Genomic DNA, 115343 nt, shown 5'->3' with positions numbered 1-115343 from the left:
GAAAGTAAAACATTCGCACCTTCCTCTCTACTCTTTTATGTTGGCTTTAATCAAAAATTAAAGAATGTAGAACATCACAATTTATTTTTTGATACGGATTTTGAGAATCACGCAGAAGAAATTTACGATAATCCGAAGTGGCCTAAAAATCCATTATTTTATGTTAACTTTCCTTCTGTAACTGACACTAGTATGGCACCTGATGATTGTGAAACTGGATTTTTCTTAATTCCAATCGCTCCAGGGCTTGAAGACACACCAGAATTACGACGATATTATTTTGACCTTATAATAAATCGCTTTGAACTCAGAACAGGACAAAATGTGAAAGCACAAATACTTTTTAAAGAATCGTATTGTGTTAATGATTTTATTGAAGATTACAACTCTTATAAAGGCAATGCATACGGTATGGCAAATACTTTAATGCAAACCGCTTTTTTAAGACCAAAATTAAAAAGCAAAAAAGTAAATGGACTCTATTTCACAGGACAACTGACTGTTCCTGGACCCGGAGTTCCACCTGCTTTGATTTCAGGAAAGCTCGTTGCAGAACTGATTCAAAAAAATGAAGTTTAACAACTAAGAACATTACACCTATGAAATCAATTTTTGACAACGTTTCTCATACCTGTAGTAAAGCTGTAACAAACGCTTATAGTACATCATTCTCAATGGCAACTAAAATGCTTTCTCTCAACATAAGACAAGACATATATAATATTTATGGTTTTGTAAGATTTGCTGATGAAATAGTAGATTCATTTCATGACTATGATAAAGAAAAACTCTTTAACTTGTTTGAAAGCGATCTCGAAGCGGCTTTAGAAAACAAAATTAGCCTTAATCCTATATTAAATGCTTTTCAAGAGACTTACCACAATTATGGTATTGAAAAACACATGGTAAATTCTTTTATGGATAGTATGCGTTTAGACCTTCACAAAAAGGACTATTTAACTGATGAAGAATACAAAACTTATATTTATGGTTCTGCTGATGTCGTAGGCTTAATGTGCCTTAAAGTTTTTGTAAAGGGTGATAATACAAAATATTACGAATTAAAAGACTCAGCAATGAGTTTAGGCTCGGCATTTCAGAAAGTGAATTTTTTACGCGATTTAAAAGAAGATTTTGAAGATTTAAGTCGAACTTATTTTCCAAACACTGATTTAAATCAGCTTGATGAAGCTTCTAAGAAAGCTATAATTAGTGAAATTGAAGATGATTTTGCTAAAGGATTAGAAGGCATTAAACATTTACCGTTAGAAGCACGTTTTGGAGTGTTTATGGCTTACAGATATTATAGTAAATTATTAGAAAAACTCAAAAAAACACCCGCATTGCAGATTAAATCTACTCGAATTAGAGTTCCTAATTATAGAAAAATAGAGCTGCTAACACGTAGTTATGTAAAATATCAATTAAATTTACTTTAAAATAACATCGCCATGCAAATCGCTTTTTGGATTTTAATATTTTTAGGTACATTCTTCATAATGGAATTTAATGCGTGGTTTACACACAAATATATTATGCATGGTTTTCTGTGGAATTTACATAGAGACCATCACCATAAAGATCACGATAGCTGGTTTGAACGTAATGATGCCTTTTTTATATTCTATGCCATAGTGAGCATGACTTGCTTTTACCTGTGGAGTTACGAATCTATCTGGTATACACTTCCTATTGGATTAGGTATTTTAGTGTACGGAGCTGCATATTTTATTGTTCATGACATCTTTATTCATCAACGTTTTAAATGGTTAAGAAATATTGACAATAAATACGCACGAGGATTAAGGCGTGCTCATAAAATTCACCATAAGCATTTAGGAAAGCATAAAGGTGAAAACTTCGGAATGCTAATAGTGCCTTTTAAATACTTTAAGTAGATTATTCGGATAATAGCGCGTCAAGTTGTTTTCTTACTTTAGTACTATTCCAATTTAGAGCACCAGACTCGTCAATAACAATTTCGCTAGCCTTGTTTAATATAAAGGTCCTTGGTATTGAATGTGCTCTCAATTCCTCTGGAGCTTCACTTAATGGAGTGAATACATCGAAAGAAAAACCCTTGTTTAATTTAAACTTCTCTACAGTCTCAAAATCATCGTTTGTAACAAATAAAAATACAACTTCGTCACCATAATCATCATATAATTCTTGAAGACTCGGCATTTCAGCAATACATGGTGGGCACCAAGTAGCCCAAAAGTTTATCAACACAACTTTACCTTTTGTAGCGTTAAAATCTAACCGTTTACCATCGGCAGATGCTAAGTCCCAATTTAAATTACTAATTGTTTTTCGTTCTACTTTATCTATAACGGTCGATGTATTAATATAGCTAAACCCTTTATGAAATAAAACTTGAATAGGTTCCCTCGTTTGAGGAATAAAAATCAATAGAAGGATGATAATAAAAATAATATTTGAAATTCTACCTTTTTTCGACTTAGTCATAATACATATTTAACAGAAAAAATGAAGCACATTACTCTTTTATGATAATGTGCTTCAAATTTAACAACAAAACTCTAGAAAACTTTAAGCTTTTTTAGCTAATATTAATCAGTAGTAATAGTAACTTTAATCACTGAATTTACAGAAGGATAAGTAAATCCGTCAGTAACATCTGCTGTAATTGGATCTCCATTATCGTCATATAAAGCTATACCTTAATTACCTGGACCGAAAAAAGCATCATTTGTAGCTGTTAACATGGTTGCAAAAGATAATCTTTGGTATCTAACACAAATGAAAAAAAATAAAATTTTACACCGATTTATTTAAAATTCGAATTTCTTTACGATAAAAATCTAGGTAATTTTCATCTTTTAGTTCGTTTAAAAGAATATTTAAAGTTGGTCTAGATGTGCCAATTAAAGAGGCTATATCACTCTGAGTATAGTGATGACAAATTACCTTATCTCCTGTATCTAGATAGTCGTACCCTAAATCTTGACAAAGTTCTTTAATAAACTCTATAAGTCTTGTTTTAGAATCTTTAAATAATAAAAGCTGTAGACGTCTTTCAAGTTTTTTAATTTAAAGCCAATAAACTTGTATACTTTAAAACTGAAAGACTGATTATCTCTCATTAAGTTATACATCGTTTCTACGCCTATGGGACAAATTGAGGTTGAATTATCTATGGATTGTGCAAACTCATCTCGCTTTGCTTCCCCTAAAATTGCCTTTTCACCAAAAAGCTCTCCTTTTGAAAGGATTGCTTTTACAATTTCTTCCCCCTCTTCATTATAGTAACCTATTTTGACTTTCCTCTTTCAATTAAAAATATTTTATTAGAAGAGTCATCTTCAAAATAGATGTAATCTTTCTTTTTATATCTGGAGAATAGATGCTCTTCCTTGTAAGATTTAAATTTATGTAGACACAACGTGTTAAATAAGTTTACATCTTCAAAACCAAAGTTCATTCATAAATAATTTGGGAATAATTTATATACTTTAATAAGTTGATCGCTTGAAGGTTTACTTACGTTAGGAGCGAAAAAAGCTCCTGATTAACAGAAGCTTTTTCTTACATATGTAAAGCCGCTATTCTTTGATTATCTTTTTTAAAATGCTATGCCCATTATTATCTTTTACATTCACAAAATAAACACCATCTTCCAAGGACGATATATTTAATGCTAATGTTGAGACATGTTGCTCCTTTTTAGTTAATACCGATTTCCCTAAAATATCCAAAACAGTAACTTCAATGCTGGATTGTTCTGAACTAAAACTTAAATTCACCACATCTTTTGAGGGATTTGGATATAACAAATACTGAGAGTTAAGATTATTTTCTGCTAAATTTAAAGCTGCTACAAATTCTGTATTAAACGTATTAGTAATTACAGGCGCATTAAAATCGAAGACAACACCTGCTGTATTGGGTACAATATCACCTATTTCATATCCTGCTAATGGCTTTATTTTATAATACACAAAACCATGACTATTAGGTTCGTCAGTAGTTTCATCGGCTAGATTTATATTATAGAAATTCCATGTTAAATTATCAAAATCACGCTCAATGCCATAAGAATGACTCGCTCTTAACATTTGAAATGTTGTTTTATCTAACTTAAGATCTAAAGTATTTTCTATGGTTACGTTTATTGCACTAGCAGTACCTACATTTTGAAATCTAATAGTATAATACAAATAATCATCTTCCGTGAAACTAACGTGTTCAATTTCTGGTCCATGAGACTCATTAATATCATTAGGATCATAAGAACCAATAATAATCTCTGATAGACTAGAGGTATTATTTTCAACGACCACATCACTTGTTGCTGTTGTATATTCTGCAACATTAGTGATCAAATCTCCTAAATTCGCAGAAGTAGAGACCAGTAAGTCAATGTAAATTGATTCACTTTCTCCTGGCCCTAAATCGACAAAATCTAAAGTAAATCCAGTTGCTGTTGGTGTAATGGTATTGCTAGCACTTAATCCTGTAGATCCAGAATATTCAACAATAGCATCTTTAGTAAATGTTACACTACCAGAACTTACCGTTGACTCGCCATTATTCTTTACAATTAGCATATTTCTATATGTAAATCCAGGTCTAGGAGCTGACCAATATGATAGTAAATTCACTGAAATATCATCACAAATATCTTGTACTATTAAATTCATCTGTGAAATTTGAACACATTCTGAGTTTATACTACTCTCAACTCTAACGTAGATTACCTCATTACTCCCTATATAATTATTGGGAGATGAAATGGGATTGGTATTAGTATCTGCATCAACTAAAGTATTATAATAACTTATATTATACTGATATGTACTTAAGCCAGACAATACTAAAGTATTTTTACTTGTTAAATCAAACGCACCAATACCATCAGTATCAGAACCACTTGTAGTATCACAAACGATATAATCTAATTCCGTATTCGGTGTCGGTTCAGAAATTGATAATAATTGAAATTGGATAATACTTTGAGATGGATCGCAATTAAAATTAGTGTTATTTAGATCATAGATTCTGGCATAAATAGTTTGATTAGGCGACAATGCCGTATAAGTAGAAGCATTCGCTATTTGGTTACTTAAATTACTAGCATCATTATAGCTTTCAAAATAACCTACTGTTGCTAGTTGACCTCCTAAAATTTGATTATCATTACTTGTTAAATCAAATACATTATTTGCGGAATCAGTAGAGCAATCACCCATATTAGGAACCCAGTTAGCAAATAAATTCGAAAATTCATTAATAACCTCTAAAGGAATAATATCTACACATGAACCATTATTTTCTTCAATACGTAGATATAATATAGGTAAGTAGTCATATAAATTATAATAAATAATATTGAGATCATTACCTAGAATAGCATTACCCTCATTACTATAATATTTAGTTGTTATATTAGAAGCGTTATATAAATAGTTATAGCTCTGCAATTGATCAATAAAAAAATCATTACACTGAAGAAATTCATAGTTGTTATTGTATAGAAAGTCACTCTTTAAGATTTCAACCCAAGCAACATGATTACTGTCATCAGATAATGTTGCTATTATTTTATACAGGCCAGCTTCATTAATAGCTCCATTTAAAATAAGTGTAGAATCAATTGCCCCTTCAATTTCTGTCGTTGAACCAAGAGATAATCCATAATACCACTGATACGTAATATTTGTGTCTGTTGTATTTATTACAGTTCCATCAAGCTCAAGAGAACCCACTTCACATAAATATAAACTAGGTGGTAAATCGATGGTTTGAGCAAAAATTGCATTGGTTTGCAATAACAAGATGAAACTTAAAAAGAGTAATGTTTTTTTCATAAGATTGAATTGTAAAAACGAATATACTCTTTTTATTTTAGTACTATCTTCCTAATTTATAGGTACAAAAAAATCCGTTAGAAACTCTAACGGATTTTTATTAATTATAACTTAACAACTAAGCATTGTTTTCTTTTTTAATTAAATTTAAAGCAGAACCTTCGTTATACCACTCAATTTGAGCTTGATTGTAAGTGTGATTTAAAGCAATTAAATCCTTACTTCCATCTGCATGTACAGCTTCAAGATGTAATTGCTTGTCTGGTGCAAATTCATTTAAATCTGTAAAGTTGAAGGTATCATCTTCCTGAATTAAATCGTAATCAGCTTCATTATCAAAAGTTAAACCTAACATTCCTTGCTTCTTAAGATTTGTTTCGTGAATACGAGCAAAAGATTTTACAATAACTGCTGCAACACCTAAATGTCTTGGCTCCATGGCGGCATGTTCTCTAGAAGACCCTTCACCGTAATTATGATCACCAACAACAATTGTTTTGATACCAGCAGCTTTATATGCTCTTGCTGTATCTGGAACACCACCAAATTCACCTGTTAATTGATTTTTTACAAAATTAGTTTTCTTTCCAAATGCATTTACAGCACCAATTAAACAGTTATTAGATATATTATCTAAGTGTCCTCTAAAACGTAACCATGGTCCTGCCATAGAAATATGATCCGTTGTACATTTCCCGAAAGCTTTAATCAATAATTTAGCTCCAGTAATAGAATTTCCTAGAGGAGTAAAAGGTTCTAATAATTGAATACGCTCTGAAGTTGGGTCTACTGATACAACAACACCACTACCATCTTCTACGGGTTTTAAATACCCATTTTCTTTTACTTCGAAACCTTTTGGTGGTAGTTCCCATCCTGTAGGCTCATCGAACATAATTTCTTCACCATTTTCGTTAATTAACTTATCCGTCATTGGGTTAAAATCTAAACGACCAGCAATGGCAATTGCAGCGGTTAATTCTGGTGATGCCACAAAAGCATGTGTATTTGGATTTCCATCTGCTCGTTTAGCAAAATTTCTATTAAACGAATGCACAATACTATTCTTAGGTGCATTTTTAGGATCACTATATCTTGCCCATTGCCCAATACAAGGACCACAAGCATTAGTGAATATTTTAGCATCTAATTTTTCAAATATTCCAAGGATGCCATCACGTTCTGCGGTGAATCTTACTTGTTCAGAACCAGGATTAATTCCTAATTCAGATTTCATTTTTAAACCTTTATCTAATGCTTGTTGCGCAATAGATGACGCTCTCGATAAATCTTCGTATGATGAATTGGTACAAGAGCCAATAAGTCCCCATTCAACTTGAAGAGGCCATTCATTAGCCGTTGCTTTTTTAGTCATATCACGCCCCACTTCTGTCGATAAATCTGGAGTAAAAGGACCGTTTAACAATGGTCCTAATTCTGAAAGGTTAATTTCAATAACTTCATCAAAATACTGCTCTGGATTAGCATAAACTTCATCATCTGCCGTTAAGTAAGGTCTAATTGCATTAGCTGCATCAGCCACATCCGCTCTATCCGTAGCACGCAAATAACGTTCCATTGAATCATCGTAACCAAATGTTGATGTTGTTGCACCAATTTCAGCTCCCATATTACAAATCGTTCCTTTACCTGTACACGACATAGATGTTGCTCCTGGTCCAAAATATTCTACAATAGCACCTGTTCCACCCTTTACCGTAAGAATTTCAGCTACTTTTAAAATTACATCTTTTGGTGCAGTCCAACCCGAGAGTTTTCCTGTTAATTTTACACCAATTAATTTAGGGAATTTAAGTTCCCAAGCCATACCTGCCATTACATCAACAGCATCAGCTCCCCCAACTCCAATAGCAACCATTCCTAATCCACCTGCATTAACAGTATGTGAATCTGTACCAATCATCATCCCACCAGGAAATGCATAATTTTCTAAAACGACTTGATGAATAATACCTGCGCCTGGTTTCCAGAATCCGATACCGTATTTATTAGATACTGACTCTAAGAAATTAAAAACTTCGCTGCTCGTTTGATTAGCATGCTTTAAATCTGTTGCAGCGCCATCTTTTGCCTGAATTAAGTGATCACAATGCACCGTCGTTGGCACAGCTACTTTTGGTTTACCTGCCTGCATAAATTGCAACAACGCCATTTGTGCTGTTGCATCTTGACAAGCTACACGGTCTGGAGCAAAATCTACATAGTCTTTTCCTCTTATAAACGCTTTATCTGGTTTACCATCCCATAAATGTGAATAGAGTATTTTTTCTGAAAGGGTTAAAGGTTTACCAACAATCTCTCTTGCAGCATCTACGCTCTCAGTCATGTTAGCATAAACCTTTTTAATCATATCAATGTCAAATGCCATGGTGTCTTAGTTTTAATTAATTTTACTAATATACAAAATGCAATATGACTTTAAAAGTGTTCGTTACATATAATAGTGATAGTGGAATAAGTATTTTCTATATCTAAATTGAGACCCCTATTATCTTAAAACAGGTGTTATTAAGAAATAGAAAAGCCTGAATCTAAGATTCAGGCTTTCAATTATATAAAATTAGATTTTATTATCGCACTAACTGCTTGGTTGAAGGTTTAAACTTCGTTAAGACAATACCGTCTACTGCAGCTTCATATTCAGCAAGTGTTGGGGTTCTACCTAAAATTGTAGATAATACAACTACAGGAGTAGATGATAATAGTGACTCGCCTTTTTTCTCACCAGAATCTTTTACAACTCTACCTTGGAATAAACGTGTTGATGTCGCCATTACAGTATCTCCTGGTTCTGCTTTTTCCTGGTTACCCATACATAGGTTGCAACCTGGACGCTCTAAGTAAAGCATGTTTTCGTATTTAGTTCGTGCTAAACCTTTTGGTGCATTATCATCGAATTCGAAACCTGAATACCTCACTAAGACTTCCCAATCTCCTTCAGCTTTTAACTCATCTACGATATTATATGTTGGAGGAGCTACTACTAAAGGTGCTTTAAATTCAACTTTACCTTGCTGTGCTTCAATATTCTTTAACATTTGAGCTAAGATTTTCATATCACCTTTATGCACCATACAAGATCCTACGAATCCTAAGTCTACTTTTTTAGTGCCACCGTAATACGATAATGGTCTAATATTATCGTGTGTATAACGCTTGGAAACATCATCATTATTAACATCTGGATCTGCAATCATTGGTTCAGAAATTTCATCTAAATCAATAATAACTTCTGCATGATACTTAGCATTAGCATCTGGTCTTAAAGATGGCTTAATACCTGTTTTAAGCTCTGTGATTCTAGTATTTGCTTTATCAACAAGACCTTTAAGTACTTGTTTAGTATTGTCCATTCCTTTATCAATCATGATTTGGATACGACCTTTTGCAATCTCTAAAGATTCTATTAAGGTATCATCCTCAGAAATACATATAGATGCCTTAGCTTTCATCTCTGCTGTCCAATCTGTAAATGTAAAGGCTTCATCTGCTGTAAGTGTCCCAATATGCACTTCAATAATACGACCTTGGAAAACATTTTCCCCACCAAATTGCTTCAGCATTTGAGATTGTGTCGCGTGAACAACATCGCGGAAATCCATATACGATTTCATTTGACCTTTAAACGTCACTTTTACGGATTCTGGAATTGGCATCGTCGCTTCTCCTGTAGCTAATGCTAAGGCAACTGTTCCTGAATCTGCTCCAAAAGCAACACCTTTAGACATACGGGTGTGAGAGTCTCCACCAATAATAATATCCCAATCACCAACAGTAATATCGTTTAACACTTTATGAATAACATCTGTCATTGGGAAATATTTCCCTTTAGGATCACGACCAGTAATTAACCCAAAGTCGTTCATAAAGCTCATTAATCTTGGAATGTTAGCTTTAGACTTATCATCCCAAACAGATGCTGTATGGCAACCCGATTGGTACGCGCCATCTACAATTGGAGAAATAACTGTCGCTGCCATCATCTCTAATTCTTGAGATGTCATTAAACCTGTGGTATCTTGAGACCCTACTATATTTACTTCTACTCTAACATTAGAACCAGCATGTAAGGTTTTGCCTGGTGTAGTTCCTACAGCATTCTTATTGAATATTTTTTCAACAGCTGTTAAACCTTGTCCTTCAATAGAAACTTCTTTTGAAGTTGCATACACTTGAGGAATATCTATCTCTAAAATTTTACAAGCTAATGTTTGTAATTTTTTACCAAATACAACAGCGTAAGACCCACCTGCTTTAATAAACTCCATTTTTGGTGGCGTTAATGCAGTAGAAATATCTTTTAATTCTTCACCGTCTTTGTATAATTTCTTTGTCTTTGTATTTATTGTCAATACTGTACCTGTATCAACAGAATAGGTTTGCTTTAGAACAGGCTCACCATCTTTATCTACAATAGTATTTCCTTCTGCATCTATTTGCTTTTCCCAATTTTTAAGATCGATACCAATACCTCCAGTTACACTAACTGTTGTTAAGAAAATCGGTGCAATGCCATTTGTACCAGCAATTACTGGAGCAAAATTAATAAATGGAACATATTTACTAAAAGGAACACCAGTCCATAATGCAACATTGTTCACACCAGACATTCTTGAAGACCCAACTCCCATGGTTCCTTTTTCCGCAATTAACATTACACGCTTATCTGGATGCTGCTCTTTTAAAGCCAACAATTCATTTTGCATGTCTTTATTATGCTCAAACATACATTGACCATGTAATTCTCTATCTGATCTTGAGTGTGCATCTGCACCAGGAGATAATAAATCTGTAGAAATATCACCTACACCAGCGATATATGTTACTATTTCAATCTCTTCTTCAACATCTGGTAACTTCGTAAAGAATTCTGCCTTTGAGTAGCTCTTAATAATATCAGTTGCAATAGTATTTCCTGCTTTAAAGGCATTTTCTAAACGCTCCGTATCTGCTTCGTATAAGAATACTTGCGTTTTTAACACTTTAGCAGCGTCTTCTGCTATAGCCATATCGTCTCCTAAAGCGATATCCAATAATACTTTAACTGAAGGTCCACCTTTCATATGAGACAATTGCTCTAAAGCAAAAGCCGGATTAATTTCTTCAACTTGAGTCTCACCTAAAATAATTTCTTTCAAAAATTTAGCCTTCACGCTAGCGGCACTTGTTGTACCTGGTAACACGTTATAGATAAAAAAGTTCAGAGAATCATCTCTATACTCATTATCTACATCTTTAATCTGCTCAATTATTTTACTTAATAAGTCAGCACCATCTATTGGTTGCGGATGAAGTCCTTGATCTTTTCGTTCTTCTATCTGCTTAAGGTAATCTTGATAAATACTCATGGAAGGAATCTTTAGTTACTATTTTTTAATCTTAGCGATGTAAAAAGTTACAGTCTATATTGAAATTTAAAAGTTTCGCAAATTAATATAAAGATTTAAAAGTACACTATACTAAAAACAATATTATCATACTATTTTAGTATAATGACATAAAATAAAAGTATGATTATATTTTTAGCATTAAATACCTATGATAATTAGTGAATTAACAATGGATATGGAGTAATCCCAACCGCATTTATTTCCATTTAAGACGTACAAAGTAATGCTTCAAAAATTAAGTTGAAGCTTATAAGTAGATTAAATAAGTATGGTTAAAATTAGAATAAGCTTTGAATAATTTTCTCGTCACTAACGCCCTCGGCATCTGCCCTGTAATTCTTAATAATTCTATGTCTAAGAATGCCTATAGCTACGGCTTGAACGTTTTCAATATCTGGAGAAAATTTACCATTGGTAGCTGCATGAGTTTTCGCTGCCAAAATTAAATTCTGTGAAGCTCTTGGTCCTGCTCCCCAATCTACAAACTCTTTTACAATATCTGCTGCAGAATCTGCTTTAGGCCTCGTTTTAGCCACTAAAGAAACCGCATATTCTATAACATTATCTGCTACAGGAATACGGCGAATTACATTTTGAAAATCTATTATTTCTTGCGCAGTGAATAATGAATTAACTGTTGCCTTAACATCTGTTGTGGTTGCTTTTACAACATCTACTTCTTCTTGAAATGACGGGTATTCTAAATTGATAGCAAACATAAAACGGTCTAACTGAGCCTCTGGCAAAGGATATGTTCCTTCTTGTTCAATTGGGTTTTGTGTAGCTAATACAAAATAAGGTAGACTTAATTTATACTGGTGACCAGCTACTGTAACCGAACGCTCTTGCATAGCTTCTAATAAAGCCGCTTGTGTTTTTGGTGGCGTTCTGTTAATTTCATCTGCCAAAACTATATTAGAAAAAATTGGTCCTTTTATAAATTTAAATTGTCTGTTTTCATCTAAGATTTCACTACCAAGAATATCACTAGGCATTAAATCTGGTGTGAATTGAATACGTTTAAAGTTTAAACCTAAAGCCTGTGCAATCGTATTTACCATTAAGGTTTTTGCCAAACCAGGAACCCCGATTAAAAGCGAGTGACCACCAGAAAAAATAGAAATTAATATTTGATCTACAACTTCATCCTGACCTATAATAACTTTAGCAACCTCTTGCTTTAGTGCAGCATACTTTTTGACAAAATTTTCAATTATTGCAACATCAGACATATTATACTATTTTTTTAACCAATTACTTTGAAAGTCACAATCTCTGTACTCGCCATTAATTTTAACGTAAGTATCAATAATTGTTTCTTTTTGCCATTTTTCAACAGCTTTAACTTGTTTGTCTTGTAAGGCTAAATTTTTAATCTTTAGATAATCTTTTGCAAAATCAGCTTCGTGATCATCAATACGATCAGTAACCGTTAAAATTTTGAATTTTATAGTATTTATACGATCTTCATCTTGTAACACTTCGCTAATTTCTCCATCTTTTAAATTTTGAATTTGAGAATACAACTCGGGTTCCATTCTAGTTAATTCAAAATTAAAATCTTGTGTTGTTGGGTTTGTTAGTTGACCACCTTCAAATTTAGTCTCCTTTTCATCACTAAACTCTCTTGCTGCCTCCGTAAATGTTATAGAACCATCCATAATTTTACTTCTAACCTCTTTAATTTTATCATTTGCTTTTTGAATAGCTTCTTGCGATAATTTTGGACGCAATAAAATATGTCTAACATCATATTCTTGTCCTCTTACCTTTTCTAAAAACACAATATGAAACCCGAAATCAGTTTCAAAAGGTTCCGAAATCTCACCTTCTTGCATATTAAAAACAGCATCTCTAAACTCCTTAACCATTCTTGGTTGTTTTCTGTTCATGGTTGGTAACCTTCCACCATCACTTTTAGATCCATCTTCAGAATAAAAGATAGCTTTAGTAATAAAACTAGAGCCGTTTTGCTCTATGTCTTTTTTGAAATCATTTAACTGATCAATTACCGCTTGCTTGGCATCTTGCGTTACTTCTGGTATAATTACTATCTGAGCTAACTTTAACTCTGTTCCAAATGTAGGACGCTCATCTTTTGGTATATCGTTAAAAAACGTACGAACTTCTTCGGGTGTTACTTCGATATCACCAATAACTTTAGATTGCATTTCTTGAGCTAAATATCCGTTTTTATTAATTTCGTACATCTCATCACGTAAGGCCTGTTCTGAATCTTTTTTATAGAATTCTAATAAGCCTTCCATATCTCCTTTGGACTGCGCTAAGAGCCCTTGTATCTGTTGTTCTGTACGCGACTTAATAAACAACTCATTAACAATTACACTATCTTGAATAGCTTGATGTGCGTATAACTTATTTTCTAGCAAGCTTCCAAAAAGTTCGCATCTTGTTAAATCTTTAAGATCTGCTCCTTGCGCTTGTAATTGTGCAATTTCTCTATCTAAATCAGATTCTAGAATAATAAAATCGCCTATAACAGCGGCAACACCATCTGCTTTAATTCTAGTTTTGTTAACTAAAGTGTCCTTCGTTTTTTGAACTATTGGCTTTTCGTCGTCAATAATCTCTTGAGCATTACTGAAGTTAAAAGAAATAAAAACAACCAAAAGGGCTGCTTTAATTATAAGTTTGGAATTTATTTTGTTTGATGGCATCTTTTGTAATATCATTTTCGAGTTGCTTGATGAGCTCTAGTTTTCGCTTATTTATAACAATTTTTTGGATTGACGAATTCACATAATCTAAAGGTGCGTAGTCGTTTTGAAGTCGCACGTCGTTAACCAACATCAAATATAGGTTTAATGAATCTTTGAGCTGTAAGAAATTAGTTTTTTTTAACAGTTCATTTTTATTGCTATTATTTAAAATTGGAATCTTCTCAGTAACCCGACTTAATTTCAACCAAAGTGAATCGTTTAATGAATACGATCTAAACTGCACAGAAATGGAATCTAAATACACCTTGTCTTTATAACTAAAGCGTTGAAAACGCTTTTTTATTGTGTCTAAATTAATAGGATTAAGTGGTAGGCTTATATATCTAAACTGTATTAAATTATCATTAAGCTTAAAGGATTCTTTGTTTTCATCGTAAAAAAGTTGTGCTGTTTCGCGAGAGACTATTGAATCTATATTTTTTTTCACTAACCCTTCTAAATAGGCTTTTGTATATAAATCATTTTTATACTGCTCTACTAATTTAGAAAACTCATTTTGTTTATGTTCCGAAAGATTGACTAATGCACCGTCCATTAGAAGTAAACGTCTTGCCCAACGATCAATATAGGCATTAACCATTAGGGTACTATCTTCTTTTGCAGTGCCTTTGGGTACTACATCTTTAATATCTTCTTTATAAAGATAGTTTTCATTAACTCGTGCTACGGGATCCAAACCATCTGACGCTTTAAAAAAGTCACAACTAGCGAGAAACAGACAAAGACAACATATGTATAAAAAATTTTTCAAAAAAAATGTGCGTTAGTTTCCTATTTTGGCTTTAATGGCGTTGAGCGTTTTTTGATTAACTACGACTTTGAAACGCTTATATAAATCATTCACCCAATTCGTTTCAATTTCAGTTTGGTAATCATTAATCACATTACCTTTTGCTTCCTCTAATGTTTTTTGTCCTGCTGGTAAAATATCTGTTACATTAATTACATGAAATGCATCGTGATGTTCATAAATATCTGAAACACCTTTCTTAGTTTTAAAAGTTGAAGGCAGAATAGGATTGTCTAGAGTGTAAGTTCCTTTTGTAAAGATAACGTTTTGCTTATCGTTTGTATTTAGTTTTTCGCTAATTACAGCGTCAGCATTCCCCTTTTTCATCATTTTAAGAGCTTTCTTAGCATAAGACTTATCTGCTGACGACGCTATTATAACCGCTACTCTATCATTCCATTGATATTGAGATTGGTTTTTATCATAATACGCTTCTAAGCCTATAGAGTCTTTAGAAGCTTTATTCCAAATTTCTTTCTCCATTAAATCAAACAACAACAATCCATCTCTATATTCTTTAAGAATATTTGCATACTCTAGATTTTCGACTTCTAAATTATCTTCTCTATATTGAAAGATTGACTTTTCAAAAAAGCTCTCGTACTCCTTTTCAATTACAGTATTAAAAGCTACCGTTTTATCTGAGTAAATTCTTTGTGCAGTTAGTAAATGTTTCCCAAAATCTTCGTACGTAAAAGTCGACTTATTTATAGAAAACAAAGGTTCATTAGCTTTAAAATCGGTAGGTAAAATCCAATTATTCTTATAAAACGCATCTGAAAGAATAGACGTAAAATAAGTCTTGGCTTTATCGTTATAAGTGATTTCATATTGCTTTTTTAACTTAGCAATCATCGCCTCGTTAATTATTTTAGATCTAGTGTCTCTTTTTACTTTAGACTCAAAAGATTCTTTTAAGTTTTCAAACGATTCAATTGGTTTTAAACTAATTCGTTTTACAATGTGCCAACCGTAGGCTGTCTTAAAAGGTTTGGTAACATCACCATCATTTTTTAATGCAAACGCAGCGTCTTCAAATTCTGTAGAACTTAGCTGACCACTTTTAAACGGCGCAATTTGCCCCCCTTGTCTCGCAGAACTTTTATCGTCTGAAAATTGTTTAGCTAAGGACTCAAAACTTTCACCTTGGTTGAGCTTTTTATAAATATCATTAATTCGTTTTTCAGGATCTGCCAATGAGTCTAATGCATTTATATTAACCATAATATGAGCTACAGTTGCCGTGCCTCTAGATATCCTTTTATCATCAACTTTTACCACGTGATAACCAAATTGCGTTCTAAATGGCATTGAGATTTCTCCAACATTTGTATTGTATGCTGCTGTTTCAAATTCATATACCATTTTAAACGCTGAGAAATAGCCTAAACTTTCTAAAAAAATAGTATTACCGTTATGCATTTCGGCTTTTACGTTATCAAAGCCTTCATTTAAAACACGATCTCTTAGAGCCAAAACTTCATTGTAAGCATTTAAAGTATCTTTAGAAGTCGCCTCTAAACGCACTAAAATATGTGACGCGTTAATATCCATATTACTGCGATCATAAGCTTCTTTTACCAAGGCTTCAGTTACTTTGTTCTCAGAAATATAATTTTTAATTAACTGCTTTTTATATCTAGAAAACTCACGTTGGTAATTTTTATCTTCATCTAATTTTAAGCGTTTGGCTTCTTTCAGTTTTAATTGGTATTCCGTAAATAGCTTTAAATAACCATCAATGTCCTTTTGACTTTCATCTTGAACTAAATCTAAATTTTTGTTATAGACCCTTAAAAATTCTGAAGCCATAACTGGCTCTCCATCCACTTCTAAAAGTACTTGATCATTATCTTGAGCAAAAGAAAAACTAAGTGCAAAAAACACTAAAAACAAACATTTAATATTAAGCTTCATAATTTAAACTTGATTTGTATTGATATAAATAACTCACTTTTAAAACTGAGCAAAAGTAACATAAATAGCGTATTTAGCAAGTAGATTGAATAGCATTCTTTAAATCGTTAGTGCTAGTTACGTCGTAAAAATTACATCAAAAGTACAAGTCGTAATATTTTACAATGATTTTAACAATTAAAAGTGTTCAATATCGATTAGATGGCGCTTTTATTATTCCTTTTTATACTTTTAACGAAACTTGAAGCACATGCAGTATACCACTGAAATATTAATTGAGAAACCTATTTCAGACGTTATCAAAAAAATCAATTCTGTCGATAATTTAAAACATTGGCAAGAAGGTCTAGTTAGTACTGAACATATTTCTGGAATCCCTAATGAACTTGGTGCTAAAATGAAATTAAATTTTAGTTTTGGGAAGCGTAAAATGGAAATCATAGAAACCATTATAAAGCAGGCATTTCCAAAGGAATTACATGTTACCTATACCACGCAAGGAGTACGTAACATTCAGGAAAACTATTTTGAACCGACATCAGATAACACTACAAAATGGATTGCAATAACAGATTGCCAACCTACTAATTTTAAGATAAGTTTGATGTTGTTTTTAATGCCTAGCGCTTTTAAAAAACAGACAGAAAGTTATATGACTAATTTTAAAAAATTTGTCGAAAAAGGGGTCTCCGTTTATAAACCAAATTAATACCGCTCATTTTAAAACAATTCAATAAAAACTATCCAATGCGAAAATTAAAATTAATATGGGATTTTAAAGGTCCGGCCGGTCAAAAAATAGCTGAACACCATGTTATACACCTAAAAGAATATATTGAAATAAACAAATTAGATATTACCATTACAGGTGTTGAGACGCTTAGCGATATGCACAGCATAGCCTATTTAGTGGTTGATGAGTCTGAAATGAAACCGATACGCGACACTCTAAAGCCTCATAGAGGGCAAGTCTATGCTTAGTTTATCTGACAAGTGTATAATTTGATAAAGTAAAGACCCTAGAATAGCCGTTTAAAAAAGGCTTGAATAAATCGTGTTGGCGGTACTGATAAAATAATTTTCACATCTTCTAACAAGTTAGATTCCTCATCTAAGAATTTAAAAATCGTTTTAATGTTTGTTTTTTTGAACATAGACGAAAATAAGGCTGCCCCTTCCTTATTATGATGCGCTAATACGTCTAACAATATAAGATCATAAAAGCTATATTTATCTTGCTTAGAAAACTGAGATAAATCCTGATTATTCTTTAAAAAAGACACAATTTCCTTAGTTTTCTTGGCAGAGTTTGTAAAAGTATATCCAGAGCTTGCTTTTGTCCATCCGCCTGAAGTTCCAATATTTAATACGTGCTGAGAATTCAATTCATTAAACTTAAAAGATGTCATGGGAATATTGCCCCTTTCCTTTTCTATAATTTCGTAATCTAGAATATTTCTCTTATGTAAGTAGTCTTTTATAGCGTCTTCATACTCTGAAAAGCTTAATAGATCTTTTGAAAACAACGTATATTCAAACAATGCTGTTTTTTTATCTAAAGGTAACACATACATAAACCTTGTGTTTCCATTTTGAGGGACTGTGAAATCCATAATAGTAGCTACAGAATCATCAATTAAATCGGCTTTTGTTCTTACAAACCAACCTACAAAGTGCTGATGTATTAAAGGATATTTATTTTGTGATTTGTATGCCTCAGGATTTGGTAAACTATTAAAGATCTTAGAACCGAAATGCGTCCCATTTTTACTAATTACTTGAACTCCGTTTTCTAATTCTGTAAAATTATCAACAGTATCTTCAATAAATTTAAAATTAGATTTAGAATTTATAGTTCCCCAAAGTGATTTGTAAAACGCCTCGCTCCTAATCATTTTATAGGTATACGGAGCAATTGAAATAACTTTAGAAAACCCGTCACTTCCAAAGTAAACATTTTTCCAACTTCTTACTAAGAGCTCATCCCATTCTCCAACCCCTTCTTCCCAAAAACACCAAGTTCTGTCGTTGCCTTTATCTTTAGTTTGGTCTAGAATTAAAATAGATTTACTATTAAAATAAGCATCTTGAGCCATACGACAGGCTAGCATTAATCCGGAAGCACCTGCTCCTAAAATAATATAATCGTATTTTAATCCCATTTGATAACTCTTATTGCAATTTAATATTTCACCTAAAGAATGCTATTTTTTCGTTTCATGACGTCTTTCTGCATATTCGTAGCCTTCTCGCCACCATTTCTCCATTAATCGCTTACTAAATATCAGGGAATTTTCGGTAAGGCTAGTAGGTGTATAATACAAATTGAGTTTTACATTTTTATTTCGTGCAGCTAATTTTCCTATAATGATATCATTTCGCTCTACCTGATTTAATAAATGACCAAACAAACTAATCATTAATGAAAACGGATTTTTACCCAGAACCTTTTGTTTTCCTAAAGTTTCAGCTTCTAAAACAATGGCATCTACTTCTGTTGCGCCACGCTGTATAGCTTCTCTTATGGGTATTACCGATCCTAATCCACCATCTGCATACTCGTAACCATCTACTTTTGCTAAAGACATAAATGGAATGTAATTACATGAAATCCAAATCCAATTACAAAATTCTTCGTACGAACATTCTTGTATAGATTTATACTCCACCCGATTCATAGACAAATTGGAAACTGTCACCACCACATCGTGCTTTTCTTTTCTAATTTTTAAATATTCTTCATAAGTCACGTTTTTCCTTATATGACGTCTTAGCGCCTTGCTTTCTCCAAACGTTCGTTTACGTCTTATAAATTGCCACAACGAATTTATAAAATCAATAGATACATATTCTCTATCCCCTTTTTTGTGCTGTACAAAAGGGCTAATGCTAAAAATATCATGCTGCTGTACGTTTGTAAAAATATCGTACAATTTACCAATCTCATTAACTGCTAAATGCGGTATTAAAAGACTTCCTGTGGATGTACCTAAAAACAAATCGTAGTTGTGTTTTTCGCGCTCCATTAAGTATTGCGCCACACCTCCCGCAAAGGCTCCTTTACTTCCTCCACCAGATATTACTAAAGCTCGCATTTAATATATATGTTAATTATTGTTGAATTTATTCTGTTTCTATAGGACTAACTTCCTCATTTTTATATTTAGCATAATTGAGGCCACTCTCCCACCATTTCGTCATTTTAACTTTATCAAAAACCAATGAGTTGGTTGTTAAAACTGTTGGAGTATAATAAAAATTAATGATCGCATTTTGGTTTGATGCTACAAATTTACCGATTTTAATATTTTGACTCTCTATCCGATCTAACATAAACGCAAACATATTAGTCAGTAAAGAAAACGCATTAATCGACGGCATCCTATTTAGTTGACTTATTTCCGTTTGTAAAACAATCGCATCAATTATTGTTGCCCCTCGCTTAATAGCTTCTTCAATAGGGACCATAGAACCTAAACCACCATCTGCATATTCGCAGCCATATTTTTTAGCCAGAGACATAAATGGTGTGTAATTACAAGATATCCAAATCCATTCGCAAAACTCATCGTAATTAAAATCTATGATAGATTTATATTCAACTTGATTAAGTGATAAATTAGAAACTGTAACTACAACATCGATATGACTCGCTTTAAGCGTAATAAACTCTGACTTTGTTAATGTTCTTCTAATGAGTTGTTTTAAGTTAAGACTTGTTCCGAATGTCTTATGACCTTTTAATAAATTCAGAAGCACTGTAAGATGATTAATCCCTATAGTTTCAATACCATTTTTCTTTTTAACGATAAAAGGACAACTATCAAATATTGCCTCATTATTTACATTAGTGTAAACTTGTTTTATTTTATCGACGCGGCTTAATCCTAAATGAGACACTAAAAGACTTCCTGTTGACGTCCCAATAAACAAATCGTATTTGTGTTTTTTATTCTCAATTAAATACTGCGCCACACCACCTGCAAATGCACCTTTACTTCCACCTCCAGATATCACTAGTGCTCGCATTAATCTTTATTTTTGTTGTAGTTTCTCAGACAGTTGTTTTGCAAATTTAACCATTCGCCAGTTGTGATGTGATTTTGCTTTTTCTAAATTAGATTGACATTCTTCCGTACAAGATTTCATTAAATCTAGATAATTGAAGGCCTTAATTCTGACATCTGTATTATATTTTTCAGATGTATACTCCTTTAACTCATCAAATAATACTTGCTTGTTATCCGCATCATAATACGGCGTATTTAAATTTAATACAATCCACAACATCCTAACGTTCTTATCAGTGAAGCCAATTGTTTTTCGAGTTTTAGAAAGGTATTTTGACCGTTCTAATGGAAAATTAACCCAAAGGTTATACAAAGCATTCTCTATTGTAGTGTATGATTTATCATCAAGTAAAGACTCATAATCTGATTTTAAATTTTCAGGAATCTTAGTCACATGCTCTGAAATGGCTTGTCGCACCTTTAAACTATTATTAAAAACCTCCGTTGTTACCAATTCTGGCATTTGTGAAATAACCTTAGCTTTTGCTTCATCTGAAACATAATACTTTAAATACTCGGCACATTTAGAAGAATTTACCTCGCAGTCTACCATCTCATATTCATTTATAAAAGTAGATTGTCTTTTCAAAATTGTATAAGCTTCATCATAAGGAAATGCTTTATTTTTAATCCAATAGTTAACAAAACCAGATAAGGACTTACCATAAATATTTTCTACTTCATTAATAAAATCAGAAGTCTCCACATTAGAATATTGATACTTTTTTAAGTAATTTTTTACCGCTTGCTTAAAAACGACATCACCGACCTTATCTTTTAACACATGTAAGACCCAAGCACCACGTTGGTAAAACGTTAAACTACTAGATTTAGGATCTAGAAGCGACGTTCCATTCCCAGAAAGATCTTGTTGACTTAGATCCAAGACTGACTCGAGTAATTTATGGTAGAAATAGTTATCTCCAAAAATATCACGTTCCGCTAAAAGTGAATAATAGGTTGCAAAGCCCTCTTGCAACCAATGATGTTCTCCAGATTTCGCAGTAACCAAATTACCGAACCATTGATGGGCCAATTCGTGTGCATTAACACTAACGTAGTTTTTATCATTAAACCCAATATTATCTACCATAAATGCATCTGAGAAAATAGTAAGGCTCGTATTTTCCATACCTGCATATAGAAAATCATGCACTGGTACCTGCTTGTAGTTCTGCCACGGATATGCAAAACCAATGTCGTCTTCTAGAAAATCGAACATTCGTTTAGAATACCGATACGTAGGTTCAACTTTTAAGGAATCTTCAGGATAATAGTAAAACTCTAGTGGAACTCCACTTTTTGAGGTTTCTGTTTTTTTGTTGTATTTGCCATAAACTAAAGCTAATAAATAGCTAGACATCGGTTTTTTCATTTGATATGAAACCTTTTCTAAATTATGATCTAATGCGCTATTTATTGTATTTAAACCATTTGCTATAAAAGTATATCCAGATTCTTTAGTCGTACTTAAATTGAAGATGATTTTATCATTAGTATCATCTAAACTGGGAAACCAATGGCTTGTATACTTTCCTTGGCCTTGAGTCCATACTTGAGGTTTATTTTCTCTTTTCAAAAAGTACATTGCCTGCTTAGGCTTTACCGAATAATCAAGATGGATCGTATACGTCTGATTTTTTTGAAACGGATATTTAAAATAAATCTTATTTTGTGTGTTAAAATAGTCTAGTTTCTGAGTATTAGAATCGCCTACTCTTATCTCTACATTTTCAAATGTCATATTTACGGCATCTAAAAATATAGAATCTGTTGATTTAATCATATCGAGATTGTACCAAACCGTTCCTTTTACCATAGAAGAATCTAAAACAATACTAAGCATTCCGTCTGCTCGTTTAAAATCAACATATTTAGTCTGTTGAGAAAAAGACAAATTCATAATAAAAACACAAAAAACAATAAAAATTTTCTTCATAAGATAGAACTAGACAAGAATAAGACCAAAGTACGGAATTCAGCGCTGATATCACAAAAACTCAATTTTAATAAAGATATTGTAAGAACTCAATGATATTCCTTTTATAAATTCAATGGATAATTCCCATTTTTATCGTCATACAAGTTCGAACTTCTCACCTACCATATACAGACTGATAAATATCATATTTTTATTTAATTTTATATGTACCTTTATCCTAGTTAATTTCTTTTATATATTTATTATTCAGCTTTTTAAACAAAACATACTTAATGACCCCAAATCTCTTTGAAATTGGTTATTACGATAACAATGACCTAAAACCACTTGGCTTTAAATCTCTTGGAACCAATGTTAAAATTGCTAAAAATTGTTTAATTTTTGGCATTCAAAATATCTCTATTGGCAACAATGTAATTATAGATTCATTTTGCTCTCTTATAGTACCTGGAGATGGCTATCTAAACATAGGCTCTTATGTACACATTGCTTCATATTGTCACTTATTGGCATCAGACGGCATTGAGCTCAACGATTTTTGTGGCTTATCTCAAGGTGTAAAAATATACAGTAAAACGGATGACTACTCAGGTAATTCATTAACGAACCCAACTGTTCCAGATTCATATAAAACTATGAAAAAAGGAAGAGTTTCAATTGGTGAGCATGCCATTATCGGAGCAGGATGCACTATACTTCCCAATGTTCTCATAGGAGAAGGAGCTTCCGTTGGTGCTCTATCTCTAATCGGATCCAATTTAAATTCATGGATGTTATATGCAGGAAATCCGTTAAGAAAACTCACTAAAAGATCTAAAAATTTGTTAGTTAAAAAGCAAGAATTTTTCAATGAATTAAAGCAAAGCAACGCCTAATTTTTATTTAAAAATCCTTTAGTTCATATAGATAACTAATTTATCAACAATAATTTAGGATAACTCATCAATGTTTTTAGATATTTTTTGATAAGAAAATTAATAAGTTTGTGCTTAGACCTATCAAAATGATTTAATTTCAATATTTTTCGCAACTCATCTCAGTTAATTAAAGATAACAATCACCTAATAATGCAGACAGAAACGATCATAAAAACTAAAGTAAAAAATTACATTATCGAATCTACTTTTGATGATATCGAAAAGTTAAAAGATGATACTCTTATTTTTGAGGAAGGCATCTTGGACTCTATGGGTTTATTATTTTTAATTGAATTTCTACAAGAAGAATTTAACTTAACAACTAGTGATGAAGAACTCGTTGTAGAAAACTTTCAATCTATTAATAATATTATTGCCTTTATTGAGAGTAAAATGTAAATTAGAATTTTATAGTATCTAACTATGTGCGGAATCGCTGGCTTTTTTAATATTAATTTATCCACCGAAGATAAAACGCACAGGCTTCAGCAAATGCTTACAAGAATAAAGCATAGAGGCCCAGATGAAAGTGGTATATATATATCTGAAGCTGCTAGTCTTGGCAGTGTGCGTCTCAGTATTGTGGATTTAGCCACAGGCACCATGCCATTATCCAACTCTAACGATTCATTATGGATTGTGTTTAATGGTGAAATATTTAACCATATTGAACTTAGAGAAGAACTAATAGCAAAAAATCACACATTTAAAACCCAAAGTGATACCGAAGTTATTATTTATTTATATGAAGAATATGGACCTGAATTTCTAAGTAAATTAAATGGTCAGTTTGCTATTGCTATTTGGGACAAGACTAAACAAGAATTATTTTTAGCTCGAGATCGTGTTGGTATTAGACCTTTGTTTTACACCACAATTAACGACGCGTTTGTTTTTGCTTCTGAAATTAAATCGTTTTTAGAATTTCCAGAATTTCGGCCAAAAATTTCGGCAAAAGCATTGTCTGAATATTTCACATTTTGGACAACACTTTCTTCTAATACAGCTTTTGAAGATGTATTTGAATTACCACCTGGAAGTTATATGATAATTAACGCGAATGCTAAAACTGCAAAAACCTATTGGGAATTACCAATAACGAAACCGAACGATTATAAATACAATACATTAAAAGAAGCTTCTGAAGAATTTGAATCTATTTTTACCGATGCTGTAAAACTAAGACTTAGAGCAGATGTAAAAGTAGCCGCGTATTTAAGCGGAGGACTAGATTCTAGTATTACCACTTCTTTTATCAAAAAGATTTTACCAGATAATCTGAGAACCTTCTCAATTGGTTTTACAGAAAAGGATTTTGACGAATCATCTTTTCAAAATATAGCGCAAGACTACTTTCACACAAATCACTCGCGTATTACCTGTAACCCAAACGATATCTCAGAAAACTTTAAAGATGTCGTTTGGCATTCTGAAGCTCCTTTATTACGCACTGCTCCTACACCTATGAGTTTGTTAGCAAAAAGTGTCCGAGACCAGGATATTAAAGTGGTTATAACAGGCGAAGGTGCCGATGAACTCTTTGGAGGTTACAACATATTTAAAGAAACTAAGATTAAACATTTTTGGGCTAAAGATCCGAAATCAAAATTTCGTCCATTATTACTTAAAAAATTATACCCTTACATTCCACAAATAAGCAAAGCAAACAACACCGTATTAAAAATGTTTTTTGGCTATAAATTGAGTGAAACAACATCACCAATTTATTCACATTTACTGCGTTGGCATAATACATCTCGAATCAATAATTATTTTTCTAAAGATTATAAAGAAGCTGTTCATAATTACAATCCAATTGCTGAAATTGAAAAGCAGTTAGAAACAAAATTTAAAGACCTCGACTACCTAACTAAAGCACAATGGATTGAATTACATTTCTTCATGTCTAAATACTTATTGTCTTCTCAGGGAGACAGAATGGCCATGGCAAATTCAGTTGAAGGTCGCTACCCATTTTTAGACCATAGGATTATCGAATTTTGCATGCAATTAAATCCAGATTTAAAATTAAATGGCTTAAACGAAAAGTATCTGTTAAAGAAACTAATGAAAGACAGATTACCAGAATCTATTTTAAATCGATCGAAGCAAGCCTATCGAGCACCTATTCAAAGCGCTTTTTTCTCAGAAGACATGCCTCCTTATTTAGATTCGATGCTCTCGGAAGAAAAAATCACAGAATTTGGTGTTTTCAATGCCGCATATGTCAGCCAGCTTAAAAAGAAGATGACACTAAACAAACAAGTATCAGAAATTGATAATATGGCTATCACTGCCGTATTATCCACTCAAATATTATATGATTTATTCATCAACAAAAACATACCAAAACTACAAGAAGGTGATCTTGTAATATTGAATAAAACAATACTAGACCAACCTGTCATCTAAACGAATTAATTATGACTACAACACGTAAACCTTTTTCAAAAGATATTTTACATATTGAAAACATCGAAACAGTTTGTAATGAGATCATTTCAAAATTAAAAACTGATGTCGCAAAAAAATTACAGCGAAGAGGTGCGGTTATTGGCATCAGTGGAGGCATTGACTCTTCAGTTTGCATGGCATTATCGGCCAAAGCTTTTGGACCAAATAAGGTGACTGCAATCATGCTTCCAGAACAAGATTCTAGTGGTGATAGCCGTATGTTAGCTGAAAAATTAGCCGCCAAGTTCGATGTCACAGATACCATAGTTGAAGACATTACCAAAGCTTTAGATGGTTTTGGATGCTACCAAAGAAGAGACGACGCTATAGGAAGAGTGATAACTAATTTTGATCCATTAGTAGATAAAGCTAAAATTGAAATTAAGCAAGATGCAGCATCCAACCTACCTCCTGCTTTTTCAGTTACGGTCATAAAACCAAATGGAGACGTAATAAGCAAGCTATTACCTGTTAAAGAATATCTTCAAATTGTGGCTTCTACCAATTTTAAACAACGTAGCAGAATGAGCATGCTTTACTATCACGCGGAACGTTTACACTATGCTGTTATTGGGACACCAAACAAACATGAAGTTGAGCAAGGCTTTTTCGTAAAACATGGTGATGGAGGTGCAGACGTGATGCCTATTGGTCATTTATACAAAACACAAGTTTACCAATTAGCAAGCCACTTAGGCGTTCCTCAAGAAATTATTGACCGAACACCAACAACAGACACCTATACTGCAGAACAAACCCAAGAAGATTTCTTTTACCAAATGCCTTTTGAGCAAATGGATCTCATCTGGTATGGTTGGGAAAATGACTATCCAGCAGATGAAGTGGCTAAAGTTATGGACAGAACCTCTCAAGATATTGAAAACATCTATAAAAATTTTGAACGCAAAAAAAAGACTACCGAATATTTAAGAATGCGACCAATATTTTAAAGCTTTTATCCATGAACGTTTTTGACCATCTTTTTGATACCTCTAAACATCTTGAAAAGGATTTCCTATTAGGTTCGAAAGAAACTGTTTCATTCGAAAAAATTTATAGTGAAAGCTTAAAAATAGCGTCGCATTTAAAAGAAACTGTTGGCAAAAATCAACACATTACTTTAATTAGCCCAAATTCAGCATTCTTTATAACGGCTTACTTAGGAATTCTAAAATCCGGAAATATTTGTGTACCTCTTAATTTCACGATAGAACAAGAGAATTTAGATTACATTCTCAACACTACAGAAAGTGCAACGGTTTTTATCTCTAAGCCTTTAAAGCGTAAATTAAAATTCGCCCCAAATATTCATTTAATAGATGAAGACGAACGGTTAAATATCATAGAACATCAAGATATTATTAAGTTTGACACAGGTTTTGACAAGAATCATGTTGCTGAAATCATTTTCACATCAGGTTCCACAGGAAAACCTAAAGGCGTTATGATTAGCCATCAAAATATTATAGCCAATACAGATGCTATTATTACGTATTTAAACTTGACTTCAGAAGACGTTATGTGCGTGGTTTTACCTTTCTTTTATTGCTATGGTTTATCGTTATTACATACACATCTTAAAGTTGGTGGATCCTTAGTTCTCAATAATAGTTTTATTTTTCTTGGTTCAGTTATCAATGATTTAAAGAATTACAACTGTACCGGATTTGCTGGTGTTCCAAGTCATTTTCAAATCTTATTAAAAAAATCACAAACGTTTAAAACCGAAGCATTTCCTAATTTAAGATACGTTACACAAGCAGGAGGAAAATTGCATACTGTTTTTATTGACGAGTTCACAGAAGCATTCCCGAACAAAGAATTCTATGTGATGTATGGCCAAACCGAAGCTACAGCACGATTATCTTATTTACCACCTGAATTTATCCATACTAAAACAAGCTCCATCGGAAAAGCCATTCCTAATGTCGAATTAAAAGTAGTTAACGACAAAGGCGAAACCGCAACAATAGATGAAGAAGGAGAGCTGCTAGCACGTGGAGAAAACATCATGCTAGGTTATTTTAAAGACAAAGAAGGCACTGATCTCACCATTAATGATGGATGGCTCCACACAGGTGATTTAGCCAAAATAGACAAGGATGGATTCATCTATTTAGTGGCAAGAAAAAAAGAAATCATAAAAGTTAGTGGTAAACGCGTCAGTCCGAAAGAAATTGAAGACGTTATACTGGCAATCCTAGAAGTCGAAGACTGCATAATTACTGGTTTTGATGACGACCTTTTAGGTGAGGCTATACAAGCCACCATCGTTCTTACCCATGTAATTGACGAAGACGACATAAAAGAAAAAATTCTTAAAGAATGCTCTAAACATTTATCCTCTTATAAAATCCCGCAACGGATTGTTTTTGAAAAAACGATACCATTGAGCGCCACAGGAAAGAAAAGCATTAAATAACACTAAGTTAGTCAGAGAGATTTTCTAAAATGAAAACTCCACCCTAATGCGTATTACAAGGTGCAAAATAGATTCCTGCCTTCGCAGGAATGACAAACCTAAAATTTACCGATCAAAATAAAGTTGAATTCTTCATAAGATGAGATTCCTACGTTCGCAGGAATTTGGTAAATTCGCAATTATGAGTGTGAATTTACAAACTCCCATCGATTATCTCAAAGGCGTTGGCCCCAACCGTGCAGACTTATTGCGCTCGGAATTGGGTATTCAAACTTACCAAGATCTCATTAATCTATTTCCTAATCGGTATATAGATCGCACTAAACATTATAAAATCAGCGAATTACAACGTAACAATGCAGAAGTTCAAATAATTGGACAAATTACAGGTTTTAGAGAAGTCGCCCAAAAGCGAGGTAAACGTTTAGTAGCAGACTTTAGGGACGACACAGGTATGATGGAACTCGTCTGGTTTAGAGGTCAAAAATGGATTAGAGAGAGTTTAAAACCACGAAAAAACTATGTAATCTTTGGAAAAACGAATTGGTTTAGTGGTAAATATAGCATGCCACACCCTGAAATTGAATTACAATCTGAGCACGAAAGCAATCTGCGCTCAGCCATGCAAGCCATATATCCATCAACTGAAAAATTATCTAATAAAGGCATTACAAATAAAGTAATGACCAATATTATGCAGCAATTATTTTTGGAAACCAAAGGTCGCTTTGTAGAAACATTACCCGATTCAGTTATGGCTGAATTAAAATTAATTTCCAAATCCGAAGCGCTTTTTAATATTCATTTTCCGAAGACTCCAGAGCTGTTAGCAAGGGCCCAATTTCGATTAAAATTCGAAGAATTATTTTACATTCAGCTGCAGTTAATTATCAAAAACCTTATTCATAAATCGAAAATAAAAGGCTTTACTTTTGATAAGGTAGGAGACTATTTTAACACCTTTTACAAAGACCATTTACCCTTCGAATTAACCAATGCACAGAAACGTGTTTTAAAAGAAATTAGACACGATTTAGGCAGTAATGCACAGATGAATCGCCTTTTACAAGGAGATGTTGGCTCCGGAAAGACCATAGTTGCCTTTATGTCAATACTCATGGGACTTGACAACGGTTTTCAATGTTGCCTAATTGCACCTACTGCTATTTTGTCAGCTCAACACTACCAAGGAATAAGTGAGTTATGCAAACCACTAGGAATCAGTGTTTCACTACTACAGGGCTCAACCAAAACTTCAGAACGAAGAATCATTCATGAAAATCTAGAAAATGGCAATTTACAGATTCTAATTGGCACTCATGCTTTACTTGAAGACAAGGTGAAATTTAAGAATTTAGGACTCGCTATTATTGATGAACAACACCGTTTCGGAGTCAAGCAACGATCAAAATTGTGGCACAAAAATACCCTTCCGCCAAACATTCTTGTAATGACCGCTACTCCAATTCCGAGAACTTTAGCCATGTCTGTTTATGGCGACTTGGATATCTCTGTAATTGATGAATTACCAGCAGGAAGAAAACCTATAAAAACGGTTCACAGATTTGATAATAACCGACTGAAAGTTTTCAAATTTATGAAGGATGAAATCGCTTTAGGTCGTCAAATTTATATCGTCTATCCATTAATTCAAGAAAATGAAACCATGGATTATAAAGATTTAATGGATGGTTACGAAAGTGTGTCGCGCGAGTTTCCAATGCCAGATTATCAGATTTCAATTGTTCATGGCAAAATGAAACCTGCCGATAAAGATTACGAAATGGAACGCTTTGTAAAAGGCGAAACTCAAATCATGGTCGCCACAACCGTTATTGAAGTTGGAGTTAATGTTCCCAATGCCTCTGTTATGATTATTGAAAGTGCGGAGCGCTTTGGTCTATCTCAATTGCACCAATTACGCGGACGTGTTGGTCGTGGTGCTGAGCAGAGTTATTGTATCTTAATGACAAGCCACAAACTGAGTCAAGATAGTAAAACCAGACTCGAAACCATGGTTCGCAGCAGTGATGGTTTTGAAATTGCTGAAGTTGATCTAAAATTACGTGGACCAGGCGATCTTATGGGCACCCAACAAAGTGGTGTTTTAAACCTTAGAATTGCCGATATTGTAAAAGACAAGGATATCTTAGAGCAATCGCGTTATTATGCTAAAAACATCCTGAAATTAGATCCTAGCTTAGTGTCGCCAGAACACAGTGTCATACTTCATACCTATAAACAAATGAGTAAGTTTCGTAATATTTGGAATTATATTTCATAACCCATTGAATACTCATTTTAATATTTCAATTTGAAACAAAAAAAAGAGACATTCATAACGTCTCTTTTCTCTTTCTTAATCAAAGCAAAATATCTAATATTAAGCTACTTGCTCTTCGTGTTTACCTTCGTAGACTTCTTCGACTAATTTTTTATTGAACGCTGGTAAATCCTCAGGCGATCTACTAGTCACTAATCCTGAATCCACCACCACTTCTTCATCTACCCAATTAGCTCCGGCATTAATCATATCCGTTTTTATAGAATCGTATGATGTAATTTTACGACCTTTTAAAACACCTGCTTCAGCTAACAACCATGGTGCATGGCATATGGCAGCAACTGGTTTATGGTTTTCAAAGAAGGATTTCACAAAGGATACTGCAGACGTATTCTTACGTAATACGTCGGGATTAATTTGTCCTCCAGGCAATACTAAAGCATTGTAATCTTTTTGACTTACGTCTTCTAAGGTTTTATCTACCTTATATGAGTTACTCCAATTTCCATCTGCCCAACCTTTGATTTCGCCAGACTCTAAGGATACAATATGCACTTCTGCACCTGCATCTTCTAAGGCCTTTTTAGGTTCTCTTAATTCACTTTCTTCAAATCCATTTGTTGCTAATATAGCTACTGTTTTCTTATTTAAATTTTCCATTTTAATCTTAATTTTAATTCGTGTTAAATTTTGTTTTGTTCTATTAAAATTCAATTTACATAGGTAAAACCTAACTAACAGTCGATTGAAATTCACTCATGGCTTCACCAATGGAAGTGTTACCTTCTATGATTTCGAATGTGGTATTATACGGAGCATCATCATTTAAAGATTTCACGAGGGTTTGCGCCACGTCTGCTCTACTAATTTCACCACGCTTATTTAATTTTTCTTTTAATTCTATTGTTCCTTTTCCTTCATTATTAGTTAAAGATCCAGGCCTTACAATTGTATATTTAAGTCCACTATTTTTAAGATGTTCGTCCGCATTTTGCTTGGCTTTTAAATACTCCTGTAATTCTTCTGAAGCTTCGGGTTCATCTGCTCCCATAGAACTCAACATTACAAATCTGTTGATATTCGCCATTTTAGAAACGGCCATCAAACGCTTTGCTCCTTCCTGATCGACTTCCAAAACATTCTTCCCGCCAGAACCCGCAGCAAAAATCACTTTATCAATGCCTTTTACCGCATGCGTTAAATCTTCAGTTAAATCTGCAAGTACGGTTTCTACTCCGTCGTCTTTAAATTGTTTTTGCTGTTCTTCTTTTCTAACCATAGCAACCGGGTTAAAGTATTGCGATGCTTTTAAAAGGTTAACCACCTGTTTTCCTGTGGTTCCGTTGGCACCAGCTACTAATATATTTTCCATAGATGTTTTATTTTTATTTACTATTCACATAAAATGCATAAATAACTCCCGGCAACCAACCTACAAGGGTAAGCAAAAGACTAATTAAAAATTCGGTTCCTAAACCGTGTTTTAAAATTACAGCCAATGGTGGCAAGAGAATCGATAATATGATAGTTAGTAAAGACATTTGTTTGTTTTTTGGTTCCTTACAAAATTAGAGCTAACACCTTAAAATCATTGACTTGTTTAATAATTATCTTAGCGCATATTGATTAAACAAAATGTTAAATGATTACAATTGTGAAGCGAAGACAAGTCTTAGGGAAGTTGTTCCTAACTCGAGATTCTTCAATAATAAATTTGAGAAATACTGATTTCTTATTTGCAAATAAAGAATCAGTGATTATAAACCTAAAGCACAGTACTCAGCATTCTGAATTAATTGCGAATACTACTAGATAAATAACATTTTTTGAAGTCCTACTAAAACAAGGCAGCTGGAAAAAACCCTAATAATTTTGTTTCAAAAACTAATATATAATTATCAAAAGACCGATTTAAAATTTCAGGAAAATACAATTTCGAAATACTAAAGACACCATATAATTGTAATCCTATAATGTCTATTAATCATTAACAACATTAAACAACAATCTAAAGACCCCATAACCAATAACCAAACCTTCGTCCTACTCCTTTAAAAGTCCATTAACAAACGTTTCAAATTCAGCCTTAAAATCAACATATTTTTCACCAGTTGCAGGTCCATTAAAGCCAGTATGAATCTTACGCACCTTCCCTGTTTTATCAATAAAAATGGAGGTTGGGTACGACAACACATGGTTTAACATTGGTAATTTCTCTTGTGCTTTATCTTTATCAGACGTTCCGTATTGAGCCAGAAGTATAGGATAATTAATACCAACATTATTTTGCAAACGGTCTATACGAGAAAAAGCACCTTCTTTAGTCTTCGCATACTCAAATGCTAGGGCTACAAATTCAATTCCCCTAGCTTTATTCTCTTTATAATATTGTGCGTAGTATTTGCTTTCATCTAAACAGTTTGGGCACCAAGTTCCCATAATTTGCACAATCACAACTTTATCTTTAAAACGTTCGTCGTTTAGAGACACTATCACATCAGAGGTATTTGGAAATTCAAAATCAATACCATCATAACCTTCTTTTATAAATGTCAAATTATTTGCACTTGGTAATTCGTAAGTATCGTTTCGCTCAGCAACGAAAGGTTCTTTCCAATGGTTGCCAGAGTAGAAATAACCTTCCATGGTAGAATCTGTAACTGTTGCAGTAAATAAAAAAGCATGAGCACCATCAAACGTAGATAACTTCAGTTTATCCCCATCCATAACTCCTTCTAAAAAACGATAGTCACCTGTGGTTGTTCTAAAGGTTCCGGTGACTCTATCTCCTTCCTGTTTAAATATGCCTTTAGCAATATATTCGTCGTCAGCAATCCCTTTACTAAAAACGGTCTCCCATATACCAGTACTATTTTGTGATGGTTTTGAGTGTGCTTCAAAACGCCTAGTTTCATTAAAGTCTGCAGCAAACGGCACAGTGCGATCTAAACTTTCCTTTATAAAACTACCTTTTAAATTATCACCTTCAAATTTAGCCGCGATATAACCTTCAAATACAGGTAATTTTATAAAAACTGAATCATTTTTATACGTTATCTCACTGACATCAATAACTTCTTCAGCATTAAAAATTTTCATTTGGGTTGCAGATGCCACTTCAAAAACAAATGGTATTTCTTCATTATTTTGTGCCTCAATAATCGCTCTATACGAGCCGACTTTTAAAGTTTTGGATTTGGTTTCAGATTTACAAGAAGACAACAAGATAATGGCTAAAATGCCTATAAGGTTTTTCATAATTTACTTTTCTACTCTAATTTAATTGCTAAAAATCGTAAATCTAGAATGTTTTTCTCCATAAAAAGCAAAAAAAATAAGTTAACAAGCATTGTAAGTCATCATTAAAAACAATAAAAACACGCTATACTTTAGCATCTTTATGCGCATCGTATTTATCGTTTAACACTTCCAATATTATCATGTTAAAATCAATTCTAAATTTTATCCTTTTGACATTTCATTACAAATCAACTATTACTATCTTTGTAGCTTCACTAAATTGAAAAAATGAAGATTTCATACAACTGGCTTAAACAGTTTATAAAAACCGATTGGAACGCTGAAAAAACAGGCGAATTACTTACTGATTTAGGTTTAGAAATAGAAGGTATTGACTCTTACGAGTCTGTAAAAGGCGGATTAAAAGGTATTGTTGTGGGCGAGGTTCTTACGTGCATACCACACCCAAACGCAGACCGCTTAAAGGTTACAACTGTAAATATTGGAGAGGATGCTCCTATTCAAATTGTTTGTGGAGCGCCAAATGTGGCTGCCGGACAAAAAGTACCTGTCGCAACTATTGGCACAACGCTATATACCGCAGAAGGTGAAGCTTGGACCATTAAGAAAGGGAAGATTAGAGGAGAAGAAAGTCATGGAATGATTTGTGCCGAGGACGAATTAGGTCTTGGAGAATCGCACGATGGTATCATGGTTTTAGATGCTGATATAAAAGTTGGTACACTGGCTGCAGAGCTTTTTAAGGTTGAAAACGATGAAGTATTCGAAATTGGTTTAACTCCTAACCGAGCGGACGCTATGAGCCATTATGGTGTAGCGCGAGATTTAAAAGCAGGTTTATTACAGAAGGAAGTTTCTTTGGAGTTAATCACCCCATCTGTAAGTTCTTACCACGTTGATGCCAGAGCTTACAAGGTTGATGTTGATGTGCAAGATTACGAAAAAGCACCACGCTATTGTGGTGTCACTATTTCGGGAGTTAAAGTTGAAGCGTCGCCAGCTTGGTTACAAAACCGCTTAAAGTCTATTGGTTTATCACCTATTAATAATATTGTTGACATTACCAATTATGTTTTACATGAGTTAGGACAACCCTTACATGCTTTTGACGGAGATCGTATTTCAGGCAATAAAATTGAAGTTAAAACTTGTGAAGCAGGCACAAAATTCACCACATTAGATGGTGTTGAGCGCGAATTACATGAGGAAGATTTAATGATTTGCGATGCCAATAAACCAATGTGTATTGCAGGTGTTTTTGGAGGTATTGATTCTGGTGTTTCAGAACATACGTCACGTATTTTTTTAGAAAGCGCCTATTTTAATCCGGTTAGTGTTCGTAAAACAGCGAAACGTCATGGTTTAAATACAGACTCTTCATTTAGATTTGAGCGTGGTATTGATCCTAATCTTACTGAGTACGCCCTAAAACGTGCTGCTTTATTAATTCTTGAAATTGCAGGAGGTGAAATTACAAGTGATATTGTAGATACTTACCCTAAAAAAATAAAAGATTTTGAAGTACGATTGAGTTTTGACAATGCTAAAAAACTAATTGGAGAAACGATTCCTGAAGAAACCATAAAAAGTATTTTATCCTCTTTAGAGATTAAAGTCAACAATGTTACTGAAGCTGGTTTAGGATTAACAGTCCCTGCCTACAGAAACGATGTTCAGCGTGAAGCTGATATTATTGAAGAAATATTGCGAGTGTATGGTTATAATAATATAGCTACTACAGAAAAGTTGAATGCTTCTATTTCTAATTCATCGCGTTTTGAAGATTATAAACTTCAGAATATTATAGGAAACCAATTAGCATCTCAAGGCTTTTATGAAATTATGGCCAACTCATTAACAACACCAAAGTATGTTGAATTGAGTGAGGACTTAAATGCCGATCATAATGTTAAAATGCTAAATCCCCTTAGTAGTGATTTAGAAGTAATGCGTCAGTCATTATTGTTTTCAGGATTAGAAGCTGTAGCACATAACATTAACAGAAAGCGCAACGATTTAAAACTTTTTGAATACGGAAAAACCTATCATCAATACACTGAAGCGCGAGAAGAACACAAACACTTGTCATTATTTGTAACAGGAAACAAAACAGAAGAACGTTGGAATGCAGCTGCATATCCAAGTGACTTCTTTTATCTAAAAGGGACTATTGAAGTGATTTTACAGCGTTTAGGTTTATCACGTTTAAAATCGACTCCAAATACGTCAGATATTTTTAGTGAAGGCATGAGTTTTTCTATTGGAAAGAAGAAACTAGTGGACTTCGGATTGGTAAAAAAATCGATATTAAAACATTTTGGCATCTCTCAGAATGTATTATTCGCAGATTTTAACTGGGATAATGTTATTGAAATGGCAAAACATAATAAAATTAAGTATAGTCCTATTTCTAAATACCCTTCTATTCGACGCGATTTTGCTTTGTTGTTGGATAACAAAGTTACTTTTGAAGATATTGATACCATAGCCAAACAGACCGAAAAACAATTACTCAAAAACGTTAATTTGTTTGACGTCTACGAAGGCAAAAATTTACCTGAGGGCAAAAAGAGTTACGCCGTGAGTTTTATATTTCAAGATGAAAACAAAACACTAAATGATAAACAGATTGATAAAATTATGTCTAAGCTGCAATCTAATTTTGAAACTAAATTGGGTGCTGAATTAAGATAACAATTAATAATTATCTAAATAAAAAGCCCTTAAACATTATGATTAAGGGCTTTTATATGTTCCGTCGCTTTAAATTTAATTGCAAATGCGAAATAATGCATTTTACGTAATAATCAATTCAAATAATAATTCTAAATATTTTTCTTAATTTAAGAGTAATGCGCTTAAAAGTTGGTATTTTTAACAAACAAAAAAATAAATTATGGCAAATATAACATTAGGGGGAAATCCAATAGAAACTATAGGTCAATTACCAGCAGATGGTAAAAAAGCACCCGATTTTACACTTACAGCAACCGATTTATCTGCTAAATCAATTGCAGATTATAAAGGTAATCGATTAATCTTAAACATTTTTCCTAGTATTGATACTGGTACATGTGCACAATCTGTGAGAACATTTAATGAAAAAGCAAGCGCATTAGACAACACTAAGGTATTATGTATTTCTAAAGATTTACCATTTGCTTTAGCTCGTTTTTGTGGAGCTGAAGGTTTAGATAACGTAGAAAGTCTTTCTGATTTTAAAACGGGAGATTTTGGAAAAAATTACGGTATCACTTTTAAAACAGGACCTTTAGCACCTTTATTATCGCGTTGTATTGTCGTTATTGATACAGACGGTACCGTTTTATATACTGAGCAAGTTGCTGAAATTAAAGATGAGCCTAATTACGAAAGTGCATTAGCAAGTTTAGCATAATTATTGCATGCCCAAAAAAGAATCTTTTCTAGTTAATAGATTAAAAAGTGTAGGTTTTGCTTTTAAAGGCATGGTTATACTTATTAAAACAGAAGCCAGTATTAAAGTACAACTATTCATAGCTTTAGTTGTTACCATTGCTGGCTTCTATTTTGATATTTCGAAAACAGAATGGATTGCCCAAATTACAATGATTGGTTTAGTTATGAGTGTTGAAGGCATGAACACTGCAATTGAAGCCATTGCCGATTTTATTCACCCTGAATATCACGAAAAAATTGGTCTCATAAAAGATGTGGCTGCAGGAGCTGTTTTTATTGCCTCTATAGTCGCAGTTATAATTGCTAGTATTATTTATATTCCTAAGTTTATTTAAGACAGGTTAGTTAAAATACCCAATCTTTAAATTTACGTTTCTATACCAAAATCGAGAATAGAAACGTTTCATATTTGTATTTTTGTTCCATTCAAAACCTACAACACTTTTAAGCCTTAAGATGAAATCATTATTTGTGACGTTTTCAATTGTATTAGCGCTGTTCAGTTGCGATGAAAAAGACAAAAAAAATAGTTCTACAGACCTCCTAATAGCCAAAACAGATACTTTAAAAACTAATGAAGCCCCAAGTGTACCCATTACAAAAATATTGGTATTAGGAAAATTTGATTATAAAACAGATTCTACATTTACTAAAGTTAGTGCTCAACATTCGGCTAAAACCTTATATCTTAATAAGTCAGTTTATACAGCCTTTTTAGACATGTATAATGCTGCAAAAAAAGAGGGAGTTATATTACATATCTTATCTGGAACACGAAATTTTAATGAACAAAAAGCGATTTGGGAACGCAAATGGAATACCTATTCTAATCTTGAGCCGTTAAAGCGTGCTCAGAAAATTTTAGAATACAGTTCTATGCCAAGTTCTTCTCGTCATCATTGGGGTACGGATTTAGACCTAAATAGTTTAAGTAATTCGTATTTTAGCAGTGGAAAAGGGAAAACAATCTATGATTGGCTAAATGCAAATGCTAATCAGTTTGGATTTTACCAAGTTTATACGACTAAAGACAATGGTAGAACAGGTTACAATTTAGAAAAATGGCATTGGTCTTATTTACCATTAGCACACCATTATTTAAAGTTTTACAATTCTAATATCACAATTGAAGATATTAGCGATTTTAAAGGTTTTGACACAGCAAAAGAATTACATATTATAGAAGACTACGTCAATGGGATTTCTATAAAAGCAAAAAATTACAACTAAAAGAAAGATTCCCACTGTCGTGGGAAGTAAGCATGGCAAAAAAAATATCAAAAAAGAAAACAACCACTAAAGCGGCACCAAAGACCAAGTCAAAAAGGGAGTTTAAAAAACCGTCCCTAAAATTGTCTAATCAGCAAAAACTAATTTTTGGCAGTTTCCTTATTATTTTAGGAGCACTCCTCTTTATTTCATTTTTATCCTTTGTATTTACGGGTAAGGAAGATCAAAGTGTGCTTCATAATTTCCCAGAACGCTCTAATGAATACAAAAATTGGGCAAGTCAGCTTGGAGCTTGGGTAAGTGAATTTTTTATTATTAAAGGCTTTGGTTTACCATCCTTTATTTTTGCTGGTCTATTATTTCTTTCAGGTGTTTATGTCACATTAAATTTAAGTAAATCAAAACTAAGAACACATTGGATTTGGGGAACACTAATCGTCATTTGGTTATCAATTCTTTTCGGATTCTTCACCCATAAATATGATTTTATTGGTGGCACTATTGGTTTTGAGATGAATCAATTCTTTCAAGATTACATCGGTAAAATTGGAACAATTCTCTTATTAACGTTTGGTCTGATCACCTATTTGGCTATTCGATTTAAGATCACTGGAGAGACGATAGTCAACAGTTTTAAAAGTGCAAAAAGTTCAATTAAAGAAGATTTACAATCCGATAAATCAACAACTGAGCCCACTCCTATTTTCGATAATAGTTTAACTGAAGAAGCGGAGGCTATTAAATCTGTTTTAGACATTCCTCTTAAAAAAGCAGAACCTACAATAACTAAGCATTCTAAACCCGAGTCTGAAGTTAAAGATCCGAAAGTAGAAGTGCTAAAAATGGAAGTCACAGAAAAGCCAAAAGAAGAAACTATTGAAACTCCCGAATTAAAAATTGAAGTAGAAACTGTTGAAGAAGAAAAATCTGAATCAGATAATTTAGCGGATAAATTAGTTGAAGATTTTGGACAATTTGATCCGACCCTAGAACTAGGTAAATATCAATTTCCTCCATTGGATTTATTAAAAAAATATGATAATGAAGGTATCTCTATAGATCAAGATGAGCTTGAAGAAAATAAAAACAAAATTGTAGAAACACTTAACAACTACAAAATTGGTATATCGAGTATAAAAGCGACTATAGGTCCAACGGTTACACTGTATGAAATTGTACCAGATGCTGGTATTAGAATTTCAAAAATTAAAAACTTGGAAGATGATATTGCCCTATCGCTTGCGGCATTAGGAATTAGAATTATCGCGCCAATTCCTGGAAAAGGAACTATTGGTATTGAGGTACCGAATAAAAATTCAACTATTGTATCGATGCGCTCGGTTATTGCCTCTCAAAAATTTCAAAAATCAGAGATGCATTTACCTATTGCATTTGGAAAAACGATCAGTAATGAAACGTTTGTTGTCGATTTAGCAAAAATGCCACACTTACTTATGGCTGGTGCAACAGGTCAGGGTAAATCGGTTGGTCTAAATGCAGTGCTAACGTCCTTATTATATAAAAAGCACCCTGCAGAAGTAAAATTTGTTCTTGTAGATCCTAAAAAAGTAGAATTAACACTTTTCAATAAAATTGAACGTCATTATTTGGCAAAACTTCCAGATAGTGAAGAGGCGATCATTACAGATAACACTAAGGTTATTAATACCTTAAACTCACTTTGTATAGAAATGGATAACCGCTACGAAATGCTTAAAAACGCATTTTGTAGAAACATTGCAGAATACAACGTAAAATTCAAAGCTAGAAAATTAAATCCTAATGATGGTCATGCGTTTTTACCATACATTGTATTGGTTGTAGACGAATTTGCAGATTTAATTATGACAGCCGGAAAAGAAGTTGAAACACCAATCGCACGACTTGCGCAATTAGCACGTGCTATTGGTATCCACTTAATAGTCGCAACACAACGGCCTTCGGTTAATGTCATCACAGGTATTATTAAAGCCAATTTCCCTGCACGTATTGCATTTAGGGTAACTAGTAAAATTGATTCGCGTACAATATTAGATGGTTCTGGTGCCGATCAATTAATTGGTCGTGGAGATATGCTTTACACACAAGGAAACGAACTTATCCGTATTCAATGTGCGTTCGTAGACACACCGGAAGTTGAAAAAATCACAGAATTTATAGGTTCTCAAAAAGCATATCCTGATGCTCATTTGCTTCCAGAGTACGTTGGTGAAGAAGGTGGCACAAATCTTGATATTGATATATCAGACAGAGATAAATTGTTTAGAGAAGCCGCAGAACTCATTGTAACAGCACAACAAGGCTCTGCCTCTTTATTACAAAGAAAATTAAAATTAGGTTATAACAGAGCAGGTCGTATTATTGATCAATTAGAAGCTGCTGGTATTGTGGGAAATTTTGAAGGAAGTAAAGCGCGTCAGGTTTTAATTCCTGATTTAGTATCCTTAGATCAGTTGTTAGATAATGAACAGTAACACAACATTACACTAAGTAACAAAAATATTATTTTACAATAAAAACAGAAACAAAAAGGAATGAAAAAATTAATTATTATCGCATGTATCGCTATAGGATTCAATGCTTTCGCTCAGAATGATGCCAAAGCCGAATCGTTATTAAAAGAAGTCAGCTCAAAAATCAAAAGCTATAAAAATATTAGTTTAGATTTTAAATATGAATTAAATAATGTTAGCGAGAATATTAAACAAGAAACACGTGGTGATGTTGTTATAGAGGGTGAAAAATACAAGCTTAATATCTTAGGTATTACCCGTATTTTTGATGGAAAGACGGTATATACTATTAGTCCAGAAGATGAAGAAGTTACTATTTCTTCAGATAATTCAGAAGACGAAAGCACAATTACACCAAGTAAAATGTTATCCTTTTATGAAGACGGTTATAGCTTTAAAATGGATATCTTACAGACTATAAAAGGTCGCAAAATTCAGTATATAAAACTTAGTCCAATGGATACTAATTCTGAAATAAAACATGTTTTATTAGGGATTGATGCCACAACTAAGCATATTTACAATTTAATTGAAGTTGGTAAAAATGGAACTAAAACAACATTAACTGTTAATTCTTTTAAAAGCGACCAACCTATATCAAAAACCTTATTTACATTTGACAAAAGTAAATACAGTGATTACTTTATCAATAAAATAGATTAAGGCTAAATTTTAATTGTGTGAAAATATTAGATAGGTACATACTTATCACATTTTTAAAGACGTTTTTTAGCGTCTTTATTATATTCATGTTCATCTTTATTTTACAAGGAGTTTGGCTTTATATTGCTGAGCTTGCAGGTAAAGATTTGGACGTTAGTGTGACTGCTAAATTTATTTTGTTTTACATGCCAAAGTTAATTCCTTTGGTGGTGCCCCTGACCGTTTTATTATCTTCAATAATGGTTTTTGGTAACTTTGCAGAAAACTATGAATTTGCCGCAATGAAATCCACAGGTATTTCATTGCAACGCGCTATGCGAAGTTTAAGTGTATTCATTGTTGCGCTTGGAATTGGCTGCTTCTTTTTTGCGAATAATGTGATTCCGTGGGGTGAATATAATTTTTACAACTTAAGACGCAACATCGCCAAAATGAAACCTGCCTTAGCAATTGCTGAAGGTCAATTTAATGAGATTGGAAATATTAATATAAAAGTAGCTAAGAAATCTGGTGATCGTGGACAGTTTTTAGAAGACGTTGTTATTCATGAAAAAAGCACTACAAGACGAGGAAATTATAAAGTTATCGTTTCAGAAAGAGGCGAATTAAAAAGCAGTCCCGATTCTAATATACTTCAACTCGAATTGTTAAATGGAAACTATTATGAAGAAGTTATAAATAAGGATGTCCGCAAGAATAAAAATAAACCACATGTTAAAAGTTATTTTGATAACTACATTACTAATGTAGATTTAGAAATACTAAACAATGAGGATTTGGATGAAAAGAATCACACCGACAGATACAATATGCTAAATGTAAGTCAGTTAAATAAAGTTATTGATACTTTACAAGAAAACCGACAAGACGACTACGAAACCTTAGCTACCACTTTATACAATCGAAGTACCTTCGCATCATTAAACGTTAATATCGACACCTCCAAAACAAGAATAAACGAACCAAAAGATTCGACTTTAATTTCTAAAAACCTCTTACACTTTTATAATACGGCTCAAAAAATTCAGATTATTAATTTAGCGCTGAATTCTTCAAATAGTACAAGACAAATTTTAGATTCGAATAAAAAGAACTTAGAAACCAAACAAATCTTTATAAACAAGCACATAATTTCATTACAAGACAAGTTTGTTTTAGCATTTGCCTGTATTATTCTGTTCTTTGTAGGGGCACCACTTGGAGCATTAATCCGTAAAGGTGGCCTTGGATTACCAATGGTTATTGCAATTGTGCTATTCCTAACCTATCATTTTTTCGGGATTTTTGCTAGAAATAGTGCTGAGAAAGGTAGTTTTAATCCAGTAATTGGATCTTGGCTTTCTACTGCTGTAATGCTGCCTTTAAGTATTTATCTTACAACACGTGCTACAAATGATAAAGGCGTTTTTCAATTTGATATTATCACTGTACCCCTTAGACGATTATTTAATTCTAAGCAAAAACTACAACTGTCAGAGAGTGACACCAAAGTGTATAACTTTTACTCTAAATACCCAATAGAAGAATTAGTTGATATTATTAAAAATCAAGATGAATTTACTTTAGATAAAAAACCTAAAGAAATAGCTCTACACAATTTATTGAATCGCAATATTTCACTAGAAAGCTTAAAATCTGAAGGTTTAGAAATTCCAGACACCCTGATTGAATCGAGAGTTCTACACAAGGATTATAACGATTATTCAAAAACTAGCTTAATCAGTTATTGTGTGGGGGGAATATTATTGGTGTTACATTTTATATTCAAAAATAATAAGCTAACAGAATTAGCCGAATCAGCCATAACTTTAAGTATCATAGCATTTGTGTTTTTTGTCATATATGTTATTGTCGGCATTATTGTATATTCAAAATTCTATACAACTATTAATCAAGAAGGAAAGCGAATTAATCCTTTAATTCTTGCCTTAACACTTCCACTTTACCCATTAAATTACATAATTGTTAGGAGTAGAATTTCTCAAGACTTCTACCTCAGCTGTCTTCAAAATATAAAATAAATGTATCTTAGCAGCGTCAAAAAAAAAGCACTATGATGATAACTAAAACCAATAATTCAAAAACCAGTCTAAATACTATTGAAGAAGCAATAGAAGATATTAAACAGGGGAAAGTTATTATTGTTGTAGATGATGAAAACAGAGAGAATGAAGGTGATTTTTTGGCTGCTGCAGAAAAAGTAACGCCAGAAATGATCAATTTTATGGCAACCCATGGTAGAGGATTAATTTGTGCGCCACTTACTGAACATCGTTGTGAAGATTTAGACCTTAATATGATGGTTCGCAATAATACCGATCCAATGGAAACGGCTTTTACGATTTCTGTAGATTTAAGAGGAAACGGAGTAAGCACAGGTATTTCGGCAAGCGATAGAGCAAAAACTGTTAAGGCTTTAGTTAACTCAGATACAAAACCGTTTGAATTGGCAAGACCAGGGCATATCTTTCCTTTAGTTGCTAAAGAAGGTGGTGTTCTAAGACGAACTGGCCACACTGAAGCAGCTATTGATTTTGCGCGTTTAGCTGGATTTGAACCTGCTGGCGTGATTGTAGAAATCATGAATGAAGATGGTACCATGGCACGCTTACCACAATTACTAAAAGTAGCTAAAAAGTTTGACTTAAAAATTGTGTCTATTGAAGATTTAGTAGCTTACCGCATGGAGCACGATTCTTTAATAGAAAAGAAGGAAGACTTTACGATGGAAACTCGTTTTGGTAAATTTAGACTTCGTGCATACCAACAAACAACAAACGATCAGGTTCATATTGCATTAACAAAAGGCACATGGAAATCTGACGAGCCTGTTTTTACACGAGTTAATAGTACGCTAGTTAACAGTGATATTTTGGGTGCATTGACTAATAATGCAGATCAAAAATTAGATGACATGTTTAATGTTATTAATACCGAAGGGAAAGGAGCTATTATCTTTATTAATCAGCAACCAGAGTCCATGAATTTATTAACACGTCTTCCTATGTTAAAAGAGAGTCAGGTTGAAGGTGAATTAATAAAAGCACCAAGTTTAGGAATGGATACCAAAGATTTTGGTATCGGTGCTCAAATATTACACGACTTAAAAATCAGTAAACTAAAATTAATTTCTAACAGTCTCCAAACCAAACGTGTTGGTATGATTGGTTATGGTTTAGAGATTGTTGAATATGTAGAGTATTAAAGACGCATTTTATTAGAAAAATTAAATCATCTTAAGAAAGATATATAATTCGAAAACATAGGCATTAATTAAAATGAGAACCAAGTTATATTATAAATCAAGGTTCTCATTTTATACAAATTGATAGGTTTTTTATACTATTTAATAACTATCTTTTTTGTCGCTTTCCCTTTATCAGTATAAATTTTCAACAAATAAATACCTGACTGAAACTGCTCTACATTTATTTGGTTTGAATCACCTACTACCAAAACCAATTTTCCTAAAATATCGTACACCTCAATGTTTTGCACATTTAAAGCTGTACTGATATTTATATATTGAGAGGTAGGGTTTGGATAAATTGTTACGTCTTCTGACCTTACAATATCATCTAAAGATAACGTGGCACCTTCACTTACAAATACAGCATCAATTATTTGAGAACCTGGATTTGCAGCACAATTTGCAACATCCGCAACAGTTACAGCTGTCGGACCACAAGCGGTAAAAAATTGGTCTCTTGCCATATCAACTATCGCTTCATTGTCTTCAAAAACAACCATAGGATCTTGAGTTACATCTAAATATTTCATTTTGATATGCACGAGTTTTTTTGGTGTTGATGTTATATTATTTTCAGCAAAAGTACCTGAAGAAAATGTTTGTTGATTTGAATACGACAGCCTAAAATCCGTATTATTATTTAATTGAAGTGTTCCATAGATTTTCAAAGTTGGTAGTGCATCTATACCCTGCCCTACTATATAATCCTCTAATGGCCCATCTCCGTCGTTCGGAAACGTAATTTCTACACCATCATTTTCTTGGTCATTACCATCGTAAATATTTACCCCAAATGCATCTGTATTATAGTTAATATAGAATTGTGCTGCTCCCATTTTAAAATCTGCCATACCATCATGGGTTTGAATCATTACATCGACTTCATAAAAATCGTTTACACCATCGTTAGTGTTTTGAGCATTTTCAAATGATATTTGAATAGTTTGCGCATACATTCCAATACTAGCTATAAATGCAAAGTAGATGGTTGTTAAAATTTTTCTGTAATTGTTTTTCATAATTTCTATTGATTTAAGGTTACTATTAATTATCATTTTCAGTTGTTGTTTTACGTTTTGCAAAAAGTTGTCGGCTAGAATATTGTTCACCTCTACCAATATTTGGGTTTAATGTAGTGAGTATATCAGTATTTTGTGCCTGACTGTTCATATCGATATCTGCATTTAAATATCCCGATAATCCAATAAATGGTAATGCCCCAACAGCATCACTGTTCTGTATTTGTCCATTTCCATCAAAATCACCGGCAAAAAGTGCATAATTACCGTCGCTCATATTGGCTATACCATTTGCATCACCCATTACTAATACACTATTAGCAGTAAGATCTAACACTGTTGCACTTCCTGATAGATTGATAGGATTAGCAGTTAATACTCCTAAATGATTACGATGACTAACCATTACATAATAGTTTCCAGGAGACACATTGATATTTACTACCGAAATACCATCCGTAGCTACCACATCACCATCGGCTTGTAAAAGTGCCGACGTTTCTCCTAATACTGTTATACCATCATTACTATCGCGTAGCTCTATCCATATCCAATCTATTATGGCATTAGATCCTGTGGTATCAAAAACCGTAACATTACAGGTGGCATTATCTACATAAGGACTTGATGTTGGGATATTATCGGTACTACGCAGAACATCATTCATCTGTCCAGCACTATAAGGCCCTTCCAAAAATATTTTGGGATCTAGCTTTATCATTAAGCTCACTGGATTTATAAAGCCTTCAGATAACGAAATCCCTCCAGCACTTAATTCTTGTACATTGACTTCTCCAATGGTATAAAGCATTTGAATACCTCCTGCGGTTACTGATGCACCTCCTGAATCGATGCTGAATTTTTCCATGGATTGTGATGCTAGTGGTAAAACCGCTAAGAGCATCAGTAAATTAATTATCTGTTTCATTTTTTATAAAGTTTGAATTCTATTATTAAAATATATACCCCTGATTACTAAATTTTTATTTTAGTTTTTTAACTATTTAGAAACCCATTATTAAAAAGTTTCCTTTGCTATTATAGCGCCATTCCATCCTCCAGGATCTAAACCAACATTCGATGAAGTCCCAAATGGAGCTGTACTAGCATAAACTTGTATCGTATGCGACCCTACTGAAAGCCCTTCAAAAACAGCAAATATTGATAAGAAGTCTATCGTATTTGAGTCAATAATACTACCTATATTATCTAAGGTAGTTTCTATACCATCAATTCGAATTTTAAAATTTATACCATTAACACTGGGACTAGAAAAAACTCCACCATTTACTCGTGAATTTAACGTGACTTCAATGTTTGAATCTGAAAATTCCTTATTAATTATTAATACTGGTCCTATAGGTTGATATGTACTAGTTGCAGTAATATAATTTGTATTTAGATTGTCGTTTTTCCAATAGTTAGATTGACCACGATTATCCACATAAGCTTTTACCGCAGCTTCAGTAGGTATGGCATTATTACTGTTTCCAGCTAATGTTCCATCAGTAGAAAACTCATTTATTCGTGTACCATTTTCTAATTCCAATCCTGAATTAGAAAGTGTCATTTTGCTTTCATATCCTTCTCCTGTACCTGAAAGGTCTGTATCTAATTCAAATCTTAGATCATCGTCTTGGTTTAAAATTCTATAAAATGAATGAAAACCGGTTTCCGATCCATTTCTAAACTCTATTTGGGTTTGGTCCGTGTAATTTGATACCTCTAAGTTAATGGCTGCTTTATCATCATTATAAATATGTAAAAGCTCTGTAGGAGTATCTGTGCCAATACCTATATTTTCGGCAAGCGCAATAGCATTATCATCATATAGCTGCCATAAATTATCCATAGAGGAATAAGCATACGGAACCGCCTGAAAAGCGGTAGTCCCCATTGTAATGAAACTATCATAAGGTGCTATATCTATATCTACTTGCAACCTATAAAATCCGTTGGGCCAATCTAAATCAGAGTAATTTCCTGTAATATCTTCTGTGCCATCTCCAATAATCAATATTATAATACCATTGGCATCGGTTGTTGTGGTATGGGTTTCTTCATAATCGACGTTATCAAGCAAATCTATAATGGCCAACTTTACCTTTAAGTTTTGGTTGACCATAACGTTTCCGCTATCGTCTTTTATAACCGCTTTGTAGTTGATGCCAGGACTTTGGGCAAAGCTTGCCAATGAGATGAAAAGCGCGATGAGCAATGTCATTGCAGTTTTACACATATTAATATATTCGTTTTGGTAATTGTAAATCTTTGATTTCATAATTTTTTGTTTTTAAAGGTGAATTCACATTTATATAGTTAAAAATTGATTTTCTATTTTAGGTTTAACCAAAGCTATTGTTATTGGTTATGAACTGACATTTCAATTGTATCAAACGAGGAAACGCACTCAACATTCGCTGCAATTTTTCGTTTATATCTTTATTACAGATAAACCTTAATAATAAAAGGTTGAATAAAATCAATAATAGTATTGATGAACAGTTGAAAATTAGGGCTGTCATTGTTTTTTTTGAAACCAAATGTTCATAGGTTCCTTATTTTTTATGATCCTTTTTCTTACTTAGCATCGTTAAACCTGTTTAATCGTTAATAACTTCTGCTTCCCAAGGACCGATAGCTATATTCAAATCTATTGAGGTGGAATTGTAATTCGCAGATTCGCCGCCAAAATCAGAGACAAAAATCCCGAAAATAACAAATGCCTGATTACCTTTCGCTCTGAATTTCCCATTGATTATAGCCGCTCCATAAGGATCATTTCGGTCGCCTAAAAATTCAATCATTCTGCTGGCAGACGATATATCTCTAATTGTCCATGGGTTTACTATAGCATTGTCAAAATGTATATGGTCATCTCCAGGTACTTGCCAATGAACTATTCTCACTCCACCATCATCAACACTTGTTAAAGAAAATTGATAACCTTCATCGTCCTTTAATCTGAGTATAATGTTATCAAAGTCATCATCTTGCGTGAAGGTATGTTCAAAACTTGCACTTTTGAGGTGCAAACTAAATGTTGGATCAATTGTATCTGTTTCAGGAATTTCTGTTTCACAGCTAAAAATTACTAGTAGTAATAAAATTAAAATTGAATTTTTCATAATGCTAATTGGTTTTTATAGATTAATTAATTTTAAATATTTGTTCATTTATTTAGAACTCATTATTTCTATTTCTTTAACACCACTAAATTATAAATCACTTCATTTTTAGCATGTTACTGTTGTAACAAATGTTATGACTTATGTAACATGCTAGGATTTAATGTCATTTTTTATGTGTTGTAACCAAATAATTCGCCAAATCCTTAGCTTTTAGTTTTAGTGCATCGTGCTGTTCTGCTGTTCTACCTTGTACTGAAGCTTTAGTTTGGTACGTAACAACAATAAAGCTGTCATAGTTTTCATTTAATATGCGTACTATACCTCGCCTTGGCTGAGATGCGATGTAGCAATCGCCAGCATCTGCTAATACGATATCTCTGCCCATAACTATTCTGCTTGGTAACTCTGCTTTGTCTTTTAAAAGGTTTGCAATTTCTTTTTTGCTTTGTCCCTTACTACTAGGCACTGACATTAAACGCCATGTAGTCCCTGTATTATCGTGACCATCACCAAAACCTTTGATTTTAAAAAGACATTCGTTTAGCGCTTTACTTGTTTGTGCCGTAATATTAGAAACTGGTATTTGTAGCACTTTAGCGAGTTCAGCTACACCAATATCGCATGTATAAGTATCAAATAAGCTACTGTAATTTGCACTAGAGTTACTTAATTTGGAGACTTCTTGCTTTGTTTCGTTTTTTGCAGTTGAGCCGTTGTTTTCTTTCGTTTCCGATTTGCATGCGACTATTAGAACTAATGCGACAAGTGTGATGAGGTTTTTCACGGTTTTTATGTTTAAAAAAATTTATAGTTTATAAATAACAAATTGAAATGTGTTTGCTACTTGTGTTCCACTAGAATTAAAAATATAGACCCTTAGATCACCATTTGAATGTGTAATACTAGCCGTTCTAAACTGACCAGATAATGGAGTGATGGAAGCTGAACTATTGGTATGACTTAAACTTGACCCTGTTACATTAATGTAGAAAGTAGGTGCATTTGTATCATCTACTGTAAAATTACCTGTTCCACTGAGTATCGATCCCGTGGAACTTATAGTACCATAGGCAATAGGGCCATTGTCAACAGCATCTGAATAAGCAGTTGTTTGCAAAGAACCATCTCCAAATTGAACCGATTTAAATTGTGCCGAGCCATCACTATTCACAGCTGCTACAATATCAGGTCCATTCTGCATTTCTATAAATTGAGAACCACCTGTAGAACCTTGAGGAACTATAAGCTCTAAAAGATCTTTTCCTGAAGGATGTTCTAATGTTTCAATTTTAACAGTATTGGTATGGCCTGTAGGTTGAAGTACGGATAAAGGATTTATTGGAGAATTGATACCAATACCAACATTACCTTCAATATAAAACGCATTTGTATTATTGGTATCCCAAATTTCATTTTCTACATTTTTAGCTACTAGAGCATAAGGCACCGCCATAAATTGAGTAGTACTCATATCAATATAATTAGTACCTCCTGTAATATCAATCTGTACATTTAGCCAATGATCATTGCTGCTCCAATTAATATCCGTAAATATGTCACCGGTAGTACCAGTACCAATGTTTAAAATTAGGATGCCGTTAGCGTCTGTCGTTTCTGTATGCGTTTCTGTATAAACGGCAGTACCATTTGCTGTGGCTTCACGTATTTGAAACTGTAAACTAATAGACTGACTGGATAAAACGTTTTCTAAATTGTCTTTAATAAGCGCTTTATAATTAATGCCTTGTTGTGCAAAACTTAATGCTGTAATTAAAAGTGCAACTAATAGTGTTAATTTGGGTTTACTTATCGTTAAAAAGTTGGTTTGACAGTCGTATATTTTTGATTTCATGGTTATAATTTTTAAATTTTGTTTAAATCAGAACTTGTATTTCAATTTTTACGAGGTTGTACATTATGAGGTTCAATTTCGTGGGTTATTTCAATTTGTTTTTTAGCAAGAGCAAGACTGACTCCTATAGTGTATCCGTTTTTTTCCATAGTACCAATAATCAGAATTGTGTGCTCTTTATAAATTATGGATACATTGTCCAGTTTGTCAACCACTTCAATAGAGCCAGTTTTCCAATTTACCTTTATGTTTCTTTCATCTACACTACCATCTTCTCCACTACCGTGAGGTATATAGATTCTAAACTCATTAATAGTATTATTATCGTTGCGTATGGCTTGTGCATTTGCTTGTATATAATTATTTCTCTCTCCTGATGATTTAATCGTAGCATTACGAAAAGAAATATCAACTGTATGCGCTACATCACTTTCACGCCCAGTGGGTGTTTTAATTACGGTAAAAGAACCTGTCATATAATAGACTCTATTACGTGTTTCTATATCCTGCTTAATTTTAAAAATATCTAAATCTGTATCTAAATTAGAATTCAGAATTGTACTAGCATCTTTTTTATAGATGATCTCATTGCTCGCTTTTAGCGGCAATAGAGCAAAAACTAGTGTAATGAGAATTACTAAATTTTTCATGTTTTTTTGCTTTAAAATTTTGATGCTAATTTTTTTCAATTGTTATGAAGTACAATAGTTCCTCCTTCGAATGTAATGCGTGTTACACCCGCTAAATCAAACCCAATATTATCCGCTAATGTTCGAATTTGCCTTGCTATTTCTGAACGTTGATCATTAAAAGCATCTCTAAACTCTCTTTCCATAATAGGAATGACAGTCTGCTGAACAATACCTTCAAAGAGCTCACCAAAAACAGCACCATCTACGTCACCTAAATAACTAACATCTAAAACATCAAGGGTTAAACTTCCATTAAACGGAACAACGTTAAGATGCACGTCCCAACGATTATCCTCAAGTTGATAGTCGGGTGCTGCATTGTCTTCCCTAAACCTGGCACAATTTGAACACATGCCCTTTAGTTCTGGACCATCTTCCTCAAAAGTTAATATCATATGTAATTCATCACCATTAAAATTTGTAATAGCATTATTGAGACTCATATCATTCATGTAATATTTTTTATCTCTTACACCTCTTGTATATTCAGGAATATTAAAATTAAATCGATTCCCTCCGAGTTGAACAAAAGATTCATTTTCAGCAAACCAACTTATATCTCCAGCGCTGTCGCGATGCCTTCTACCATAATTATTAAGTTTTATTTCCATGCTGCCCAAATAAGAATTGACCAAGCCAGTAAACACAGTTTTAGGAATAGTAATTGCTGTTGAAGTATCAGTTTCTGGTGTATTATCCGTTATACTAAAAGCTATGACATTAAATTTTGCCGAGGAAGGCAAAGTCATTCTATCTTCATTATAAATTTTCCATTTGTTGGCACTGTACCATAGTCCTTGATTATGATTATTATAAATGCTCGTCCATAATTGCGTGGTAAAAACGAAAGCATTAGGGCTGTTGTTGGTGCTTGGATTATCTAATGTTGAGATATGACTTGTAGAGTTGTTAGAGACCGTATGTTGAAAGGCCCTAGGATGATCTACTATAACATTAAACTTAGCATTTGCAGGCATAGCTACTCTATTTTGATTGAATATCTTCCACTTTCCATTGGCATAGTACACACCTATAGGGTTATTATTATAAGGTCCACTTGTTCCCCAATTTTGAGTAACTATAAGTTTTGCATTTGGCTTATTATTGGTTGCCGAATTATTAATTGTGGTGATATGACCGCTAATTGATCCGCTTGTGGACGCATGTACAAAAGCGTTGCTATCAGCTAATGTTTGAGTCAGCACGTTAAACTTTGCTCCTACAGGCATTGCTGACCTATCTTGTGTGAAAATGATCCACTTATTATTGCTATACCATACACCAAGAGGTGCAGTTATATACGGACCACCATTGCCATAATCATGAGCAACAAATAGTAAGCTGTTCGGTTTACTGTTTGTTTTTAAATGATCTATTATGGTGTAATTGTTACTTATATTTGATGAGGTTGCGACATGCTTAAAAGTAGATGGTACGTCTTGCCCATGAGATGGTGTTAGTACTCTTATGGAAAAGACCAAAACTATTAAGGTGATTCTGTAATTGTTTACTGTTTTCATGATTATAAGGATTTAGTTGTTGATTTTTTTAATTAGGCATTATCAAAATTTCTACCCGTCTGTTTTTTGTTCTGTTTATGTCTGAATCGTTTTCTACTAAAGGCTGAGATTCTCCATAGCCTTTTTCTTGCCACCTAAATTCTGTACTGGGTATTAATTGTCTCAATGCTTGCGATACACTTTTAGCACGTGCTAAAGACAAGGCATTATTGGTTGCATCACTACCAACATCATCGGTGTGGCCTTCTACGATTACCTTTCCTTTTTTGAGCACCGTGATGCTATTAACCAATTCTTTTAAGGCTTCAATACCACTTGGTTTTAATTCGCTTTTACCAGAATCGAATAGTACTTGGCTATCTAAATTTAAACGTATAGCTGCACCAATAGCAGCAATAGCATCCACATCAGCTCCGGGAAGTGCGCTTTCTGCTTTAAGATCTTTTAACCGCACGTAGTAGAAAAGGTCTCCTTGTTTTACAAAAGGACCTATATCTACTTCAGCAGTTCCTCCATCAATCTTACCCACTTTAATCCAATCTTTACCGTCTTTTGAAATTTCGAGATCGGTTGGTTCTATTTGTCCAATTTCAAATATGTATAAGTCAGGACCATTTACATTGGTTAGAGCATTGTCTTCAAATTGTACTGTTAACGTACCTGCTAATCCTAAACTGTAAACTCCTGTTAGGTCTTCTGGAAGATAACCTTGAATCACATCTGGTTCACCAAGCACACTATTAACTTTTTGGGACAAGAGTTTCGGATGGTTAAACTTCACCACTTTATCGGCAAACGAGAGTTTTCCTAGAGGTAGATAGACCGCCGTTTTCTGAGAACTTATATAGGTTGTTCCAACATCGTCTCCAAAATATAAATCAGGGTTGAGTTGCTGAAATTTCTTCTTTGCTGCGGCTGCCTTACGAACAATCTGATTACCATATGTTTTAACTGTCTTTTTCCGATACGCTATGGCGCGTTGATATTTGGGACTGGCTTTCAATTTTCCAGAAGCAATGTCTTTTTCCGTCTTATCTAGTTCTGCTAACAATTCTGTAGCCTCTTTATCACTGTGCATTTGAGAGGAAAGTTTACGCAATGACTCCATCTTTTCCTCTTCTTCTGGACTTGACTTAATTTCGTTTTTTCGTTCTACATCATTTAATACCTGCTGTCCTTCTTTTAAATTTAACTGCGACATGATGTTGGTACCAGCTAACGAATCAATCAATTTTAATTTTTCTAAAGTGGCTTCTGGTCCAGATTCTGCTTGAACTAGAAGAATAGCTTCTTCTAGTGAAACTCCTGTAGGTGTATTTTTTGAAGTCAACTGTTCTTTAGAAATTTCACCTTTTGTAAGGGCTTCGGCTTCTTTGTTTTGTGCTTCTAGCCGCTCTTTCATAGCCTGTTGCGCAAGTACTTTAAGGCTATCCGGATTGTTGATGAGTTTTTCCATGGACTCACGAGACACTCCACTTTCTTCTAACATATCGAGTATGGTTTCGGTATCTAATTGAAAATCTGCTTCACCTTTTTTTTCTGAGGCTTCAAGCATACCCTTCCCCATATTAAACAGGTCGTTTAATTCGGAATTAGTAGCGACTTTGAAAGGATTATCAGTTGCACTTTCAGATGTCTTAGATTCTGTGCTCGTATTTGAAGGAGTACTATTACTAGTACTCGAATTTTTAGAATCAGTTGATTTGTTACCACAAGAATAGATGGCAAATACACATAGTAAAAGAAGACTTAGTTTTTTCATAGCGTTTGTTTATTTTGAGATTCTTGCAGCTTTTAGCGCTTGTATCAACTGTGCTACTTGTGCTTCATAAGTACCAGAACTAGCAAGCTGCATACTGGATGCACAATTTTTTATATTGCTGAGATCTTTTTCCATTGATACTATATAATCATCAAATCTACTATCATAGGCTTTCTTCATTTTTTTCATGGCAGGTCTTACTTTATGCAATAAGGTTGACGTCCACCCAATTCCTCCTCCACCAGGCAAACTAGACATACTATTACCCCAAGTGATGTAATCGTTCAGCACAGTCGATTTAAAAAAATAATAGTCTTGTAAATGGATATAATAGGCGTAATGGGTCGTAAAATCTTGCAAATGTTTATTCATGCAATTGAGGCATTCTTCTCGTATTTCACAATAGATTAAAATTTCATTGCCTGGATTGTTTTCAGTTTCGTCGTCATCACCATCTTCATTCTCTGCCTCCAATCTTTCAACGGCCGCTTGGAGCCTTCGTACTTGCCTTCTTAATTGTTCAAGTTCTTCGGCAGTTCGGTCAACGGGGAGTGTTCTTTGATCGCCTTCGGTATCCTCTCCTGGCATATTATCCCTAAAATCTCGATTAAAATCATCGGTAGCTTCTTGCATTTGTCTATTGACCTCTGCTGCATCTTCAGGAGACAATTCAATTGCCCCTTGATTAGGTCTTAATCTAATTAGCGCGTAAGTTTTACCTCCATCGTTTGACACATAGGCGTCTCTATCCATGGCAGGAATCAAACCAGGATCATCGTAAATTACCGGCACTTGATTAGCCACATTGTTATTGGCATAATCCAAAAAAACGTCAGATTGATTAGCCATAGGCACATTATTTGGTGCTGGACTTTGAGACATCATCAATTGTGAAAAACCGAAACAAAGCATTAATAATAGTGCGTTGCTTCTAGGCTTTTTCTTAAAAAGGAATATGCCAAACAGTAGTGCTATAATTGACAAGAGACCTATAATAATGTACAAAAGTGTATTATTTTCATCAGAACTTCCTGTTGTTGCAACCGTACTTTGTGACGTATTCTGTGTAGAATTGCCACCAAAGAGGTCTCCTTGAATACCGAGACCACGTAGATGCTTGGTATATTCTTCTTTATCATCGGTAACACGAATGATAGATTGGGTAGAAGGAAATTGCAGACCCACCCTCACGCTTATTAAATAGGGAATGCCAGCGACCTCTGAACTCACACCAAGACCCAACAAATTTTTAGTCCTGAATATTTTATCCACAAATTTCTTTCCGTTGGTAGAAATTTTAGCTTCCTCGCTATCCCAATTATTTTTATGAAATGTAAGATCTATATTATAATTTGGTGCTTTTGAAACTATCCTAACCATAACTGGTGCTTTAATACTCAGATCATTAATTACAAACCGTTGCAAAGAATCGAGGCCACCAGTTGTCCATTCGACTGCTCCTGTATAAGTACCATCATCTTGTTTATTCAATATAATTTCATGAGTTATTATTTTACCGAAATTATCTATAAGTTGCGCAAAACCTAAATAGCTAAAAGCAACAAAGACAAGTGTGATTGTAGTTTTCATAGTGGTGGTGTTTTTTTATTAATTATTTATTTCCAAATGCTTTATCGAGATCTGAGTAACCTACACCACTAAATTTCAATGATGTAAAAGATATTACCGCCATAGATTGGTCTTCTAATTTGCCTTCCTCAAAACGGATTTTCATATTTGAAACCTCAGCTGTTCCTGAAGCTGCAGTAGCATTAGATAAATCTATGCTCCCTGAAATTGCGCTATCTGGCATACGCTTCCCACCTTCATTAAGTAATTGGTACATAGCACTCATTGTACCACCTCCTTTTTCTAGAGTCTTTAGAATAGCTGTAGCTTTTTCTAACTGATAGGTGTCCGCATCGTAAAACAACTGCACACTTTCTGAGCCTTTATCAAGTTTCTTGGTAAACGTCATTATTGCTGTACGTTTTTTTGTTTTTGCATGTGTATCTACAATACCTGAAGCTTTGGTGTAAGACCAATCTTTGTCGTTAATTTTGCAAAGAAATGTGCCATTGCTAATCGTTTGACTTTTAATTGGTGTTTCTTTATTTGCGACCTTTGCAGTTACTGATTCAGTTGTTTTGTTTTGTTCTAATGAATTGGTTTCATTGCTTTCTTTACATGATATTAGAGTGATAATAAAGACTATTAATAATGTGTATAGTTTCATAGTGCTGATTTTTATTGGTTATTGGTTTCTATTTTTTCTACTCTTGAAATAAGATTATTAACCATATTTTCCAGAGTTGAATTATCTGTTGACAATGTTTCTATTTTAGAGTTTTGTGTGTTTATAACACCTTGTTGCTCTTGCAAAGCTTTAATGAGTATTGGAATCAACTCTGTATAAGACAGCGTAATTAAATCTGATTCTTCAACATAAGTGGTGATACTTGGGAAAATCTCCTGTACTTCTTGAGAGATTAAACCTAAGTTACGCTTGGTATCTGTTTGGTCCTTCATTAAGTAACTTACAGGATTGAGTTGCATCACTTTACTGAGTGTGCCGTTTTCAATGGCTGTGATATCTTTTTTGGTACTTCTATCAGAAATAGATGAATAATTACCTGTAAATTCACTAAAAAAACCACGATAGTTTCCATTTCTATACATGGATAAGCCTCCATTAGGTCGCGTTTCTAGTCGCCATAAAGATGTAGCGTCTGTTGCGTTTTCGATTGTAAATGGTCCACCAGCAATCACGTTACCATTTTTTAAAACGGTTAAAGCATTACTAGTCGTAAATCCTCCTTCCGCAGATCCATTACCAATCATGAAAAGCGCATCGGGCACATCTACATTTAACCAACCTATTGCTACTGAATTTTCTGATGAAGCAAAAGTGTTCTTACCTAGCGCAGTAGAATTATCACCTGATGCACTTGTACCAAAACCCATTGCAGTCGAATTATCTCCTGAAGCACCCGTTTGATTCCCCATTGCTATAGAATACTCACCTGTAGCGCCATTAGTTGCACTATTTGGTGATTGACTTAAATCGACAGCACCATTTCCTACTGAGCCATAGTTATCTGGATTTTGACCTATTAATCGCCAACCTATGCCACTTCCTTCATCAATCGCCTCTAATCCAAATGGTTCTACAATTGTCGGTTGATTAATTAAATCGTTATAATCTCCACTAAAAACATTATCGGCATGAGTTGCCATTGGGACTTTTTTGAAATTAGATTCACCAAAATCTACAAATGTGCCATCTCTTTCTATATCTATTTCTGTGTTAAGTGTAATGTTAGGAAGCCAAAAGTTGTCAGGAAAACTTCCTGTTATAATCTCACCTTCACCTATGGTAACAATTGCAATACCATTACTATCTGTCGTGGTTAAATGAAGTTCTTGATATGAAGCAATAAAAACAGGTCCTTCGAGCGTTTGAATTGTGAATCGTATATCAATTTCTTGATTGCTTAAAACGTTCCCGTTTGTATCTTTTATTAGTGCTTTATAATTAAAACCCGTTTGCGCATAACTTGAAATTGACATCAAACAAATAGCAAGCACTGCAAATAGTACCTTTCTCATTTTTAGATATTTTCTTTGGAAGTTGAGAATCTGTGATTTCATAATACTATTTTTTAAACGTGGTTGTTTTTATAACTTTGTTTTTATGCGTTATTTTTAAGGTATATGTACCTTTTTCTAAATGGTTAACATTGAGGTAAATTTGATACTCAGGGAAGTGATCTATTTCACCTTTAATACTGTTTGCTTTTTTAACCATTAGAACGATATTACTACTGCAGGGAAGAAGTATGTAGTAAATGTAGATTGTAAGATGTGAGAAGGATATCACTTATGTAACAATTGCTATGACTATTGTAACATGCTAGTAATACCAAGGATCACGAGAGGTTTTAAAGTGAATTTTTTTAGGATTTGTTTGATAAAAGAATTAAGATCGCTTACTTAGACAAGCTCGGAACGAGTCGCTTTTATCCCAATAGCTATTGAGAAAGAACCAAGTCTAAATCATGGAAATGAATACTGTAATTTTATGAAATGAAAAGTTAGGACTTCAAATGGATTAAGGTGACGTTAGAATTAACTACGTTTTGCAAACTCAGATGGTGTGCAGTTATAAGTTTCTTTAAAGCATTTTGTAAAATAAGAATGGTCATTAAAACCTACAGAATAGCCTACTTGAGATACATTAATCTCAGACGTCTTTAATAATTTGGCCGCAAGTTTTAGACGTTGCGAACGAATAAATTCGGAGGCTGTAAGTCCGGTTAAAGCTTTTAATTTTCTATGTAGCTGCATGCGGCTCATTCCAACGCCATCTGAAAAATCTGTAACATTAAATGATGGTTCAATAAGGTGCTTCTCTAAAACAGTTTCTACTTTTTTAAGAAATTTTTCATCTAGATTGGTAATGGCAATGTCTTTAGGTAATAACACCAATTCTTGGCTATAGCGTAATTGTAATTGTCGTCTAGATTCAATTAATTTTTCAACCTTAAGTACTAATAATTTTTTATTAAATGGTTTGGTAATATAATCATCTGCACCACTATCTATGCCTTTAAATTTACTTTCGACTCCTGCTTTAGCTGTGAGTAATATAATAGGAATGTGGGCTGTCCGTTCATCATTTTTTAAATCTTCAGTTAGTGAAACACCATCTTTTTCTGGCATCATAACATCAGAAATAATAAGATCTGGTATCTGCTCTAAAGCTAAATCTACTCCGATTTTTCCATTTGAAGCCCATATAATATTGTAGTCTTCTTCAAAAATTTGAATCAGTAAATGTCTTAAGTCATCATTATCTTCAACAATTAATAAGATAGGCAAGTCACTATCCATAATAGCGTCTTTATCTTCATTTGTTGGATTGAGGTAAACTGGTATTTCTGTTTCAACCTTGGCATTAGACGCTACTATAATAACATTATTTTTAAAGCTTTTTCTATCTACAGAAAGACGAACTTCAAAGGACGTTTCTTTATCTACTTCACTCTTAACTTCAATTTTACCATGGTGCAAGGCTACAAGTTCTTTTACCAAAGCTAAACCGATTCCGGAACCATGATTTTGTGCATTGGTTTGGTAAAAACGTTCAAAAATATTGTTGAGTTCAAAAGGTGTTAGACCTCTACCTGAATTGGTAACATTCAGTAATAGATCATGATTTTCAATATAAGCTTTACATAAAATTGTACCGTTAGTAGTTGTATATTTTAAAGCATTAGACAATAAATTAATGGTTATTTTTTCTATGACGTCTTTATCAAACCAAACAGCTTCTTCAGCTTGTGCGATAGCAATTGTATATGTTATATTCTTTTGTTTAGCAGCATAAGAAAAGGATTCACTTAAACCCGAAATAAACTGAAGTACATTACCGCGTTGTAATTGTAATTTTAAATGGCCTTCATCAATTTTTGATAGATCCAATAATTGATTGACAAGTTCTAAAAGACGTTCAGAATTTTGTTTTGCCACTGTAAATTGTTGACGTTTTTTGTCTGAAATTGTTTCATCAGACAATATATCCTCTATAGGATTAGATATTAAGGTTAACGGTGTACGAAACTCATGTGAAATATTGGTAAAGAAGTTTGATTTTAAAACATCTAACTCTTTTAATTTAGTATTTGTTTGTTGACGATTTCGATAGAGAAAAAACAGAAACAAACCCGCAATAGAAAGGACACTCATACCTCCCAAAAACATATTTTTTTGATTCTTATTGTGTTGTTCTTCAATCTCTTTTTGAGATTTTAACAGGGCTATTTCTTGTTCCTTCTTTTCCGTCTGATATTTGGTTTCAAGCTCAGACACATTTTCTTTATTAAACGCAGTCTGAATTTTAATAAGATAATTCCTAGCCTTTTCTGAAGCTTCAAAAGCTTTTTTGTAGTCGCCATGATTAGAATAAACACTAGCCAGAATTTCTTGTATCTTATATAGATGTTCTTCACGAATAAAATAAGCGCTCTCCATTAATGCCTGAGAGGTGTTTAGGTGAATTAATGCTAGTTTGGGATCGTTGTTATTATTATAAAACTCTGCAATTTTATAATTAGATATGGCTTGCATTAATGTATCTGTAGTTTTAAAAATAGCTACTAACTCCTTCTTATAATAGTGTAAGGCCGAATCGTTTTGATTTTCTCTATCATATAGATTTGCTAGTCCATTATAGATTAAAGATTTTCTAAGTGGGTTATCCGTAAATTTAGAATCGACATATCCTGTATTTAAAAGTGCCTTTTGATAATTAGCAATGGCCTTTTTAGGTTCTTTTCGTTGAACATGGATATAGGCCTTTTTTTCATACAGAATAGCAGCTGGGACATTAAGATAATACGCATTATAGAATTTAAGACTGTCCTTGCTAATCTTCAAACCCTCATTAACCAGATGAAGTCCGTCTTTGATATTTTTATTCATCTGAGCAAAAAAACTAGTATCATTTGCAGTTCGCGAATCATATAGGATATTAATAATATTCACTTTATTCATAGCTGCCAAAAAGATGTCATCATTTCTCTTTTCTAAAAGTGAGTCTAATTTTAGAAAATGAACTAGCGCGCGTTCATCTTTAGTTCTATGATAAAACAGGCTGCCTCTTACATTATAGATACCCTCTAAATATTTCCATTGTTTGTGCTTTATAGCAATGGGTTCCGATTCTGATAAAAACACCAATGCTTTGTCTAAATCGGGTTCATAGTAGCTCAAGGTACCTACGATTTGTAATTGTAAAGTATCGGCTTGAAGTTGTTTCGCTAAAGTATAACTCATTTTAGCGTAATGATAAGAACTATCAATTTGACCTTCTTCAGAAAACGTTTTGGAAGTCCTTATGTATTTTTTTAAAGCATCTATTTTCTTTTCACTCTGCCCAACACAGAGCAATGGCATTATGAAGAAAATTACAATGTACTTTAAGTTCATAATTATCAATTGGTATTAAATATAAGTCAATATTCTCAATATCAATCTATCAGCAATATTTTTTTAAACTAGGAATGTTTATTAGCATAATCTGTAGGACTGCAATCGTAAACTTCTTTAAAGCACTTTGCAAAATAAGAATGGTCATTAAAACCCACAGAATACCCAACTTGTGACATATTAATATCAGAAGTTTTTAAAAATTCCGTAGCTAATTTTAGTCGTTGCGAACGAATAAACTCCGATGCCGAAAGACCCGTTAAGGCTTTTATTTTACGATGTAGTTGCATACGACTCATACCAACGGCATCTGAAAACTCTGTGACATTAAAAGACGGATCAACAAGACTTTTATCTAAAGTAACTTGTACTTTTTCAAGAAACTTTTCGTCTAAATTGGTAATGGCAATGTCTTTTGGTAGTAATATTAATTCTTGACTGTAACGTAATTGCAATTGCCGCCTAGATTCAATTAGTTTTTCAACTTTAAGGGCTAGTAATTTCTTATCAAAAGGTTTGGTGATATAATCGTCAGCACCAATACCAATACCTTTATATTGACTTTCGGCTTCTGCTTTTGCCGTCAATAGTATAATTGGAATATGTGCAGAACGCTCATCGGTTTTTAAGTCTTCAGTTAATGTGATCCCATCTTTTTCTGGCATCATAATATCCGAAATAATAAGGTCTGGAATATGTTCTAAAGCTAACTCGACACCTATTTTTCCGTTAGGAGCTGTAATAACGTTGTAATTATTTTCAAAGGATTGTTTTAGTAAATTACGTAGGTCGTCATTGTCTTCTACAATTAATAAAATGGGTAAATCACTATCTTCAAATTCGTCATCTTCTTCAATGGAAGGACTAATGTACGACGGTATGGTGTTTTCAACTTCATTATTTGATGTCACTAATATTATATCTTTTTTAAAGCTGTTTTTATCAATTGAGATACTAAGACTAAAGGAGGTTTCTTCATTTGGAATACTTTGTACATTAATGGTTCCATTATGTAACTCAACCAATTCTTTAACTAAAGATAATCCGATTCCTGAACCTTGATTTTGTTCGTTGGTTTGATAAAAACGCTCAAAAATATTTTTTAATTCGTATGGTGTTAACCCTTTTCCAGAGTTCTTAATCGTTAGGAATAATCTATTATTTTCCACATAGGCCTTACAAGAAACGGTTCCATTCTCTGGTGCGTATTTTAAAGCATTAGACAACAAATTAATGGTTATTTTCTCAACTGCATCTTTATCATACCATACTGCTTCTAGGCTATGTTCTACATCAATTTTATACTCAATATTTTTCTGTTTTGCATAATAAGAAAAAGATTCACTTAAAGCCGAAATAAGTTGCAATACATTACCCATTTGAATATGTAACTTTAAATGGCCTTCATCGATTTTTGATAAATCTAATAATTGATTGACCAGTTCTAAAAGACGTTCTGAATTTTGCTTGGCAACCCTAAACTGGTTACGTTTTTTATCTGATATCGTTTCGTCAGAAATCATATCGTCAATAGGAATCGCTATTAATGTTAACGGAGTACGAAACTCATGCGAAATATTAGTAAAGAAATTAGATTTGAGTGCATCGATTTCTTTTAATTTGATATTGGTTTTTTTACGATTACAATAGAGCACATAAAGAAATAATCCTGCAATAGAAACAATACCTAGTCCACTTAAAAGTAAATTTCTTTGATTCTTATTTTGTTGTTCTTCTGTTTCGTTTTGAGATTTTAATAAGGTAATTTCTTGTTCTTTTTTTTCAGTTTGATATTTGGTATCAATTTCTCTAATAGAGGCAAGCGTATGAATATTATTTAATGAATCTTTAAGGTTATAAGTCCGTTCTAAAGTCTCGTAAGCTTTTGTATAATCCTTATTTAAGGCATACGCTTCAGAGAGACTTTTTGACGTTTCTTGTTGTAATAACGTATTGTCGTCATCATTATAATTTAACAGTAATTGATTAAAGTAATAAATAGCCTGTTCTGGCTCATTTTTCCTAATGTAGAGTTTACCAAGTTCATGAGCAGCAAGAGCTGTTTCATAGCTATAAAGTTTATCTTTATGTAACTGAAAACCTTCTTTTAAATACTGTTCTGCTTGGTCTAAATCATCTTGTTTTAATCGAATTAATCCCAAATACGTGCTAATTCGAGCCACAGAACCTTCTTCTTTTATCTGTTTAAAATACGTATAAGTCTTTTGTAATAAACTATCTGCCAATTCTAGGTTTCCTTTGTGATAATAAGCCGATCCCAAATGTAGATCTGTGGTGTTTAGATAAAAGATTACATCTGCAGGAATCTTTTTAAATTCATCATTGGCTTTATTAAAATATTTAATAGCAGTATCGTAGTCTTTTAATTCTTCATATATCCTTCCTAAACTTTGATACGTCGCTGCAATGATATCTGGTCGCTGTGGAGTTTCACTATGAATAGAGTCGGCTTTTAAATAATAATGAATGGCCATTTTCATATTATTCTGCCTACTATAAACATTCCCAAAGGCAGTATATGTATCTGTAATAATTGGTAAATCATTCATTTCTATGGCAACCTCTAAACATTCTGAACAGGCATTTATAGCATTTTCTGTTTGTCCTAAAAAATAATAAATACGGCATAAGCCATTCTGAGATAGCGTAATTCCACGAAGGTATTTATATGTTTTAGCCAATTTTGACGCTTCTTCAAAATAGAAAACAGCGGAATCTAACTGCTGAATTCTTCTGAAATAATTGGCTTTAAAATAAGAGGCTTCAACAATTCCGGTAGTATAATTTCTCTCTAAACTAAACTGCTTTATTTTTGATATATATAGTAAGGAACTATCTGGATTCGGATTAATGTACTTGGCAAATTGCTGTTTTAAATTGATGTAGCTAATAGAGTCTCTTTCTGATAGCGCATTAACCATAAGGTCTTTTTGCGCAAAAGAATAATGACTAAATAAGAACACTAAAAGGAATCTGAGATATTTCATACTTTTAAAAAACTTAGTATTTAAATATCTACAATGATATGGAAATTAAGCAATTACCATTACAACTATTGTAACATAAACTGTTACATGTATTATAAAAGCATCATAATTTTCAATAATTAACTACACAACTCTTATTGCACTGCTTTTGTGGATGACTATTTTTAATCTAAAAAAATAGATGTTTGGGTGTAAGAAAATCTAAAGTTAGAGTTTCTCACATAGAAATAGAAATGAAATAAAATATGTTTAAATTTAAATATGCGCTTTTATAAGTGTTGCCATCATTTCAGCACGTTTTTTAACTTCATCTTCCGTCCAAGACAATTTAATTAAACACGATATATTACGAGCAATATAATGATCTGATTGTTCAAAGGTTTTTGTTTGAAGATATTCTAAACCTTCTCTGACTTCTTTTGAAATTGGAAATAAAGATTTCTGATCTTTTAAATGATTCCATTCTTTAATGTAGTGCCAATTGTTTTGGTAGTAATTCCAACATGCATCTACTCCACCTACTTTAAAAGCTTCAATCACTTTTTGTGAAGATTCAGCATCTGGTAAAAAGAAGTTCAAGAATGCATAACTTTCTTCTCCTCCATCAGGAACAGTTCTAAATGTTACACCTGGTATATCTGCTAATGCATTTCTTAAAATGGTATAATTACGTTTTTGAATGGCTATAAACTCTGGTAGACGTCTAACTTGTGCTAAGCCAACAGCCGCATGTAATTCTGAAATTCTAAAATTATAACCTAAAAACGGATGCGTTTCTGCACCTCTATCGTTTCCGATATGATCGTGACCATGATCGCTATAATGGTCAGCATTTATATAGTACTCTTTATTATTTGTAACTACGGCTCCACCTTCACCACAAGTAATTGTCTTTACAAAATCGAATGAAAAACAACCTAGGTCAGCAATGCTTCCCAAAGGTTTTCCTTTATAGCTTCCACCAATGGCTTGGCAGGCATCTTCTATAAACAATAAATTATGCGCATTACAAATGTCTTGCAAAGCATCCATATTACCCATACTTCCGCACATTTGTACGACCATAACGGCTTTTGTCTTTGGAGTTATTGCTGCTTCTACAGCTTTAGGATCTAATGTTAAGGTATCATCGATATCAACCAAAATAGGAATAGCTCCCAACATAATAATAGCCTCAAAACTTGCTACAAAGGTAAACGTTGGCATAATCACTTCATCTCCTGCCCCAACTCCTGCAGAGGCTAAGGCTACGGACACTGCCGCTGTTCCGCTAGAAACGAGTTGAACGTGCTTAGATTGAAACGTGGTTGCCAATTCGGCTTCCAATTCTTTAGCTTTCCAATGGCCTTTTCGCATGCCATCAAAACCATAGCGCATTAATACTCCGTTATCTAAAACATCATTAACTTCTTTGCGTTCTAAATCGCTAAATAACTCGAATCCTGGCATAGTGAATTTTGATTTTTATTATGTTTTTTCAGTCGAAAAACAAAGATATCATTTTACATATTTCTTACAGTGAAAACTATTATAATTCTAGAACAGTTTTTGAAATAGGTTGTCTTACTTTTTTAAAATCGGCAAACATATCGTCATCAGCTCTATACCCAACAGGCAGCAATAATACAGAGTTTAAACCGTGTTTTTCCAATTCTAATTTTTTATCTAATGCTTTAGGTATAAAACCTTCCATCGGACAACTATCGATACCTTCAACTGCACAAACCGTTATTAAATTACCTAAAGCAATATAAGCTTGCTGTGTTGCCCAACCTACCCTTTTGTCGGTTTGCATACCTTCAATTGTAGATTTCATTTGTTCTTTAAAAGGTTCAAGAATAGCATCTGGTGTGTTGCGTATCGCTTTTATCGTTTCAAAATGATTATTAACATCCTTACTGTCAATTTCAGTTTGAATACATAAGACCAATAAATGAGAAGCGTCTACAACTTGACGTTGGCCATAAGCAACTTCAACTAACCGTTCCCGTGCTATTTTATCTTCAACAATGACTAACTTTAAAGTTTGTAAACCATATGACAACGCCGTTAAATTGAAAGCTTCCTTTAGCGTATCTAACTTTTCCTTTGAAAGTGTTTTAGTAGCATCAAATTTTTTGGTTGCGTACCTCCATTTCAATTGTTCTATGATGGACATTTATTCTTATTTTTTTCAAAAATACATAATATATCTCTGGATTAATGTGTTGAAACAACAACTCCTCTTTTAAAATAAAAAAGCTGAATATCCCTTAAAGACATTCAGCTTTTTATATAAATTGCTTTTAAATTAAAACTATCGTTTCAACGTAAAATTCGCTCTAAATTCTATACGTACACCACTACTGGGCTCATCGTACTCTACTGAAAACCAATAATCACTTGTTGGCAGCGCATTACCGTTAAATGTTCCGTTCCAACCTTCTCCATCTGGACTTAGTTGCTTTAATAACTTGCCGTAACGGTCAAATATGTAAATAATAGCATTACTTCCAATACCTTCTATATTCCACGTGTCATTATTGCCATCTCCATTTGGTGTAAAATACAATGGATAATCGATAACAAAAATGGATTCTGTGGTTATACCACAACCGTTTTTGTCTCTTGCTGTGATTTCATGTTCTCCTGTAGACACAGTAGTAAATACTCCTTCATCTTGCCAAGGTCCCCCATCTAAACTGTATTCATAAATACCAAATCCAGTAGCGACAGCTTCCAAAACATGATTATCAGCAAAGGCTTGTGTCATTAGTGAAACTGTTAAGCTTGGTGGTTCACTTTCTATAACTACTGTCGAATCATCATTTTCACAACCTGTAATCAAGTTCGTTATAAATACAGCATAAGTACCACCTTCTATCGGAGCCAAACTAGATCCTGTTTCACTTAAAAATGTACCTTCAAAAGTCCATATAAAACTATAATCTGCTGTAGATAAACCTGTTTCTATTACTAAAGGTTCTAGTATTTCCGTTCCATTGGTATTCAAACAGAGTGTATAGGTGTCTTCTAAGTCAAATTCTGGTAATCGATTTACTTGTAACGTTAATTCCGCAACTTCATAACAAATTGATGTATCACTACCTGTGCCGTCTAGTGTATTATTATCTACTCTTGCATAGATGACTTGCGGGTTTGTACTATTTTCATATAGCGTTGGCAAAGAATTTACATTTAAATCCGCCTCTTCTTGTGTCGCAAAATATGTTACTATGTAATTTAGTGGATCTTGCCCATCTAAAACTTCAGCATCTCTAGTCGTTAAATCAAATTGGGCACTATCGTTGGTGGTATCACTATCAGTTTCCATATTATCATCACAAGTTTCAAAAACAATAGGATCCATATTTGGATTCGCTTGTGCGGCTTCTTGAACTTCGATATTAAAACTTTGTGTACTGATTGAACACCCTGTAATAGTATTGGTGATCGTCACAAAGATTTGTTGTGGATTACTACTATTGGTATATAAACTTACCAAACCATTCATTCCGGCTTCAGCATCTGTTAAATTATCGTGATAACTCACTACAAATTGTGATGCATCTTGACCATTTAAAACTTCTTCGTCTTTAGTCGTGAGATCAAAATTATCAAAGCCATCAGTGAATAATTCACATTGAATAAAGTCCGTTACGGCGACCACTTCTGGCAATGGATGCACTTTAATTGTAAAATCTACTATGGTATAACAGTCTGTAACATCATTGGTTACTCTAACATAAATTTCTTGTTCTGAGGTATCGATATTAGTGTATTGTGTTGGGTCTGGTATAGCGTTAGTTCCCGATTCAGCATCGTCTAAACTCTCATAGTAGCTTGCAGCAACTCCAGCTTCTCCATTGAGAATTAGAATTTCATTTTCAGTTAAATCAAATACTTCTACTCCATCACCTGTATTGAAATCGTCACACAATTCTAAGTTTGGTAATTGATCACTTGGTGTTGGTGTTGGATTAGGCATAACACGAATCGTTAAGGTTACCATATCAACACAACCTGTATCTGTGTCGGTTACAACTGCAAATAAGGTTTGTGGATTGGCTATTGCTCCCAAAACAGAAACATTAGTGTAAGCTTCGGCATTCACAGGGTCAATTTGATTTACAGCACCTGATAATGTTTCGTAGTAGTCAACAGACCAACTTGCTTCACCTCCTGTTATCTCATCATTTTTAACGGTTAGGTCAAAAACAGTAACTTCATCGGCTATTTCATCATCACATAATTCTAATGGGAGTGGTTGAATCGCTTCTGGTGGAAGCGCGACACTAATTTCAAAAGAACCCGTATCAAAACAAACATTATTATCATTCTTTAAACGCACAAAAATGGTTTGTGGATTACTAGAATTGGTAAAGCTTCCTGGTGTCGATATTGAATTATTTCCAGATAACGCATCTGCTTCATTAACGTGATAAGTTAAACTGACATCGGTTTGACTTCCTACTATTTCTGAATCTTTATTGGTTAAATCGAATTGAGCGGATCCATCTGCATCTGAATCGCAAATTACATAATCACTTAATGTAACAGGAACTTGTGGTGTTTCCAAAACACGAAGCGTTAATGTTCTTGAAATATCGTAACAACCCCTAACCGTATTGGTGGCTCTGATATAAATTGTTTGCTGGTTCATCACAATATTCGTGTATGGACTTCCAAACGCATTGCTACCAGTATTGGCGTCTTCTAGAGTTTCATGATAGGTTATCGCAACATCAAGCTCACCTCCTATGATATCAATGGTGCGTTCTTCTAAATTAAAATTTGTAAATCCATCGGTATCATCATCGCAGACTTCTAGATCGGCAGGAGCCGTTGGTGAAGGAATTGGGTTAACTCGTAACGTTAATGTCACCGTACTTGTACATCCTGTTGCGTTATTGGTTGCTTTTACAAATACAGTTTGTGGGTTTGATGTATTGGAATAAGGACTAAAAATTGGATTCGTATTAGTATCAGCATCTAATTGTGTTTCAAAAAATGTTAATCCAATTCCTGATTGTCCATTTAATATATCGGCTGCTGCATCTTCTAAAGTAAACGCTTCAATAACATCGCCAGGATTATTATCATCACAAAGCACCAATGGAGCTGCTTGAACTAATACTGGAATTGCATTAACAATCAATTCTAAAGTGGTTAACTTAAAACAACCTGTCGCATTATCTTCCACTCGAATCCAAAGCACTTGATTAAAATCATCGCTATTGGTATAGTTTGTTGTATTTGTTATAGAGTTTAATCCATCTTCGGCATCCGTTTCATTCATATAAAATGTTACGGTATACAATGTTGGGTCTGCTAAATTCTGTAGAATCTCTGCCGTTTTACTTGTTAAATCGAACTGTCCAAAGCCATCTGCAGAACTATCATCACAAATCTCTAAGGGTTCAGGTGAGGTCGCTCCCAATTGTGGAGTTGGATTAACAAAAAGTTGTAGTGTTACAATAGAATCACAATCTGTTGCTATCGTTGAACTTTCTACGCGAGCATAAACCGTTTGCGCATTTTGTACAATATTTGAGTAAAGACCTACTATTGGATTGACATTAATATCAGCATCTGCCATGGTTTCATGGTAACTCACTGTTAAGGTTGCATCCCCTCCTGTAATCTCATTGTCTTTTGTTGTTAAATCAAAAAGTCCAAAACCATCACTATCGGGATCACAATAGTCTAAAGCAGTAGGGCTGTTTGCTACAGGAGCTTGTTCTACAACTAATTCTAGTGTCGTAAAATTGTAACAACCAGTATCTATATTTTCAACACGAACTATTATAATTTGTCCGTTACTTGTATTTGTGTATAACGTTGGTAAACTATTGGTTTCCGATTCTGCTTCAGTTAACGTCTCATAATAATTTACCGAATAATTAGGGTTACCTCCTGTGATTTCTGCAGTCTTTAAACTTAAATTAATCTGAGTTAAACCATCTGGCGTACCATCGTCACATACTTGTAAAGGTGTTGGTGCAATTGCTATTGGTAAAGGGTTAACAATTAAGGTAAGCGTCGTGATTTCAAAACAATCTGTATTAAAATTATTTTCTGCACGAATATAAATGGTTTGTGTACTACTTGTATTTGTATATAATCCGGAAATCGCATTCAATCTATCATCAGCATCGGATTGCGATATATGATAAGTTACCGTAACATCTGTAGTGCCACCTAAAAGTAACGGTGTTTGAGACTCTAAATCGAATTGTGTAAAGCCATCATTTAAAGCATCGTCACACATTTCAAAAGGTGGTAATGTATTCATCATTGGTGTATCAAACACTTCTAAGTTTAAACTTGAAATATTATAACAGTCTGTTCCATCAGTATCCACACGAACATGAATCGTTTGGTTATAAGCTGACGTATTCTGAAATACTGTTAGATCACTTATTTCTGGAGTACCCGCTTCCGCTTCAGCTTGCGATATGTAATAAGAGACTTCCACCGGTTGTGTGTTTCCTGCAATAATATCAGTTTCTGCTTGTGTTAAATCAAACGTTCCAAAACCTTGACTATTGGCATCACAACTTTGCAATGGGGCAACTGTACTTGCAATAGGCGCACCAACCACTTCTAGACTAAGTGTTGTATAATCTACACAGCCTAAGTCCGTTTCAACGCGCACATAAACCGTTTGATTTGCAGACGTGCTATCATAAGGAGAAACTAATGCGGTTAGTGGGTTTCCAGCTTCAGCTAAAACTTGAGTTTCATAATATGTTACACTTACATTAGGGTCGTTATTAGAAATCGCTGCACTTTCTAATTCTAAATCAAATTCCGCTGAATTAGGATTTACTCCATCGTTACAAACTAATAAAGGACTTGGATCTATAACTGTTGGTAATGGATTTACTACAATTGTTTCTGTGATATTCAGTACAAGTAAACAGTTCGGAGGTAATGGATTTGTTACGGATATAATTTCTACCTCAGCATCTGCAGTTAGACTTGGTAATGTTAATGTATAATTCCCTGAAGCATCTAAATCGAATGTTTGAGCTGCACTACCATCAATTGTATAAGTAATAGTTGCACTAGGATCTCCTGAAAATTCTAATTCACTATCTTCACCTTCACAAATTGGAGTATTATTAACTATTACTGGTGTTGTATTTGAAGCTACCGTTACAGTTTCAGAATCCGTTAAGCCTTGAGCGCATACTACATTTCCAGCGTCATTTAATATTTGAGCATCTTCTAAATTTAAGGTTATATCACTCGTAGGTGATTGAGTTATAATGGCAGATCCTGTAGCATCTAATAATATTGATGCAGTAGCACTTCCATCTATATTATAAAGTATCGTCGCGTTTGGTGTCCCTGTTATTGTAAATGTCACGTCTTCACCTTCACATATTGCTGTGCTTGATACTGCTAATGTAGCGGAGGGAATTGGAGTTACTATCAAATCAAAATCAACTATAGAATAGCAATCTGTTCCCGAAGATTTGACTTTAGCATAAATAGTTTGAGGATTAGATGTATTCGCATAAATCCCTGGTAATTCATTAACATCGTCAGTAGCATCTGCTAAATTTCCGTAAAAATCAATGGTATTTAAAGGATCTGAATTAATACTAGATTTTAAACCATCAAGACCAAATACAGCTATATCTGGAGTACTACTACATTGTAAAACATCATCAATTTCATTAACTATTGGTGGTGAAGGAAATGCTCCTGTTCCCTCATTCGCTGTTCCTGTCCATTCTAATTGAAAACCTCCATCACCTGCAGGTCTATCAATAACAATAAAATATGATTCTCCTACATTAACATTTAACCAATACACATATCCATTACCATTAGCTCCTGGTCCAGATTGCGTTAAAGTTGTACTACCGTTAATACCTGTATAATTATTTGTAAGTCCTGCTTCGTTAGGATTGGTAGTTGCACATCGAATAGGACTTCCTAAGCTTGAACAAATGCGGTTTGGACCATAAACCCAAAAATCGTAATCGACCATAATATCTGGATCATTAGGAATTAAATCAAAACCCAAAGTTCCTGATTGCACAATGTTAACTTCTAACCAAAGTGAATTATGCTCCTGACCACCACAAGAATTAACTTCAAAATCATTACCATACCCTGTAGCATTAGAAGAAAATGTACCATTACCACACACTGTAATAGCATTAACACAATCGTTTGGTTCTTGGGCATTTACCTGAAAAAAAATTACACCAAAAACTATTAAAAATAAATACCTATTCATTTGAATTCTTTATCATAATCACTATTAATCAGAGAATATTGTCGACCCGACTAATTAGAAAATATTTTATTAATGTGATTAACTATCGTTATTCCTTTGTGAAAATTAAGATTTGTTAACAATTATAACTAATGATTTCCTGCCTAAAATAGTTAACAGTCAGATTCATAATAATTATAGTCCGACTGTTGATTTAATTTTGCTATATATTAACAGGGTTAAAAAAGGACTAATTTCAAAATATCAACTCTATTTAATCTTTAATGATTAAAAATTCTGACCTTCTATTTTGCGCATCATCATCTTCTGTACAGTTAGATTTACATTCTATCTTTAGTGATGTCGACCCCATACCTTTGGCCGACAATCTATCTTTATTAATGCCTTTAGAAATTACATATTGCATAGTTGATTTTGCGCGTCTTTCAGATAGTTTTAAATTGTAATCAGCTTTCCCTTTTGAATCTGTATGAGATCTTACCAAGATTTTCATCTCTGGATAATCTTTCATTATAGCTACCAATTTATCCAATTCTAAAGCGCCCAGATTAGTGATATTACTTTTATTAAACTCGAAATAAATGTTTTTCAGTTTCACTTCGGTTTCTGTAATCATATGGTTTATAGGTTTTAAATCTGCATTTACAATTACATCCTCCCCTTCGGAAGCTGCAACTTTAAATGACGCTATTTCATAACCTTCTTTTGAAACCGTAATAGTATATTCGTTATCACAACTTACGTTAAAGCTTGTGGTTCCATTAGTATCAGTCTCTTGCGTCGCTATATTGTTGTTTTTAGCATCCACTAAAATAACATTGACTTTTGAAAGAATTGCATTTGTATTTTGGTCTTTTACAAGCGCTATAGTTTCAAACTGACAAATAGGAATAGCCTTGTAAATATTATCTACTCCTGACCTATTAGATGAAAAATAACCGATTTTTAAAGTGTTGTTAACACTAAAAGCAAAATCGTCTCTATTAGTGTTTATTGCGTTTCCCAAGTTAACAGATGCTTCGTTTTTATTTAAATCGAATTTAAAAATGTCTAAACCACCAAACCCTTGGCGTCCGCTTGAAGCAAAGTATAAAATATTATCTTCACTGATATACGGAAAACCCTCTTTGCCAGAGGTGTTTACTTTAGATCCTAAGTTTACTGGTTCTCCATAAGTATCTCCTGATACGCTTATTTTCCAAATATCTGAATCTCCTAACCCATTTGGCATATTAGAGGCAAAATAAAGTATTTTTCCATCACTGCTAATACTTGGATGACTTACAGTGTAGTCCGTACTATTTATAGGTAAGGCTTGGATATTGCCCCATTTCCCTTCAACCATAGTCGCTTTATAAATACCTTGCTGTGCTACTTTTAAACGTTTTCGTTTTATCTTTTTAAAATTACCCTCACTGTGACCATCTCTTGAGAAGTACATTGTTTTACCATCAGCACTTATAGTTAATGGTCCATCATGATAGATCGTATTTAATTCCTCTACTTCTTCTGGCTCCGACAAGTCACCATTTTCACTTCTAATAGACTTATAAATATCCAAATACGGTTGGTTGGTCCAGGCATCTGCTTTACCAGACGTTTTTCTTGTGCTTACAAAATAAAGCATATTGTCGTTAGATAATACCGCTCCAAAATCACTGTATTCTCCATCGTTAATGTCAACTCCTTCAACATTAAATGTTTTAGAAATATCGGCTAATTGTGGAATGTAATTAGGGTTTTCTAAATGTGTTTTAGCACGCTGATCATTAGGCGTCATTTTTGAAAATACATCCATTTGCTTATTTGCCTGATCATAGTTGCCTTCTGACTTTAAAACTTGAGCATAACGAAAATATGTTTCCGCACCCTGTGTCGTTTCCAAAGCTTTTTTATACCACTTTGAGGCTTCTTTGATGTTAAACAAGTGGTAATAACTATCTGCTAATTGCTTATAAACATATGTATCTGCACTATTGTCTTCAACGACTTTTAGATACGCATCAATAGCATCTACATATTGATAGCTTTCGTAAAGCTTATCAGCTTTTTCTGTTTGTTTACTTTGTCCGTAACTTGATGTTATAATTAAAAAAAGACTTAAAAAATTGTATATTTTTTTCATTTTAAAACGGTTATTTTGTTAGAAAAATCTTGGTGAAATGGATACTTTTTTAGAGAAATTAAGGTCGAATAACAACATGATTTCATGTGAACCAGAAGATTTTATATTTAAATCTGAGGTTGTATAATCGTAAGCATATCCGATTCTAATTTCTGGACTCACTGCAAAATTGGCCATTGCTCCAATAGAATCATCTAAACGATAGGTTGCGCCAACTTCAAATTTATCATGAAACAAAAAGTTAGCGGATAGATCTATAGAGGTTGGTGCTTCAAAAGCAGATTTCACTAAGAACGACGGTTTAAATTTTGTATTGACTGACAGATCAAACACATAACCTGCAGATAAAAAATAATGTAAGACTTCTGATCCATATTCAAATTGCTGACCATTATTAGTTACATCTAAATAGGTGCTCTTTAACATGTTAGGAACCGATAAAGACACATAGTAGTTATTGGTGTAATAAAAGGCACCTGCTCCAATGTTTAAATAGGTATTACTGGTGTTTTGACTAAAGGCTTCATCACTTGCATCTGGCACATAACCATTACCAATATCACTAAACAAACCGATATTTTGGAATGTCGCTCCTCCTTTTAATCCCAAAGCCAAGCGATGTTCTCCTCCTAAATTTAAGGTGTATGAAAAATCGGCATACACATTATTCTCTTCTACGGGGCCTATTTTATCTGAAATGACAGATAATCCCAGTCCTACATTTTTGCCTACAGGACTGTGCACCGAAAGAGTTGCTGTTTTTGGTGCATCTGTAACACCAACCCATTGCGAGCGGTACAATAAACCTATAGATAAAGCTTCGTTAGAACCAGCATAAGCTGGATTTACCACATTCATATTATACATGTACTGTGTATATTGAGGGTCTTGCTGTGCGTTGGCACTCACGAAGATCATAAGTGCAAAGGCGATTGTAAAATATACTTTTTTCATTTGGTTACATCTATTTTTTTCAATTGACAAATGGAATATCCTTAAATTATTAGTTCTTGATGTGACTATAATTTTAGACAAGGATATGTCATCTGTATTTTATATTGCTGTGTTTTCATTTATGATTAATGTGCTCTGTTGATAAATACCCATCCGGTTAATGAACTGCCATCCTCTTTATGAATCGTATAGAAATACGTGCCATCTGGTAAGTCGTCTCCGTTGTTGGTTTGTCCGTACCATTGGTTGGTATACGTACCATTAAAGTTATAAACCTCGACTCCATGACGGTTAAAGATGTTGAGTTCTTTTACTCCATAGCCTGATAAATCGAAGGTGTCATTTTTACCATTTCCATCTGGTGAGATCCCTCTTGGGATATCACGACAGGATAATCGCTCGGTGGTGTAGCTTGATGTTATTGAACAACCTCCAAAATCTACGGTTACTGAAAATTGTAAGGGTACAGTTGCATTTGGATTTTGACTCGCATAATCCGAAACATTAAACTCTTCTGAGTTTTGACCGACAACATTGCCATTTGCATCCATCCATTTATAATCAGCCTCTTCTATAAGGTAAGAGCTATTTAATGGTGAAGCAGTAAGGATATAGTCTGAATCGTTACACGCTCCTTCTACTCCAACTTCGATCGCATCTAAAATGGTGATATTAAATGTGCTCGTGCTATTTTCTATACAGCTGGAAACATCTTCTGCGATTTCATAAGTCACATTATAATTCCCTAAAGTACTTGAGGCCACATTGATTTCTCCTGTGGTTGTGTTCATAGATAAACCACTTTCTGCGCTAAAAGTTCCTCCTGTGGCAAATCCGGCGACAAGTTCTGGCAAAATAGAACTACTATCTGCACAGTAAACATCTTCAGCATAACTGAAGTTGGTTACTGGTGTGGTACTTGCTGTAATATTAATAGTTGCAGTTTCGGTTGCAGCTTCTGAACAACTAGTTTCATCAGCTTCTACCGTATAAGTTACTTCATGACTTCCTCCTGTTACCGTTGAAAAATCAATGGCACCTGTTGCAGAATCCACTGTTAATGATGTTGAACTATAGACACCACCCAATGTAAATCCTGAAGCAACAGACGGCAGTACCGAAGTCGTTTCCAATTCACAGTAAGGTGATGTTCCATAATCAAATAGTGTTACAGGGGTTGTAGCAGCGATTAAATTTAGTGTTGCCGTATACGTTCCGGCAGAAGTACATGTGGCTTCATCTCCAACGTAGGTATAGGTTATTTCATGTGGTCCTTCTGTTGCAGAGGCCATATCAATAACGCCCGTTATGGCATCTATTGTTAAAGTTGTTGATGTAAATGTCCCTCCAGTAGCAAAATCCGTACTTAAACTTGGTACTGGGTTTACCGTTGAGACCACACATGTATCTTCGTAAGTAAACGTCAATTCTGGTGTAAACGAGTCACTAACCATAACTTCGATTTCTGCTCGTGGACCTTCACAACCTTCAGCATCGACATAAGCGGCATAATATGATGTTGTATTAACTGTTGAAGTGTCTGGTGTTGGAGCTGTTGCACTTCCTGTACCTCCGGTTGCTTGTGTGAACCACATTAAACTGTATGTATCTGAAGGTGTAGCTGTCAGTTGTGATGCAACATCTCCTAGACAATATTCTACAAGACTCGTCACTTCTGGAGTGTCAGAAATGCCGTCGTAGGTGATTTCAATGTCATAAAAACAGTAACCAGCCTGCCAAGTGAATATGTAAGTTCCATTTTGTACAAAATTAATAACATCAGTTGTACTATTATTAGGGTCTACAATAGTTACTGGTCCTGGATTGTTTTCATCAGCGATCCATGTTCCTGTTCCATTTGCCATAATTGTAGCAGAGGCATCTGTACAATCAATAGTGAAAGATGTTGTTACAATTTCATTATTTGCAACGATGTGAACAGCATCTAAGACGTTACCTATGGCATTATCTTTTGATCTAAATATAAATCGAGTTATTTCTTGTCCGGCTGGCACACTATATTCACCTGTAACTACATCCCATGCTAAGGTTGCCCCAAGGTGTTCGTTTACCAATGTGTAAGGACCATCAATTGGACCAGCGAATAACTCAATTGAATTATCATCAAATCTTGCCAAATGCGCATAACTAAAATCCATTAAGCTAATTTCAGACGTATCAAAATCTCTATAAAACCCTTTGATATTTACAGTATCATTAGGATCAATAGCAACACCCTGATCTGATAATAGTTGTACACACTGTCCACCTTCGTACGGCTGAAAACCTGGTGCATTTAAAGATTCCCAATAAAAGATATCATTAGAAGAATCTAAATTAGAACGCCATCCTGGAATCGTATTCATAGAAATAATGGTAGTAACGCCACTTAAACCGGTTAGATTAGGCTCTTCAAAACCACCATTTATCGTACTTACATTACATAAATCGTCTGGTGTTTTAAGACATACACTAAATCTATAAGCGGTAGGGTTACTACTATTTAGGGTTAATCTTAATTTATAATTCTCACCTACAACTAATTCAGAAGCATACATAGTGACTAAGAGGTTATCGTATGTACACGCTAATTCTTCAAGATTACCGCCTCCATTATCTTTATATAAAGTCATTGTAAGTTCTGGATATAATGGATCTCCATTGCTATCTCTAAAGGCACCACTATAATTATTAACTTCTATAGTATGGATTAAAGATTCCGCTGTAAACTCGAACCAAACATCACCTCCATTTGTACCATCGCAACTCATAGTTTCCGCTGACACTGTAGCTCCGATAAAGGAAGCTTCAACAATAGCTTCGTTACAAATTTCATTGTCATTAATTGGAATCGAAATGGCATTAGAAATATCATCATTTCTAATAAACCCGAAAGGACCAGACCAAAAACTTTCATCATCTGTACCACAAACTGCTCTCACAAAGTACTCATATGTTGCTGCATTTGGACTACTAAAATCAGCCTCGGAGGGCGTAAACGAGTTTGTTGACACTATAGTTCCTGATTGTGGAATTGTACCATTTTGAATCGGCTGTATCGCTACTTCCCATTGTGTTTCAGAGCCACCTGCGGTCCATGAAAATACAGATTGGTCATCAATTGATAAATCCGTTGGTTGTGGACAAGTAATCGTTCCACATATTGAAGTACCGGTATAAACCGTGGTCCTTAAAGCAATACCTTCTGGACTAGAATACACTAATACTCCATCACTATCTAACACATCAAACTGATAACTAGAGTATTGATCTTGATTACTTCCTATGGTATCAAAATATGCTGAAAACTCTGCACCGGAACATAAAAACACCGAAAATGATTCTGCCGTATTACCTTCAAATGGTAATGATTGTACGACTTGATTATTTTGAGTAATGTCTAAGGTTGCAGACACATCTGTTTCACTGGTCAATAAAAATGTATATTGACATAAGTTTTCGAAACTACATTTGGTAGTAACTACTATTGGACCTGTCCATTCACCATCATTGCCGTCACAAACTGCTCTTACATAGACATCATACATTGTTGAAGCCTCTAACCCGGTTACGGTAAAAGGATTTGTAGTGGCATTATACAAATACTCAGGATCTGTATCTCCAACTGGCGCTGAAGTTCCGGTTGGTTGCACTGATATTTCCCATGCGGTTTCAGAACCATTAGCTTCCCAATGGACCTGCACTTGAGTATCCGTAATATTATCAATAAATACATTAGTTGGTTCGGCACACTCTGGTACGTCTTCAATATTTATATTATCTATTGCTAATGTTTGTCCTCTGTATGTATTTGTACTTGCAAAAAATGGCACATGAAATGCAATGTTAATATCTCCCGAAATACCTGCAGGGAAATTAACAATCTTCACCTTATATTCAACATTGTTTATGAGGACAGGATCCGCATCAGAATCGTAAAGTACGGTTGTAAATTGATCTAAAGCCGCACCATTAGTTGAAAGAAGCACGTCTAAATCTTCAGTAAAGAAACTATCATTTACTCTATAATAGTATCGTAGTCGTTGATTTTCTGTAATTGTAATGGTTGGTGAAATAAGATAATCGTCATTTAGACCATTTGTACCTGTGAACATTACAGCAGCTTGGTCTCCTTCATAGGTAAAGCCTGTCGTATTTAATTCCCATGTCTCGTTATCATTATTATTATTTACAACTCTCCAACAACTTTCAGATTCCGAATCAGAATTAAAGGTTTCAACAAATGGAGATGTGAAAGGGTTACATAGCGTTGTAAAGATCACTGGCCCCACCCATTCACTGGTACCATCACCACAATCGGCCATGACATAAAATTCGTAAGTTGTGTCCGCAGATAAATTGTCTGCTGTATAACTTGCTGTAGTTACTGCCACTCCAGAATCCGTTGGAACACCCGAGCCTTGTGTTTGTACAACAATATTCCAATCGGCTTCGTCATATCCAGCAGTCCATGATAAATCTGCACTTGTAGTATACAATCCATCAACCAATAAATCTGTAGGATTTGGACAAGATGGAGCATCAGTAATACTTACGTCATCTATACTTAGAATAGAAGCAGCACCTGTAAATTCTGGTGGCACTCTAAACGCAATATAAACAGTACCTGTACCTTCTATAACAACAGAGTTTTCAATATAATTAGGATTTGTAAAAACTTCTAAAGGTAAAATTTCAGTAAAACTTGTTGGATTAGCATTGGTTGTTGACATGAGTACCTGAAGCCCAAATCGTGGAGACCCAGTAAAGAATGAAAATTCAGATCTATACTTATATTTTAAAAGTTTTGGTGTTCCGTCTAAAACAATGGCAGGTGAAATTAAATAATCATCATAATCCGTTGCTGCATTGATGTAAGCATCTGTTTCGTCAATTATCCAAGAACCATTGTCTGTATTCCAACAAAACTTTTGGGTTTCTGAATCGTCATCATTGAAACTTTCAACGAATGGAGTATCATAAGATTCACATAAGGTTGTGAACGCTACAGGTCCTACCCACCGACTTTGATCATCCTCTCCACAATACGCTCTTACGTAAAACTCGTATCGTTTTCCTGAATCTAAGTCCGTTGCAATATAAGGTAAATTACTATCTACCAATATGCCACTTGTTGTTGGCACTCCAGAACCTAAATCTTGTATCGCTACTTCCCACTGCGTCTCTCCATCGCCAGCTGACCAAAATAACCAAGCTGAATTGGTGGTTATTTGTGATGGTAACACAAATGGATTCAAAGGATCTGGACAGGTCGGTTTATCTTCGATATATACATCATCGATAGACAGCCTTAAAGCCGTTTCTGATGTATTAGGCTCAATAACAAATGCAATATTTACATTACCTGTAATACCGTCAGGAATATCAACGATATTTTCAATAAATCCTGTATTGTTTATAGAGGTTTCAGGTAAAACTACTGTAGTAAAGTCATCCACTCCAACACCCGTTGAGGATAATTTTATAGTATACGTTGAAGTGCCTTGAGTCGTTCTATGCTTATAACGTATTCTTTTTTGAACTTCATCGAAATTAATTTGAGGAGAGACATAATAGTCATTACTTATTCCATTGACATTATTCACCCTTGTTTGTAAAGTTGCATAACCACCAATAAAAGCCCATTGAGTACCATCGTTGTTGTCATCAATAGTTGTCCAACAAGGCTCTGGAGTTGCATTTGTAGCGGAAGCAAAATCGGTAAAATATGGAGTATCAAATACAGTACATTGCGTTGTAAAAGTTATTGGAGTGCTCCACACACCAGGTGTACCACTACAAACAGATCTTACATAAAAATCGTAAGTAGTTGCTGGTGTTAATCCTGAATTAATAAGGTTATCTGTATTTGATACTGTAGGCGTACCTGAACCAGTTGGCTCACCTGCACCTGTTGACGCAACTGCGTATTCCCAAGAATCTGCAAATCCGCCAATATTACTCCATGAAAAGTTAACACTATCTTCGGTTAGACTATTGTACGCAATATCTCCTGGAGGTGCACATGTAGGCGCCGATATTTCAAGTTCAAAACAAATACCTGCAGAAGCAGTTAACTCTGATGACACCACGATTATATACGTTTGTCCTGCTTGTACATATAGATTAGATATGGTTTTAGGGTCGAATGCACTAGTTGTTATAACACCTGCAGTACAATTTACACCAACATCTGCACAACTATCATACACAAATAATGAACTTCTGGCATTAAAACAATTATTACCATTTGCTCCTCCGTCAGTTCCTGTTTCTTGTGTTAAGCTTAATAAACCATCTTGAGTTGGTGTATAAGATAAGAATATCTTATTCCCATTTAAATAATTCGTTGTTGTGGAACCTGCAATACAATTCGTTCCTTGAGTTGAATAGGTTACCTCTGGATTGCTCCAATTATCTAAATTATCTATTAACACATAAGGGGTTGTGGAAATATCACCTATTTCAATTGGTGCCTCACAAGACAAACCAAATTTTAATGTTTTAAACGTATAAGGTCCTGTAAAAGCACTTTGTGTATCATTATCACATACGGCAGATAAATAAATATCAAATTCTGTATCTTCATCTAAGTTTGTTAAGCTATACGATGTTCCTGTTACTGGAATACCACTATCTGCAGGAACTCCACCAACAGGTAAAATTTGAATTTCAAAATTTGAAGCTGTAGGATGTGACCATGAGACTTCTGCACCATCAACTGTAATATCACTAATGGTAACATCTGCATCCTCAATTTCTGCACAACCTTCTAAAATAGAAACGCTATCTACAAACCATTCATCTCCAGTAGGTGTTGCTCCATTTTGAGTATTTACAGCTACAAATGCTATATAAATATTTAATCCTGCTGGAATTGAAGTAGGAATCTCTATGACCTTTTTTTCATAATTGGTTTGAGCTCCAACATTTAGATTCGCTTCCGTATACGATTGAATTGTAATGTTAAACCCATTGACGTCTGGTTGGGCTGCCGTAGAAAGCCTTATTTCATATTGTGCACCATTATCAGCTTCACTACCTTGTTTGGTGTAAAATTGAATTTCACCATTTTCTGGAACGGTAATTTGAGGTGTTACTAAAAGATACTGAGCCGTATTTTGATCACCGATGTTTTCTGCACTTGGATTTATAGAAGCTCCGTTTGTACTTAAATACCCGTCTGTTGTTGAAGACCAATCTAGCGTACCTACTCCATTATTAATTATGGTCCATTCTCCAGTGTTAGTTGGAATACCACTATCGAAATTTTCTGATAATTGAGCAAAACTAATGCTCGAACAAAGCCATATGAAAATGAGTGTTAAGATCCACCCTGATTTGGTTTTCTTAAAACTTTGATTCTGATTCTTGAGATGATTAGAAAGAAAGTGATGATTCATTACTTCGGGCTGTAACTCAGTTTTCATGCTATAATATTTTCTGGTTGAATTTCTATAAATATATAACTAGAATTAGTGTATATGAAGACTATACATTTGATAATTACGGAAATTCGAAAGCTCAAAACCGACTTTAAAATATTTAATAACAATAAGTTAACTAAAAATTAACCTTGATTTATTATCTAGGTATCTGTTTTTTGATTTTGTAGTGTTTTTATTCTTTTTTGAAGTAAAGCAATCGTTTTTCTGTTCTTTTTTTCAATAAAAAAGACACTAATAAAAATAAGAATCAACAGCAGAAGGACTACTTTTAGTCGATTTGAAGTTTGATTTTGAAGCTCTGCTTGATATTCATTTTTACGAATTTCATTATCCTCTAATGAATCACTTACGGAATTTCGCTCTGCGATTTTAATTTCTAATTGACTCTTTGAATAAAACCTATAATATTTTTGATATGCTTCCCATTGATTTAATGCGAGATAATTTTCTAACAAACCGTTATAAATACTTGAATTAAGAACAATATCTCCTACATTTTTAGATTGCTCTAAAGCTTCGTTTAAATAATCAATGGCAGATTGATATTCACCTTGCGCTGTAAATACAGAAGCCAAACCTTTCTTAGCAAACGCAATAAGACTTTGTGCTTGTGATAATTCGGCTAGGGCAATAGCTCTATTAAAACTATTTTTAGCTTTACCATACTCTGATAGTAAAGTATAGCAGTTGCCTTTATTATAATATACAATACTAAGATTTGTATTGATTTCTCCATTGTTAACATTCTGATATTCGGCTATACTTCTATCAAAAAACTCTAAAGCAATATCACAATTGAGATTATCCTTATAGATAAACCCTTTAACCGCATAACTGTTAGCAATATAACGACTCACCGCTTTTCGATTTGGATAAAGCAATGCCATTTGTTCCGTTTTCTCAAGGTATTCAATAGACTTATCAAAAATTTTGAGCTGTTGGTATAAAATTCCGATTTTAAAGAGAATTTCAATTTGTAGCTTTTTATCCTCTAATGGTTTAGAAAGTTCATCGGCTTTTTTTATATATTCTAATGCTTTTTGATAATTTCGTTTAGATGTATAAGCCAGTGATAAAAGCGTTAAAGCTTTCACCTTTGTTTTTACACCATATTCGGTACTTTCATATACAGAAAATGCGAGATCAATAGATTCGTTTGGGTTATCGTACACCAACTGGCTACTTTGTTCTAGAATACTATCTATTTTCTGACTTTGCGGATATGATAGCGAATCAAATGAAAAAAAAGGTATCATAAATACCGAAATGAGACCAATATATAATCTTCTTTCTTTCATTTAGTTACTAGATTTCTGTTTTGATTCTGCTCGTTCTTTTTGAATCAGTTTAATAAACGTTACCGGCGACATACCAACTATAGACTTAAAAACTGTGGCAAAACTACTATGTGAAGAATAGCCACTTTCTTCAGCAAGGAAACTAATTTTATAATTTATATAATGCGGATCGGATTTTAATTTATCTATTACATAATTGATACGAAGCTTATTTATGAAGGTATTAAAATTATCATCGTAGTGCTTATTAATCACTCCAGAAAGATATTTTGTGTTCGTATCAAATTGTCCGGCCAATACTGCAAGAGAAATATCTTTATTTAAAAATTTAATAGAAGCTTCAAAACGTTTAAGCTTAGAGAGTATTAACTGTTCCGTTTCTTCTGGTATTGCAATACGTTTAGGCTTTGTTTTTTTAACGGGTTTTGCTTTAACATCCTTGTGTCTTACTATTTCTAAATAATTAATAATTTCTTTACGACGCTTTTTTCTAGTTTCGCCCTTTATAACAATATAACCGCCTACTAAGAGTACTGCCAATAAACCTGCTATTAAAAAATATAAGTAATTGTTATGTATTTCTTTTTCAGTTTCAAAAAATTCTTCATCTTGATCTGCTAATATAGAGTATAAGGAGTTTACAGCCATTTGTTCTGTTCTTTCCACTTCGGCATTTAAACTCAAATATTTCTCATTAAAAATCTTATGTTTCGCATTTTGATTTGAAGCTAAATAATTAATAGACAAATCCCTATTTATCTCCATTAAGAGTATTGGATTATTAATTATCTCTGCAAATCTTGAGGCAATTGAAAGCGATTCTTCACTTTTGCTAAATTCTTTTTTCTGTAGATACAAGTACCCTAACTCTTTATATATCAAAGCTTTTTGATAGAGATCATTGAATTCGGATGCGTTTAATAAATCTAAAGTTTTTTCTATATAAACTACCGCTGAATCATATTGAGATAAATTATTAAAAGCTCTTTCTCTAGCGAGATATAAAGCTCGTTTTTCAATAGTATTTGTTTTTAAAAATGTATTAAATTGACGTTCTGTGTTTTCAATTAAGTGTATCGCTTTATCACTATTTCTTCTCGTATTATAAGTATAGATTTGCTCTAATTTTATTAAACATTGTATAGAATCTTTATACGAACTTTGAGGTAAGTTCTCACTCAGTGCGCTACTCTCTTCTATAAATTCTTGAGCTTGCTTATCTAAATAAACACGTCCTAACAGTTGCGCTTTGAGTAGGTTTAATTCTAATTGTGTGTGTTTACTAATGGATTTTACCAGATTATTTTTATCAAAAGCGTGAATCACTGCTTCGTTATAATCACCCTTCACAATTTGAGCTTTAGCAATTAACAGATTAGAAATAGCTATGTGTTCTGGTTTTTGACTTGTCGCTAATATATGTTCTGCTATTTTAAGTGATTCATCTGGGTTTGAAAACACCAATTCTTGCGCTTTAGTAGTAAGCTTATTGTCTTGTGCATAGCTAAAACAGCCCAATAAAAGACCAGCCCAAACAACAATTGAACGAATTATTTTGCAACAAGAGGAGTCTTTTTGTTTCATTTTTAGTTCGTCAAAAACTGTCTTCTTAACTCAAATATTAACAATAATTAAACAAAAAATAAAGTTTATTTAACTATTGTGAGATAGTAAATATACTAAACTTTCTTAAAGGATAACCATAGCCAACCTTATCTAGCTTGTATGAAACAGCGGTGTAAATCGCTTAAATATTTGATACTCTTAAATAAAACATCATAACATTGCTTAAAATCTTTTTCTGACATTTAAAATCGTAAAATTTTTAAATATTCTATAATTCTTATTTTTTAGGAATAAAAAAAAAGGCAACATTTTCATGTTGCCTTTTTCTGCTATTAATCACTATATTCAAGATTATTCTTTAATAACCCTAAATGTTTTTATAGAACTATTTATTTGTACAGTTACAAAATAAACACCTGTATTCAATTCATTCATATCCACAGTTGTCGTTAAGCTATTTGGAGACATCTCCTTCACTTTTTGACCAACAATATTATGAATGCTAATTTGAGATATTGAAGTTTTTGCTTCTACAGTTAATTCATTCTTTACTGGATTAGGATAATATTTAAATGAATTAATTTCATTATTATCTAAGCTTAACGATGGATCTGGATAAGCAAAGAACTCAAATTCAGCTGCACTACTTGCTTGTATACTTACTAAGTAAGTTGTACCTGCTTCAACAGGTCCAGAATCCGTTCCAGATTCAAAACAACTGTTTATATCACCACCTAAATAATCTAAATCCGTTGAACAAACGTTAGAATCATATACAGTATAGTATGCTGTTCCTGAAGTTCTAATTAATTCAAAATTATAAGTTCCTGTTAGTGTTGGCGTAAACTCATACCATAAAGAATTATAAGAATCACTACATGCACCTTCTGGAGAATAATAAGCATTATCTAAATTTCCAGAAATTCTATTGGCACCTGCTGAATCTGGAGATTCATTAAATGATATAGCTCCAGAACAATCACTGTTAGCTTGCGCAGGAGGTAATTCCGTAACACATAAATCGAAAGTTATACCTTCACCTACTTGACTCGATTGTACCATTACGTAATAAGTTGAGCTGCTATCTAACAATACAATTTGTTCTGAATTAGTATTACAAGATGTCGTTACTTCTGTAAAAGCTCCACATGTTCCTTCATATATTGAATAATATGTTACAGGAGACGTATCACCTCTTGTTAAAAGAAATTCGTAATACGCTGTAGCTGTAGGATTAAACACATACCAAACATCACCATAGCCTTCTGTATTACAAGAGTTGTTTGAAGATAATGTTGCACCGACTGTAGTACCAGAGACAGCATTATTACACATATCATCAGTTGATGCCGTTAATACAGTTGCACTTACACACTCATCGTTAGCGGGTGGTGCAGGAGCGTTTCTTAAGCAGATATCATAGTTCTGAGCATATTCTCCAGATAATCTAGTATTGTTACGGATGTAATAGGTATTTCCAATAGTTAAACCAGTAAACGTAACATAGTTTGTTGTGTAACAACTAATATTTGTAAGTTCTCCACATGTCCCTTCTAATAATTCGGTAGCTTGTAAAGTTCCACCTGTATTATAGCCTGGCGCTGTTTCTATGTTTAAATATTCTAAAATAGTTGTTTCACTTGCGGCCACAAAACTAAACCAAACATCGTTAGTATTATTATTTGCTGATCCACATGTATCTGGGTTTGCTGTAGATTGTGTTGCACCTGCATTACTTGCACTTGTGAATATAGTACATGTATCATCGCTATTTACTGTTAAGCTTATTGGCGCACCACATTCATCATTAGTAGGTGGACAATAGAAATAAGTTGAATCCGCATAAGTACAAGAAATATCTTCATCATTCGTTAATGTAAAGTTAACCAATGTTCCTGATGCATAAGGACCAGCTGTGTAAACACCTGTGGTAGTAATGTTAGTAACATCTGCTGAAGTTGCATTGTCATCAGTTAAAGTTAGAGACGTTGCGCTACCTAAGTAAGATACATCTACAGCTACTGTAAACTGTCCATTACCGCAATCTGACACAGCCGTTAATGAATTGATCGTTGGATTAATACAACTGTTTTCTGTAATAATTAAAGTGTATTCAAATGTATTATTGGCATTTGACGTACTCAGTACTACAAAATAGGTATTACCTGCTAATAGTACTACGTCTGTCAAACTTCTTGAATCTCCAGAGAACGAGGTGTCATCAGCTATACATTCAGTTGCCACATCTGGACAGTCTTTAAACACCATTAAACCAGCTCTATTACTTGTAGCTGGAATAATTCCGTTGACTTCAATATTTACAGAAACATCTGTTGTCGGTGTAATTCTATAAAAGACATCGTTCCCGTTCATATAAGAAGAACTACATGGGTTATCATTAATATTATTCTCATAATCTGCAGTATTTCCAGAAGCCACTACAAAGGGATATGAAGACACTTCTATTGGACTACCACATGTCGCACCTACTAAAGGCGCAGTACGTGTTGTAAAACCTTCTTCCGTACAACCTGTAGCATCACCAATACCATTAAACGGTACGATGTTTACAAAATATTCTGTAACATAATCTAAACCTGTTAATGGGTAACTTGTTTCTGTAGTTGTTTGTGCATTAATGATATCTGTACCACCAGAAGTAGTACCAACCGATACTGTATAACCTGTTGCTAATCCTGTAGCTGCTTGCCAAGTTAAAGCCATATCAACATCGGCATCTGTCGCTCCACTTAAAGGTGATATTAACGTCGCGTCACAATTAGGAATGTTAGTAGCTAATTGGGTAAATGAAACATTGTCTACAATAATCCATAATGCAAAATTTGAAATAGTAGTTCCTGTTGCTACAAAACGAGCCTGAAAGTCACTGGCATTTGCAATACCACTAATTGTAATATCTGCAGTTGAAGAACAGGTAGAATTATCAACAAATGTAAAGTTAGAATCATTAATAGTAGTAGCATTAATCCATGAAACTCCATTATCAGTACTATATTCTAATACTAAAGACCCCCAACCTGCAGCTGGTGCAACATAACTCGCTGGCGGAAACTGGCTAACTTGTTCAAAAACATTATAAGAAAAACTTACATTAAGGTCAGTGCCGTTTGAAATAGCAGTATAATTTGGAGTTGTTAAAGTTTCTTGACCTGCTGCTGTAAAACCAGTATAAATAGCTTTTTCAGAACCATCACAAGTAAAGTTCGATGCAACTGCAAAATTAGTATCTGTCCAATTTTCAGGTATTTGATTATTTGCTACATCTTCAAAATCTTCGAGGACCTCAATTTGAGCGTAGGCAGTAATGCTTAAAAGCATCAGAAAATAAAATGTAATTTTTTTCATTCGTTTTAGGATTTAAATAATTAGTTAGTATTGATTATATTCTATGGGAATACAACTCTTCTGAGCTCTAATATATAATAAGAACGTGCGCTAAAAAAGATTCTATATTTGGTATTTACGGAAATTTGAAACAGCCAAAACAAAACTAAATCACTCAAAAATAGCGACTTATATACAATAAAAAGATTACAACAAAATATAAGAGAATAAGTGAGAAGTGTTTTATTGTTTAGCCTTTTTAGCTAAATTCACATCAAGTTCAATATGATTTTTCAGTTAAAAAAGCAACTAATAAAAGTGACCAATGGAAACTATCCTAAACTAAAAAAACCTATAACTTTCGTTATAGGTTTTCTTTCTGCGGAGAGTAAGGGATTCGAACCCCTGGAGGTGTGACCCTCAACAGTTTTCAAGACTGCCGCATTCGACCACTCTGCCAACTCTCCGTTAGCGGGTGCAAATATAATATGCTTTTTCGTTCTAGACAAAGATTTTTGCATTGTTTTTAAAAAAAATTTTAATTGACTGATTTACAATATATATTTTATTTCATTTTTTAGCAAGTAATCCTATTTCGGCATCATAAATGTTTATTATAATTATCTTTTAATAAAATCTCAATTGCTTATTTACCGAATTACTCTAACTTTAAAACTTTAAAATCTAGTAGAAATGAAAAAATCAGTTATCATACTTGGACTTATCGCAGCTATCGTTGCAGTTACATTATCGGCATCCCCTTATTCAAACTTTGCCATGGTCCCTATAATTATTGCTTTTATTACTGGATTGGCCTTAGTATTTATTTCCAAAAAAGAACAAGTCAAACCCAAACCCATTCAATATATATTTCTCTTAGTAATTATGTCGATAGGACTTACTATTTACAAAGGAGTTTATAATAGCATAGAAGAAGAAGAAGAAGAAGCTATAGAACACAGAAGCGAAAACGAGGAAGAAGATAGTAGTAAACCCATGGAACTTCTAGACGACAGACCAATAGAGTAAACTTTTCTTAAATTTCTCACTAATTCTAGGAAAATTTTAAATCTATTTATCTTATTTTTGCCTAAATCAAATAGTTACATGAAAGTATTTATTGCTTCTGTACTCCTTTTTGTTGGTTCTTGTGCCACAATTAGACATAGTGAGAAAATTAGCAACTTAAAAAACAGCATCTCATTTAATGATAAAAGTGTTGTCGAAGAATATTTAAAGACCATTACTTCTGAAGAATTAAAAATACATTTAATTGAAGTCGCTTCAGATAAGTATAACGGTAGAATGACTGGTGAAGAAGGGCATAATCTAGTGTGTGATTATATCAGAGATCAGTACAAAAATAGAGAGATCAATGCTCCGGAATTAGTCCCAGATTACTATCAAAAAGTACCTAAAACTATTCTACCAAATGATCTCAACGCCTCGCAAAATATCATAGCATATATTGAAGGAGCTGAATTTCCTGAAGAATACTTATATATTACCGCACATTCTGATCATGAAGGTGTAATTGATGGTGAAATTTATAATGGTGCAGATGACAATGGCTCGGGCACTGCTGCCCTCTTAGAAATTGCTGAAGCTTTTAGTCAAGCCACTACAGATGGCTATCGCCCTAAACGAAGTATTGTTTTTCTGCATGTAACAGCCGAAGAAGTGGGCCTATATGGTTCTAAATTTTATTCTGAAAATCCTGTATTCCCTTTAGAAAATGCTGTTGCTACCTTAAATATGGATATGATAGGTCGTGTAGACAATAGGCACAAAGACGACGAAAACTATATTTATGTTATTGGTTCAAATAGGATGAGTTCTGAGCTCCATTATATTACAGAGGAAGCCAATTCTACATTCATCAATCTTAATCTAGATTATAAATATAATGCAGATAATGACCCCAATCAATATTACTATCGCTCGGATCATTATAACTTTGCCTTAAAAGGTGTACCTGTCATTTTCTTTTTTAATGGTGAGCACGAAGATTATACCAAACCAACTGATACAGAAGATAAAATTAACTATCCGTTATTAGAGAAACGCACAAAGTTAATCTTTGCCACTGCTTGGTATTTGGCCAACTCTAAAACACGACTTAAGAAAGAAATTATCTGATGTTAAAGTTTGTTAAAAGAGATTAAACCAGTAAAAAACCCTTTCCAATTTTCGTAATTTTAGAACTAATTTGACTTATAGATGAGCCTTATAACAGCTTTAATCTATACTAACTAACTACCTAATTATTTTCTTTGAATGAAAAAAACTCTACTCTTGGGTATTGCTTTAGCAATACTATCTAGTTGTGGCACATCCTCTAAAACGAGTGTAAACACAGAACAATCTAATCAATCTAAAAAACTTGATCCAACAGAATATGCTTCTACAATTACTTCTGACGAACTAAAAACAATGCTATACAAGTATGCTTCCGATGAATTTGAAGGAAGAGATACAGGTGAAAAAGGACAAAAAATGGCCGTAGAGTATTTAAAACAAAAGTATATCGCTATGAGCATCCCTTCTCCATTAGGTGAAGATGACTATTTCCAAGAAGTTCCATTAGAAAAACAACAAGTTGCTGAAGCAAAATTAACCGTTAACGGAAAAACATTTAAAAGCTTCGAAGATCAAATTGTTTTAACGGTTTCTAATGATGTCGACTTGTCTGTAGACCATATCGTTTATGTTGGTTACGGTATTGATGATGAGAAGTATTCGAATTATAAAAATATAGATGTTAAGGGAAAGTTTGTTCTAGCAAAATCAGGAGAACCTAAAGATGCTGAAGGCAATTTTGTTATTTCTGGTACTACAGATAATTCAAAATGGACTAACGGACGCCAATCTATATCTAGCAAAAGAAAAGCCGCCGTAGAAAATGGAGCCAAAGGAATTATATTTATGGATAATGATTCGTTTGCGAGATATTCAGGCTTCTATAAACGTCAGTCAGAATCTGGAATTGCTGGTCGCCTGTCATTAAAAAGTAATGACAACGGAATTGTAATGTTAATGATCAATGACAATTTAGGAAAAACGCTTTATCCTTCTATTTCTGAAGATTCTATCGCTAGAGTCCTTGAAGCTGATATTAATTTGAAAATCGAAAATAAGTCTGAGTCTATTATTTCTGAAAATGTGGTAGCCTTTATTAAAGGTTCTGAAAAGCCAGATGAAATCTTAGTTATATCAGCACATTTAGACCACGAAGGTGTAAAAAACGGTGAGATTTATAATGGAGCAGACGACGATGGATCTGGTACTGTAGCCATTTTAGAAATTGCACAAGCATTTAAAATGGCCGAAAAAGCGGGCCATGGCCCAAAGCGTTCTATATTATTTTTACATGTTACAGCTGAAGAAAAAGGTTTATTGGGATCAAGGCATTATACAGATAATGACCCTATATTTCCATTAGAAAATACGGTTGCTGACTTAAATATTGATATGATTGGTAGAGTTGACGCTAAACATGAAACAGGGACAAGAAATTATGTTTATCTAATTGGGAGTGATAAATTAAGTACGGACTTACATAATATTTCAGAAGAAGCAAATGCGAAATATATAAATATGGAATTAGATTATACGTTTAATGACGAAAATGACCCGAACCGTTATTATTATAGATCTGATCATTACAATTTTGCAAAAAACAATGTTCCCGTAATATTTTATTTTAACGGCACACATGATGACTATCATAGACCATCAGATACAGCAGATAAAATAGAATACGATCTATTAGAAAAGAGAACACGATTGGTTTTTTATACCGCATGGGAGGTCGCAAATAGAGACGAACGTATTATTGTTGATAAGGCTACTGAATAAATAGTGCATAAAACAAAGCATATAAAAAGGTCTCTCATTAATTTGAGAGGCCTTTTTTATGTGATTCCGCCTAGAAAGTGCCTTATTAAATACTAAAATCTAGCCACTATTGAATGCTATAATTGGGGTATATAGTTTCTTTTCAGTATAAACCTCACGCTCTAATTACGTAATGCAGAATTATATATACAAAAAAAGCTCCTCTTTTCAGAGAAGCTTTGCATTCTGGGTGGAAGACCGGGTTCGAACCGGCGACTTTCGGTACCACAAACCGACGCTCTAACCAGCTGAGCTACAACCACCATTTTAAATTGGATTGCAAAGATAATTGAATTGTTATCTCTTGCAAATAGTTTTTGAATTTATTTTAAATCAAATAACGATTCTACAGCAACGTTTCGCTCAACTGTATAGCCTTCAGCATGTTCCACACCAATTAAACGTCCTAAATTTCTTGCCCTATAATCTACACTATCTGTAAAATTCTTACTAGATATCGGAGTTTCAGGTTCTTTACTATTAGGATCAAAGAATTGCGTCTTATATGCTAATACAGATGCCAGCTTTTTCTCCATAAAACCAGTGACATCAACAACGACATCTGGCTCTATATCTTTCCATTGTATATAATGATATACTGCTTTTGGTCTCCAAGCCTCTTGGAGCTCCTTTTCATCCTTATAAATGGTTTCAATCTTTTTCAATCCACTCAAAAAACAAGCATCACTAACCAATTGGCTTCCTTTAGGATGGTCAATGTGTCTATCATCAATAGCATTACAAATAACAATCTCTGGTTTGTAATACCTAATCATTTTAATCAGTTCTAACTGATGCGCTTTATCATTTTTAAAAAAGCCATCTGCAAAGCGCATATTAATTCTAGACTGTACACCAAGTATCTTTGCTGCATTAAAAGCTTCTTCATCTCTGGTTTCTGCAGTACCTCTGGTACCTAACTCTCCTCGCGTTAAATCTATAATTCCTACTTTTTTGCCCTTAGACACTTCTTTTGCTAAGGTTGCACCACAACTCAATTCTATATCATCGGGATGCGCTCCGATTGCTAGTATATCTAGTTTTAATTGCATATGATTATTATTTACTTAAGGTAAGACAGAATATCTAATACCCTTTTTTTTATCAAATTAAATTTAAATAATTAGGCGTTTAACCTCTTATTTGTCATTTCTTATGTGTCAAAAATATTAAAAAGAAGGCAGATAATCGCTTACTTTTTAGTTCGCAAACGGTTTCGATTAAAGAAATCCTTAGTTATCTCAATTTTCAGTAGTCAAAATTGAAAAATTCGCAATACTTCTAAAGTATGACTTTCGTCATAAATATTACCTTACATTGACTCTACCTTTACACTATTATTAAAAGACAACATCCTTATGACCTTAATGTTAGCTATTTTAATTATCACGATTTCCTTATTCATTTGGGGAAAGTTCACACCAGATATTATTGCGCTTATTTCCATGTTAAGTTTATTTATTTTTGGAATATTAGACTTAACAGAAACATTAAGCGGATTTAGCAATCCAACAGTAATAATGATTGCAGCCTTATTTATAATAGGTGAAGGTTTATCGCAAACGGGTTGGACCGCTTTAGCTGGTGAAAAGTTTATAAAAATGGCAGGTAAAAGCAAAATGAAGCTTTTATTAATTACAACATTGGGCTCTGGACTACTTTCTGGTGTAGTAAGTAATACAGGCACTGTAGCTACTTTAATGCCTGTTACAATAGCTTCTGCTTGGAGTATTGGGACCTTACCATCTAAGTTGCTAATGCCAGTAGCATTCGGTTCTAATACAGGTGGTCTGTTAACTCTAACCGGCACACCACCAAATATCATTGTAAACAACACCATGATAGATAGTGGTTTAGAAGGGTTTTCTTTCTTCGAATTTGGACTTATAGGTTTACCCCTATTGTTATTAGCACTACTCTATTTCAAATTTATAGGTTACCGTCTTTTACCAAGTAACAAAACCAACAATAAACCCGTAAATATTAACACTACGCTCCACCAATGGATAGAAGCCTATAAAGTAGATGGCGACTATTATAGGTTAAGAGTACGATCAGTATCTCCATTGCTAAACACAAAATTAGGCGATTGGAATTTTGAAAAAGATTATGCCGTTACAATTCTACGTATAAAAAGACGTCATCCTAGTCTTTTAAAAGGCCACGATCCATTTATTGAACTTCCAACTGATGATACAGGGTTCTTATATCATGATATTATTACGGTTAAAGGATCTACAGAAGCAATAAATGCTTTAATGATTAATCTAAGGTTAGGCTTACTACCCCTAGATTCTATTGAAGATGAGTTGAAACATAACCTCATTAACCAAGAAGTTGGTATGACTGAAGTTTTAGTTACACCACAATCGGCGCTTGTAGGTAAAAACATAACCTCTAGTCACTTTTTTGAACGTTATAATGTACAATTAATGGCCACCTCAAGAAACGGAAAACCCTTAACAGAACGCGAAACAGTTGTTAAATCCGGAGATGCATTTTTAATTAGAGGGCAATGGAGTGCTATAGACGAATTAAAAAATCAATATGAACATTTAGTAATCTGCGGTAGTCCAGAAGGTATGGCTAAAACAGTTACAAATCTTACGATTAAATCTTATATAGCACTAGCGTCTCTCATTTTAATGATTATACTGTTAGTTTTTAAAATCGTACCAGGAGCTGTTGCTGCTTTACTATCTGCAGGTATCATAATGATTACAGGCTGTGTACCGATGATAAAAGCTTATAAGGGCATTAGCTGGATAAGTGTTGTAATGATTGCAGCTATGATACCTATGGGAATTGCATTACAAAAAACAGGTACCGCAGAATTAATTGCAAATGGCTTAGTAGACTCTTTAGGAAGCTTTCATCCTGTGGTGCTGTTAGGAGGTGTTTTTTTACTTACTACAACGTTTAGCCAGGTTATTAATAACTCAGCCACGGCTGTATTAATGGCACCAATTGTAATTATTGCAGCAAACACACTTAATATTTCTGCTGCACCATTTATGATTGTTGTAGCCATTAGTGCTTCAACCGCATTTTTAACACCCGTAGGAACTACAACCAATGCCATGGTAATGACGGCAGGTGGTTATAAATTTATGGATTACTTAAAAGTAGGAGCACCATTGCTTCTACTCTTCCTAATCACATCATTATTATTAGTGCCATTCATATGGCCATTTTAAAATCGAAAGTCGAATTGCAAAAATTATGAACTCATGGAAACCTTAAAACAACCGATTATGAAAACGAGAGACCTTACAACGTATGGATTGAAAGACACCAATACACATTGGAACTTATCACCAGAAAAATTACAAGCTATTACTATTGAAAAAGGAATGGGCAAAGAAACCGCTAATGGAACTTTAGCTATTAACACAGGCAAGTTTACGGGTCGTTCTCCTCAAGATCGTTTTATAGTAAAAGATGATTATACGCAAAATAAAGTTTGGTGGGGAAAAACTAATAAAGCAATTTCACCAGATAATTTCGATAAACTTCAATCTGAAATCACAAACTATTTAAGCGGCAAAGAGATTTATGTTAGAGACGCTTACGTATGTGCTGATCCAGAATATAAAACAAATGTAAGAACAGTTACAGAATACCCTTGGTCTAACATGTTTACATATAATATGTTCTTAAGATCTGACGAATCCGAACTAGAAAATTTTAAAGAAGAGTGGCTAGTACTTTGCGCACCAGGTTATGAAGCGCCAGATCCAAAAGCAGTTGGCTTACGTCAAGGAAACTTTTCAATTTTAAATTTCACTAAAAAAATTGCTTTAATTGGCGGTTCTGCTTATACTGGTGAAATTAAAAAAGGGATTTTCTCTTCTTTAAACTTCATTCTTCCTGTTGAAAAAGACGTTTTACCTATGCATTGTTCTGCAAATGTTGGCGAAGATGGTGATACTGCTATTTTCTTCGGATTGTCTGGAACAGGAAAAACTACACTATCTGCCGATCCGACTCGTAAATTAATTGGTGATGACGAACATGGCTGGACGGCAAATAATAATATTTTTAATTTTGAAGGCGGTTGTTATGCCAAAGCTATTGACCTATCAGAAGAAAAAGAACCTGACATTTTTAGAGCCATTAAGCCGGGAGCAATTCTAGAAAACGTCATCTTTAAAGATAATGGTGAAGTTGATTTTATGGACAGTAGCATTACACAAAATACACGTGTGAGTTACCCGATTTATCATATAGATAACATCCAAAAGCCGTCTTATGCTAGCAACCCAACAAATATTTTCTTTTTAACAGCTGATGCTTTTGGCGTATTACCTCCGGTTTCAAAATTAACACCAGGACAAGCAGCTTATCATTTCATTTCTGGCTATACCGCTAAAGTAGCAGGTACAGAAGCTGGTATTACAGAACCCGTACCATCTTTCTCTGCATGTTTTGGAGAACCATTTATGCCACTTCACCCTACTGTTTATGCTGAAATGCTAAGTAAAAAAATGCAAGATGCAGGTGTCAATGTTTGGTTAATAAATACAGGCTGGAGCGCAGGACCTTACGGAGTCGGTTCTCGTATTAAATTAAAATACACACGAGCTATGATTACCGCTATTCTTGATGGGAAATTAGATAATGTAGCTTACGAACAACATCCTATATTTGGCTTATATATGCCAAAAACATGTCCTAATATTCCGGAAGATATATTAGACCCAATGAATACTTGGGAAAATAAAGGCCAGTATATTAGCAAATCTATTCAACTTGCACATTCTTTCCATTTGAATTTTGAAAAATTTGCAAGTGAAGCATCTCAACAAATCATTGAAGGTGGTCCGTTAATTGATGAGCATCATCACTTAAATGATCATATTTAATAATTCCATGACTGAAAAGAGCCCATTTCTGGGCTCTTTTTTCTATACAGTCGATTATGAAAAACACGCTATACATACTGCTTTTTTCCTTATTATTTCAGACGTTATTGTATGCACAAAACATTGGTGAATACAAATTAGGATCTTGGTACGAAGTGACTTCTTCTAACAAAATAAACGATAAACTTAGTCTTAGTGGTTCATTCACAAATTGGAGCTATGAATTACCTGCACAGAAAGCGCACTTGAATTTAGGGATCATAGGTCTAAATTATCATATTACCCCTAAATTATCTGTTGGTTTATGCTACGCTTACGGTACTATAGATTCTTCATTTGAAGTTAATGACATTCCTCACACTAAAGAGCATAGAATAATAGAACAATTAATTTTTAATCATAAATTAAACGCCATTCAGTTTTCTCAAAGGTTGAGATTAGAACAACGATTTTTAGAATATCCTTCTGAAAACCAATTAATATATAGAACGCGTTATAGATTCAAGATTAAAATACCTCTAAATAATACACTTTTCATTTCTACTTATGATGAAATCCATTTTAATTTAACTGAATTTGATTTTCAACAAAATAGAGCTTTTATGGGGCTGGGTATTTTTATAACGAAAAATATAAATACAGAACTAGGTTACGCACGACATTCGTTTAAAACTAAAAGCTATAATCGACTATCACTGCAACTCAATCTAAAATGGGATTTTAGACCAAACAATTCTTAACGGATATTTTAGTGCTTTACATTATTTATAGCCTGTTTTATGTCGTGTTTTAAATCTTTTAAATCCTCTATACCTACAGAAAATCTTATCAGTTGATTATTAAGGCCAATAGCATCACGTTCTTCTTGACTTAATAACGCATGAGACGTTAAATGCGGAGACAACATCGTACTCTCAACACCAGCTAAACTCATAGACGATTTAATAAGCTTTAGTTCCTTTTGAAATTGTTGCGAATCAATTCCGTCTATCAACTCAAAGGATAACATAGCTCCAAAACCTTTCATCTGAGATTTTGCTAATTTATAGTCTGGATGTGATTTTAATCCGGGATAATAGACTTTAGAAACCTCCTCATTTTTATCTAACCATTTAGCTAATTTCATCGCATTCTTGGTTTGGGCTTTTACACGCAACCCTAAGGTTTTCATACTACGTTCTAACATCCAAACGGTCATATCACTTAAACTTCCACCTAGATTCTTACCTACATTCCAAATGCGCTCCATATGCTCATGGGAACTTGCTACAACACCAGCCAAAATATCACTGTGTCCACCAAAATATTTTGTTGCAGAATGCATAACCATATCAATACCTAAATCTATAGGGTTTTGATTTACGGGTGATGCAAACGTATTATCAATAGACGTTAAAATATTTTTAGACTTCCCTAACTTTGCAATCCCTTTAATATCGGTGATTGTCATTAATGGGTTTGAAGGTGTTTCAATATGAATTAATTTTGTATTTGGTTGAATGGCTGCTTCAAAATCTTCTACTTGATAACCATTCGTAAAGGTAAATTCTATACCATATTTAGGAAATTCTTCTTTTATAAAATTCAAAGTTCCACCGTATAAGGTATTCTGAACCACTAAATGATCTCCTTGTCTTAAAAAAGCTAAAAACATGGTGCTAATCGCAGCCATACCAGAACCAAAAATCATAGCTGCCTCTGTATGTTCTAAAGCTGCAATTTTTTTTGATAGATGTTCTTGATTTGGGGTGTTGAAATAACGTGGATACCGTTTTACATCTACATCTAAAAACTCGTAAGATGTACTTAGATATATTGGAGATACGGCCCCTTTAAATTGTTCGTCTTTAATTTCACCAACATGAGTACAAATGGTGTTTAAGCCCAGTTTTTTCTTTGACATTACTTTTTCTTTTTAGATTTTAAAATTAATAAAAAGGAAAGTAAGTCTTGTTAATTATAAAACAAAATTGGTTGAAAAACACAGATGTTCATCAACCAATTTTATTTACGTAAAGCTTATGAAGTTTTATTTACTTCTATAATACTTTTTATATTTTAAGTATGATAAAGTTCCTAATACACCAACAATCCCTAACGTAATTGCGATAAATTGAAAGCTTAATATCTGATCTCCGCTCGCATAAGAATGTAGACCTGCGAGATAGAAATTAACTCCGAAATATGTCATAAGAATACTAGCGAAAGCTATAATTGACATAAGGTTATAAATCCATTTCCCTCTTAAGCCAGGTACTAAGCGCATATGGATTACAAAAGCATAAATCATAATACTTATTAAGGCCCAAGTTTCTTTTGGATCCCAACCCCAATAGCGTCCCCAACTTTCATTTGCCCACATACCCCCAAGAAAGTTGCCAATGGTTAACATTACTAAACCAACCGTTAAAGCCATTTCATTAATAATGGTTAGCTCTTTAATGTTAATTAGCATACGCTCTTTGTTTTCCTTAGTCGTAAATATCATTAATAATAAGGATACCGCTCCTAATATCATTCCTAAAGTGAATGGACCATAACTTGCCACAATCACAGAAACGTGTATCATTAACCAATAGCCTTGTAGTACTGGTTCTAGATTACCAATTGCAGGGTCCATCCAATTCCAATGAGCTATCATTAAAATCATGGACGTTACAAAAGCTCCCGCTGCAACAGTTAAACTTGATGTGCTCGTTTTACCCAAAATTGCCATTACAATTCTTGAAATATCTTTTTTATGAATCTTTTCTTTTCTTTTAGTAACCCCAACAATAAAACCAAAAAGCATGGTTGACCAAGCGACATAAATCATGGACTCATAGGCATCACTCCAAGGAGCGTGACCCGACAGATACCACCTCCAGATTAAACCAGCTGTATGCAGTATAAAAAGTAGCGCAATGACACCTATAAAAATATTAACAGCCACCTTAAGTGCTTTACTTTTATAGTTGAAAATTTGAACAATAATTAAAACAAACAACAGTGTCGCAGCATACATGTACCAGCTAAACAAACGCTTAAAGATATCATAATCGTTGTATAGAATTTCGGATTTAATTTTTTCGTCAGACAACATAACTTCACTACCGAATTTTTGCTGTGTTTTTTTAATTCCTTTAAGTAGTTCTTCAGCTTTAGTATAATCTCCTGTTTGTTTTGCATTATTTAAAGTTACCAAATAAGCTACAAATCCATTATTTATAAAATTACCATAAAGCGTATCTTCTATTTTATCTCTGTAATCTTCATCTCTAAAATCTTTTGAAGAAATCCACTTATTATTTTCATCATTAGGCACTGGGAAAATCTTAATACTGCGACCTTCAATAGCATCAGATAATATACTTAGACGATTATACGTTTCTTTAATCTCCTTTTGGATGCCACTTGGTATTTGAGCATTAAAAGCATCTTCAATGTAAGGTCCTAATTTATTCCGCCCATCTTCCGTGAAAAAATCTAGTAGACTAACATGCTTTTGATCATTATCTACGCCAATAATTGTTCTGATAGAATCTGCCTTTCTAGGTGTTAAGTAAATGATTGGCACATTGTACCAAAGCATCGGACTTTCTTGGATAGACAGAAATACTTGATCGGCATCAAATTCCTCATAAACATCGCTTTTACTTAATTTTCGGAGCATTTCTGAAGCATAAGTATGCATTGGCATCATACGACCACTATAATCCTGAATCACCATTTCAGAGAATTTGGCTGCATGTGCTTTAGGTGTAATATGCACTCTTAGAATAGAATCGATCTGCTCTTTTGCTGCTTTTCTCTGGTGATTGTGTCCATCATCTTCTGAATGTACTTGTGCAAAGCCAGAAAAACTAAGGAGAAGCAAAATCATAGTCATCATTTTGACTTTCTTCTCTTTTATTTTAGCCAACCTTTTTCGGATATCATCGAAACGTGTATTTTTCACAAATAGGATAGCCATCATGGATAAATACAATAATATGTAGCCTGCATAAGTAATATACGTTCCCCAAAAATCGTGATTTACAGAAAACACGGTACCCTTTTCGTCTGGATGGAAACTCGCCTGAAAAAAACGATATCCTTTATGGTCTAAGACATGATTCATATAAACGCGGTAATCAAACTCCCCTACTTCTTTATCTAAAACCGTGATTTTACTTTCGTAAGACGAATAGGCTTTTTCCGTACCAGGATATTTTTCGGCAATAAAATCGTTGAGTTTAATTTCAAAAGGTAACTTCAATATCTTAGGACCATATTGTAGAGCCATTTCTAAGCCTCCAATTTGAAATTCCTTCATGGCAGTATAATTACCGGGACCACCAATAATGCCTATTTCTTTTGTGTCACCATTTGCTGTTACATTTAAGATAAGACCGTCTGGATCTGCCTTAGTTTTTAAAAGCTCTGGTATTTTTACAATCCCAAAATCACCTTTTACTATAGGTTTTGGCATTACAATCTGCATATTCCCAATTACATATCTCGACCTTAGAATTAAAGGCTGTAAACTATCTTTAATCAGCGTACCTGTTGCACGTGTTGCCATAGTCATATAACTACCTTCATAAGGAGACTGAATAAACAAACCTCCTTCGGTTTCAGTAATATTTATAGCTCCTTCTTGAAACTTATTTAAAGACACCAAAACATTGTGAAGATTAGCAACTTTACCATCTTCTAAAAAGTGATTATGTGGACCACTTTCACCGGCTTCAACTATTTTTAAATAACGGTTTCCGATGTCATTAGGAATAATATCTTCTTCAGCACCTTTTATAAATTCCTTAAGCTTAACGGTAACTTCTGTATCACCATAATCAAACGTTTTTTCGAATTCATTATCTAATCGTGGAGAAAAATCAACATGTTCTTCTATACGTCGTTGTTGTAGTTGACCATTAACTTTATAGTTTCCTAATATACGCCCGCCAATGTATGTTTTCTGAGAAAAGAACTCACTCTCAGTTGCTCCTTCTCTTATTGGCATCATACCTTCAAAACCAATATAACGTGTTACAAATGCACCAAAAAGAATAAGAATAAAAGATAGATGCAAGATTAATGTTGCCCATTTTTCTTTTTTGTAAAGTCTAAATCTAAAAATGTTACCTAAAAAGTTGATAACGAAAAACACCATTATGGCTTCAAACCACCATGCATTGTAAATTAATGTTCTAGTATATGGTGTTGGAGAGGTATCCATATTTCTATCTAAAATAGTACCCACTGCCATAGCAGTGGCAAAGGCAATAAATAAGAAAGCAGTGAGTTTTGTAGAGAATAGGAAATTAGCGATTTTCTTTTGCATAGCATAGGCTTTTTAGGCTGCGCAAAGATATGACTTTTTAATTATTCCAAGATTCAGTTTTAGCACTAAAACATGTTAAAATTACGCACATAAAAGGCTTTAATTTTTCAGGTTAGCTTTGAGCATATTGTTTTGCTCTTCCATCAATTCTTTTAAATCAGAAAGTAATTGAATATCTTTTGGAGTTATAACTGTTTTATCTTTAGAATCATGTGCTCTAGTTCGCAATCTGTTCATGCCTTTAACAACTAAAAACACTGTAAAGCCAATCACTAAAAAATCTAATAAAACTGTAATAAGCGCACCATAGCCTATAGCAACCTCTGTAGTGGTGATTATGCCTGAAGCATTAGTAATCGCTTCTCTTAATATCAGTTTTTTATTATCGAAGTTTACATCATCTGTAAGTAAAGATAATGGAGGCATTAATACAAACTTTACTAGCACATCTATTACCTTATTAAAAGAGGCGCCAATTATGATACCAATTGCCATATCCATCATATTTCCTTTGACGGCAAATTCTTTAAATTCTTTGAGAAGTTTCATATGTGTTCTGATTTTAGATTTTTAAAACCACAAATTTATACTATGCCAAGAAATGATTAGCTATTTCGTGCTGCAAAAATATTCATATACATAAAAGTCCCCATTTTACGAGCTCTGCGTTTTGCGTTCTCGGCGTAATCTCCTTCAAATAATTCATCTATCGTTTGAAACCAAAGATTTAGCCATATACCAAAATGTAATTCTGTTATATTATTATTAAATGCAGCATCGACTTTAGTATGCGCTTCTAATGGGTTGCCATAATATTTAGTTTTTAGAAATAAACTCGATTCCCAGAAGGTAGTTAAATGCTCTAAGTGCTGTTCCCAATCTTTAATGGTTTCATTGAAATAGGGCCCTAATTTATCATCTTGTCTTACCTTATCGTAAAATTTGGACACTAATAAAAATATGTCTTCTCTGTTTTTTATATCTGATCTATTCATCTCGTAACTAATATGTGTTGTTCTAACGGGACCTCATGAAGTGATACGTATTTAAAAAGTCACCAAAATAGCATCCTTTCTATATATCATTTTTAGAATTACCCAAAGTTATCTTTTTAATCTCACTCTTGTGATTCTAAAATAAGAAATCTTAGTATTTTTACACCATGATATCAGTAGTCCTACTTGGTGCTGGCAATGTAGCCACACACTTATATAAAGCCTTTTCAAATTCTAAAACTATAACGATTAAACAATGGTATAATCGTACACGAGCCTCCATTTCGTCATATGCCAATAACGTCGATATTACGGATTCGTTAGATGAATTAAAAGAAGCAGACATTTATGTTATAGCTGTCAGCGATGACAGTATAGAACAACTATCTATAGATCTACCGTTTACAAACCGTTTTGTTGTTCATACCTCGGGAAGCGTTGCGATGCACGATATAGATAAAAAAAACAAAATCGGTGTTTTCTATCCGTTGCAAACATTTTCTAAAGACGCCGACATCGATTTTAGTGAAGTACCGATTTGTGTTGAAGTTTATGAAAAGGAGAACCTTCAACTATTAATAGATTTAGCAAAAGCTGTGGATTGTAAGCCGCATAAAATAACGACAGAACAGCGACAGACACTTCATTTAGCCGCTGTTTTTGTAAATAACTTCACCAATCAACTCTATAGAATCGGTCATGAAATTTGTGAAACTAAAAACATAGAGTTTGAAATTTTGCATCCGTTAATTGAGGAAACGGCAAAGAAAATTCAACATATGTCTCCTTTTATGGCGCAAACAGGTCCGGCTAAACGGAACGACAAAAGAACGATTAAGCGACAACTTAAACTGATTGAGAAAGAGGAGCATGAAGCAATCTACAGAATGCTAACGACTTCTATTAAAAAGACTCATGGTATAAGATCTACTAGACCCAAGAACCATAAAAAAGAAAATTAACGATGAACGACGATAAAAGTTACAAAGAATATTTAGCAAACATTACCACCTTTATTTTTGATGTTGATGGTGTTTTAACTGATGGTACAATCACTGTAACAACAGAAGGTGAGATGCTGAGGACTATGAATATTAAAGACGGATTTGCATTAAAAACAGCGATTGATGCCGGTTTTAACCTCTGCATTATTTCTGGAGGATCTAACGAAGGCGTTCGTAAACGCTTATCAGGATTAGGTATCAAAGATATTTTTTTAGGTTCACACAATAAAATAGAACAACTCAATACCTACTTAGAACAACATACTGTTTCAAAATCTCAGGTGTTGTATATGGGTGATGATATTCCTGATTATCCGGTAATGAAGTTAGTAGGCTTACCATGTTGTCCGCAAGATGCTGTCCCAGAGATCAAGGCTGTTTCGAAATACATTTCTCATAAAAACGGCGGAAAAGGCGCTGTAAGAGATGTGATTGAACAGGTATTGAAAGTACAAGGCAAATGGAATGGTAATTTTGACGCTAAATATGACTAAATATTTGGTTGTCGATCATAAAAATTTAAAAATGTTTTAAACACATGTCAGGAGGAAGAAGACATAGCACGGGATTTGGATATATCGGTTTTGGCAATACTCAGGCTACATTTAACCAAAGATCATCAAAGCCTTTTTCTAAATACAAGGAAAAATTAGACCTTGAAGCCCACCTGCATTACAAAATAGCTTTTTTACATAAAGACTTAACCAAGGAAGACAAGCAAAAAATTAAAGACAAAATACGACAGCAAGAGCGCAAGCTTTTAAAGAAAACAGTAATTATTAGTACTGCTATTTTTATTATTATTGCAACTGTTTTTTATTATTTAATTATTAAAATATTATCTCATTAATTTATAAATGGCTCACTTTTTTAATTTAATCCGTTGGAAGAATTTACTAATGATTGCTTTAATGCAATATTTAGTAAAGTATGCCCTTTTATTACCGTTTCAAGAGAGTCACGGCATACTTATTACCTTAAGTGATTTTAACTTTTTTCTTCTAGTTTTAGCTACGGTTTCTATCGCAGCTGGTGGTTATGTTATTAATGATATCTATGATATTGAAACTGACAGAATCAACAAACCAAAGCAACTCATCGTTAGTAAACACATCACAGAAAAGCGTGCCACCACATTATTTATAATCCTGAATGTCGTTGGTGTTGGCTTAGGTTTTTATTTATCTAATGGCATTGGTAAACCTAAATTTTTCGTCATCTTTTTCGTTACATCCGCACTACTCTATATGTATGCTTCATTTTTAAAGCAAATTGCCGTTGTTGGTAATATTGTGGTGTCAATTGTCGTATGTTTGAGTATTTTATTAATTGGCATTTTTGAATTAATCCCGGCTACCACTGACAATAATAAAGCCATTCAGACTACTTTCTTATACATTATTAGAGATTACGCTATTTTTGCTTTAATGATTAACCTTGTAAGAGAACTCGTAAAAGACATAGAAGACATTGATGGAGATCATAAAGCTGGTATACAAACATTACCAATCCTTTTAGGGAGAGTGCGTAGCACTAAAATTGCGTTTATGTTGTCATTAATTCCGATCGCATCAATAGTTTATTATGTTATTACATATTTATTTAAACAACAACTTATTGTTGGTTACTTTTTAGTTTTGGTTGTAGCACCGTTAATTTATGTAAGTATAAAATTATTTAGCGCAGAGAGTAAAGCACAATATAAACACATTAGCTTCATTTTAAAATTAGTCATGCTTACAGGAATGTTATCCTTATTACTTTACAAATTTACTATCCTCAATTAAAATGTTAAAAGACAAACTCCAAGATTTCAATATTATTCTCGCCTCTGCCTCTCCTCGACGTCATGCCTTTTTTAAGGAAATGAATCTCGATTTCGATATTCAACTAAAGCCCGTAGAAGAAGTTTACCCTAAACATTTAGAACGTGAAAACATCACCGATTTTTTAGCAAAATTAAAAGCAGAACCTTTTATAGAAAGTATTCAGACTAACGATATCTTAATTACAAGCGACACCATTGTTTGGTTAAATAATAAAGCCATCGGAAAACCGAAAGATGAGAGAGATGCTTTTAATATGATAAAATCTTTAAGCAATACAACGCATGAAGTTGTTACTTCAATCTGTTTCACTCTTAAAACAGAGCAACATGTGGTTAACACCATTACTAAGGTGACCTTTAAAGCCATAATGGATGAAGAAATTCAATATTATGTTAACACTTATAAACCGTTAGATAAAGCTGGTGCTTATGGCATACAAGAATGGATTGGTGCTATTGCCATTACATCTATTGAGGGCTCGTATAATAATGTTGTGGGTTTGCCTACACATTTACTTTATGAAACGTTAAATACTATTGCAGACCATAATTAGAATCTTATCTTTATTACTCTATATGCTGCACCATACCATGGGGTGCTGTAACATCAAATAAATAAGCAATAATTATGATAAGAACTATACAACCCAGACTACTAGTAGTGACAATTGCACTAATCTCAATTTTCACATCTTGCAACGAAAACACTAGCACTACCGCTACTACTCCAGAAATTAGTACCGCCTCTGAACCAAAATCAGAAGTTGTAAATCCAAAAGCAACATTGTCCGATGACTTTAAAAATTATTGGTACAACGGAGAAGCAGAAATCACATCTTATAGACTTGAACAAGCACGTTATGGAGAATTGCGAGAAGGTACTGCCGTTTTAGTATTTGTAACAGAAGATTTTTTACCAGACGCCCAAGTTAAAGCAGACAATTATAGTAAAGATAATACACCGGTCTTAAAATTGAATACAACCAAGAATTTCATTACGGGGATTTATCCGTATTCAATAATGCAAAGTACGTTTTATCCGGTGGCTAATAATCAACATGCCTTAAAAATATCGACATCTGTGCAAGAATGGTGTGGACATGTATACTCTCAATTAAATAATCGCGATACATTTGAGGTTACATCACATTCTTATTTTCAAGGAGAAGCGGATGAAACTTTTAATTTAGACAAAACATGGACAGAAAATGAATTATGGGCAAAACTAAGAATCGATCCTAAAAGTCTTCCTGTTGGAGAACTAGAACTTATTCCTTCTTTAGAATCTGTAAGGCTTAACCACGATCCGTTAAAAGCTCAAAAAGCGAATGTCAAATTGGAAAACACGAGTTATACTATAACGTATCCTGAATTGCAACGCACCTTAAAAATTAATTTTAATCCTAATTTTCCTTACGATATTTTAGGCTGGGAAGAAACAATTACAAGCGGTATAGGCTCTTCTGCTGAGACATTAACATCAAAGGCTACGAAATTAGAAAGTCTAAAGTCGGACTATTGGAACAAAAAAAGTAAGTCTGATGTTAACCTTAGAGAAACTTTAAAATTAGAATAAACTTCATTGATTGTATATTATATTTATTTAGCATAATACGCCCTACATGAGTTCACTATTTTACAAATATCAAGACCAAATAATTTCTACAATTGTTTTATTAACTATACTCTTTATAATTAGAAAAATCATTGTATTAACTGTAAAAAAAATAGGCAAAAAAAGTGGCACTACAGAAGCTAGAGCGGCTTTAATCGGACGCTATGTTACAGTTACACTTGTGTTTGTTGCCATTCTAATCGAGACTTTTATTCTTGGTGCTGAAGCACGAGATGTTACTCTTGTATTCTCTTCTGTTTTTGCCGTTATAGGAATCGGACTTTTTGCTATTTGGTCTATTTTAAGCAACATAACATCTGGTATTATTATGTTTTTTTCCTTTCCATATAAAGTCGGAGATAAAATAAAAATTCACGATAAAGACGAATCCATAATAGGTATTATCGAAGATATTAGAGCATTTCAAATTCATCTTAGAGACGACAGTGGGAACTTAGTCACTTACCCAAATAATCTTATTCTTCAAAAAGCAGTAACTTTATTGCAAAAGGATGCATTAGACGATACTAGTATTTTATAAACCTATGAAGAGAAAAACGGCAAAAACACGTACGCATAATTATAAAAAGCACATAGGAAAAGCACCCGGTACTCTAGTGTACACTGGCAAAAAAATAGACAAACAACTTCAGATAGAGTCTTTTGATTATACAAAAGAAACCTTAAACGAGAGTAACCTAACCAACATTGGTGATGCCAAATCTTATAAAGACACCGATTCCGTTACGTGGATCAATATTGATGGACTAAACTCGCTTAGTGAAATTGAAAATATTGGTAAACAATATGAGTTGCATCCACTTGTTTTAGAAGACATTGTTAACACCACGCAACGTCCCAAAATTGACGAATACGATGATTACCTCTTTATTGTGCTAAAAATGCTATACTATGATAAGGATGAAAACGTCGTTATAGAACAAGTGAGTTTAGTGTTAGGAAAAAATTATGTATTGTCTTTTCAAGAATCTGAAGGGGATGTTTTTGATACGGTAAGAGAACGAATTAGGCATGGTAATGGACGTATCAGAAGCTTAAAATCCGATTATTTATTGTATGCCTTAATTGATGCAGTCGTAGATCATTATTTTAGCATCATTGAAACGCTTGGAAACAAAATTGAAGATTTAGAAAACGATTTGTTTGAAGGCAATGCCAAAGACAATATTAACATTGAAGTCCAACAACTTAAGCGAGAAATCCTAAAAGTACGTCGCGCTATTTTCCCACTTCGTGAAATTATAAATCGTATTGAAAAAGGTGAACATCCATTAATTTACAAACGTACAATTACGTATTACAGGGATATCTATGACCATTTAATTCAGGTATCTGAAAATATAGATATTTATCGCGAAATGATTTGGAGCCTCATGGACATGTATATGTCAACCATTAGTAATCGTATGAATGAAGTGATGAAAGTGCTTACAATAATGTCCTCTATCTTTATTCCATTAACATTTCTTGCAGGTATCTACGGAATGAACTTTGAATATATACCCGAACTAAAATACCATAATGGCTATTTTATTCTTTTGGGTGTTATGTTTGTAATGTTCATTCTAATGCTAGTTTATTTTAAACGCAAGAAGTGGTTATAATGAAATAAAAAACTGAAGAACAATTAATAGCAACTGAAAGCCTCCAGAACACCACGACACTACACGCTCTAAAATTCTAAAAACTAAATTTTAATCGTCAACTAACTTACTCACAAGCTCTTCAAAATATTTTAAGAATTAAAAACAAATTCTTATAATTGAATTGTAATAGTATTTTGAATTATGATGGTCATCATCACATATAAACACCAACGTTAAAAAAATCTAAAACAAAGTTCATAGCTTAGTAACTTTCCTATATTTGAAACACATCTAACTAGTAACCTCATGTACCAACTTAGACTTTGTCTATTGCTTTTTATAAGCACTATCGTTTCATTACAAGCACAACAACCCCAAAATTATAATTCATCAGAAATTTATGAAGCCGTTCAAAAACTGAATGTATTGGGCTCTGTACTTTATATTGCTGCACATCCCGATGATGAAAACACACGCTTAATTTCATACATGTCTAATGAAGTGAAAGCACGTACAGCCTATCTATCTTTAACACGTGGAGATGGTGGTCAAAATCTTATTGGGCCAGAGATTAGAGAACTTTTAGGTGTCATTAGAACTCAAGAATTATTAGCCGCAAGACGCACGGACGGCGGCAAGCAACGCTTTACAAGAGCTAATGATTTTGGTTACTCTAAGCATCCGGATGAAACATTAGAAATCTGGAATAAAGATGAAGTACTCTCTGACGTTGTGTGGGCTATTAGAACATTTAAGCCAGACATTATCATTAACCGTTTCGATCACAGAAGAGCTGGGGAAACACATGGTCATCATACGGCTTCCGCAATGCTTAGCCTAGAAGCGTTTGATATTGTAGATGATGCTTCAAAATATCCGTCTCAATTAGAACTTACAGAAACATGGCAACCCAAACGTTTATTTTATAACACGTCTTGGTGGCGCTATGGAAGCCAAGAAAAATTTGATAAGTTAGACAAAAGTAATATGCTAACTTTTGATGTAGGCAAATATTATACAACTAAGGGTAAATCTAATAATGAAATTGCCGCCTTAGCAAGCAGCCAACATTTGTCGCAAGGCTTTGGTAGATTATCAGAGCGCGGTTCCCAGGATGAATATATCGAATTTTTAAAAGGTGATCCCTTAAATAATAGCGTTGATATTTTTGCAGGTATTGATACGTCATGGAATCGTGTAACAGCTGGAAAAGCTATAGGAAACATCCTAAAATCAGTTGAAGCAAATTTTAATTTCAAAAATCCAGCAGCAAATTTACCCCAACTTTTAGAAGCTTATAAACTGCTTCAAACCATACAAGATAAACATTGGAGGACCATTAAAACAACAGAACTAAAGGCAATTATTGAAGCTTGTGCTGGTCTGTATTTAGAAGTTTCGGCAAATACACCTAGTGCTGCACCAAATTCTGATGTGAAGCTAAATATGGAAGTTTTAAATAGAAGCGCTGCAAATATTAATTTGGTATCTTATAACCTTTCAACATTACCTACTGGAATATCCAAAAATATGCCTTTAACATCCAATCAAAAATTAAATTTTGAGGATGGTATTAGCATTCCAAATAGCAGTAATTATACTACACCTTATTGGTTAAATACTAAAAGTACATTAGGTATGTACACTGTAAAAGATCAAAACTTAATTGGTTTGCCAGAAACACCTAGAGCGGTTTTTATTGATTTTAATTTAATGATTGAAGACACACCAATTACGATAACTAAACCTGTATTATATAGATACTCTAAACCTGATAAAGGGGAATTATATCGTCCTTTCGAAATTATCCCTGCTGCTTCTGTAAACCTAAATCATAAAGTTTATATTTTTGAAAACAATCTTCAAAAAGACATCGAAGTTACTGTAACAGCAGGAAAAGATGGCATTAGCGGTTTTGTACAAATGGCTTATCCTGAAGGTTGGCAAGTTTTCCCACAAAAACAAAAGATTGAAATTGATAATAAAGGGGATATTCAAAATGTAATTTTTACTGTTATTCCACCAAAAAATCAAAACGAAGGTTCAATTTCACCAATGGTGAATATTGATGGTGAATTTTATACCGATGAAATTATGGAAATTGATTATGCGCATATTCCCTTTCAAACCGTCTTAATGCCAAGCGAAAGTAAAGTCGTTCGGTTAGATATTGAAAAACGTGGTAATAATATTGGGTATATAGAAGGTGCTGGAGATGTTGTACCAGAAAGTTTACGACAAATTGGGTATAACGTTACTATTATTAAACCGGAACAAATTACACCAGAAAACTTAGACGATTTTGATGCTATTGTCATGGGGATTAGAGCTTATAATATTGTTGAAGCGTTACAGTTTAAACAACGTTTTTTATTAGACTATGTAAAGGATGGTGGTAATTTAATTATTCAATACAACACTAATAGAGGTATTAAAGTAGATAATTTAGCTCCTTACAACTTACAATTATCTAGAGATCGTGTTACAGATGAAAATGCTGTAGTAAAAATATTAGAACCTAATCATCCGATTCTAAATTTTCCTAATAAAATTGGATATCAAGATTTTGAAGGTTGGGTTCAAGAGCGAGGCTTGTATTTTCCGGATAAGTGGTCAGAAGAGTTTACACCATTATTGGCGGCTAATGACAAAGGAGAGAACTCTAAAGAAGGTGCTTTACTAGTTGCAAAGTATGGAAAAGGCAACTATATTTACACAGGTCTCAGTTTCTTTAGGGAATTTCCGGCAGGAGTTTCTGGCGCATATAGACTCTTTGCAAATCTGCTCTCTGCAGGCAAACAAGATGAAAGTACCTTAAAAAACTAAAAGACATAACTACAAATTAACAACCTACTGATGAGCCAACAAAATCCACCAGAAGTGAAACAAAAATGGAGTAAAATGTACACTGCTGTTTTAATAGCTAATGCGCTCTATATTATCATATTTTATTTTATAACAGCTTCATTCGCATAAAAAAATATAATGCAGCAAACTTTAGATTGGATTGATTGGACCGTTTTAATAGTAACCTTAGCCACAATTGTTGGCTATGGAACTTGGAAAACTAGAGGTCGCAAAAACGCACAAGATTATATAAAAGGAGGAAATACGTCTAAATGGTGGACCATCGGTTTATCCGTAATGGCCACACAAGCTAGCGCAATTACATTTCTGTCCACCACGGGTCAGGCTTTTTCTGATGGTATGGGCTTTGTTCAGTTTTATTTCGGACTTCCAATTGCCATGGTTATTATTTGCCTAGTGTTCATTCCACTCTATCATCGACTTAAAGTTTATACTGCTTATGAGTTTTTAGAAAACCGATTCGACCTTAAAACCAGAAGCTTAACAGCCATCCTCTTTTTAATTCAACGTGGATTAGCAGCCGGAATTACAATTTTTGCCCCAGCCATTATTCTCTCTGTGGTATTAGGCTGGAATATTGTTACACTCAACATTATAATAGGGGTTTTAGTAATTATCTATACCGTTTCTGGTGGTACAAAAGCCGTAACGGTGACTCAAAAACAGCAAATGTTTGTCATTTTTGGAGGAATGATTGCTGCACTATGTATCATCATTAATTTAATTCCTGAAGAAGTTTCTTTTAAAGATGCCATTGATATTGCCGGTGCTACAGGGAAAATGCAAGTCTTAGACTTTTCATTCGATTTAGAAAATAGATATACCGTGTGGACAGGTCTTATTGGTGGTACATTTTTAATGCTCTCCTATTTTGGAACAGACCAAAGCCAAGTGCAACGTTATCTCTCGGGTAAATCCATGAAAGAAATGCAAATGGGCCTTCTGTTTAATGGGATGCTTAAAGTACCAATGCAATTTTTTATTCTACTTGTTGGTGTTATGGTATTTGTGTTTTATCAGTTTAACCCTTCGCCATTAAATTTTATAGATAAATCAGAACAAACCGTATTAGCATCCCAGTATGGAGATGAATACAGAGCGCTTCAGGATAAACAATCGGTATTATTTAATCAAAAGCAAAAAGTGAGTTTAGCATTATCTAAAAGCACTGATGATCGTTTAAAAACAGAATTATTTCAACTCGATAGTATCGAAAAAACCTACCGTTCTGAATCTAAATTTTTGATTAAGAAAGCCGTTGACGTAGAATATACGTCGG

80 protein-coding genes and 2 tRNA genes (2 of these 82 running past the window's edge) are annotated in these 115343 nt (G+C 33.7%); 35 read left to right on the top strand and 47 right to left on the bottom strand.

Going from position 1 to position 115343, the window contains the following annotated elements; genetic code table 11:
- The 3 genes in view from HM986_RS08650 to HM986_RS08640 are tightly spaced (at most 20 nt apart) and all read left to right on the top strand, a layout consistent with a single transcriptional unit that may run on beyond the window.
- Window positions 1–579 carry the 3' portion of a phytoene desaturase family protein gene (locus HM986_RS08650; protein WP_179334682.1) on the top strand. The gene continues 882 nt to the left of window position 1, outside the view, so 579 of the gene's 1461 nt are visible here — the last part of the coding sequence; its start codon lies beyond the left edge, outside the window; its stop codon occupies window positions 577–579.
- Window positions 580–599: 20 nt separating this feature from the next.
- Window positions 600–1439, top strand: coding sequence for a phytoene/squalene synthase family protein (locus HM986_RS08645; RefSeq protein WP_179334681.1), 840 nt, complete (start codon window positions 600–602; stop codon window positions 1437–1439).
- Between the two features lie 12 nt (window positions 1440–1451).
- Window positions 1452–1898, top strand: a complete 447-nt coding sequence (locus HM986_RS08640) for a sterol desaturase family protein (RefSeq protein ID WP_179334680.1) — start codon at window positions 1452–1454, stop codon at window positions 1896–1898.
- A 1-nt stretch (window position 1899) separates the two neighbouring features.
- Here the strand turns inward: HM986_RS08640 and HM986_RS08635 are convergent, their stop codons facing one another.
- From HM986_RS08635 to HM986_RS08595, 9 genes are all read right to left on the bottom strand, one after another.
- Window positions 1900–2469 (bottom strand): TlpA family protein disulfide reductase, encoded by a 570-nt coding sequence (locus HM986_RS08635; protein WP_179334679.1) that lies wholly within the window; start codon window positions 2467–2469, stop codon window positions 1900–1902.
- Between the two features lie 312 nt (window positions 2470–2781).
- Window positions 2782–2985: a helix-turn-helix domain-containing protein gene (locus HM986_RS17745; protein WP_317167348.1), complete on the bottom strand. Its 204-nt coding sequence runs from the start codon at window positions 2983–2985 to the stop codon at window positions 2782–2784.
- A 581-nt stretch (window positions 2986–3566) separates the two neighbouring features.
- Entirely contained in the window at window positions 3567–5831 is a 2265-nt protein-coding gene (locus HM986_RS08625; protein ID WP_179334678.1) for a DUF7619 domain-containing protein, read from the bottom strand.
- Window positions 5832–5949: 118 nt separating this feature from the next.
- A complete protein-coding gene (locus tag HM986_RS08620) occupies window positions 5950–8220 on the bottom strand; it encodes an aconitate hydratase (RefSeq protein ID WP_179334677.1) in 2271 nt (756 codons plus the stop codon).
- Window positions 8221–8422: 202 nt separating this feature from the next.
- Window positions 8423–11200: a bifunctional aconitate hydratase 2/2-methylisocitrate dehydratase gene (locus HM986_RS08615; RefSeq protein ID WP_179334676.1), complete on the bottom strand. Its 2778-nt coding sequence runs from the start codon at window positions 11198–11200 to the stop codon at window positions 8423–8425.
- A gap of 320 nt (window positions 11201–11520) precedes the next feature.
- Window positions 11521–12474 (bottom strand): AAA family ATPase, encoded by a 954-nt coding sequence (locus tag HM986_RS08610; RefSeq protein ID WP_179334675.1) that lies wholly within the window; start codon window positions 12472–12474, stop codon window positions 11521–11523.
- A gap of 6 nt (window positions 12475–12480) precedes the next feature.
- Window positions 12481–13920, bottom strand: a complete 1440-nt coding sequence (locus tag HM986_RS08605; protein WP_246288484.1) for a peptidylprolyl isomerase — start codon at window positions 13918–13920, stop codon at window positions 12481–12483.
- The gene (locus HM986_RS08600; RefSeq protein ID WP_246288483.1) at window positions 13883–14659 is read right to left on the bottom strand and encodes a peptidyl-prolyl cis-trans isomerase; all 777 of its coding nucleotides are present in this window, start codon (window positions 14657–14659) and stop codon (window positions 13883–13885) included. The genes HM986_RS08605 and HM986_RS08600 overlap by 38 nt, the downstream gene beginning before the upstream one ends.
- A gap of 87 nt (window positions 14660–14746) precedes the next feature.
- Window positions 14747–16690: a peptidylprolyl isomerase gene (locus tag HM986_RS08595; RefSeq protein ID WP_179334673.1), complete on the bottom strand. Its 1944-nt coding sequence runs from the start codon at window positions 16688–16690 to the stop codon at window positions 14747–14749.
- A gap of 250 nt (window positions 16691–16940) precedes the next feature.
- On the opposite strand from HM986_RS08595, the gene HM986_RS08590 reads away from it, so the two are divergent.
- Together HM986_RS08590 and HM986_RS08585 are read left to right on the top strand one after the other, a co-directional pair.
- Window positions 16941–17399, top strand: coding sequence for an SRPBCC family protein (locus tag HM986_RS08590; protein WP_179334672.1), 459 nt, complete (start codon window positions 16941–16943; stop codon window positions 17397–17399).
- 38 nt (window positions 17400–17437) lie between these two features.
- Entirely contained in the window at window positions 17438–17671 is a 234-nt protein-coding gene (locus tag HM986_RS08585) for a hypothetical protein (protein WP_179334671.1), read from the top strand.
- Between the two features lie 38 nt (window positions 17672–17709).
- On the opposite strand, the gene HM986_RS08580 is transcribed toward HM986_RS08585, so the two are convergent.
- Genes HM986_RS08580 through HM986_RS08565 form a run of 4 tightly spaced genes read right to left on the bottom strand, consistent with a single transcriptional unit; the run spans window position 17710 to window position 22699 of the window.
- Entirely contained in the window at window positions 17710–18852 is a 1143-nt protein-coding gene (locus tag HM986_RS08580; protein ID WP_179334670.1) for a lycopene cyclase family protein, read from the bottom strand.
- A gap of 42 nt (window positions 18853–18894) precedes the next feature.
- Window positions 18895–19785 carry a patatin-like phospholipase family protein gene (locus HM986_RS08575; RefSeq protein WP_179334669.1) on the bottom strand — a complete coding sequence of 297 codons (891 nt, stop codon included), beginning with the start codon at window positions 19783–19785 and terminating at the stop codon, window positions 18895–18897.
- Window positions 19786–19813: 28 nt separating this feature from the next.
- Window positions 19814–20719, bottom strand: coding sequence for a patatin-like phospholipase family protein (locus HM986_RS08570; RefSeq protein WP_179334668.1), 906 nt, complete (start codon window positions 20717–20719; stop codon window positions 19814–19816).
- Between the two features lie 6 nt (window positions 20720–20725).
- A complete protein-coding gene (locus HM986_RS08565) occupies window positions 20726–22699 on the bottom strand; it encodes a M1 family metallopeptidase (RefSeq protein WP_179334667.1) in 1974 nt (657 codons plus the stop codon).
- 275 nt (window positions 22700–22974) lie between these two features.
- Between HM986_RS08565 and HM986_RS08560 the strand changes: the two genes are divergently transcribed.
- From HM986_RS08560 to recG, 6 genes are all read left to right on the top strand, one after another.
- Window positions 22975–23577, top strand: a complete 603-nt coding sequence (locus HM986_RS08560; RefSeq protein WP_179334666.1) for an acyltransferase — start codon at window positions 22975–22977, stop codon at window positions 23575–23577.
- A 192-nt stretch (window positions 23578–23769) separates the two neighbouring features.
- Window positions 23770–24018, top strand: coding sequence for an acyl carrier protein (locus tag HM986_RS08555; RefSeq protein WP_179334665.1), 249 nt, complete (start codon window positions 23770–23772; stop codon window positions 24016–24018).
- A gap of 24 nt (window positions 24019–24042) precedes the next feature.
- A complete protein-coding gene (gene asnB, locus HM986_RS08550; protein WP_179334664.1) occupies window positions 24043–26031 on the top strand; it encodes an asparagine synthase (glutamine-hydrolyzing) in 1989 nt (662 codons plus the stop codon).
- An 11-nt stretch (window positions 26032–26042) separates the two neighbouring features.
- Entirely contained in the window at window positions 26043–27023 is a 981-nt protein-coding gene (gene nadE, locus HM986_RS08545; RefSeq protein WP_179334663.1) for an NAD(+) synthase, read from the top strand.
- Between the two features lie 11 nt (window positions 27024–27034).
- Window positions 27035–28495 carry an AMP-binding protein gene (locus tag HM986_RS08540; RefSeq protein WP_179334662.1) on the top strand — a complete coding sequence of 487 codons (1461 nt, stop codon included), beginning with the start codon at window positions 27035–27037 and terminating at the stop codon, window positions 28493–28495.
- Window positions 28496–28676: 181 nt separating this feature from the next.
- On the top strand, window positions 28677–30779 hold the full coding sequence (recG, locus tag HM986_RS08535; RefSeq protein WP_179334661.1) for an ATP-dependent DNA helicase RecG: 2103 nt from the start codon (window positions 28677–28679) through the stop codon (window positions 30777–30779).
- A gap of 99 nt (window positions 30780–30878) precedes the next feature.
- Here the strand turns inward: recG and HM986_RS08530 are convergent, their stop codons facing one another.
- From HM986_RS08530 to HM986_RS08515, 4 genes are all read right to left on the bottom strand, one after another.
- Window positions 30879–31439, bottom strand: coding sequence for a type 1 glutamine amidotransferase domain-containing protein (locus HM986_RS08530; RefSeq protein WP_179334660.1), 561 nt, complete (start codon window positions 31437–31439; stop codon window positions 30879–30881).
- Window positions 31440–31509: 70 nt separating this feature from the next.
- Window positions 31510–32151 (bottom strand): SDR family oxidoreductase, encoded by a 642-nt coding sequence (locus HM986_RS08525; RefSeq protein WP_179334659.1) that lies wholly within the window; start codon window positions 32149–32151, stop codon window positions 31510–31512.
- Window positions 32152–32164: 13 nt separating this feature from the next.
- Window positions 32165–32320: a YqaE/Pmp3 family membrane protein gene (locus HM986_RS08520; protein ID WP_179334658.1), complete on the bottom strand. Its 156-nt coding sequence runs from the start codon at window positions 32318–32320 to the stop codon at window positions 32165–32167.
- 502 nt (window positions 32321–32822) lie between these two features.
- Window positions 32823–34037, bottom strand: a complete 1215-nt coding sequence (locus HM986_RS08515; protein ID WP_179334657.1) for a peroxiredoxin family protein — start codon at window positions 34035–34037, stop codon at window positions 32823–32825.
- Between the two features lie 270 nt (window positions 34038–34307).
- Between HM986_RS08515 and pheT the strand changes: the two genes are divergently transcribed.
- The 8 genes from pheT (at window position 34308) to ribB (ending at window position 45089) form a co-directional block, all read left to right on the top strand.
- Window positions 34308–36734 carry a phenylalanine--tRNA ligase subunit beta gene (pheT, locus tag HM986_RS08510; protein WP_179334656.1) on the top strand — a complete coding sequence of 809 codons (2427 nt, stop codon included), beginning with the start codon at window positions 34308–34310 and terminating at the stop codon, window positions 36732–36734.
- Between the two features lie 202 nt (window positions 36735–36936).
- Complete coding sequence (gene tpx, locus HM986_RS08505) at window positions 36937–37437, top strand: thiol peroxidase (RefSeq protein ID WP_179334655.1); 501 nt, start codon at window positions 36937–36939, stop codon at window positions 37435–37437.
- Between the two features lie 7 nt (window positions 37438–37444).
- On the top strand, window positions 37445–37813 hold the full coding sequence (locus HM986_RS08500) for a diacylglycerol kinase (RefSeq protein WP_179334654.1): 369 nt from the start codon (window positions 37445–37447) through the stop codon (window positions 37811–37813).
- Between the two features lie 121 nt (window positions 37814–37934).
- Window positions 37935–38708 (top strand): M15 family metallopeptidase, encoded by a 774-nt coding sequence (locus HM986_RS08495; RefSeq protein WP_179334653.1) that lies wholly within the window; start codon window positions 37935–37937, stop codon window positions 38706–38708.
- Window positions 38709–38740: 32 nt separating this feature from the next.
- Window positions 38741–41182 (top strand): FtsK/SpoIIIE family DNA translocase, encoded by a 2442-nt coding sequence (locus tag HM986_RS08490; RefSeq protein WP_179334652.1) that lies wholly within the window; start codon window positions 38741–38743, stop codon window positions 41180–41182.
- 60 nt (window positions 41183–41242) lie between these two features.
- Window positions 41243–41884 (top strand): LolA family protein, encoded by a 642-nt coding sequence (locus HM986_RS08485; protein ID WP_179334651.1) that lies wholly within the window; start codon window positions 41243–41245, stop codon window positions 41882–41884.
- Window positions 41885–41901: 17 nt separating this feature from the next.
- Window positions 41902–43905 carry an LptF/LptG family permease gene (locus HM986_RS08480; protein ID WP_179334650.1) on the top strand — a complete coding sequence of 668 codons (2004 nt, stop codon included), beginning with the start codon at window positions 41902–41904 and terminating at the stop codon, window positions 43903–43905.
- 32 nt (window positions 43906–43937) lie between these two features.
- Window positions 43938–45089, top strand: a complete 1152-nt coding sequence (ribB, locus tag HM986_RS08475) for a 3,4-dihydroxy-2-butanone-4-phosphate synthase (RefSeq protein ID WP_394354223.1) — start codon at window positions 43938–43940, stop codon at window positions 45087–45089.
- A gap of 137 nt (window positions 45090–45226) precedes the next feature.
- Here the strand turns inward: ribB and HM986_RS08470 are convergent, their stop codons facing one another.
- The 24 genes from HM986_RS08470 to HM986_RS08355 all read right to left on the bottom strand — a co-directional run bounded on the left by HM986_RS08470 (window position 45227) and on the right by HM986_RS08355 (window position 90547).
- Window positions 45227–46153, bottom strand: a complete 927-nt coding sequence (locus tag HM986_RS08470) for a T9SS type A sorting domain-containing protein (protein WP_179334649.1) — start codon at window positions 46151–46153, stop codon at window positions 45227–45229.
- Between the two features lie 25 nt (window positions 46154–46178).
- Window positions 46179–47081 carry a hemagglutinin protein gene (locus HM986_RS08465; RefSeq protein WP_179334648.1) on the bottom strand — a complete coding sequence of 301 codons (903 nt, stop codon included), beginning with the start codon at window positions 47079–47081 and terminating at the stop codon, window positions 46179–46181.
- A 90-nt stretch (window positions 47082–47171) separates the two neighbouring features.
- Window positions 47172–48434: a hypothetical protein gene (locus HM986_RS08460; protein WP_179334647.1), complete on the bottom strand. Its 1263-nt coding sequence runs from the start codon at window positions 48432–48434 to the stop codon at window positions 47172–47174.
- 322 nt (window positions 48435–48756) lie between these two features.
- Window positions 48757–49281: a hypothetical protein gene (locus tag HM986_RS08455; RefSeq protein WP_179334646.1), complete on the bottom strand. Its 525-nt coding sequence runs from the start codon at window positions 49279–49281 to the stop codon at window positions 48757–48759.
- A gap of 166 nt (window positions 49282–49447) precedes the next feature.
- Window positions 49448–50068 (bottom strand): hypothetical protein, encoded by a 621-nt coding sequence (locus HM986_RS08450; protein ID WP_179334645.1) that lies wholly within the window; start codon window positions 50066–50068, stop codon window positions 49448–49450.
- A gap of 21 nt (window positions 50069–50089) precedes the next feature.
- Window positions 50090–51136: a hypothetical protein gene (locus tag HM986_RS08445; protein ID WP_179334644.1), complete on the bottom strand. Its 1047-nt coding sequence runs from the start codon at window positions 51134–51136 to the stop codon at window positions 50090–50092.
- 41 nt (window positions 51137–51177) lie between these two features.
- Window positions 51178–51786: a hypothetical protein gene (locus HM986_RS08440; protein ID WP_179334643.1), complete on the bottom strand. Its 609-nt coding sequence runs from the start codon at window positions 51784–51786 to the stop codon at window positions 51178–51180.
- A 35-nt stretch (window positions 51787–51821) separates the two neighbouring features.
- The gene (locus HM986_RS08435) at window positions 51822–53348 is read right to left on the bottom strand and encodes a DUF7452 domain-containing protein (RefSeq protein ID WP_179334642.1); all 1527 of its coding nucleotides are present in this window, start codon (window positions 53346–53348) and stop codon (window positions 51822–51824) included.
- A gap of 28 nt (window positions 53349–53376) precedes the next feature.
- The gene (locus HM986_RS08430; RefSeq protein ID WP_179334641.1) at window positions 53377–55110 is read right to left on the bottom strand and encodes an OmpA family protein; all 1734 of its coding nucleotides are present in this window, start codon (window positions 55108–55110) and stop codon (window positions 53377–53379) included.
- 9 nt (window positions 55111–55119) lie between these two features.
- Window positions 55120–56700 carry a GumC domain-containing protein gene (locus HM986_RS08425; protein WP_179334640.1) on the bottom strand — a complete coding sequence of 527 codons (1581 nt, stop codon included), beginning with the start codon at window positions 56698–56700 and terminating at the stop codon, window positions 55120–55122.
- 22 nt (window positions 56701–56722) lie between these two features.
- Window positions 56723–57346 (bottom strand): hypothetical protein, encoded by a 624-nt coding sequence (locus HM986_RS08420; protein WP_179334639.1) that lies wholly within the window; start codon window positions 57344–57346, stop codon window positions 56723–56725.
- Window positions 57347–57357: 11 nt separating this feature from the next.
- On the bottom strand, window positions 57358–58719 hold the full coding sequence (locus HM986_RS08415; protein WP_218841418.1) for a tail fiber domain-containing protein: 1362 nt from the start codon (window positions 58717–58719) through the stop codon (window positions 57358–57360).
- Window positions 58720–59238: 519 nt separating this feature from the next.
- Window positions 59239–62100 carry a response regulator gene (locus HM986_RS08410; RefSeq protein ID WP_179334637.1) on the bottom strand — a complete coding sequence of 954 codons (2862 nt, stop codon included), beginning with the start codon at window positions 62098–62100 and terminating at the stop codon, window positions 59239–59241.
- A gap of 68 nt (window positions 62101–62168) precedes the next feature.
- Window positions 62169–65108, bottom strand: coding sequence for a tetratricopeptide repeat protein (locus HM986_RS08405; protein ID WP_179334636.1), 2940 nt, complete (start codon window positions 65106–65108; stop codon window positions 62169–62171).
- 255 nt (window positions 65109–65363) lie between these two features.
- Window positions 65364–66557 carry a DegT/DnrJ/EryC1/StrS family aminotransferase gene (locus HM986_RS08400; protein ID WP_179334635.1) on the bottom strand — a complete coding sequence of 398 codons (1194 nt, stop codon included), beginning with the start codon at window positions 66555–66557 and terminating at the stop codon, window positions 65364–65366.
- 79 nt (window positions 66558–66636) lie between these two features.
- Window positions 66637–67266 (bottom strand): NAD(P)H-dependent oxidoreductase, encoded by a 630-nt coding sequence (locus tag HM986_RS08395; protein ID WP_179334634.1) that lies wholly within the window; start codon window positions 67264–67266, stop codon window positions 66637–66639.
- A 138-nt stretch (window positions 67267–67404) separates the two neighbouring features.
- A complete protein-coding gene (locus tag HM986_RS08390; RefSeq protein ID WP_179334633.1) occupies window positions 67405–73344 on the bottom strand; it encodes a T9SS type B sorting domain-containing protein in 5940 nt (1979 codons plus the stop codon).
- Window positions 73345–73597: 253 nt separating this feature from the next.
- Window positions 73598–75469, bottom strand: coding sequence for an OmpA family protein (locus HM986_RS08385; RefSeq protein WP_179334632.1), 1872 nt, complete (start codon window positions 75467–75469; stop codon window positions 73598–73600).
- A gap of 18 nt (window positions 75470–75487) precedes the next feature.
- On the bottom strand, window positions 75488–76423 hold the full coding sequence (locus tag HM986_RS08380; protein WP_179334631.1) for a PorP/SprF family type IX secretion system membrane protein: 936 nt from the start codon (window positions 76421–76423) through the stop codon (window positions 75488–75490).
- 125 nt (window positions 76424–76548) lie between these two features.
- Window positions 76549–83853, bottom strand: coding sequence for a choice-of-anchor J domain-containing protein (locus tag HM986_RS08375; RefSeq protein ID WP_179334630.1), 7305 nt, complete (start codon window positions 83851–83853; stop codon window positions 76549–76551).
- Between the two features lie 158 nt (window positions 83854–84011).
- The gene (locus tag HM986_RS08370; protein ID WP_179334629.1) at window positions 84012–85169 is read right to left on the bottom strand and encodes a tetratricopeptide repeat protein; all 1158 of its coding nucleotides are present in this window, start codon (window positions 85167–85169) and stop codon (window positions 84012–84014) included.
- Window positions 85170–86753, bottom strand: coding sequence for a helix-turn-helix domain-containing protein (locus HM986_RS08365; RefSeq protein WP_179334628.1), 1584 nt, complete (start codon window positions 86751–86753; stop codon window positions 85170–85172).
- A 333-nt stretch (window positions 86754–87086) separates the two neighbouring features.
- On the bottom strand, window positions 87087–90101 hold the full coding sequence (locus HM986_RS08360) for a T9SS type A sorting domain-containing protein (RefSeq protein ID WP_179334627.1): 3015 nt from the start codon (window positions 90099–90101) through the stop codon (window positions 87087–87089).
- A 361-nt stretch (window positions 90102–90462) separates the two neighbouring features.
- Window positions 90463–90547 (bottom strand) — tRNA-Ser (locus tag HM986_RS08355).
- Window positions 90548–90773: 226 nt separating this feature from the next.
- Between HM986_RS08355 and HM986_RS08350 the strand changes: the two genes are divergently transcribed.
- The 3 genes from HM986_RS08350 to HM986_RS08340 all read left to right on the top strand — a co-directional run bounded on the left by HM986_RS08350 (window position 90774) and on the right by HM986_RS08340 (window position 93938).
- Window positions 90774–91109 carry an FUSC family protein gene (locus HM986_RS08350; RefSeq protein WP_179334626.1) on the top strand — a complete coding sequence of 112 codons (336 nt, stop codon included), beginning with the start codon at window positions 90774–90776 and terminating at the stop codon, window positions 91107–91109.
- Window positions 91110–91187: 78 nt separating this feature from the next.
- Entirely contained in the window at window positions 91188–92219 is a 1032-nt protein-coding gene (locus tag HM986_RS08345; RefSeq protein WP_179334625.1) for a M28 family metallopeptidase, read from the top strand.
- Between the two features lie 138 nt (window positions 92220–92357).
- Window positions 92358–93938: a M28 family peptidase gene (locus tag HM986_RS08340; RefSeq protein ID WP_179334624.1), complete on the top strand. Its 1581-nt coding sequence runs from the start codon at window positions 92358–92360 to the stop codon at window positions 93936–93938.
- Between the two features lie 227 nt (window positions 93939–94165).
- Here HM986_RS08340 and HM986_RS08335 read toward each other — a convergent pair.
- Both HM986_RS08335 and bshB1 read right to left on the bottom strand, forming a co-directional pair.
- Window positions 94166–94241: transfer RNA gene (locus tag HM986_RS08335), tRNA-His, on the bottom strand.
- Window positions 94242–94300: 59 nt separating this feature from the next.
- Window positions 94301–95029: a bacillithiol biosynthesis deacetylase BshB1 gene (gene bshB1 / locus HM986_RS08330; RefSeq protein ID WP_179334623.1), complete on the bottom strand. Its 729-nt coding sequence runs from the start codon at window positions 95027–95029 to the stop codon at window positions 94301–94303.
- 306 nt (window positions 95030–95335) lie between these two features.
- On the opposite strand from bshB1, the gene HM986_RS08325 reads away from it, so the two are divergent.
- Genes HM986_RS08325 through HM986_RS08315 form a run of 3 tightly spaced genes read left to right on the top strand, consistent with a single transcriptional unit; the run spans window position 95336 to window position 99582 of the window.
- Complete coding sequence (locus tag HM986_RS08325) at window positions 95336–97174, top strand: SLC13 family permease (protein ID WP_179334622.1); 1839 nt, start codon at window positions 95336–95338, stop codon at window positions 97172–97174.
- 57 nt (window positions 97175–97231) lie between these two features.
- The gene (pckA, locus tag HM986_RS08320) at window positions 97232–98842 is read left to right on the top strand and encodes a phosphoenolpyruvate carboxykinase (ATP) (protein ID WP_246288481.1); all 1611 of its coding nucleotides are present in this window, start codon (window positions 97232–97234) and stop codon (window positions 98840–98842) included.
- A 56-nt stretch (window positions 98843–98898) separates the two neighbouring features.
- Complete coding sequence (locus tag HM986_RS08315; protein ID WP_179334620.1) at window positions 98899–99582, top strand: DUF2490 domain-containing protein; 684 nt, start codon at window positions 98899–98901, stop codon at window positions 99580–99582.
- An 8-nt stretch (window positions 99583–99590) separates the two neighbouring features.
- Here the strand turns inward: HM986_RS08315 and HM986_RS08310 are convergent, their stop codons facing one another.
- The 4 genes from HM986_RS08310 to HM986_RS08295 all read right to left on the bottom strand — a co-directional run bounded on the left by HM986_RS08310 (window position 99591) and on the right by HM986_RS08295 (window position 105142).
- On the bottom strand, window positions 99591–100745 hold the full coding sequence (locus HM986_RS08310) for a trans-sulfuration enzyme family protein (RefSeq protein WP_179334619.1): 1155 nt from the start codon (window positions 100743–100745) through the stop codon (window positions 99591–99593).
- A 126-nt stretch (window positions 100746–100871) separates the two neighbouring features.
- Window positions 100872–104147, bottom strand: coding sequence for a cytochrome c biogenesis protein CcsA (gene ccsA, locus HM986_RS08305; protein ID WP_179334618.1), 3276 nt, complete (start codon window positions 104145–104147; stop codon window positions 100872–100874).
- A 99-nt stretch (window positions 104148–104246) separates the two neighbouring features.
- Window positions 104247–104696, bottom strand: a complete 450-nt coding sequence (gene mscL / locus HM986_RS08300) for a large conductance mechanosensitive channel protein MscL (RefSeq protein ID WP_179334617.1) — start codon at window positions 104694–104696, stop codon at window positions 104247–104249.
- Between the two features lie 56 nt (window positions 104697–104752).
- On the bottom strand, window positions 104753–105142 hold the full coding sequence (locus tag HM986_RS08295; protein WP_179334616.1) for a group III truncated hemoglobin: 390 nt from the start codon (window positions 105140–105142) through the stop codon (window positions 104753–104755).
- 167 nt (window positions 105143–105309) lie between these two features.
- On the opposite strand from HM986_RS08295, the gene HM986_RS08290 reads away from it, so the two are divergent.
- The 10 genes from HM986_RS08290 to HM986_RS08245 all read left to right on the top strand — a co-directional run.
- Complete coding sequence (locus HM986_RS08290) at window positions 105310–106104, top strand: Rossmann-like and DUF2520 domain-containing protein (protein WP_179334615.1); 795 nt, start codon at window positions 105310–105312, stop codon at window positions 106102–106104.
- 2 nt (window positions 106105–106106) lie between these two features.
- Entirely contained in the window at window positions 106107–106640 is a 534-nt protein-coding gene (locus HM986_RS08285) for a KdsC family phosphatase (protein ID WP_179334614.1), read from the top strand.
- 44 nt (window positions 106641–106684) lie between these two features.
- Window positions 106685–106996 (top strand): hypothetical protein, encoded by a 312-nt coding sequence (locus HM986_RS08280; RefSeq protein WP_179334613.1) that lies wholly within the window; start codon window positions 106685–106687, stop codon window positions 106994–106996.
- A 7-nt stretch (window positions 106997–107003) separates the two neighbouring features.
- Complete coding sequence (locus tag HM986_RS08275) at window positions 107004–107933, top strand: geranylgeranylglycerol-phosphate geranylgeranyltransferase (protein WP_179334612.1); 930 nt, start codon at window positions 107004–107006, stop codon at window positions 107931–107933.
- Between the two features lies 1 nt (window position 107934).
- On the top strand, window positions 107935–108528 hold the full coding sequence (locus HM986_RS08270; RefSeq protein ID WP_179334611.1) for a Maf family nucleotide pyrophosphatase: 594 nt from the start codon (window positions 107935–107937) through the stop codon (window positions 108526–108528).
- Window positions 108529–108602: 74 nt separating this feature from the next.
- Window positions 108603–109550 carry a septum formation inhibitor Maf gene (locus HM986_RS08265; RefSeq protein ID WP_179334610.1) on the top strand — a complete coding sequence of 316 codons (948 nt, stop codon included), beginning with the start codon at window positions 108603–108605 and terminating at the stop codon, window positions 109548–109550.
- A gap of 46 nt (window positions 109551–109596) precedes the next feature.
- Window positions 109597–110130: a mechanosensitive ion channel domain-containing protein gene (locus HM986_RS08260; protein WP_179334609.1), complete on the top strand. Its 534-nt coding sequence runs from the start codon at window positions 109597–109599 to the stop codon at window positions 110128–110130.
- Between the two features lie 4 nt (window positions 110131–110134).
- Window positions 110135–111214 (top strand): magnesium/cobalt transporter CorA, encoded by a 1080-nt coding sequence (corA, locus tag HM986_RS08255; RefSeq protein ID WP_179334608.1) that lies wholly within the window; start codon window positions 110135–110137, stop codon window positions 111212–111214.
- 288 nt (window positions 111215–111502) lie between these two features.
- Window positions 111503–114022, top strand: a complete 2520-nt coding sequence (locus HM986_RS08250; protein WP_179334607.1) for a PIG-L family deacetylase — start codon at window positions 111503–111505, stop codon at window positions 114020–114022.
- Window positions 114023–114181: 159 nt separating this feature from the next.
- Window positions 114182–115343, top strand: partial view of a sodium:solute symporter gene (locus HM986_RS08245; RefSeq protein ID WP_179334606.1) — the 5' portion only. Its footprint extends 647 nt past the window's final position; 1162 of the gene's 1809 nt are visible here — the first part of the coding sequence; its start codon is at window positions 114182–114184; its stop codon lies off the right edge, out of view.

This window comes from Winogradskyella costae (assembly GCF_013403865.1).
In the GTDB taxonomy this organism is placed as follows: Bacteria; Bacteroidota; Bacteroidia; order Flavobacteriales; family Flavobacteriaceae; genus Winogradskyella; species Winogradskyella costae.
Note: the sequence above shows the minus strand (reverse complement) of the source record. Positions and strands in the feature narration are given on the sequence as shown.

What these genes read in the sequence shown, in the direction of transcription:
- HM986_RS08645 (WP_179334681.1), top strand. Translation starts at nt 600, where the DNA reads ATGAAATCAATTTTTGACAACGTTTCTCATACCTGTAGTAAAGCTGTA.
- HM986_RS08640 (WP_179334680.1), top strand. Translation starts at nt 1,452, where the DNA reads ATGCAAATCGCTTTTTGGATTTTAATATTTTTAGGTACATTCTTCATA.
- HM986_RS08635 (WP_179334679.1), bottom strand. Translation starts at nt 2,469, where the DNA reads ATGACTAAGTCGAAAAAAGGTAGAATTTCAAATATTATTTTTATTATC.
- HM986_RS08625 (WP_179334678.1), bottom strand. Translation starts at nt 5,831, where the DNA reads ATGAAAAAAACATTACTCTTTTTAAGTTTCATCTTGTTATTGCAAACC.
- HM986_RS08620 (WP_179334677.1), bottom strand. Translation starts at nt 8,220, where the DNA reads ATGGCATTTGACATTGATATGATTAAAAAGGTTTATGCTAACATGACT.
- HM986_RS08615 (WP_179334676.1), bottom strand. Translation starts at nt 11,200, where the DNA reads ATGAGTATTTATCAAGATTACCTTAAGCAGATAGAAGAACGAAAAGAT.
- HM986_RS08610 (WP_179334675.1), bottom strand. Translation starts at nt 12,474, where the DNA reads ATGTCTGATGTTGCAATAATTGAAAATTTTGTCAAAAAGTATGCTGCA.
- HM986_RS08605 (WP_246288484.1), bottom strand. Translation starts at nt 13,920, where the DNA reads ATGCCATCAAACAAAATAAATTCCAAACTTATAATTAAAGCAGCCCTT.
- HM986_RS08595 (WP_179334673.1), bottom strand. Translation starts at nt 16,690, where the DNA reads ATGAAGCTTAATATTAAATGTTTGTTTTTAGTGTTTTTTGCACTTAGT.
- HM986_RS08590 (WP_179334672.1), top strand. Translation starts at nt 16,941, where the DNA reads ATGCAGTATACCACTGAAATATTAATTGAGAAACCTATTTCAGACGTT.
- HM986_RS08585 (WP_179334671.1), top strand. Translation starts at nt 17,438, where the DNA reads ATGCGAAAATTAAAATTAATATGGGATTTTAAAGGTCCGGCCGGTCAA.
- HM986_RS08580 (WP_179334670.1), bottom strand. Translation starts at nt 18,852, where the DNA reads ATGGGATTAAAATACGATTATATTATTTTAGGAGCAGGTGCTTCCGGA.
- HM986_RS08575 (WP_179334669.1), bottom strand. Translation starts at nt 19,785, where the DNA reads ATGCGAGCTTTAGTAATATCTGGTGGAGGAAGTAAAGGAGCCTTTGCG.
- HM986_RS08570 (WP_179334668.1), bottom strand. Translation starts at nt 20,719, where the DNA reads ATGCGAGCACTAGTGATATCTGGAGGTGGAAGTAAAGGTGCATTTGCA.
- HM986_RS08565 (WP_179334667.1), bottom strand. Translation starts at nt 22,699, where the DNA reads ATGAAGAAAATTTTTATTGTTTTTTGTGTTTTTATTATGAATTTGTCT.
- HM986_RS08560 (WP_179334666.1), top strand. Translation starts at nt 22,975, where the DNA reads ATGACCCCAAATCTCTTTGAAATTGGTTATTACGATAACAATGACCTA.
- HM986_RS08555 (WP_179334665.1), top strand. Translation starts at nt 23,770, where the DNA reads ATGCAGACAGAAACGATCATAAAAACTAAAGTAAAAAATTACATTATC.
- asnB (WP_179334664.1), top strand. Translation starts at nt 24,043, where the DNA reads ATGTGCGGAATCGCTGGCTTTTTTAATATTAATTTATCCACCGAAGAT.
- nadE (WP_179334663.1), top strand. Translation starts at nt 26,043, where the DNA reads ATGACTACAACACGTAAACCTTTTTCAAAAGATATTTTACATATTGAA.
- HM986_RS08540 (WP_179334662.1), top strand. Translation starts at nt 27,035, where the DNA reads ATGAACGTTTTTGACCATCTTTTTGATACCTCTAAACATCTTGAAAAG.
- recG (WP_179334661.1), top strand. Translation starts at nt 28,677, where the DNA reads ATGAGTGTGAATTTACAAACTCCCATCGATTATCTCAAAGGCGTTGGC.
- HM986_RS08530 (WP_179334660.1), bottom strand. Translation starts at nt 31,439, where the DNA reads ATGGAAAATTTAAATAAGAAAACAGTAGCTATATTAGCAACAAATGGA.
- HM986_RS08525 (WP_179334659.1), bottom strand. Translation starts at nt 32,151, where the DNA reads ATGGAAAATATATTAGTAGCTGGTGCCAACGGAACCACAGGAAAACAG.
- HM986_RS08520 (WP_179334658.1), bottom strand. Translation starts at nt 32,320, where the DNA reads ATGTCTTTACTAACTATCATATTATCGATTCTCTTGCCACCATTGGCT.
- HM986_RS08515 (WP_179334657.1), bottom strand. Translation starts at nt 34,037, where the DNA reads ATGAAAAACCTTATAGGCATTTTAGCCATTATCTTGTTGTCTTCTTGT.
- pheT (WP_179334656.1), top strand. Translation starts at nt 34,308, where the DNA reads ATGAAGATTTCATACAACTGGCTTAAACAGTTTATAAAAACCGATTGG.
- tpx (WP_179334655.1), top strand. Translation starts at nt 36,937, where the DNA reads ATGGCAAATATAACATTAGGGGGAAATCCAATAGAAACTATAGGTCAA.
- HM986_RS08500 (WP_179334654.1), top strand. Translation starts at nt 37,445, where the DNA reads ATGCCCAAAAAAGAATCTTTTCTAGTTAATAGATTAAAAAGTGTAGGT.
- HM986_RS08495 (WP_179334653.1), top strand. Translation starts at nt 37,935, where the DNA reads ATGAAATCATTATTTGTGACGTTTTCAATTGTATTAGCGCTGTTCAGT.
- HM986_RS08490 (WP_179334652.1), top strand. Translation starts at nt 38,741, where the DNA reads ATGGCAAAAAAAATATCAAAAAAGAAAACAACCACTAAAGCGGCACCA.
- HM986_RS08485 (WP_179334651.1), top strand. Translation starts at nt 41,243, where the DNA reads ATGAAAAAATTAATTATTATCGCATGTATCGCTATAGGATTCAATGCT.
- ribB (WP_394354223.1), top strand. Translation starts at nt 43,938, where the DNA reads ATGATGATAACTAAAACCAATAATTCAAAAACCAGTCTAAATACTATT.
- HM986_RS08470 (WP_179334649.1), bottom strand. Translation starts at nt 46,153, where the DNA reads ATGAAAAACAATTACAGAAAAATTTTAACAACCATCTACTTTGCATTT.
- HM986_RS08465 (WP_179334648.1), bottom strand. Translation starts at nt 47,081, where the DNA reads ATGAAACAGATAATTAATTTACTGATGCTCTTAGCGGTTTTACCACTA.
- HM986_RS08460 (WP_179334647.1), bottom strand. Translation starts at nt 48,434, where the DNA reads ATGAAATCAAAGATTTACAATTACCAAAACGAATATATTAATATGTGT.
- HM986_RS08455 (WP_179334646.1), bottom strand. Translation starts at nt 49,281, where the DNA reads ATGAAAAATTCAATTTTAATTTTATTACTACTAGTAATTTTTAGCTGT.
- HM986_RS08445 (WP_179334644.1), bottom strand. Translation starts at nt 51,136, where the DNA reads ATGAAATCAAAAATATACGACTGTCAAACCAACTTTTTAACGATAAGT.
- HM986_RS08440 (WP_179334643.1), bottom strand. Translation starts at nt 51,786, where the DNA reads ATGAAAAATTTAGTAATTCTCATTACACTAGTTTTTGCTCTATTGCCG.
- HM986_RS08435 (WP_179334642.1), bottom strand. Translation starts at nt 53,348, where the DNA reads ATGAAAACAGTAAACAATTACAGAATCACCTTAATAGTTTTGGTCTTT.
- HM986_RS08430 (WP_179334641.1), bottom strand. Translation starts at nt 55,110, where the DNA reads ATGAAAAAACTAAGTCTTCTTTTACTATGTGTATTTGCCATCTATTCT.
- HM986_RS08425 (WP_179334640.1), bottom strand. Translation starts at nt 56,700, where the DNA reads ATGAAAACTACAATCACACTTGTCTTTGTTGCTTTTAGCTATTTAGGT.
- HM986_RS08420 (WP_179334639.1), bottom strand. Translation starts at nt 57,346, where the DNA reads ATGAAACTATACACATTATTAATAGTCTTTATTATCACTCTAATATCA.
- HM986_RS08415 (WP_218841418.1), bottom strand. Translation starts at nt 58,719, where the DNA reads ATGAGAAAGGTACTATTTGCAGTGCTTGCTATTTGTTTGATGTCAATT.
- HM986_RS08410 (WP_179334637.1), bottom strand. Translation starts at nt 62,100, where the DNA reads ATGAACTTAAAGTACATTGTAATTTTCTTCATAATGCCATTGCTCTGT.
- HM986_RS08405 (WP_179334636.1), bottom strand. Translation starts at nt 65,108, where the DNA reads ATGAAATATCTCAGATTCCTTTTAGTGTTCTTATTTAGTCATTATTCT.
- HM986_RS08400 (WP_179334635.1), bottom strand. Translation starts at nt 66,557, where the DNA reads ATGCCAGGATTCGAGTTATTTAGCGATTTAGAACGCAAAGAAGTTAAT.
- HM986_RS08395 (WP_179334634.1), bottom strand. Translation starts at nt 67,266, where the DNA reads ATGTCCATCATAGAACAATTGAAATGGAGGTACGCAACCAAAAAATTT.
- HM986_RS08390 (WP_179334633.1), bottom strand. Translation starts at nt 73,344, where the DNA reads ATGAATAGGTATTTATTTTTAATAGTTTTTGGTGTAATTTTTTTTCAG.
- HM986_RS08385 (WP_179334632.1), bottom strand. Translation starts at nt 75,469, where the DNA reads ATGAAAAAAATATACAATTTTTTAAGTCTTTTTTTAATTATAACATCA.
- HM986_RS08380 (WP_179334631.1), bottom strand. Translation starts at nt 76,423, where the DNA reads ATGAAAAAAGTATATTTTACAATCGCCTTTGCACTTATGATCTTCGTG.
- HM986_RS08375 (WP_179334630.1), bottom strand. Translation starts at nt 83,853, where the DNA reads ATGAAAACTGAGTTACAGCCCGAAGTAATGAATCATCACTTTCTTTCT.
- HM986_RS08370 (WP_179334629.1), bottom strand. Translation starts at nt 85,169, where the DNA reads ATGAAAGAAAGAAGATTATATATTGGTCTCATTTCGGTATTTATGATA.
- HM986_RS08365 (WP_179334628.1), bottom strand. Translation starts at nt 86,753, where the DNA reads ATGAAACAAAAAGACTCCTCTTGTTGCAAAATAATTCGTTCAATTGTT.
- HM986_RS08360 (WP_179334627.1), bottom strand. Translation starts at nt 90,101, where the DNA reads ATGAAAAAAATTACATTTTATTTTCTGATGCTTTTAAGCATTACTGCC.
- HM986_RS08350 (WP_179334626.1), top strand. Translation starts at nt 90,774, where the DNA reads ATGAAAAAATCAGTTATCATACTTGGACTTATCGCAGCTATCGTTGCA.
- HM986_RS08345 (WP_179334625.1), top strand. Translation starts at nt 91,188, where the DNA reads ATGAAAGTATTTATTGCTTCTGTACTCCTTTTTGTTGGTTCTTGTGCC.
- HM986_RS08340 (WP_179334624.1), top strand. Translation starts at nt 92,358, where the DNA reads ATGAAAAAAACTCTACTCTTGGGTATTGCTTTAGCAATACTATCTAGT.
- bshB1 (WP_179334623.1), bottom strand. Translation starts at nt 95,029, where the DNA reads ATGCAATTAAAACTAGATATACTAGCAATCGGAGCGCATCCCGATGAT.
- HM986_RS08325 (WP_179334622.1), top strand. Translation starts at nt 95,336, where the DNA reads ATGACCTTAATGTTAGCTATTTTAATTATCACGATTTCCTTATTCATT.
- pckA (WP_246288481.1), top strand. Translation starts at nt 97,232, where the DNA reads ATGAAAACGAGAGACCTTACAACGTATGGATTGAAAGACACCAATACA.
- HM986_RS08315 (WP_179334620.1), top strand. Translation starts at nt 98,899, where the DNA reads ATGAAAAACACGCTATACATACTGCTTTTTTCCTTATTATTTCAGACG.
- HM986_RS08310 (WP_179334619.1), bottom strand. Translation starts at nt 100,745, where the DNA reads ATGTCAAAGAAAAAACTGGGCTTAAACACCATTTGTACTCATGTTGGT.
- ccsA (WP_179334618.1), bottom strand. Translation starts at nt 104,147, where the DNA reads ATGCAAAAGAAAATCGCTAATTTCCTATTCTCTACAAAACTCACTGCT.
- mscL (WP_179334617.1), bottom strand. Translation starts at nt 104,696, where the DNA reads ATGAAACTTCTCAAAGAATTTAAAGAATTTGCCGTCAAAGGAAATATG.
- HM986_RS08295 (WP_179334616.1), bottom strand. Translation starts at nt 105,142, where the DNA reads ATGAATAGATCAGATATAAAAAACAGAGAAGACATATTTTTATTAGTG.
- HM986_RS08290 (WP_179334615.1), top strand. Translation starts at nt 105,310, where the DNA reads ATGATATCAGTAGTCCTACTTGGTGCTGGCAATGTAGCCACACACTTA.
- HM986_RS08285 (WP_179334614.1), top strand. Translation starts at nt 106,107, where the DNA reads ATGAACGACGATAAAAGTTACAAAGAATATTTAGCAAACATTACCACC.
- HM986_RS08280 (WP_179334613.1), top strand. Translation starts at nt 106,685, where the DNA reads ATGTCAGGAGGAAGAAGACATAGCACGGGATTTGGATATATCGGTTTT.
- HM986_RS08275 (WP_179334612.1), top strand. Translation starts at nt 107,004, where the DNA reads ATGGCTCACTTTTTTAATTTAATCCGTTGGAAGAATTTACTAATGATT.
- HM986_RS08270 (WP_179334611.1), top strand. Translation starts at nt 107,935, where the DNA reads ATGTTAAAAGACAAACTCCAAGATTTCAATATTATTCTCGCCTCTGCC.
- HM986_RS08265 (WP_179334610.1), top strand. Translation starts at nt 108,603, where the DNA reads ATGATAAGAACTATACAACCCAGACTACTAGTAGTGACAATTGCACTA.
- HM986_RS08260 (WP_179334609.1), top strand. Translation starts at nt 109,597, where the DNA reads ATGAGTTCACTATTTTACAAATATCAAGACCAAATAATTTCTACAATT.
- corA (WP_179334608.1), top strand. Translation starts at nt 110,135, where the DNA reads ATGAAGAGAAAAACGGCAAAAACACGTACGCATAATTATAAAAAGCAC.
- HM986_RS08250 (WP_179334607.1), top strand. Translation starts at nt 111,503, where the DNA reads ATGTACCAACTTAGACTTTGTCTATTGCTTTTTATAAGCACTATCGTT.